Source organism: Hyphococcus luteus (assembly GCF_002943565.1).
Taxonomy (GTDB): domain Bacteria; phylum Pseudomonadota; class Alphaproteobacteria; order Caulobacterales; family Parvularculaceae; genus Hyphococcus; species Hyphococcus luteus.
In genome coordinates, this window is the sequence record NZ_PJCH01000011.1 from 1 (window position 1) to 114,616 (window position 114,616).

The window sequence follows — 114,616 nt, forward strand, 5'->3', positions numbered from 1 at the left end:
CAAAGCATGAGTAATCGGGCTTGGCGCCCAGCGGTCAGGCTCCTGTGGCAAGGTCAGTTTTTGACCTGCAAGATGGGAGATGAAGATGAAATACTACGTTGGATTGGATGTTGCGCTGCGTTCACTGGCGCTTTGCGTCATTGACGCCGACGGCAAGATTGCTCTCGAACGAGCGTTGCCATGCGAAATTAAAGACGTCGCTGATTGCATTCGTGATTTTGGCAAGCCCGTCGAAATGATTGGTTTTGAAGCCGGCACAATGAGCCAGCATCTATTCCACGGGCTGGTCGCTGAGGGTTTTGAAGTTGTTTGCATGGAGGCGCGCCAGGTGAGCGCCGCTCTGTCCGCCATGCGTAACAAGACTGACAAAAATGATGCGCGCGGCATTGCGCAAGTCGTCCGGTCCGGCTGGTACAATCCGGTTCACATGAAAAGCCGTTCCAGCCATTGTGAACGAGCGCTTCTCACCAGCAGAAAAACAATCCTTCGCAAATGCCTGGATCTGGAAAACGAAATCCGTGGTCTGTTCAAGGCCTTCGGCATTCGATTGCCGAAGGCGATAAAGCGGTACAACTTCGCCAAGCAGGTGCGGCCCATCATCGAAGCTGACGAAGGCTTGTCACATGCGTTGTTGCCGGTGCTTGATGCTCATGAAACATTGCTGGTCATCTTTGTGGAACTGGATCGACGAGTAAAGACGTACGCACGAAAAGACCCCGTTTGCACCCGTCTCATGACGGCGCCGGGCGTTGGCGAAATTACGGCGCTGAGCTTTAAGGCGGCTATCGATGACCCGACGCGGTTTAAATCCTCCCGCAATGTTGGCGCACACTTCGGGCTTACGCCAAGACGCTTTCAATCCGGCGAGATGGACAATCATGGCCGAATATCCCGCGCGGGAGATGAAGGCGTTCGAGCTAATCTTTATTCGGCGGCAAACTCACTGCTGACACGGTCACGCAATCCATCGAGGCTCAAGTCATGGGCTATGAAATTGATGCGTAGCAAAGGTCGACGTAGAGCAACCGTCGCGCTTGCCCGCAAACTCGCGGTCATCCTGCATCGCATGTGGGTTGCCGGGACAGACTTCCGATGGAACGCTACGGAGGTAACTGCATGATCTAAAACCTCACCCCGTTCCATCGGGATCGTCCTCACTTGGACGAGGTTGGTGGATGAAGCCGATTATGTCTGCTGCGCCTTATAATAAGCGCGACTCAAAGCGAGGCTCTCCACAAACCAATCCGGCACATGCATGCAGCCGCTTTTCATCTTACGAAGCGAACAGACTGCGGAGAGAAGCGTGACCCAAGTGAATACGAAACCGCGGAAAACTAAATTTGGAGCTTGACTGGACCCGCCGATTAGAGAAGCGGACAATGAAAAAGACAAGGCCCGTCGCGAGCCCCATATGAAGCCCTGAAATCGCCAACAGATGCGCAAGGCCCGCATCACGCAGCGCTGCTTCGCTGGTCTCGGAAATGAAGCCCCGCTTGCCGGTGACGATGGCGGCGAGAATGGCCCCGCCTTGCCCCTGCGCCGAGCCGACAATACGTTCGGCGAGCGAGAGCCGCATCGTCTCCACACGCGCCGCCAGCTTTTGGGAAAAGGATTTCCCCGCCGCCCTGTCGATCTCCGGCGCGGTGACGGCGAACCCTACGGCGCCGATGCGCTTGAAATAAAGCTGGCGCGCGAAGTCGAAGGCGCCGGGCGCGACCGGCGGCGGCGGCGGTGAGAGACCCGCCAGCACCGTGACGCGGTCGCCGGGCCGGGCGTCGAACCCTTCGCCGCGCCAGGTGACGCGCGCCCGGGCCGGAAGCGCTTCCGGCGCAACGTCCTCTATCGCCTCCACCGCAAGCACATAACGGCGCTGGCGCGCGCTTTCCTCTACGGAGATGATGCGCCCTGTAGTTTCGACAATGCCGAGATCCCGGGTCAGTTGAGGCGCATCCACGCGCGCCGTCCGCAAATCCGCCGCAACGAAACCGAGCGAAACGAACATCAGCGCCGCTGTCGCCTTTCGAAACGGTCCTGACTGCAGAAGGAAGAGACAGGCAAGCAGCGCGAATGCGCCCGCGCCCCAACCCCAATGCGGCTCCGCCTTGAGGCCGAAATAAAGCCCGGCGCCGAGCCCGATCGCCACAGGCGTCCATAAGGAAAGGCGCGCGAAATCCGCCGCCGCCCAGCGCCGAACGCTTTTTTCGGCAAGAAACAAAAGCCGCGCCAGGGACGGGGCTTTGGCGAAGCCCTCCTCCTTCAGGCCGGTTTTGACAAACTCGGCGACCATTCGTCCGCCCTTTGAACCTCTCCCGCCGGGCATAGGCGCCAGCGGTCCTGCATGCTATCTCGCGGCTCGCCGGAATACGCACGCAACAAAGGAGCCGGTCTTTAGAATTATGGCCGATAATCAGCAGCCTGTCGTCACCCGTTTCGCCCCCTCGCCTACGGGCTATTTGCATATTGGCGGGGCGCGCACGGCGCTATTTAACTGGCTTTACGCGCGCGGGCGCGGCGGCAAGTTTCTCCTGCGCATCGAAGACACGGACCGCGCCCGCCACAATGAAGCGGCGGTCGAGGCGATCCTGGACGGATTGAAATGGCTCGGCCTCGACTGGGACGGCGATCCGGTTTCTCAATATGCGCAGCAGACACGCCACAGAGAAATCGCCGAGCAATTGCTGGCTCAAGGCAAGGCCTATCGCTGTTATCTCGGCTCAGACGAGCTTGCCGCCGCGCGCGACAAGGCGAAGGCCGAAGGCGTGCGCTTTGAAAGCCCGTGGCGCGAGGCCGATTCGACGTCCGCGCCGGATGCGCCTTACGCCCTACGGTTCAAGGCGCCGCGCGATGGCGAAACCGTTGTTGACGATGCAGTTCAGGGCCGCGTCGCTTTTCCCAACGCCGCGCTGGACGATCTTATTATTCTGCGGTCTGATGGCGGACCGACTTATAATCTCGCCGTCGTCGTGGACGATCACGATATGGGCGTGACTCATGTCATTCGCGGCGATGACCATCTCAATAACGCGGCGCGCCAGAGCCAGATCTATCAGGCTCTTGGCTGGCCGGTTCCGGTCTTCGCTCATGTGCCGCTTATTCACGGCCAGGACGGCGCGAAGCTTTCGAAACGGCACGGCGCGCTCGGCGTCGAGGCCTATCGCGATCAGGGATATTTGCCGGAAGGGCTGTTCAACTATCTTCTCCGCCTCGGCTGGGCTCATGGCGACGAAGAAATCATTCCTTATGAGCGCGCCAAGGAGATTTTCGATCTCAATGGCCTCAACAAGGCGCCGGCGCGGCTCGATCTCGACAAGCTCAACCATGTGAACGCCCATTATTTGGCGGCGTTAAGCGATGATGAGTTTATCCGCCGCGCAGCGCCTTTCATCGAGGCCGTCGGCGTTAATTTGAATACAGAGAATATGGCCCGCCTCGAACGGTCCGCCGCCTTCCTGAAAACACGCTGCGCAACGCTCGCCGATGCGACGGATGTGTCGGCCTATCTGTTCCTAGCGCGTCCGTTAACCATTGAGGGCAAGCCCGCAAAGCCGCTCAAGAAAGACGGCGCGCGCGAGATCCTGCGTGACCTTATCGAGGCGCTCGAAGATGAGGCGGTCTGGGCCTCCGCCGCTCAACTCGACGACAAGCTGCAGGCCTTTGCGGCGGCGAAAAATGTGGGTTTCGGCGTTGTCGGCCCTCCGGCGCGGGCGGCGCTTACGGCAGGACGGCCTTCGCCGGGGTTGGGCGAGGTGCTCTATGGGCTTGGCCGCGAAGAGGCCTGCGCGCGGCTGGCCGATCAGGCCGCCTGACTCAGGACTGGAAACCCCGACTTAAACTGGCTAGTGTGCGCCGCAACATGCGGGTGATGCGTCGCATAACATAAGGGTGCAATCCATGAAAAGCGAATTAAAACAAGCGGATATCGCAAACTTCACGATTGGCGGAAAGACCGCTGAACTCCCCGTTTTCAAGGCGACTCATGGACCAGACGTAGTCGACATCCGGGCTCTCTATAAGCAGACCGGCTCTTTTACTTTCGATCCCGGCTACACCTCGACCGCAAGCTGCGAATCGAAAATCACCTTTATCGACGGCGATGAAGGGGTCTTGCTTTATCGCGGTTATCCGATCGACCAGCTTGCAGAGAGTTCCGACTTTCTTGAGGTCGCCTATCTCCTGCTGAACGGAGAACTCCCCAGCAAGGCCGAACGCGACCGGTTCGACACATCCATCACGCGCCATACGATGGTGCATGAACAGCTCAAGAATTTCTTCAGCGGTTTCCCCGCGATGCGCACCCAATGGCGATCATGGTCGGCGTCGTCGGCGCGCTGTCGGCGTTTTATCACGACTCCACCGACATTAACGATCCTTACCAACGCCGCGTCGCGATCCATCGCATGATCGCAAAAATGCCGACCATTGCGGCGATGGCCTACAAATACTCAATCGGGCAGCCTTTTGTGTTCCCGCGCAACGATCTCGATTTTACATCGAACTTCATGCGCATGTGCTTTGCCGTGCCTGCAGAGGAATTTGAACTCAATCCGGTCCTGTGCGACGCGCTCGACAAGATCTTCATCCTGCACATGGACCATGAGCAGAACGCGTCGACTTCGACGGTGCGCTTGGCGGGTTCTTCAGGCGCCAATCCTTTCGCCTGCATCGCCGCCGGCATCGCCTCGCTCTGGGGCCCGGCGCATGGCGGCGCCAACGAAGCGGCGCTCAACATGCTCGAAGAGATCGAGTCGGTTGAAAATATCCCCGAATATATCAAACGAGCCAAAGATAAGGATGATCCGTTCCGCCTGATGGGCTTTGGTCACCGCGTCTACAAGAACTATGATCCGCGCGCCAAAGTAATGCGCAAAGCCTGTCACGAAGTGCTCGACGCGCTTGGCGTCAAAGACGAGCCGCTCCTCAAAGTGGCGATGGAGCTGGAGCGCATTGCGCTTGAGGACGAATACTTTGTCGAGAAAAAGCTCTATCCGAATATCGACTTCTATTCTGGCATCACCCTGCGCGCGCTGGGCTTCCCGACGGATATGTTCACTGTGCTTTTCGCGCTTGCGAGAACCGTCGGATGGATCGCCCAATGGCGGGAAATGATCGAGGATCCAAATCAGAAAATCGGCCGTCCGCGCCAGATTTATACCGGCGCGCCGAAACGCGACTACGTTTCGATTGACCAGCGCTAGGCGAACAGCGCAATAAAGGCCTCAGATGCTTTGGCTTGCAGTGCATATGTGGGCGCTGCTCCTCGCTGCGTTCGGCGTGGGGCTGGGCGCGGGCTGGTGGATTTGGGGCCAGAGAAACCGCCCGCCGGCCCCGTCGGAAACCGGCGACGCGCCCCTTGGCACGCTTGACCTTGACGATGACGCAGGCGCCGGCGCGCCTGACAGGAGTTGACGAATGATCCCGCGCTATACCCGTCCGGAAATGGCGGCCATCTGGTCGGACGCTGCAAAATACCGGATCTGGTTCGAGATCGAAGCGCACGCCGCAGACCGCTTGGCGGAGCTCGGCGTCATTCCTGCTTCAGCGGCGAAAACCATCTGGGAAAAAGGCGGCGCGGCGGAGTTTGACGTCGGGCGCATCGATGAAATCGAACGCGAGGTCAAACACGACGTCATCGCTTTTCTCACCCATCTCGCCGAATTCGTCGGAGAGGATGCTCGTTTCGTTCACCAGGGCATGACCTCATCGGACGTTCTTGACACCTGCCTTTCCGTGCAATTGACCCGCGCCGCTGATCTGTTGTTCGCCGACATGGACCGCGTGCTGTCTGCGCTTAAGAAACGCGCGCTGGAGCACAAGAACGACGTTTGCGTCGGGCGCAGTCACGGCATTCACGCCGAGCCGACGACCTTCGGCGTCAAACTCGCCGGCTTTTATGCGGAATTTGAGCGCGGCCGACAGCGGCTTGAGGCGGCGCGTGAAGAAATCGCCGTCTGCGCGATTTCCGGCGCCGTCGGCACTTTCGCCAATATCGATCCGTCGGTTGAAGAACATGTGGCGGTGAAAATGGGCCTTAAGGTCGAGCCGGTCTCCACACAGGTGATCGCCCGAGACCGTCACGCCGCCTATTTCACCGCCCTTGCCGTCATCGCCTCTTCCATCGAACGGCTGGCGACGGAAATCCGCCATCTTCAGCGCACCGAAGTCCTCGAGGCCGAAGAGTTCTTCTCCAAGGGCCAGAAGGGCTCGTCCGCCATGCCGCACAAGCGCAATCCGGTCCTGACGGAAAACCTTACCGGCCTTGCCCGGCTCGTGCGCATGTGTGCGACGCCGGCGCTGGAAAATGTCGCGCTCTGGCACGAGCGCGACATCTCTCATTCTTCGGTCGAGCGCGGCATCGGACCGGACGCCACCGTGCATCTCGATTTCGCCCTCAACCGTCTCGCTGGGGTCGTCGAAAATCTCGTCGTCTATCCCGAGCGCATGCTGGACAACATGAACAGCTTGAACGGCCTGATTTTCTCCCAGCGCGTTCTGCTGGCGCTGACCCAGGCCGGGGCTTCGCGCGAAGAGGCCTATAGCCTCGTTCAGCGCAACGCCATGCCGGCCTGGCGCGGCGAAGGCCTGTTTCTGGACAATCTCAAGGCCGACAAGGACGTGGCGGCGCATCTTTCCGGCGCCGAGCTCGAAAGCCTTTTCGATCTTTCCTATCACACCAAAAATGTGGACGTAATTTTCAAGCGGGTCTTCGGAAATTGATCGTCCGCGCTGTTTGGGCGCGTTGCTTTTGAGCATTTCCGCCCCCAGATAGATGCTTATGAGTGATTCAGTTCAAACCTTTGGCGCAGATATGGGCCGGCGTTCCTGGCTCCAGGCCATGACGCGCGGGATCGGCCATCGTTGCCCCCAATGCGGGCGCGGCCGGCTTTTCAAAAGTTACGTTAAAACCAACGAAACATGCCCGTCCTGCGGTCTCGAGCTCTCCGGCCATCGCGCCGACGACGCCCCGCCCTATCTCACTATTATCATTGTCGGGCACGTCATGATCCCGCTGGCGCTCGCCGTTAAGCAAGTTTTCGACCCGCCATTGACGCTGCAATTCGCCATCTGGCTGCCCACCATGGTCCTGGCCGCCTGGATTCTCCTTCCGGCGTCAAAAGGCGCCATGGTCGGACTGCAATGGGCGAACCGCATGCACGGCTTTGCCGGGCTGGACGCCGATCCGGATGCAGATGTCTGACGTCACGGGCATTTAATCCCCGCCGCATGGCTTGACACCTGACGGCGCGTGAGTATGTTCCGCGCTCATTTTGCGCGAATAAAGGTCCCGAGGAGCGACCCATGGCCAAGCCAACCACCGTCAAAATCCGGCTCAATTCCACCGCCGGCACGGGCTATTTTTACGTGACGAAGAAGAACACCCGTACGATGACGGAAAAACTCGTCATGAAGAAATACGATCCCGTTGCGCGCAAGCATGTGGAATTCAAGGAAGGCAAGATTAAATAAGATCTAGCCGCTTCCGGCATGAGAAAGCCGCCCTTGAGGGCGGCTTTTTTGTTGCGCTGATCGCGCCTGAAAATGTCAGGCGGCGCTTTGGATGACGCGATTTCGGCCGCCGGTCTTGGCCGTGTAAAGCGCCTCATCGGCGCGCTTGATGAGCTTCTGGGCGCTGTCGTCCTCGGGGCCGTTCTCCGTCGAGGCAAGCCCGATGCTGACGGTCACGGTCAGTTCGTCCCGTCCCGCATTCAGATGAAACTTCTGGGAGGCGATTTCCTGGCGAAGGCGTTCGGCGACCACGGAAGCAAAACTCAAATCCGTATCCGGCATGGCGATCAGAAATTCTTCGCCGCCATATCGGCAGGCGAGATCGATGCCCCGGATCGAATTGGAAATGCGTTCGGCGAACTCTTTCAGAACGCGATCGCCTACGTCGTGACCATGACTGTCATTCACTTCCTTGAAGTGATCGATATCGAGGATCATCACTGAAAGCGGCCGGCCTGTCCAATAGGCGCGGTCAAACATGGCGGAGAGATGACTCGCCAGATAGCGGCGGTTGTAAAGCCCGGTGAGCTGGTCGGTGACCGCCATTTCCAGACTGACCTGGAAGGATGAGCGCAATTGGTCCACATAGCGCTTGCGGCGCAACTGGGTCGTCACCCGGGCGGTGAGTTCGTTCTTGTCCACCGGCCGTGTCACATAATCGTTGACGCCGATATCGAGGGCGCGCACGAGCTTGCGGGTATCGCCATGGCGCACAATGGCCAGAATCGGCGTCAAACGTGTTTCTTCGAAAGACCGGATCGAGGAACAAAGGCGCAGAGGATCCATCGCCTCAATAGACATATTGACGAGGATGAGGTCGAAATCCCCCTCGCGGGCGCGGTTGAGCGCCACTTCCGGATCGCTCTCGTGGGTCACATGATGAGCTTCGACGCCAAGGGTGCTGATCATGCGCGCAGCCTGCTCATCATTGTCGTCAATCAGAAAAATTCGCGCCTCGTCGGCGCCTGCGTCTGGATCGATATTGCCGACAATCCCGAGATCCTTGCCGGTGGCGTAACGCGCACGCAGCTCGTCGGTCATCATTTTAAGACGAGTCAGCGAGCGCACGCGGGCGAACAGCGCAAGATCTTCAACAGGCTTGGTCAGGAAATCGTCGGCGCCGGCTTCAAGACCGACAATCCGATCGGCCTGCTGGTCGAGCGCCGTGACCATCACCACCGGAATATGCATGGTCTCCGGATTGGCTTTGAGTTTCCGGCAGGTTTCAAAGCCGTCCATGCCCGGCATCATAACGTCGAGCAGGATGATGTCCGGCTTTTCTTGAGACGCGATATCCAAAGCCTCCTGGCCGGAATAAGCGCCGAGCACGTCAAAATACTCCGCTCTCAGCTTTGCTTCGAGCAGTTTGACGTTCGGTTCGAGATCGTCGACGACCAGTACGCGCGCCGTCATGGAGCCCCCATGGCTATTAGGGTTTTGTTAAGTCCCTGAAAGCCTAGTCCAAATATCTTTTCACTTTCTCAAGAAACGTCGCGACGGAGATAGGTTTTGCGATATAATCTTCGCACCCTCCCTGGCGAATGCGCTCCTCGTCCCCCTTCATGGCGAAGGCGGTCACGGCGATCACGGGGATATCGGCCAGTTCGGAATTGGCCTTGATCTCGCGGGTCACCTCAAGTCCGGAGACTTCCGGCAGCTGGATGTCCATGAGAATGAGGTCCGGTTTATGCTCTTTAAGCTGATCCAGCGCTTCGGGCCCGGTGCGGGCCTCCAGCGTCTCATAACCGTGAATCTGCAGGAGATCGCGGAACAGCTTCATGTTCAGCTCGTTGTCCTCAACGATCAGCACCGTCTTGGGCATGGTTGAATAATCGAGCTTTTCCATGGCCGACATAATACGCCTTTTTATCTTGTCACGCGCGGGGAACCGTCGAATCGGTCCCGCCGATGGAAAGTTTTGCGCAAAAGGTCTTAATCGAATGTTTATCTTGATGGCCGCGTCAGTGGTTTTGTCCGGTCACGCCATGTTAACTACTTGTTAAATGGAAAATTTTTCCGGATATTCCGGTTTCTGCCGGGACTGCTTCGCCCCCTTTCGGGAGAGCGGCGACGAGGCCGTCCGGCGCTGCAAAGCCTGCGAATCGGTGCGAATCATCACCCATCCGGAGCTGTTTTCCCTCTCTATCGCTCATCTCGACTGCGACGCCTTTTACGCGGCCATCGAAAAACGCGACGATCCGAGCCTCGAGGACAAGCCCGTGATTATCGGCGGGGGCGTGCGCGGGGTCGTTTCGACCGCCTGCTATGTGGCCAGGACTTACGGCGTGCGCTCGGCCATGCCCATGTTCAAGGCGCGCGAGGCCTGCCCCGACGCGGTGATCATCAAGCCGAATATGGAGAAATATGCGAAAGTCGGCCGCGAGGTCAGGAAAATGATGCTCGACCTCACCCCCATGGTGGAGCCCCTTTCGATCGACGAGGCCTTTATGGACCTTACCGGCACCGCCCGGATCCATGGCGGTCCGCCGGCCGTGACCCTCGCCCGGCTTCAGGCGCGGGTCCAGGCGGCGCTCGGGGTCACCACCTCCATCGGCCTGTCGCATAACAAGTTTCTCGCCAAGATGGCCTCGGACCTCGACAAGCCGCGGGGGTTTTCCGTGATCGGGAAAGCCGAGACAAAAGAGTTTCTGGCGCGCCAGCCGGTGACCATGATCTGGGGCGTCGGCAGGGCGATGGCGGCGAAGCTCGAACAGGACGGCGTCAAAACCATCGCGCAGCTTCAAAAGGCGGACGCCGCGAGCCTCGCCAAGCGTTACGGCGAGATGGGCCTGCGCCTCGCCCGCCTTTCGCAAGGAGAAGACAGCCGCGCCGTCAAACCGGAACGCGAGACCAAGAGCGTGTCTTCGGAGACTACCTTCAACACCGACATCCGCGACGCGAAATGGCTCGAAGATGTTCTCTGGGAGCTGTGCGAGAAAGTCTCGGCGCGGATGAAAGCGTCGGGCTTCGAGGGCCGCACCGTCACGCTGAAACTCAAAAGCGCGGACTTTAAAACCATCACCCGGCGCACGACGCTCGACCAGCCGGCCAATCTTGCGCGCGTCGCCTTTGCGGCGGCGAAACCGATGTTGCATGACGCGGCGGGCGGCAAAGCCTATCGCCTGATCGGCGTCGGCTTTTCCGGCCTTTCTTTCGCCGGTGAAAATCAGGCGGCGCCGGACCTTTTCGGCGAAAGCAACGAAAAGATCGCCCGCACCGAAAAGGCGATCGACGCGATCCGCGAAAAGTTCGGCCGCGACGCCGTGAAGGCCGGCCGGACCTTGCGCGGGCCGCGGCGCTAACAGGCTGATATTTTAACAGGAAATCAGCCCCCGGAGGACCGCCGCCGGCAAGGTGACGCGCCGCGTTTCGCGTGATAACGTAACGCCCGGGGGTATCCTGGGGTTATCAATAAGCGCGCCAATAGGCGTGCGGTTCAGGGGCGTTTCATGAAATTTCTGCTGAGGCTTTTGCGTCGGCTGTTGGTCATGTTGATCGTGCCGGCGATCTTTCTCGCCGCCGGCTGGTATGGCGGATCGAAATACGGCGCGCCGCCCGCCGTCGTCGGCGCCGTCGACAATGTGTTTGCCAAAGGCCGCGCGATCCTGACGCCGATCCTCGGCGAAGCCGCGCGCAAGGGCGGCGAGGCCGCGAAGACCGCCGCGCAGCAGGGAAGCGATTATGTGGTCGGCACCGTCGAACAGATGATCAAAGACTATAAAGAGCGGTCCGAAGAAGAACCGGGCGAAGCCCCCGAAACGCAAGAAGGCGAAACGCCGGACACGGACGAACCCGCGCCCGCCGAACCACCCGCAACCGAGCCCGAACCGCAACCCTCTGCCGCCCCGGTTCAAACCGGCGACGGCATCGTCCTTTGCAAAATGCGCATCTCGAACCAGCCGCGCCAGGGCGCGCCGGGATCGAGCATCGGCGCCGCTGACGAAACGACGACCTATAAAGGCGTCACCCTCCTCCTCATGCCGGCGACCAAAGCCTGCCTTTCCTCCGGCTACGGATACAGGAACGGCAAGCTGCACAAGGGCGTCGACTATTTCTCCGACCGGGGCGGCGACGTCCTCGCCGCGGGCGACGGAACCATCGTCGAAGCGGTCTCGCGGTCCGACTATGGCAACATGGTCGTCATCGACCATGGAAACGGCGTTTACACGCGCTACGCCCATCTCGCGCGCTTTGCGTCCGGCGTGAAAAAGGGCGCGGCCGTGACAATGGGCCAGACCCTCGGCCCCATCGGCAAGTCCGGCGCCGCGCCGGTCGTGCACCTCCATTACGAGGTGCTGACCGGCGGTTACGGGACCCGGGCGAAATCCTTCGGCCTCGAGGCCGTGGACCCGTTCGGTCTTTAAAACCCCCGGAAAAACCGCCTTTCTGTGATCTGGATCACATCCGGCCCGGTCCGGCCGGGCTAAGGTCCGTTCATCACGCCGGAGCGGCCCATCACCCAGGGCCGCAACGGCGCACCGGCCGGGCGCCGGCCCCTCCCCGCCCGGCCGCAAACTTGTCAAAGCCGCGTGAGGCGTAATTGCTCGCGCGGCTTTTTTTTCGTCTTGCCCGCCGGGCCCGCCGGCCGTGAAACAATTTTGCGCAATCGCATCGCTATTTCTTTTTCTTTGGCTCATTTGCTGGCTTTCAGACGAATTTGGCGCCTTTTACATAAAAATGTTTCACGCGGCCCGTCCGACCTCTCCTTCTTCGACTCCCCACGCTTTGCTTGTCCCGGACCCGATCCGGGAAGCGTGGGGTCCATCCATGGCGCTGCAATCCGCTTTCTCTTAAGGCTGGACGCCACGGTTGAACCGTGGCGAGTCGCCAGGAGAAGGCTTCGCATCGTTCTCGCGAGCCTTGTGACGCGCGGATGCGCCACGCAAGGTCGGCCCGACAGCACTATAAAGCCGCCGGAAAACCCGTGCGGACTTATCCACGGCTTTTGTTTCCGTGCTATCATGAACGGCGCCCGCCTATCCTTTGCTCGCATAAGCGCCGCGCGAAGGCGCACAAGCGCAAAAACTGCCTCCCCCTTGCGGGGAGGCCGAAATCTTCGATTTCGGGAGGGGGTAAGCCCCAATGCGCCTTTCTCTATTTTCGGCGAGATCCTCCCCCCGCCCAAAAACGCGGTTCACCCGCGTTTTTGACCTCCCCTCAAGGGGGAGGTGAAGGGATTAGGCGCCCCGGCGCGAACGCCCTATATTAGCCCTATGTACCCCCGCGCCGCGATTCCCGCCGCCTTCGCCCTCTTTCTCCTGGGGGCCGGCTGCGGCCGCGAGCAGATGGCCGTGCCGACGACGCCGAGCCTCAAGCCCCAATGCGGCGTCGCCTCCTATTACCACCCGACGCTCGAGGGGAACCTCACCGCCAATGGCGAGACCTACGACCCCGACCGTTACACCGCCGCCCATAAGAGGCTGCCCTTCGACACCGAGCTCGAAGTGCGCCGGCGCGATACGGGCGAAACCGTGGAGGTGCGCGTCAATGACCGCGGGCCGTTCATCAAGGGACGGATCATCGACCTCTCCCCGACCGCCGCCTCAGAGATCGGGCTGACGGAAGGAGACGGGGTTGCGGAGGTTTGCTTGGTGAGGATTGGGTGATGGCAGCTAAGGTCATTTTTCACCTTCTGCTGCTTTTTTCAGAAACAATTCGTTGAAAATTTCGTCAGCTCCCCAAGCTTGGGCTGCCGTAAAAGCCAGTTTTCTCATTTCTCCCCCATCTAATTCGCCCAATTCTGGTTTATAGGCCAAATCATGCTCTGCTTCTGCCCAAGCGTGTTGAAATAACGTTTTTATTTGGAGCTCAAAAAATTCCGGCAAATTATCTCTATCAGAAGCCGAATAGATAATCTCGTTTGGCAAAGCCATGATAAAATGTTTGCCGAAATATCCAAATTCCCAATTTGATTCAGGCACTACCGCTTTTTCTTCAATTGGTTGAAAGTATGGCAGGATTTTTTCTTCTATTCGTTTTACATCACTCAGGTAATAAGTAATAATGCGTGCTCCGATTTGATCCTGAATTTGGTTAAGTGGGTCAGTATATTTTTTCTTCTTACCTTCGAGTTTGTTAGATTTTTTAATAAATCTGTCTACTGATTTGGCGCGAGCACTAACACGATCTACACGTACAAAAGGTTTAAGATAATTATTTATAACAGCCTCAAGCGCATTTGCAGCTGGCACCAAATTATTAGCATAGCGGTCTTCATATTGCTCGCGTAAACTCATCATCTGATTCTAGACTTCCCGACTTTTTCATCTTTTATCGACCCAGTAGCGGTTACTTTTACCTTGCGCTTTTTCTTATCTAAAATTTCAGTTTTAAATACTTCATCAAAATCATCCGCATCGGCTGTTAGCAATGCTCCTGTATCTAATTCTAAACTTCTAAACGGGATTTGTGCGCGGAATTCGTTCAACTCAAATTTGAATCGATCATGCGCCAATTCGGGATAATCGATTTCACGTAAAATAGCTTTTATAGTTTTGTCTGATAAGCCAGATTGGCTTCCAAAATCTTCAATACTTATATTCTGACCGGCTAATTTGCCGGCTAATGTCACAGCGGCAGTTATTTCGGATTTAACATCGAGGTCATCGGAGCTGCGCGCAGCCTTTCTAAGAGCTGCAGCAAGTCGTTTAGTTCCAGCTGCGGCAGTTGTTAGAAATGAAGAATCCAAAAATTCTTCTATCCAATATTCTGATATTCTAATGCCGTGACCATAAATCTGCTTATCAACGGCGCGCCCTTTCCAAAAACCACCTGACAATGAAGCGTGCTCATACAGCGCGGCCTTATATTTATGAGAATTCTTCATAAACACGCGCTCCAAAAATTCTATACTGAGCGCGTTTTTCTTATATTCTGCTAGAATACCTGTGTCTGCCGGAAAGCGTGAGACAACAACCCTGTGCCGCTGCCCGTTTTTGCCACAAATCAAAAAAAGCAAACCAAGACCTGATCTGCGCGTTGTGTAGCTTTCCAATCTAGTGGCAATTTTCCGTGCACGTGGTAAATTTGGTAGCTCAACGTAGTTTGTTATCAATTCACGGCACGGATTGTTTTGCGTTCCATCTGCGTCTTTATTGAAAATAATCTCTATGTCACATTCTCGATCAGAATCTATAAAGATGCCTTTCAGGAGGTCATATAATCTTTCGTCTTTTGGAGTGACTTCAGCTCCTTCGCGGTGCGCAATTGATTCTTCTTCACCTGCCCGCGGCGTCACCAAGAAGGCGTGAATCTTGTCGATTTCAACCACTATATACGCCTCCCAAAAAGAATCATCACTAGTAAAACAATTATTTTATAATAATTCCTTAGTAGAGATTCAAATTTTAACCTCCTTAGGAGTTCGCTAACGGAACTCCTTCAAACATGAATCACCCTTCCATACGCATCGAGCGTCGCTTCGTGCATTATCTCGGAAAGCGTCGGGTGCGGGAAGATGGCGTGCATCAGGTCTTCTTCGGTGCCCTCCATGGAGCGCGCGAGGCCTAGCCCCGAGATCAGTTCGGTGACTTCCGCCCCGATCATATGGGCGCCGAGGAGCTCGCCGGTCGCCTCATCGAAGATGGTCTTGACCATGCCCTCGGGCTCTCCCAGCGCGATGGCCTTGCCGTTGCCGACAAAGGGAAAGCGCCCGATCTTGACCTTGCGCCCCGCCTCTTTCGCTTGCGCCTCGGTCATCCCGACGCTCGCGACCTGCGGGTTTGAATAGGTGCAGCCCGGAATGGTTGAGACATCCATGGGGTGGAGGCCTTTGACGCCGGCGATCTTCTCGACGCACAGGACCCCTTCGTGGCTCGCCTTGTGCGCCAGCCAGGGCGGGCCCACGAGATCGCCGATGGCGTAGAGGCCTTTGACGCCCGTCTCCAGCCATTCATTGACGGTGACATGGCCGCGCTCGACCTTGGCGCCGACCGCCTCGAGCCCGATATTCTCCGTGTTCCCCGTAATCCCGATGGCGAGGATGACGCGGTCGGCCTCTATCTGTTCGGTCTTGCTGTCTTTCAGTTTCACGGTCGCCTTCACGCTGTCGGCGCCCTTTTCGAGCTTGTCGACGCTGGCGGAAGTGAGGATATTCATGCCCGCCTTCTTGAAGCGCTTCTCGGCGAATTTCGAGATCTCCGCGTCCTCGGCGGGCAGGATCCGGTCGACCATCTCCACCACCGTCGTCTCCGCCCCGAGCGCGTTATAGAAACTCGCGAACTCAATGCCGATGGCGCCCGAGCCGATGACGAGGAGCTTTTTCGGCATGACGTCGGGGACCATCGCCTCTTTCGCGGTCCAGATGAACTTGCCGTCGGGCTCGAGCCCGGCCTGGGGGATGGTGCGCGCCCGCGCGCCGGTGGCGAGGATGACGTGCTTGGCTTTGATCGTGTCCTCGCCGCTCTCGGTTTTCACCTTCACGAGCGGCGCAGCAGCGCCCTTCTCGAGGCGCGCGGTTCCCTTGATGACCTCGATCTTGTTTTTCTTCATCAGGCCGGTGACGCCCTTTTCCATGCGCGCCGAGACATTGCGCGAGCGCTTGACGACCGCCTCCAGGTTGAAGCCGATATTCTCGGCCTTGAGGCCGTATTCCTCGGCATGCTGCATGGTGGTGTAGACTTCCGCGGTCCTGAGGAGCGCCTTCGTGGGAATGCACCCCCAGTTGAGGCAGACCCCGCCCAGGGCGTCGCGCTCCACAATGACGGTCTTCAGCCCCAGCTGGCTGGCGCGGATCGCCGCCACATAGCCCCCGGGTCCCGATCCGATCACGGCGAGATCGCAAGTGTGTTCCGTCATTGTTACTGCCCTTCGCGGTTTACGTGTCTTCTTTCGCGCGCGACTATAGCCGCGCCGGCGCGGAAGAAAACAACCGGAGGGAATAATTTCATGACAATCAACGCCTTGCGAACCCCCGACGAACGCTTCGAGGCCCTGCCGGACTGGCCCTATACGCCCCGCTATATCGACGATCTCCCCGGTTATGAGGGGCTCCGAATGCATTACGTCGATCACGGCCAGCGCGAGGGGCCGACATTTCTCTGCATCCACGGCGAGCCGAGCTGGGCCTATCTCTTCCGCAAGATGATCCCCGTCTTCGCCGCGGCGGGCCATCGCGCCGTCGCCGTCGACATGTTCGGTTTCGGACGCTCCGACAAGCCGGCGGACGATGAGACGTATACATATCATTTTCACCGCGACGCCCTCCTCGCCTTTGTGGAGCGGATGGACCTCAAAGACGTCTGTCTCGTGGTGCAGGACTGGGGCGGGGTTCTCGGCCTGACGCTCCCCATGGCGGCGCCGCAGCGTTATACGCGCGCCATCGTCATGAACACGGGGCTCCCCGCCGGAGAGGAAGCGCCCGAAGGCTTCGCCATGTGGCGCGCCTTCAACCGCTCCCAGCCCGATCTCGACGTCGCCGCGCTGATGAAACGCGCAACGCCGATCCTCACCGACGAGGAGGCCGCCGCCTACGCCGCGCCCTTCCCTGATGCGAGCTACAAGGGCGGCGTGCGGCGTTTTCCCGAACTCGTCATGCTGAAGGAACAGGGCAAGGAGCTGACTCCGGAGTCAGCCGAGGGCGTCGAAACCTCCCTCGCCGCGCGCAAATTCTGGTCGCAAGACTGGACGGGCGAGACGTTCATGGCCGTCGGCATGCAAGACCCGGTGCTCGGTCCGCCCGCCATGAAGGCGCTTCAGAAGATGATCAAGGGCTGCCCCGATCCGCTGGAAATCGCCAACGCCGGCCACTTCGTCCAGGAATGGGGCGAGCCGATTGCGAAAGCGGCGCTGGAGAAATTCGGGTTGGCGTGAGCTTACGGCGCCGAACCGGCGCCGACATGCTTTCGCAAGGACCGCAGAAACATATTTGTCCGCGCTGTCATCTCTTCGATCGGCGCGCGGGCCAGCGCCTCCTCGCTCCAGCCCTCCGGCGGATTTAAGTCGGCCTGCAAATCCGCCATCCTCTGACGCTCCTCCTCGTCAAGCGGCAGCGCTTCCGCCGCCGCCAGCATCGCCAGAAGCTCGTGGATCTTGCGCATGGCCAAAAAAGCGCGCGTCATCCGATCTTTCAGAGCGGGCTCTTCGAGCCAGCTGCGCCCTTCAAACACCTCCTGCGTCACCCGCTGCCCGGCGCCGAGACACTCATAGACAATGCAGCCGCTAAAGCCGAGCTCCTCTCGCTTTTCGTGAATCGTGCAGGCGCCGGAGGATGAAAGCTTCGGACAGGGCGTGCTCGCCGGTTTGTCGATGGCGAAGGACTCGGATTTGTCGAAAGCGGGCGCCATGCAGCAAAGGGCGGCGCATCGCGTGCAGTCGGCGCGCAACTCGGCGGTGTTGCTCATGGTTATTCGCCGCCCACCCTATAATCTCGCGTCGCTTCTTCGAACAGCGCCTCCAGCTCCATAGGCGGCTCCTTCCATTCTTCCGCAGCGAAGATCGGCGCCTGGTCGGCGTAATGGGGCGATGTCTCGTCGAGCGTCGCCGAGCCGAACTGGTGGATCGTCTTGATTTCAACATCCCGCGCGCCGGACCAATCCGCATAGAGAATATATGTGTCGCCGCCGACAGCTTTTAACGGTCCCTCGCCGTCGCGCTCGGGATAGACCGCGCGCAGCGTGTCCGGCCCGCCATTCAAAGGCAGCGAAAGATCGCCCCGCTTCAGGCGCACGGCCTCGCCCCATGTGGGGTCGATGCGTCCGAATTTCTCTTTCAGCTCCGCCGAAATGTCCCGCAGCGCCGTCTCGTAATCCGGCGTCTCGACGTCCTCGTCATTAAGGAGCGTCCCCCGCGCCCGCTGCGCCGTCAAAACCGCCAGCGCTGCAGACCGGCTGTCTTTCGTCACCGCGCCGTCCCAGGCGGCGAGCACGGCCCGCTCTTCTTCGAGATCCGCCGCATCGCCGGCGGCGAGGTCGCGCACCAGCTCCATGACGCGGGAGTTTTCGGCGTAAACATGATCTATCTTGTAGGCGACGAAGTCTTCCGATGTGATGGATGGATCGCCGCCGTAAAGCGCCTGTTCGCGAAGGCCGCGATTGGTGGTGCGCCGATCGACGCCATAATGAGGCGGAAAATCCGCCGGATCGGGATTGTCTTCCGGTCCCGACGATTGAAACGGCGTGTGATTGGCGTTCACCACATAGCCCGATAGCGGCATCACCACCTGCGGCACGTCATTAAGGGTGCGCTTGCCCGCCCAGACAAGCGCCGGATCGGACCCGTCCTGCGCTTTCGACCAGTCGGGCCCCGCCGCGCGTTTCGGGATCGCCGCATTGTAATAATAGGCGATGACGCCGTCGCCGTCGGCGTAAACTGCGTTGAGGCTGGGGAGCGCCAGCATCTCCATCGCTGCGCGCCATTCGGCATAATCGCTTGCGCGGTTCATGCGGTAATATTGTTCGAGGGCGCGGATCTCTCCCCTGCCCGCATAAGAAACCGCAAACCACCCCTTGTCGGTTTCAAAAACCGGTCCGTGAACGGAAGTTAAAGCCCGGCGCGTCACGGGCAGGCTGAACGGCCCCCATAACTTCACCCGGAACTTGATCTCCTTCACATCGAACTCGCGCCAGCCGCCGTCGAAACGGTACATGGACGGCTTTTTCGGATCGTCGACCTCCAGCTTATAGGCGTCGACGAGATCGGGCTTGTTGACGGTGAAGGCCCAGCCAAGATCGGGGCCGGCGCCGTGCAGGATGACCGGCGAGCCCGGAAAAATTCCGCCGATCATGTCCCAGCCTTCTTCGGACTTCACCCGCGCCTCGTACCAGGCGACAGGGCCCGTATAGGGCTGGTGCGAATTCACCATCAGCCGCGTATGGCCGTCGGCGCTGCGCACCGGCGCGACGGCGATGGCGTTGGAGCCGGTCTCAAACCCCGCCGGGACTTTCAGAAAGGCTTCGCGCGCCGTCGCTGCGCGCTCTTCAATATCGACCTCGCCGTCGAAAAGCTTTTTGAGGTGGTTGTCGAGGCCGTAGAAAAAGGGCTGACGCGCCGCGAACCCGGCGACCACATCCTCGCCTTTGACGGGTAACGCATCGCGGGTGCAGCGCGCACGGTCTTCGGCGCAATAGAAATTAATCCCCGCCGCATAGGCTTCAGCGAGCGCGCGCGTTCGCGCCACAAGATCGGTTTCATAGCGTTCGGCGATGTCGTCGCCCGCCCCCATGGCGCGGATCAGGTAGTCGGTGACCGCCGCGTCTTCGCCGTCGCGCCGGGCGAGATCGCCGCGGGAAAAGAGGATTACGGTCTCGATGGTCTTCCAGTCGTCTTCGGCATGGGCGTAAGCGAGACCGAAGGCGACATCGGCGTCGCGCGCGCCATAGATGTGGGGCACGCCAAAGGCGTCGCGGATGATGCGGGCGTCGAAAGCCTTCGCCGCCTCGCGCGCGGCGGCGGCGTCGAAGGGCGCGGGGGCCGGGGTTTTGAGGTAAAGCGCCGCGCCCGCCAGAATGACAAGCAGGGCCAGACCGCCAAACTTCAATATTTTCAACATGCTCCGCCCCGACCCTCAATTCCGGTCTAATGCCGATTGGCGCGATACTGCCATGGTTTTTGGCGGCGGAACCAGCCTATAAAACAGGGGAAAGCCCGCCACGCCCGGAAAGGACTGCATGCTTCACCGACTTTGCGCCCTGATCGCCGCCCTCGCCGTCAGTCTTTCCGCCAGCTTTGCGTTCGCTTTTGCTCAAGAGGTTCCGCCCCTCCCCAATGCGGTCCACAGCCCAAATGCGGGGCGCGAAGGCATGGTCGTCGCCGAAGAGCAGCGCGCGACGGAAATCGGCGCCGACATCCTGGCGCAGGGCGGCAACGCTGTCGACGCGGCTGTTGCAACCGCTTTCGCCCTTGCCGTCACCTATCCGGCCGCGGGCAATCTCGGCGGCGGCGGCTTCATGATGGTTTATCTCGCCGATGAAGACCGCGTTGTCGCCGTCGATTATCGCGAAATGGCGCCGGGCGCGGCGGATCGCGACATGTATCTCGACAAAGAGGGCGAGGTCGTTCGCGCGGACATCATGAAAACGCTCAAGGGCGCAGGCGTGCCAGGGACAGTGGCCGGCCTGCTTTATGCGCAGGAGAAATACGGCAGGCTTTCGCGAAAAGACGTGATGGCGCCGGCGATCCGGCTGGCGGAGAAAGGCTATCCCCTGCGCTATTACGATACGGCGCGGGTCGAAGCCTACCGTTCGCGGCTGACGCGCAACGAGGCGGCGCTCGCCGAGTTCTTCAAACCGGACGGCGCGGCTTACCTTCCCGGCGAAACTTTCAAGCGCAAGGACCTTGCGAAGACGCTGAAGGCAATTTCAAAGAAAGGCCGCGACGGCTTTTACAAGGGCTGGGTCGCGGATGCGATTGTCGCGGACATGCCCAATCATGGCGGGCTGATCAGCCATGACGATCTTGAAAACTACGAAGTGACGGAGCGCGACCCCGTGCGCGGGACGTATCGCGGCTATGACATCGTCTCCATGCCGCCGCCGAGCTCCGGCGGCGTTCATTTGATCGAGATGCTCAACATGCTGGAAACGCGCGCGCCCAGAAGCGGCCAGAGCGACGATGCGGAGACCCTGCACTTCCTCGCCGAGGTCATGCGCCGGGCCTATGCGGATCGCGCCGAGCATCTCGGCGATCCGGATTATGTCGACGTCCCGGTCGAGGGGCTGACCTCGAAGACTTACGCCCACGATCTCGCCGCGGCCATCGATCCGGACAGCGCGACGCCGTCCTCCAAGATCGGCGCCGGCGATCCTTATCCTTACGAGAGCGCCGATACGACGCATCTTTCCGTCATCGACGCTGAGGGGAACATGGTCGCCAATACTTATACGCTGAACGCCAGCTTCGGCTCGGGCATCGTCATCCCGGGAACGGGCGTTCTGATGAACAACGAGATGGACGATTTTTCCGCCGCGCCGGGCGTTCCCAATTATTACGGTCTCGTCGGCGACGAGAAAAACGCCATCGCCGCGGGCAAGCGCCCCCTCTCCTCCATGACGCCGACGCTCGTCTTCAAGGACGGCGAGCCCTATCTCGCAACCGGCGCGCAAGGCGGTTCGCGCATCATCACCGCCGTCCTGCAGGTGATCGTCAATGTCATCGATCGCGGCATGAATGTCGCCGACGCCACGGACCATCCGCGCATCCACCACCAATGGCTGCCCGACGAAATCCTCTATGAGCCGGGGCTCAGCGCCGATACGATCCGTCTTTTGGAGGCGAAGGGGCACACGCTGGAGCCGTTCGACTGGCACGCCACGCCGCAGACGCTTCTCTGGCGAGACGGCTGGGCCTATGGCTATGCCGACGAGCGAACGCCGGGCAGCGCCGCCTGTTCGCCGGACGGCGGCTGTTAGACGCCTACATAATTCTGTCGCATGAGCGCGGCAGATAGAATGCGAGTGAAATCATGACGGGAATGAAATCCATGAAAATTTATGCAGCGCTGCTGATGGGCGCGGGGCTCGCCGCCTGTACAAGCGCGCCGATGACAGAAACGGCGCCGAAGGCCGCCGCCACCGGCGACGCCTGGTTCGACGGCGCACAGGCGACTCTCGCCCAAAGGAAGACCGTCAAACCGGTCAAGACCAGAGCGAAAAACGTCATCCTCTTCATCGCCGACGGCATGGACCCGACCACCGTCGCCGCCGCGCGCATCTATGACGGCCAGTCCCGGGGCGAGGAAGGCGAGGAAAATCTCCTCTCCTTCGAGCGTTTTCCGAACCTCGCCATGTCGAAAACCTACAACACCGACATGCAAGTGCCGGATTCCGCCGGAACCATGAGCGCCATGGCGACAGGCTACAAAACCCGTATCGGACATATCTCGGTCAAAAAAGAAGTCCCGCGCAGCGATTGCGCAGCGAGCCTTTCCGCACACGCGCCGACCTTTGTGGAGATCGCGGAACAGGCGGGGCTTTCGACGGGCGTGATTTCGACCGCCCGCCTCACCCATGCGACGCCGGCGGCGACTTACGCCCATGTTCCCGACCGCGATTGGGAGCGCGACACGGATTTGCCCGAAGGCGCGTTCGAGGCAGGCTGCCGCGACATTGCGAGCCAGCTTATCGACTTTCCTTATGGCGACGGCGTCGATTTCGCCATGGGCGGCGGGCGCGCCAACTTCCTGCCCGAGGACGCCAAAGACCCGGAAGACGCGGATCGCACGGGCGGACGCAAGGACGGGCGCAACCTCGCCGCCGAATGGGTCTCGAAATCCGACCATCACGCCTTTGTCTGGAACAAGGAGCAATTCGACGCTGTCGATCCGGAAAGCGATCCGCGCGTGCTCGGCCTCTTTGAAATATCGCATATGAACTATGAAGCCGACCGCGAAAGCGACAAGGCGGGCGAGCCCTCGCTCGAAGACATGACCCGCAAAGCGATCCAAATTCTCTCGCGCGACGATGACGGCTTCGTCCTGATGGTCGAAGCAGGACGCGTCGATCATGCGCACCACATGGGCAACGCCGCGCGCGCGCTCATCGATGCGCAGGAATATAGCCAGGCCGTCGCAGCAGCCCGCGAGATGACAAGCCCCGAAGACACGCTGATCATCGCCACGGCCGATCATGGCCATACGCTCACCTTTGCGGGCTATCCGGCGAAGGGCAACGATATTCTCGGCCTGGTGCGTTATGTCAGCGACGGGGGCGAAAGCAAACTCATGCTCGCCGCAGATGGAAAACCCTATACAACGCTCGGCTACGCCAACGGACCGGGCTCGGTCTATCACAAGGGCGTCGATCATCGCGAACGGCCTATCGGCGATGAGGAAGAGGTCGAGGATCTCGAATATCTTCAGCCATCATTGGTGCCGACAGGCTCCGAAACCCATGGCGGCCAGGACGTCACCATCTACGCCTCAGGCCCGGACGCCTGGCTCTTCTCGGGCGTCGTCGAGCAGAATTACATCTTCCACGTGATGATGGATGCGCTGCGGCTTGATCCGCAGGTTGAAGAATAAAAAAGGCGGACGCGATTAACCGCATCCGCCGTTTTTCTTATCTGAAATAGAGCGTGAAGTTTCTCCGCCGGCCTTACGCCACCGGGTCGAGCCAGCCCCATTCGTCTTCGGTTTCGCCGGAGAAGATGCCGAAGAACATATCCTGGATCTGCGACGTGGCCGGACGATTGCCTTTGCCAACCGGCAGCCGGTCGATGGAGCGCACCGGGGTGATTTCCGCCGCCGTGCCCGTCAGGAACACCTCGTCCGCCGCGTACAGCATCTCGCGGGGGATCGACTGCTCCACGACTTCGTAACCGGCTTTCTTCGCCAGCGTGATCACCGTGTCGCGGGTGATGCCGGCGAGGATCGAGGACGCCGCCGTCGGCGTGTAGATTTTGCCGTTCATCACGATGAAGATGTTTTCGCCGGCGCCTTCCGACACCGTGCCGTCATGGGCGAGCCCCAGCCCTTCCGCAAAACCGGAAAGCTTGGCTTCCTGCGAGACGAGCCGGCTCGAGAGATAATTGCCGCCGGCCTTGACGCCCGCCGGGGTCGTGCCCGGCGCATTGCGCCGCCAGCTGGAGAACGCCACGTCGATGCCGTTCTTCAGGCCTTCCTCGCCAAGATAGGCGCCCCAGGGGAACGCTGCGATCGCGAAATCGGTCGGCGCGTCGAAAGCAGCCGGGCCCATCTCGCCATAGCCGAGAAAGGCGACGGGACGGATATAGGCGCTTTCAAGATCGTTCTTGGCGACCACGTCCTTGCAGACCTGCATGATCTCCTCGACGGAGTATTTCGACAGATCGATGCGGTAAACGCTGGCGGAGAAGAACAGGCGCTCGATATGTTCGCGGTTCCGGAATACGCATACGCCCTTATGCTTTGTGTTGTAGGCGCGCATCCCTTCGAACACCGAGGTCCCGTAATGGAGACCATGGGTCATTACGTGGGTTGTCGCCTCGGCCCAGGGGATCATTTCACCGTTGCGCCAGATATATTTGGCTTCCTGGATAGGCATGAGGGTCGTTCCTTCTACTGTTTTGAAGGCCGTCTGAATGGCTGAGCCACGCCGCAATTGCAAGCGTTGTCCGACATTCGGACCGGTCCATGGTGGCGTTTGGCGGGAATGTTCTCTAATCCGGGCGGAAGGAGCAGATTTCGCCCTGTCCGTAGTCAGACCGGAAAGCCGCGCCCATGACCGATGAAGTTTCCTCTCAAAACCCTTCCGAGGACGCCCGCAAGATCGACGCCCTTTTGGAGGTGATGGCCCGATTGAGGTCGCCAGAAGGCGGCTGTCCCTGGGATCTGGAGCAGAATTTCCGGACCATCGCGCCCTATACGGTCGAGGAGGCCTATGAGGTCGCGGACGCCATCGAGCGGGGCGATATGGCGGGGCTGAAGGAAGAGCTCGGCGATCTCCTCTTCCAGTCGGTCTTCCACGCCCAGATGGCGAAGGAGGAAGGTCTCTTTACGTTCGGCGATGTCGCCGAGGCTATCGCCGAGAAAATGATCCGCCGTCACCCCCATGTCTTCGGCGAGGACGATATGCGGTCATCCGAGGAGCAGACCGCGGCCTGGGAAGTGCAGAAAGCGGAAGAGCGGAAAGCCAAGGGCAAGGACGGCCTGCTTGACGATGTGCCCGCGGGCCTGCCCGGCCTCACCCGCGCCGTGAAGCTGCAAAAGCGCGCAGGACGCGTCGGTTTCGACTGGTCGGATGCGCGTTCCGTGCTCGACAAGATCGCCGAGGAAACAGAAGAGCTCACCGAGGCGATGGCGAACGCCGACAAGGATCATATCGAGGAAGAGTTCGGCGATCTTCTCTTCGTGCTCGCCAATCTCTCACGCCATCTCGACATCGATCCCGAAAGCGCGCTGCGCCGCGCCAACGAGAAATTCATCCGCCGCTTTAAACATATTGAGAAGACGTTTTCCGCGCGCGGCGAAAGCCTCGCCGATGCGTCGCTCGATGATATGGAAGCGGTCTGGAATGAGGCGAAGGCGCTGGATAAGACGGCGAAGGATCGCGCGTAATTCTCCCTCTTCCCCCGCTTGCGGGGAAGTCCCGGCGAAGCCGGGGATGGGGCTCACCCCCTCCGTCTCGCTGCGCTCGACACCTCCCCCGCATGCGGGGGAGGAAAAGCGGTGCGGTTAATGAGCATCTCCTCCCCACAATATCTCATCACGCTTGTTAGAAATTATGCCTTCAATCTCCCGCGAGGACGGGGCAAGTTGCGCCCAAATTGATCTATAAAAGACCGCCTTTCGGAGTACCGATTTCCATGACCGCCTATCAAGAGATGCTCGACCTCATCGGCAACACGCCGCTCATCAAGCTGAAACGCGCCTCGGAGGAGACAGGCTGCACCATTCTCGGCAAGGCGGAGTTTTTGAACCCCGGCCAGTCGGTGAAGGACCGGGCGGCGCTCGGCATCATCCGCGATGCGGAAAAGCGGGGCGTTCTGAAGCCCGGCGGCGTCATCGTCGAAGGCACGGCCGGCAATACCGGCATCGGCCTCGCCATGGTCGGCGCGGCGCTCGGCTACAAGACCAAGATCGTCATCCCGCGCACCCAGAGCGAAGAGAAGAAGATCGCCCTCAGGCTTCACGGCGCCGAGCTCATCGAAGTCGATGCGGTGCCTTACGCCAATCCCAATAACTATGTTCACTATTCGCGCCGCCTCGCCGAGGAACTCGCGGAAACCGAAGAGAACGGGGCGATCTGGGCGAACCAGTTCGACAATGTCGCGAACCGCGATTTTCATATCGCCACCACCGGCCCCGAAATCTGGAAGCAGACCGACGGCAAGGTCGACGGCTTCACCTGCGCCGTCGGCACCGGCGGCACGCTCGCCGGCGTTTCCATGGCGCTGAAAGAGCGCAACAAGGAGATCAAGACCGCCGTCAGCGATCCTGGCGGTTCGAAAATCTACTCCCTGATCAAATTCGGCAAGGACGAGACCGAAGGCGGATCGATCACAGAAGGCATCGGCCAGGGCCGCATCACCGCCAATCTCGAAGGCGCGCCCATCGATGACGGCTTCCGCATCGACGACGCGGACATGCTCGATGTTCTGTTCAAGCTCGTCATGGAGGAAGGCCTGTGCCTCGGCGGTTCCTCAGGCATCAATATCTGCGGCGCGATCCGTCTCGCCAAGGAGCTCGGCCCCGGCCACACCGTCGTCACCGTCCTCTGCGATTACGGCCACCGTTACGCTTCGAAGCTCTACAATCCCGAATTTCTCCGGGAAAAGAGCCTCCCGACGCCGGCTTGGCTGAGCTGATATCCTGATAAGGGCCAAAGGCGCGCTTTTTGACCTCTCCTCAAGGAGAAGATAAATCGTGATGTGAAATCACGCGAAAGCGGCGCACATGACCTTCGGCCCCCTCGTCTCCACCGACTGGCTCGCTGAGAATCTCGGCGAGAAAGACCTTAAAATCATCGACGGGTCCTGGCGCATGCCGGGCGAGCCGCCTGCGATTGAAAATTACAAGGCGCAACATATTCCGGGCGCCGTCTTTTTCGACATCGACGCCGTCGCCGACGCATCCACCGATCTTCCCCACATGCTGCCCGAACCGGAGCAATTCGAAGCGGCGGTCAGCGACATGGGGATCAGCGAGAACGACCGCATCGTCGTCTATGACGAAAAAGGGCTCTTTTCCGCGGCCCGCGTGTGGTGGACTTTCCGCGTCATGGGCCATGAGAATGTCGCCGTGCTCGACGGCGGCCTGCCGAAATGGCTGCAGGAAGGAAAGCCGGTCACGGCCGACGAAACCGTCCTGACACGGACGACATACAAGACCGAGCCGAAACCGCATTATTTCGCCGACGCTGAAGATGTGCGCGCCGCCCTCGCCGAGGGCGCGGTCGTGCTCGATGCGCGGTCTGAGGAACGCTTTTCCGGCAGGGCCGGCGAGCCCCGGGCGGGCCTTCGCGCCGGCCATATGCCGGGCGCGTCCTGCCTGCCCTTCGCCCTCGTTCTTGACGATTCAGGGCGGTTGCGCCCCCGGGAGGAGCTCGAACTCCTGTTCGCCAACGCCGGGGCGGAGCCCGGGGCCCGCGTCATTACGAGCTGTGGATCGGGCGTCACGGCTGCTATATTGTTCTTCGCGCTGGAGACCATCGGCGCGCGCCACGCCGCGGTTTATGACGGCTCCTGGAGCGAATGGGGAGACGAAAGACATGACGACGAGTTATTCCCCGTTGTCGCTGACGCCTGAGAGGCAAGACCGGATTGCGGTGACCATCACCTATCTGGAGCTGACTGCGCGCACGCCTCTTCCGCCGCTGTCCCCGCCCGGCCAAAAGATGAAGCTCGCGCTCATGCGCGCGGAAAATCCGCCGGTGCATTTCTACCGCTATCTCTACGATCTCGTAGGCGCGCCTTATAACTGGGTGAGCCGGCGCAAGATCGGCGACGAAGAGCTCGCCGCCATCATTCAGGACGAAGACGTCTATCTATACGTGCTTTACGCCGGCGGGGTTCCGGCCGGCATGGCGGAGATCGACGCGCGCGACCGGCGCGTACACGAGCTCAAATTCTTCGGCCTGACGCCGGACTTTACCGGCCGCGGTCTCGGGCGCTATTTCCTTGCCAATGTGATCGACCTCGCCTGGTCGCACGGGCCGGAAACGCTGCGGCTCGAGACCTGCACGCTCGATCACCCGGCGGCCCTGCCGCTTTATCAAAGGCTGGGCTTTTCGGTGATAGACCGGCGCTCCGGCTATGTGGAGCGCTACAATCCCGAGAATTCGCCGGGATAAGCGATTAAGACGCCTTCATGCGGCGTCCGACTTCAGCTAGAAAAATTCCATGAAAGACAAGACAAAACTGACGGTTGCGGGACGCCCGCATCACCGCCCCGCCCATCCCGTGAACACGCCCGTGGAGCGCGCCTCCACCTATCTCTTCCCGACCTATGACGACTATGTGGAGGGCGCGAAGTCGATCACCTATGGCCGGCTCGGCACGCCGACCCATCGCGCTTTCGAGGAAGCGGTGACGGCGCTCGAAGGCGGCTTCGAAACCCGCCTCGCGCCCTCGGGGCTCGCGGCCTGCACCGCGTCGCTTCTCGCTTTTGTGGAGGCGGGCGATCATGTCCTGATGACCGACGCCGCCTACGATCCGACGCGCAAATTCTGCGAGCGGTTTTTGAAGCGCTTCGGCGTCGAGACGACGTTTTACGATCCGGTTGCGGGCGAAGCGGAAATCGCCGCGCTGATGCGGCCCAATACGAAAGTGATTTTCGCAGAGTCGCCGGGCTCACTCACTTTCGAGGTTCAGGATCTGCCTGCGCTCGCCCGCGCCGCGCACGCCAAAGGCGCCAAACTCATCGTCGACAACACCTGGTCCGGCGGATATTTCTGCAAACCCATCGCGCTCGGCGCCGATGTCTCGTTACAGGCGGCGACGAAATATCTGGTGGGTCATGCGGACTGCCTTGTCGGAACCCTCACCTCCGCCGACGAGCAGACGGCGCAAAAGATCTATTACGCCCTCCTCCAGCTCGGCTCGAACGTTTCGGCCGATGACGCCTATCTTGCCCTACGCGGCATGCGCACGCTTTCCGCGCGCCTTGAGCGCCATCAGGAAAACGCCGGCGAGATCGTCAAATGGCTGAAAAAGCGCGACGAGGTCGAGCGCATCCTGCATCCGGCGCAGCGGACCTGCCCCGGCCACAATGTCTGGAAGCGCGATTTCACCGGCGCCTCGGGGCTGTTCGGCGTGGTCCTGAAGCCTGCGCCTCTCCATGCGGTGAAGGCGTTCTTCAACGCCTTCAAGCTGTTCGGCATCGGTTTTTCCTGGGGCGGCTATGAAAGCCTCGCAATTCCCGTAAAGCCCGAAAACTACCGCACGGCAACCGACTGGAAGGAAGAGGGCCCGGTCCTGCGCTTTCACGCCGGGCTTGAGGACATCGAGGATTTGAAAATCGACCTCGAACGTGCCTTTATAGCCATGGCGGGGGCCCGGAAATAATCCCTTGAGGGGAGGCTGTATGCGGATTTTGGCGGTTCTGGCGCTTGTTCCGGCCTTGTTGGCGACGAGCGGCTGCATGACGCTTGGCGGCATTGGCGACGGCGCAAGGCAGGTGACCGTCAACACCGAGCCCGCCGGCGCGCTTCTCGCGATCGACGGGGCCGGCGAATGCGAAACCCCTTGCAAGGTCAAGCTTGACGGACCGCGCCGGGCGCGCCTCGCCAAGGCGGGCTTTGTGACGCGGATCATCACCCTCACCCCGGACCGGCGCTCGCTTACCGTCCCGATGGAGCTCGCCGCGGCCACCGACGATGTGGACGCTGTCGCCCTTCCGTCGCTGGACTGACCTCTAAGCCCTTTACATCCGCCGCGAGATGACCGATCAGAGCGGCTTTGAAGGCCATCGGCGGGGCGTAGCGCAGCCTGGTAGCGCATCTGGTTTGGGACCAGAGGGTCGCAAGTTCGAATCTTGCCGCCCCGACCATCGGTCAGAGAAAAGGGAACACGGGAGTCATGTTCGCACGCATCTACAAGCCGCCGAAAAACGCCATGCAGTCCGGCAAGGCCAACACCGCCCGCTGGGTCCTGGAATTCGAGCCCGACATGGCGCGCCGGGTTGATCCGCTGATGGGCTGGACCAGCGGCGACGAGACGACCTCCGGCCAGGTGCGGATGAAATTCGACAGCAAAGACGAGGCGGTCGCTTATGCGGAGCGCCATGGCCTTCCCTTCACCCTCGAGGCCGAGCATGAAGCCGCGCCCCAGCCAAAGGCCTATTCGGACAATTTCTCTTTCAAACGCCGCAAGCCCTGGACGCATTAGGCGGTGTTAGGCGTCTGAAACGATTCCGGCCTAGACTGTTTCAGCCCAGACTGGCCGGCGCACGATGGTCCGGCCCCGTAGCTCAGCTGGATAGAGCACCGGCCTTCTAAGCCGATGGTCGCAGGTTCGAATCCTGCCGGGGTCGCCATTTTTATATCTCACGGCAGCTCGCTATGCTCGCGCCTCCGATAGGCGACCTGACCGGTCGGCGGCCGGTCGGCCGCTTGGATATCCGCGCAGAACCGTCTCCGTTTTACTTGTCCCGGCCTATTCGCCGTTGTCGTTCGTCTCGTCCCGGCGCAGCGGCCAGGCGGCGCTTTCTCCTTGCGGCGCAGTCGTATCCGGCCCCGCCTCGAAAGACGTCGCAATCTCCTGCTCACGATAATCGACCGCCAGACGCAACACATCGGGGCGCGCATAATGGCCCGCAGAGTCGGACACATATTTGAAGTTGACGATGTCGGCGAGATCGAGATCGGCGATGAGCATTTTTTCGTCGTCGCGATGCGGGCCTTCCATAATGTTTCCAAACGGGCCGATGATCGCGCTCCAGCCGCCGCCTTCGCGCATCATCTCCGGCCGGTCGGCAAAGCCGAGGCGCTCCAGCGTCGCCTTGTCGATGCGCGATTGCACATTGATGACGAAACACTGCCCTGCCGCAGCATGATGGCGCGCCGCCGCTTCGGAAAGGTCATCGAATACGCCGGAGCTCGGGTCGTGGCTCAGGGCGGAGCCCGCCGGCCAGGTCGCGATGTGAATTTGTTCGCCCTGGCTGGTCAGCGCATAGCGCGCGAGATCCATCGAATGCTCCCAGCAGATCAGCCCGCCCAGCTTTCCGAAAGGCGTGTCGATGACCCGCAGGCCGGAGCCGTCGCCGCGCCCCCAGACGGTGCGCTCGACACAGGTCGGCTGCAATTTGCGATGACGCGCGACAATGTCGCCATTGTCGTCGAAAGTCAGCAGCGTGTTGTACAGCGTGCCGCCGTCGCGCTCGGAAACCCCGACCACCACATAAGCGCCGGCTTTGCGCGCCGCTTCACCGATGGCGCGCGTCGCATCGCTGTCGACTTCAACGCTGTTGGCGAAAAGTTCGAAAAAGAAAGGTCCGCCCGTCGCAGGCGTGTGCGTCCATATCCAGAATGGATAGCCGGGAATGAACGTTTCCGGAAAGACGATCAGTTTTGCGCCTTCCGCTGCGGCGTCGGCGATCAGCTTGCAGCACTTCTCGACGCAGGCGTCGCGATCGAGAAAAGGCGATGCGACATGAAACGCGGCGACACGGACTTTCGGAAAAACATCTCCCACGGAACTCGGCCTTTCTAATTACTGACGAAAGCCGAATGTATACGGAAAACAAGAAAATGGCAGTGCTGTCGGCGAATTGGCTTTGGCGCGGCATGGGCGCCTGCAACGGGCCCGCGCTTAATTTTCAGGATCGGCTTTCACGTCAATAGCGAGAAGACCCTTGGCGCCTTTGCCGTAAGACACCTGCACGCGCGCGCCCTGCTGCAGCTCGCCAAGCCCTGAACGCCGCAGGGTCTCCATATGAACGAAGATGTCCTCGGTGCCGTCGCCGCGCGTCAGAAAGCCGTAGCCCTTGGCGCGGTTGAACCATTTCACCGTGGCGCGCTCGAATTCGCCCGCCGGCGTCTGATTGAGCACCGGCGCCGCCGGCGTCAACGGGGCGGCCGTCGTTTCGTCGATATGAAGAAGCCGCGCCGCCTGCAGGCCTTTTTCCCGGCGCACCACTTCGCACTCGACCGTGGCGCCTTCGCGCGCCGTCGTCATGCCCGCGGCCTTCAAACAGGTTGAATGAATGAGAATGTCGCCGTCGGCTTCGTCGGTGATGATGAACCCGTAGCCTTTCGCCGGATCAAACCACTTCACAACGCCCTTAATGGTGAACCGTTCTTCTTCGGCGCCGGTTGTATCATCCTCCCCGCGCGATGGATCAAACCGCTCGTCCATGATGCTCTTGGTACCCCTGTCGCGCCCTAAACTGATATTCTTTTTCGTTAACTATAATCCGCCCGCCCGCGAACACTAATCCTTTCGTGCAAAAAATGCACTATTTTAGTTTGCGATTTGGATTTTTTCGCGGTGCAGTTGTGCGCGTTGGTTATTAGATAACATTACGGCGCCGTGACGCGCGCGGATCAAAATCGTCCGCTTACGCCACAACCTGCGATTCAAGATGATCCATGAATGAACTGATCAGCATCAGGAAAACGTCGAAATCGGATTCGATGTTCTCGATCGACGCGCCGCCCGCGCCGTTGCGGTCCATCTGCAAGGTCAGATCGCCGTCATCGTCAACATAAACGCGACCGAATTTCACATCGTTGTTGAACTGGTTCAGGACATCGTAGCTGACGCTGCTTGCATCCACCTCAAAGAGCCAGGTGCGGTAGGAAATGTCGCCGTCGGGCCCGATGATGTCGATGCGGATGTCGTAGTCGGCGACGCGCACGAAAAGCGTGTGCGGGCCGACATCCTGAACCGAATAGCCCTGCGAGGTAAGCGTCTCCGCAATTTCGGATTTCGAAAGATTTCCCGCCATGGCCGAGACCGGCGCACAGATAACGAGAAATGCGGCTGCGATTGCGAGAATTCCCCTCATGGACCTGACCCCTCCGTCCGAACGCGGTTAACAACCCTTAATAGACGGCAAAACAGGTTTGGAATCAATGACGATATGGGGTTTTCACCCCTCTTGCCGCGCGCGCACAGCGAGCGCGATGCAAGCAACACGGGAATGTTTCGGATGGAAAATGGCAGGCCCTAGGGGAATCGAACCCCTCTTTCCAGGTTGAAAACCTGGCGTCCTAACCGATAGACGAAGGGCCCGCACGAGGAAGCGCTGTATAGGCGCCTGCCCGCACCCATGCAAGCCCCTTTTCGCGCGCTGCGCCAAGTTTTCCGCCGGTCGCAGAGCCGGGCCGCACGGGGCCGGATTTGCGGGAATTCGAGGGCCGCCTATCCGCCGCCCCGGAAACGGCGCCAGGCGCGCACCGCCTCACTTTAAAGCGCCGGCGCGGCGTCGGTGATCTGCAGTTGACCGGCGTCGCCGCCGCGCCAGTCATCGGCCCGGATTTTCCCGGCGACATGAAACCGCCCGCCGGACCGCAGGATTTCGCCCAAGGGCCCGCCCTCGGCCCGGAAGGCGATGGCGCGCGCCGCCTCGCCCGTCTGGCTGGTCAGCGTCAGAGAGAGATGGCCCTTGCCCACGGTCTTCAGATAGGCGGCGCGGCAGTCGGTGAGCGCAAATTGCGGCTCCGGATTGCCGGGGCCGTAGGGCCCAGCAGCGGCGACCAGATCGGCGAAGCTTTTCGTGACGGCGCTTGGGGAAACCACGGCGTCAATCTCGAGGCTGCGATTGGCGCGGGCCATCACCACGGCGCGGGCGAGCCGTTCATTCAAAAGCCGGCGGAAATCGCCGATGCGGGCGGGGTCAATGGTGAGGCCCGCCGCCATGGCGTGCCCGCCCCCGGCGACGAGGACGCCCTCTTCGCGCGCCGCCGACACCGCCGCGCCGAGATCGACGCCGGTGATCGAACGGCCGGAGCCTTTGCCGGTTCCTTCGTCGACGCCGATGACCACGACCGGCCGGTCGTAAAGTTCCTTCAGGCGCCCGGCGACGATGCCGATGACGCCCGGATGCCAGCCCTCGCCCGCCGTGACGATGACGTCGTCCGCATGGCGCTGGTTGCTCTCGATGTCGCGCAGGGCCGCCGCCTGCACCTCCGCCTCGATTTCCTGGCGCTCGGCGTTGAGGACATGCAGGCGCTCAACGAGGTCCTTGCGCTTTTCCGGGTCCTGCGTCGTCATCAGTTTGAAAGCGAGCCGGGCGTGGCCGATGCGCCCCGCCGCATTGATGCGCGGCCCGATAAGAAAGCCGAGATGATAGGCCGAGGGCGCGCCCTTCATGCCGGCGCGCGCGCCCAAGGCCTTGAGGCCCTGATTGCCCTCGCCCCCGAGCACTTTGAGCCCTTGCGCCACCATCACGCGGGTGAGGCCGGTGATCGGCATGACGTCGCAGACAAGCCCGAGCGCCGCGAGATCGAGCAGTCCCAGAAGGCTGGGCTCCGGGCGATCCTTGAAAAATCCGTCCTCACGCAAGGCGCGGTTCAACGCCACCAGCCCCATGAAGACGACGCCGGCCGCGGAAAGCCCGCCGAGCCCCGATGCGTCGTCCGGGCGGTTCGGGTTGACGACAGCGGCCGCGCCTTCCGGCGGCGGGCCGCTCATCTGGTGATGGTCGAAGACGACAATGTCGACGCCGTCCTTCGCGGCTTCTTCAACCGGCTCATGCGCCGCCGCGCCGCAATCGACGGTGACGATCAGATGCGCGCCGTCCCGATGGAGCTGTTTGAACGCCGCGGCGCTCGGTCCGTATCCTTCCATGATGCGGTCCGGCAGATAGATGAGCGATTTGACGCCGATGGCGTCGAAATAAAGCTTCAGCATCGCCGCGGCGGTTGTTCCGTCCACGTCGTAATCGCCGAAAACGCCGATGGTCTCGCCGTCGCGGATGGCCCTGGCGAGCCGCGCCGCCGCGCGCTCCATATCTTTGAGAACGAAGGGATCGGGCATCGCGTCGCGCAGCGAAGGATTGAGATAGCTTTGCGTCTCCTCCGCGTCGACGCCCCTTGCAGCAAGAATGCGCGCCAATACCGGGTCGAGGCCGGCGGCCCCGGCGATCGCCGCCGCGGCGTCCGCATCGGCTTCGCGCAGCCGCCAGCGCCGCCCCGAGGCGCTCTCGCCCATGGCGGGCAGGTCGATGAGCGGCATGGCGGCGTCGAAACTTGAAAGGGCGGGATCAGCATTCATGAGCGCAATGGGGGGTGATTCGGGCGCCGCCGGGGCGGTTAACTTTCCCAAACCCGCCGTCGGCATGGCCTTGTAAGCAATTGGTAACCTCACTCCCGAAAAACTTAAGATAATTATCAGCTTGTGCGCTTTTACTCATCTTGCGCCTGTTCTGCGGGCCGGTGTGAAGGAACACTATCATGCTGTTTTTCATAGCGTTTGACCTGTGCTGCTGCAGCGCTCGCGTGGCCGCCCATGTCTGAGGAGATTTCCTACGCCGCCGGTTTTGCCGGCTATGACGCCTTTCTGAAAGGCCTGATGGCCGCCGCGCCGGACATGATGGTCGCCTGCGACGGGGATTTCCGCATTTTGAGCGGCAATGAGGCGGCCCGGGCCTGTCTCGGACGCCGGGAAAGCGCTTTTCTGGGCCGCGCCATCGACGACTTCCTGCCCAGTCTCAGCGCGGATTTGAGAAGGCTGGGCCGCGGGCCGTTTCTGATCACAGGCCGTCGGGCCTGCCGCCATAATGGCGACAGCTTTCCCGTCGAAATCCGCGGCTATGCGGGCGCGGCGGACGGCGAAACCCGCTACCTCCTGTTCATCTGCGATCTTTCCAAACAGGCAAGCGCGGACGAGCAGCGCGGCCGGGTGCAACAGCTCGTGGAAGAAGGCCGCACGCACAACGACATCGTGTTCGAAAGAGTTCAGCCCTAAACAGCCGGTCTCTACGCCGCATCGTGAAAGATGACGCCTAGGCAGTAGCGCGCCCCGCTCCTGACTTCCGAAACGCCGTGGCGCATTTTCACGCGATAGGTTCCGCGCGCGCCTTCCAGGGGCCGCTCATTGACGGCGAAAGCGATGGCGCTTCCCTTTTCAAGCGGCGCGACCATAGCGCGGGACTGACGCCGCGGCGTCTGCTCGGTCATTACGAATTCGCCGCCCTCGAAATCGCGCCCGGGCTGTGACAACAAAATCGCAATCTGGATCGGAAACACTTCGCCGCCATAAAGATCCTGGTGCAGACGATTATAATCGCCGGGCCCGTATTTGAGGATCAGCGGCGTCGGGCGCTTCTGACCGGCTTTTGCGCAGCGCCTGCGATAGGCCGCATGATCGTGCGGATAGGTCCGATCCTGTTTCAGCGCTTTCGCCCATTCGTTCGCCAGCGGCGCCAGCTTCTCATAAAGGCCGGTCCTTAAGTCGGAAACCAATTGCGGCGCGGGATCGGCGAAATAGCGGTATTCCCCTTCGCCGAAGCCGTGACGGCGCATCACCACGCGCGAGCGGTAAAGCGCATCCTCTTCATACGCGTTGATCAGCCCCGCGCAGTCTTCATCGCTCAAAAGACGGCCCAGCGCCGCCCAACCATTTGTGTTGAGCGCGTCATGGGCGCGGCCCCAGTCGAGCTCATCAATGCGGTCCTTTACGCCGCCGATGAGAAAGCGGTCCGGGCGGCAGCGTTTGCAGGGGCGAAAACCCGCCGCCTCCGCTTCGGCCCGGGTCTCGGTGAAAAAGACATTCTCGCGTTTGGGGCGGCCGGAGCAGGACGGCAGGCAGTAAACGCCTGTGGTTTTGACACAGGTCCAGAACGTCCCGTCAGCCGACGCATCACGCCGCAAAACGGCGTCCCAGCGTTCGCTGTCGAGGTCTTCGGGCGGGTGAACGAGACGCAAAGATGCGGACATGGGCGGCCTCCTTTATTCAAGGCCGCCAGCCTAACAGGCGGAGGCGGTGGCCGCCGCCCGGTTCTTGCGGGGCTATTTGCGCTCTTTGATGTAGGGCTCGACCTTGCCTTTGAGCGTAATGGTCAGGGGATTGCCCTTGCGGTCGAGGCTCTTGCCCGCGGCGACCTTAATCCAGCCTTCGGAAATGCAATATTCCTCGACATTGGTCTTTTCCGCGCCGTTGAAGAGGATGCCCACCTCATGTTCGAGGATCGCCGCATTGTAATGCGGGCTCTTCGGATTGACGGACAAACGGTCGGGAAGCTCAGGAAGCTCTTCTGACATGGGCTCCTCCTAGCGTTCCGAGCGCGCCCGGATATAGCGGATCGTGCGGGTTTTCGAGCGCATCACCACCGTATGGGTGTGGACATAGCCCGGCTCCCAGCGGACGCCGTTGAGCATGGTGCCGTCGGTGACGCCCGTCGCCGCGAAGAAAACGTCGCCGGAGGCGAGATCCATGAGGCTGTATTTCTTATTGAGATCGGTGATGCCGAGGCGCTCGGCGCGCCCGCGCTCATCGTCATTACGGAAATGCAGGCGGCCCTGCATCTGCCCGCCGACACAGCGAAGCGCCGCCGCGGCCAAGACGCCTTCGGGCGCGCCGCCCCGACCCACATAAAGGTCGATGCCGGTCGTTTTTTCCGTCGTGTGAAAAACGCCGGCGACGTCTCCATCGGGAATGAGGAAGACCCGCGAGCCCATCTTGCGGGCGCCGTCGATCAGCGGCTTGTGGCGCTCGCGGTCGAGAATGCACAGCGTGATGTCGTCGGTTCCGACATTCTTTTCCTTGGCGAGCGCCTCGATATTGTCTTCCACCGGCGCGTCGAGATCGATGATCCCGTCCGGAAAACCGGGCCCGCAGGCGACCTTGTCCATGTAAACGTCCGGCGCATGAAGCATGGTGCCGCCCTGCGCCATGGCGACGACGGCGAGCGCATTCGACATGGCCTTGGCGGTCAGCGTCGTGCCTTCCAGCGGATCGAGGGCGATGTCGACCTTGGGACCGTCGCCGAGCCCAACCTTCTCGCCGATATAAAGCATCGGCGCTTCGTCGCGCTCGCCTTCGCCGATCACGACCTTGCCGTCGATATGGAGCTTGTTCAGCGCATCGCGCAAGGCTGTGACGGCTGCATCGTCGGCGCCTTCCTTGTCGCCCCGCCCGATCATCTTCGAGGCGGCGATGGCGGCGGCCTCGGTGCAGCGGCCGACCTCCATGGTCAATACGCGGTCTAGAAACTTCTCATCTGCGGACATCTTGCTCTTTCCATATTCCAGTCAGGCCGGGCGCCCGTCGCCCGGCGAAAAATCTCATTGCGCCTCGGACGGCGGCTCCAGCTTGTCGCGGCGCTCCTGCGCGGCCGCTGCGCTGTCGCGCGCCACCCGTTCTTTCAGGGCGTCGCCTTCCGCGTGCAAATCGTCGGCCAGTTCAGCTTCAGAGGCGGCCCGGTCGGCGGCGACCTCCTCATCCAGGCGCTCGCGCAGGCCGGTCAGCTCTTCCATTTGCTCCTCGACCGTCTTGGGCGAGGGCTTTTCCGGCCGGTCCTCTTTGCCCGGGGTTTTGGAGAGATCGGGAAACTCGCCGCCGCCCTGCTCGGCCCGGCGCTCGGCGATTCGCGCCGCCACATCCGGGTTTTGCGGTTTGTCGCCGGCGATCTCTTCATACTTAACGATGCCCGGCGGAGCGAACCGGGAAAGGTCGGCATTCGCGCATCCCCCGGCCGCCAGCAATCCGGCCGCCGCAAAGACGTAGGAAATAAGCGAAAGAGACAGTTTTACAGCGGACACGCGGCCATCCTATAAGGGCCCAAGGACGATACAAACAGGACCTTTAACCCTTAACCGGGCGTGTGGCGCAAGTGAAAGACGAAACCGGCAAAAAATCCCCTTCCAAGAAGCGGAAAAAGGCGAAAAAAAAGGCCGCTGGAACGGGCTCCGCCGCTCAAAAGCCAGACAAAACGAAGGCCGAGGACAATCCAAAATCCGCCTCGTCTTCGTCCGGCAAGGCGTCGCAAGAAGGCCCGCGCTCCCTTTACGGGGATTTCGACGCCCTTTCCGAATATCTCACCGAGGTCAGCGGCAGGAGCCAGGAAGTCCTGCGCGAGTTCGCCCTGCGCAATCAGGACATGCGCCGGCTCACCGGCCAGATCCCCGCCGACCCCATGAATATCGGCGAAGCCTTTCAGGAAATGATGAAGGGCCTTTCCATTGATCCGGGCCTCGTCATGCAGCGCCAGTTCATGCTGTGGGGCGAGTACGCCCGGCTGATGGCCAATATGTCCCTAAAGATCGCCGGCGAGGAAACGAAACCCGCCATCGAGCCCGAAAAGACGGACAAGCGCTTCGCCCATCCGGCGTGGAACGACAATCCCATGCTGGATTTCGTCAAGCAGTTCTATCTCATCTTTGCGCGCTGGCTCGAAAAGACCATCGCCGAAATCGACTTCGAGGACGAGCACGATAAGAAAAAAGCGGAGTTTTTCACCCGCCAGTTTATCGACGCTTTCGCGCCGTCGAACTTCGCCATGTTCAATCCGGAAGTGATCGAGGCGACGCTCGACTCGAAAGGCGAAAACCTTCTGAAGGGTTTGAAGAACTTTCTCGAAGATATCGACCGCGGCCATGGCGAACTGGCGATCCGGCAGGCCGACCTCAACTATTTCAAGCTCGGCGAGAACATTGCGACGACGCCGGGCAAGGTGGTTTTCCAGAACGAGATCTTCCAGCTCATTCAATATACGCCGACTACGGAAAAAGTCGCGAAGACGCCGATGCTGATCGTCCCGCCCTGGATCAACAAGTTCTACATCCTCGATCTGCAGCCGCAGAACTCCTTCATTCACTGGTTGGTGGATCAGGGCCGCACGGTGTTCGTCATGTCATGGGTCAATCCGGGCCCGGAGCTCAAAGACAAGACGTTCGAAGATTATATCAAGCAGGGTTTTTTCGAGGCGCTGGACGCCGTGAAGAAAGCGACCGGCGAGGAGAAAGCCGATGTGATCGGCTACTGCATCGGCGGGACGATGCTCTCGACGGCGCTCGCCCTGATGGCGAAAAAGGGCGACAAACGCGTCAATTCAGCCACCTTTTTCACGGCGCAGGCGGATTTTAAGGAATCCGGCGATCTTCTTCTCTTTGTCGACGACGAACAGCTCGACGCCATCGAGAAACAGATGGATGCGGCGGGCGGCGTTCTCGAAGGACGCGCCATGGCGACGACCTTCAACATGCTGCGCTCCAACGACCTCATCTGGTCCTTCGTCATCAATAACTACCTGAAAGGCCAGGATCCGGCGCGATTCGATCTCCTCTACTGGAACTCGGATGCGACGCGCATGCCGAAAAAAGTCCATCTGTTTTACCTGCGCGAATTCTACCAGCATAACCGCCTCGCCAAGGGCGACATGGTGATGGACAACCACAAGCTCGATCTCGGCGACGTGACGCTTCCTATCTTCATGCAGGCGGGCGAGACCGACCATATCGCGCCTCATAATTCCGTCTACAGAACGGCGCGTTTGTTCGCCTCCGGCGAAAACAGCAAAGTGGAATACATGCTCGCCGGCTCCGGGCATATTGCGGGCGTCGTCAACCATCCCGACAAGCACAAATACCATCACTCGATCAACAAGAAGCTGCCGAAGACGCTCGAAGAATGGAAGGCCGGCGCCGAACGCCATCCGGGCTCCTGGTGGCCTTACTGGATCGAGTGGCTGAACGGCGTCAGCCCGGGCGAAACGCAAGCGCGCCAGCCCGGCGATGGCGGTCTCGAGGTCATCGAGGATGCGCCGGGGAGCTATGTCAAAGTGAAGGCCTGAGCCCCTTGCGCGGCCATGCTGGAAGCGCGGCCAAAACCGCAAGAGAAACATTCATGGACATTTCCGCCTATTTCGACCGCATCGGCTATCGCGGCGCGCCCCGGGTAGACCTCGCAACGCTGAAAGCCGTTCACCGCGCCCATGTGCTGGCGATCCCGTTTGAAAACCTAGACGTGCAGTTCGGCGTTCCGGTGAGCCGGTCGGCCGGCGCCGTGTTCGACAAGCTCGTGACGCGCAGGCGCGGCGGCTGGTGTTATGAAATGAACGGCCTTCTCGGTTGGGCGCTGGAGGAAATCGGCTTCAAGGTCGCGCGCCTCGCCGCCGCCGTCGACCGTGAAAACCGCGGCGACAGCGCCGTGGGCAATCACCTGGCGCTTATGGTCACGCTCGACGAGCCGTGGCTCGCCGACGCCGGTTTCGGCAAGGGCCTCATCGAACCGGTTCCGCTCAAGCAAGGCCCTTTCGACAACGGCTTCCTGCCCTGCCGGCTTGACCGGATCGAGGGCGGTTGGTGGCGTTATCGCAGCGACCCGCAAAGTGAGGCGTCGAGTTTCGATTTGCATCCCGACATGCGCGAGGACGCATTGCTTGAAAATCGCTGCGCCTGGCTGCAGAGCAATGAGGCGTCGCCTTTCGTGCAGAACGCCGTCGTCCAGCGCTGGCGTGAGGGCGAGCATCTGTGCCTGCGCGGACGCGTATTGCTGCGTCATGCGCCGGCGCAAACGACGACCGAAATGCTCGAAAGCGAAGACGCTTTCATGCGGCTGTTAAAAGACAAGTTCGATCTCGACCTGCCGGAGGCTGCGGCGCTCTGGCCGAAAATCTGCGCGCGCCACGACGCGCTTTTCAGCGCATGTGCAAATTAACTTTTCGTTAATCATATCGAATCACTTTCGACATCTCTGACTTAACAGCCGGGGGGCGATGCATGAGCCGGATGGACGTCACAACGCAGGAGCTGTTCCTGCGACTGGGAACGACTTCGCTATCGCGCAGCGCGCGGGCCGATGCACTGTTCCGGAGATTGCGTTCGGCTGAACAGGACCAACTCGCCGGCGATCTGATGCGTGCGCCCAAGCGCGTCAAAACGCCGGATGCGCAAAACATCCAGCGCGAGCCTAAATTTTCGAAATAACCGGAATGGCGTTCAGACCGCGGGTTAAGCCGCGACGGGCACGCCTTTTTCTTCCAGAAAGCCGCGCAGCTCGCCCTGCTCGAACATCTCGCGGATGATGTCGCAGCCGCCGACGAACTCGCCCTTCACATAAAGCTGGGGAATGGTCGGCCAGTCGGAGAACGTCTTCACGCCCTGACGCAGATCGTCGGACTCCAGCACATTGGCGGCATGATAATCAACGCCGAGATGATCGAGGATCTGCACCACGACCGACGAAAAACCGCATTGTGGGAATTGCGGCGTGCCCTTCATGAAAACCATGACGGGATTGGCGTCGATCTGGGCTTTAATGGCGTCGTGAATATCGGTCATTGAAACACTCCTGCACCGGTCCCGCCTAGCTAGGCGCCCGGGTCCGGGCCGTCAAGGGCGCGCCATTTCGGCGGCGAGCGTTTTTAGCCCCTCCTGCAAAGGCGTATCGCCAAGAATGGCCGGGTCTTGCGGGATTTTATCCATGCCGGCGCGGGCGAGCTGAGCGGCGCTCACGGGAAGGTTAAGACCGGTCTTTTCCAGGGCGCCCACAATGGCTGCAAAAAGTTCCGTGGGAAAAGGCAGCATCAGGGGACTGGCCGCCGCCGCAATTCCGGTCTCGCGGTAAAGCGCGCGCAAGGCGACGGGCTCGGGCCCCGCGACGGCGCGCGTCCGGCCTTGCATCCCGGCATCGAACAGCGCGCCGGCGGCGATCTTCGCAAGGTCTTTGACATAAATCGGCTGCTGCAACGCGCCGGACGCCGCCGGGATCGGGATAAGCGGACGCGCGCGCATCGCCGCCATGAGCCGGGAAAGATTGCCGTCGCCCGGATAGCCGTAAATCATCGTCGGACGCAGGATGACGGCCTGCGGCGCGGCGGCCCGCGTCTGGTCTTCCTTTTCGCGCAGCGCCGCGTAAACCGCCGCCTGCGGATCGACGGCGACATTGTTCGAGGAGAAAAACACGGCCGGTTGGTCGGCGCGCAACAGTGTCGCCGCAGGGGCCGAAACCGTGAGGATCGGCGTAAAGATCGCCGCATCCGCCGCCGCAAGCGCATCGCGCAACGCGGCTCCGTCCTCAAGGTCGAGCCGCAGAGGCGTTGCGCCGGCCGCCTCGATCGCCTCGCGCGCGCCCCCGCGCTCCGTGCGGTAGGCGCCAGTCACAATACGCCCTCGCCCGCGCAAGACCCGCACGATCTCCAGCCCAAGAACGCCGCCCGCGCCAGCCACAAGCACTGTTTTGTCATTCATGGAAGATGAGTAGCGCCCTTCGCCGTTCCTGACCAAGCCGCGCGTCCCATGATTCGCGCCGCGCCTTGCGCAAGGCTACACCCTTCCCGAAGGAACGCCCGGAAAGCCAAGGGAAATTCCACTCCGCTGGCGCGGCCGCGCAGGCTGCGGTAGATTTTCGGCCGGAACGGCGCTGTCATGAAAAACTGGAGCAAGGCTGAATGCGATATCTCTGGACAGGTCTGGCGGCCCTGATTGTGTTTGTCGCCGGCTGGTTTTTATACCACATCATTCCCGCCTCGGGCGCGTTCGCCGATCTAGACCCTAAGCTCGTCAATGACTGCCGTCATGTGGAAGTGGCGCCGGGCACGGAAGACGTCGCCATCGATCCCGAGCTGAACCTCGCCTTCGTTTCCGCCGCCGACCGGCGCGCCTGGTACAACGATACGGGCGCTGAAGGCGTCAATCCGCGCAACGGGATCTACGCGCTGTCCCTCGACGGCTCGGATGCGGTGCGGCGCGTCTCCCCCGCCATGGAAAACTTCCTGCCCCACGGGATCAGCCTGTGGCGCGGCGAAGACGGTGAAAAACGGTTGTTCGCAGTCAATCACCCGCCGGACGGCGAAGAGCTGGTGGAGATCTTCGCGGTCGGCGAGGCTGGCCTATTGACGCATCTCGAAACCGTCTCCTTCGCCGCCATGCGCGCGCCCAACGACATTGTCGCCGTCGGCCCGCGCCAGTTCTACGCCACTAATGACCGGCGTTTCAAAACCGGCCTCATGTCAACGCTCGAAGCCTATTTCGCTTTGCCCATCACGGATGTGGTCTATTTCGACGGCGAGACCGGATGGCCGGTCGTCAAGGGCATGACCTACGCCAACGGGATCAATAAATCCGCAGACGGATCGACCATTTACATCGCCGAGCTTTTAAAGCGGCGCATCGACGTCTTTTCGCGCGATGCGGAAACCGGCGCGCTGAAGCGCGTCAAAAAACTCCCCGTCAACACCGCGCCGGACAATATCGACGTCGCCGACGACGGCGCGCTCTGGGTTGCGGGGCATTCGAAGATTTTCGAATTCGTCGAACACGCAAAGAACCCGGATGCGATCGCGCCGTCTCACGTCATCCGTGTCGACCCGCGCACGGGCCGCAAATCCGACGTTTTCATCGATGTCGACGGCAAGATCAACGCCTCATCGGTCGGCGCGGCCTGGGACAACACGCTGATCGTCGGCGCGGTCTTCGACAGCCATGTCATGGTCTGCCCGATGCTGGAAATCCTCCTGCGCGGGCCGGCAACGGACGCGCACTGAGCTATTCCGAGAAAATTTCGTCGATGCGCCGCTGCGCAATCGGATGATAGCCGGGGCGCGCGCTCGCATAGACGGCTTCGGCCCACTCGCGATGTCCGTTGTCCACAAGGCTCTGATAAAGCGGATAGATGAACTTGCCGCGCCCAACGCTCGTCAGGAAAACATCGAGCGGCTCGAAGACCGGCTCGTAGCCCGCTTGAATGGCCTTCAGATACCAGGCGCAGGCGATCTCCGCATTGTGAGAGCCTGAAAGTTCAAACCGGTCGTCGAGCGCCGCCAGTTGCTCGGTGGTGACGGAATTCGGCAACGCGCGCAGGAAATACAGCCATTCATGGGTCGTCCAGGCGCTGGTTTCGAGCCCGCCGGCGTCGCCGCCGCCGAGCCATGCGTCGAGTTGCGCCTGCACCTTTTCGAACGCGTCGGACTTCGGATCTTCGATCGAATCCGGAAAGCCCGGCTCATAAACCCAGGCGTCGATCTCTTCTTTCGTCACTGCGTCAGGGTGATCCTCCCACAGATTATCTTCGAAATAGGAAAGGAAATCCTCCGTCGTCACCGACTGGAAAGCGTAATGGTCGAAATAGGATTTCAGGAATTCATCGAAAGTCTCGCGGCCGAAACGCGTTTCGAGAAACTTCAGGAAGAACATTCCGCCCACATAAGAAACGTCGCCGAAAGCGTCGTCGGGATGGTTCATATCAGCCGGCATTTTCAGCGCTGTCAGCGCCGGGTCCGGCGCGATGTCGACTTCGTTCATCAGGGACTTCTTATCGAGCGCGCGCTCCATCACCGCCCGCTCCGGCCCGTAGAGCGCCTCCATGGTGCGGTTTTCGACATAGCTCGTGAAGCCTTCATTCAGCCAGGCGTCGCGCCATGTCGCATTGGTGACGAGATTGCCCGACCATGAATGGGCGAGCTCGTGGGCGACCACATTTGTAAGGCTCTTGTCCCCGGCGATGAGCGTCGGCGTCATGAAGGACAGCCGCGGGTTCTCCATGCCCCCGAAAGGAAAGCTCGGCGGCAGGACGAGAAGATCGTAGCGTCCCCAGCGGTAAGGCCCGTACATCGCCTCGATGGCGTCCATCATTTTCGGCGTGTCTTCGAACTCGGCCGCGGCGTCATCGACGATATAATCTTCCGAATAAACGCCGACGTCCTCGCTGATGGCGCGGAATTCGATATCGCCGACCGCGAGCGCCAGCAGATAGGACGGGATCGGCTGCGACATTTTAAAGGAATAATCGCCGTCGCGCGGACCTTCATCCTGGCGCGCGCTCATCACCGCGATCAGCTCCGGCGGCGTCGTTACATGCGCGTCATAGGTGAATCGGACCGCGGGCGTGTCCTGCAAGGGGGCCATGGTGCGCGCGTAAAGCGGTTGGAACTGGGTGAAGAGATAGGGAAACTCCCCGCCCTTGGTCTGTTCCGGGGAAAGCCATTGAATGCCTTCCGCTTGCGGGCTCGTCACATAATCGATGCGCACCCTGTCGGCGCCCGCGGGCAGCGCGATTTCAAATTTCGAGCCCATGATATCATCGTCCGGGCCCATCTCGTAATCGGTTTCGACCCAGTCGCCGTCCACATCCGCCTCGACGGTGTTGATGGTCAGGTCATTGGCGTCCAGCACCAGCTCGTCTGCGTCGCTCTTGCGGGTGAAATCGAGGATCGCCTTGCCGGCGATGGTCTTCGCCTCGAAATCCACATCGAGATCGAGATCCACATGGGTGACGGCGACATCCTCGTAATTGGCGTAGGTGAACCTATCGCGCGCCTCGTTCTGGCTGAGCGTTTCCCAGCTTGCTTCCTTTTCCGTTCCGGGCGTCTGGTCGCTGGCGTCGTCTTCGATATAGGAGATTTCCTCCTCCGGCGCGGCGCCGTCTCGCGAACAGGCGCCCAGCGCCAGGATCAAAGCCAGAACACTTGTCCCGGCGGCCATACGAACTGACATGCAACCTCCTGAAATCAGCTGGCCGGAACCTATCCCCCGGCCCCGCAGACGGCAAGCGCGGCTTTCGGGGCGAAGCGACGCGCGCTAATATGGCCGGCCTGACCATTCGCCCGCCTGTTTTCTAACCAAAGTGAGTGGCCAAAACTCGAGGCCCAGCGCCAAACCGCGCGGCCCAAGGAAGAATACAACAAGCCAACACGGGATTAAGGGAGAATACACCACATGGTCAGCGCACCTTCAGGCGGCGCCGCAACGCCGCAATGGTCCTCGCGCTTTGCGTTTTTGATGGCGTCCATCGGCTCGGCGGTCGGGCTCGGCAATCTCTGGCGGTTTCCGTTTCAGACCGGCCAGAACGGCGGCTCCGCCTTCGTTTTCATTTATCTGATCTGCGTCGTCTTCGTCGCCTATCCGATCCTCATGAGTGAGCTTGCAGTGGGCCGGCACAAAGGCCTTTCCGCCGTGGGTTCCGCCGTCCAGCTCGCCCGCGACGCCGGCCAGTCGTCTTCCTGGGGGCTCGTCGGCTGGGTCGGCGTCATCGCAGGCTTTCTGGTCGTCACCACCTATAGCGTCGTCGCCGGACAGGTCGCGGCCTACTCGCTGATGTCGTTCTTCGGCGTATTCGCCGGCGCCGATCCGCTGACGGCGGGGCAATCGACGCCGCTTTATGACGGCCCGTGGATGGCGTTTGGCTGGCACGCCATGTTCATGACAATGACGGTTTTCATTGTTGCACAGAATATTCAGTCCGGCATCGAACGCGTTTGCACGGTTTTGATGCCAATGTTCTTTGTGATGCTGGCCGGGCTTTGCGTCTATGCGCTCGCCACTGGCGCCGCCGACAAGGCCATCGAATATCTCTTTACGCCGCGTTTTTCCGAAGTCGGGCCGGCCGTCTTTCTTGCTGCGCTGGGCCAGGCCTTTTTCTCCATCGGCGTCGGCGCGGGAATCCTGCTCACTTACGGATCTTTTTTGCCGAAAGACGTCAATATCGGCAACAATGCAGGCGTCATCGCCGGCGCCGACACGCTGGTGGCGGTTGTTGCCGGCCTTATGATCTTCCCCATCGTTTTCGCCAACGGGCTCGACCCGGCGGCAGGCGCGGGGCTCATTTTCGGCGCCCTGCCCGCGGTCTTTTCAGGCATGCCCGGGGGCTCTTTTATTGGCGGGGTCTTCTTCCTGCTTGCTTTTGTCGCCGCCATCACCTCTTCGATTTCGCTGCTGATGGGCGTTACGATGGTCGGCGTCGAACAGTTGAAGCTGTCGCGGGCGCAGTCGGCCATGGTTTTCGGCGCCGGGGGGTTCTTGATCGGCGCCGTTTCCATTTTCGCGCCGGCCAGCGCGCCATGGATCGATTTTATTTCCGGCAGCGTGATGCTTCCCCTCGGCGGTCTCCTGATTTCGATCTTCGCCGGCTGGATCGCGCCGCGCAAAAACATGCGCGAAGAGCTTCACAACACCAGCGAGGGCCTCTTCAAGTTCTGGCGCTTTTTCACGCGCTACGCCGCGCCGATCGCTGTTTTCGTTATCCTGGTGCTCGGCGTTGACGCCAAATTTAATTTCGGCCTTAACGCCCTGATTTCAGGGATGACCGGCGGCTAATCAACGCGCCCATAGTCGAGCCAGTCGGCTATGGGCGTCACGTCGCCCACGACCGGCTCGGCGATGGGCTCGATCAGTTTAAGGCCGTTATAGGCGTTGGCGAAATAAACGACGCCGTCGCGGGTTGCGGGATTGAACGCCGCAAAGGCCTTGAACTGCTTGTTGTCGCCCCAGTGAAAATAGACGACGCCATCGTCTCTTGACTGCACGCCCCAGCCGAGCGCCCAGACGATCTCCGGATCGTCGGTGGGCGATTGCGGGCGCAACATGTCGCCGCGCGCTCCGATGTCCATGCCGGCGCCGTTGCAGACATAAGCGAGAAACTGCGCGTAATCCTGCGCATTGGTGAGCGCGGAATAAGCCGCTCCGGCGCGCGGCGCCGGCTTCATCGCCCGGCCCGCTTCCTTGCCGCCGTTTTCGTCATGCCCAAAGGCGGGCGTCATGCCGGGCTTTATCGGCGCCGACAGCATGCTGTGCGCCATGACATCGCCGAGGCGGTCTTCGAAAAGCCGGTCGAGACTTTCGCCGGTCCTGGATTCCACATAGGCTTGCAGCAGCATATAGGCCTCGCCGGAATACCCGAATTTCGTATCCGGCGGATTTTTGAACTCGATCGAGCCCCACGTTTCCTTATCCAGCGGGTCGCTCGCCCAGTTGGGAAAGCCGGACCGATGTTCGAGGATAATGCGCGGGGTGAGTTTTGCGTAAGCGTCCTTGTCCGTAACGCGCGGATAGTCGAAGTCATCCGCCAGTGGTTTATCGAGATCGATGACGCCTTCGTCGGCAAGTTGATTGACGATCACCGTAAAAAGCGTCTTGGTCAGCGAAGCGGCTTCGAAAATCGTGTCGGGACCGACCGGCTCGCCCGTTTCGACATCAGCAACGCCGTAATAGGAAACGTCTTTAAGGGCGCAATCGGTGATGGTCGCGACGGCGAGGCCGGGAATGTTTGCCGCGTCCATAAGCCCTGCAATATCCGGCGCAGGATTTTCCTTTGCATTTTCGGTCTGACTGCAGCCGGCGGCCGCCATCAGTGAAAGCGCCAATAGGGCGCGAAAAACCGGTGCGATCATAGGCCCCTCCCTTGAGCGCCTTGATTTCTAAAACAGATCGCCCTCCGGAAAAACCCGGGCCGCCGCAAGCAAAGAACGGCCCGGCGCGCGCATGTCGCCAAACCGTCAGCCCACGTTGCGCCTTGTGGAAAACGCCTTCGGGGCGTATAAAAAGAGCGCTTTATAGCAAAGGGGGAGATTATGAAGCATCTAGTCAGCATTGTTGCGTTTTGTTTCGCCGCCAGCGTTCCGGCGGCGCACGCCGCCTATGTCGGCGGAACCAGTTATCAGGACTTCGCCACCGACAGCCCGTTCGCCGGGGCCGATTTTTCCGGCGGATATTTTTACCTCGAAAATTTCGAAGACGCCGCGCTCGACACGCCGGGCGTGTCAGCATCGGCCGGAAACGTCGCCTCGCTCTCCGGCTTTTCTGGCGCCATCATCGACTCCGTCGATGAAGACGACGGATCGGTCGACGGCCAGTGCGTCGGATGTGATTCATGGTTTTACAGTTCCGGCCCCACCGGGATCACTTTCACCTTTAACGAAGCTGTCCTCGGCGCGCTGCCGACCCATGCCGGCATCGTCTGGACCGACGGCGCCAATGACATACAGTTCGAGGCCTTTGATGCGGACGGCGACTCGCTCGGCGTCTTCGGACCTTTCATGAACGCCGGCCCCGGCGTCGCCGACCAGGATGTCGTTGAAGACACCTTCCTCGGCGTCATTGCGGCGACGGGCGTCAGCGCCTTTCATGTGTTCAGCGGATCGGCCGGCATCGAGGTCGATCACCTGCAATACGGCCTCGCGAATCTCGACGGCGTGTCGGACGTGCCGGTCCCGGCGGCGCTGCCGCTATTCCTCGCCGGCCTTGCGGGGCTCGGCGCCGCGCGCCGGCGCAAGAAACGCGTTTAGCGGATAGCAAAACAGGCGCTCTCTTGAGCGCCTGTTTTTTGAAGCCGCAACAATAGAAGCGCTATTCCTTCGCTTCGGTCTCCAGCGCCAGGGCGTGAAGCTCGCCGCCCATGCGGCCCTTCAAGGCGCGATAGACGAGCTGGTGCTGCTGCACCCGGGATTTGCCGTTGAAGGCCGAGGAAACGATGCGCGCACGCCAGTGGTCGTTGTCGCCGGCGAGGTCTTCGAGTTCGATTTCCGCGTCGGGCAGCGCTTCGAGAATGAGTTTCTTGATGTCTTCGCCAGCCATGGCCATGGAATTGGTCTCCTTTGCGCCGCTCTTCATGTAATCCGGCAGCGCAGATTCAAAAATGTCAGATAAATCAAGCAGGGACAACGCATCCCTGTCGTCCAGCAAGAGGTCCGGCCCGCCGAAACGGCCAATTTTCGAGGCCTGAACGCCCGCCATCGCCGCCTTGAGGAGAAGCGTGTCGGCGGCGGCCGGCGCGGCGGCCAGAAGATAGCGGCCCTGATCCTCGCCGAACCAGAAGGCCGCCTTGCGCGCCTTCACCGGCGTCGTGAGATTAAGGCCGCGCCCGGCCGAGAGCGCCATTTCCGCCGCCGCGACGAGAAGCCCGCCATCGGCGACGTCGTGACAGGCCGTCACGATCCCTTCATCGATCAGCTTACGGATTAAGTCGCCGGTCTTGCGCTCAAGCTCAAGATCGACGGGCGGCGGCGCGCCCTCCTCCAGGCCGAAAAGCTCGCGCAGATAAAGCGACTGACCGAGCCAGCCCCGGGTGACGCCGACGGCGATCAGTTCCTCGCCCGCTTCCGCGCCGCCGACGCGGACGGCCTTGGTCACGTCTTCGATAACGCCGACGCCGCCAATCGCCGGGGTCGGCGGGATCGCCGCGCCGTTGGTTTCGTTATAGAGCGAGACATTGCCCGAAACGACCGGATAATTGAGCGCTTCGCAGGCCTCGGCGACGCCTTCGACAGCGCCGACGAACTGCGCCATGACCTCGGGGCGCTCAGGATTGCCGAAATTGAGACAATTGGTGATCGCAAGCGGCGCGGCGCCGGTCGCGCAGATATTGCGATAGGTTTCGGCGACCGCCTGCTTGCCGCCCTCATGGGGATCGGCCTTCACATAGCGCGGCGTGACGTCCGTCGTCACGGCCAGGCCCCGATTGGCGCCATGCACGCGGATGAGCGCCGCGTCCCCGCCCGGCGCGATGACCGTGTCGCCCATGACCGTGTGATCGTATTGCTCCCAGATCCAGCGGCGCGAGCACAGATCCGGCGCCGCCATCAGTTTCGCGAGCGCCGTCAGCATGGTGTCGCCGCCCGGCGCTTCGGCGAGCGAGAGTTGTTCTTCGCGCTGTTCCACTTCTGCGGTTTCGACGACGCCGCTCGAGGCGAGATTGCGCGCGGCTTCCTCGAAGCCGTCGAATTTAACCCCGTCCGGTTTCGACCGGGCGTAGATTTTCGCCTCGCCCGGCGTCAAGGTCATGCCAACCGCCTCCACAAGTTCCGCGTCCGACAGCCGGTCGGCGATCAGCGTTTCGGCGATGGTGCGCATTTCCTCTTCGGATTTGCCGGGACTTTTGAGCACCGCCTGCGCCTCGCGATAAGTCAGCGCCGGATCGGGCAGCGGCGCCGGTTTCGGCTGCGGCTCATAAGGCCGGTCGTAATTGGGCGCGTCGTCGGCGAGCGGCGGCACCGGCATGTCGGCGACGGTCTCGCCCTGATGCTTGATGACCAGCCGGCCCGTGTCGGTGGTGACGCCAATCACCGCGAAATCGACGCCCCATTTCTCGAAAATCGCGCGCGCCGCGTCTTCCCGCCCCGGCTTCAGGACCATGAGCATGCGCTCCTGGCTTTCCGAGAGCATCATTTCATAAGCGGTCATGTTTTCTTCGCGCTGTGGCACGTGATCGAGATCGAGCTCGAAGCCGCCGCCGCCCTTGGCCGCCATTTCAACAGACGACGAGGTTAGGCCCGCCGCACCCATATCCTGAATGGCGACAATGGCGTCGGAGGCCATCAGTTCAAGACAGGCTTCGAGCAGCAATTTTTCCGTGAACGGATCGCCGACCTGCACCGTGGGGCGCTTTTCCTCCGACGCGTCGTCGAACTCCGCCGAGGCCATGGTGGCGCCGTGAATGCCGTCGCGGCCCGTCTTCGAGCCCACATAAACGACTGGATTGCCGGCGCCGCGGGCGGCGGAATAAAAGATCCTGGCCTTCTCGGCGATCCCCACGGTCATGGCGTTGACGAGAATATTGCCGTTATAGCCGGGGTGGAAATTCGTCTCGCCGCCGACCGTCGGCACGCCCATGCAATTGCCATAGCCGCCGATGCCGGCGACGACGCCGCCGACAAGATGGCGGGTTTTCGGGTGGGACCAGTCGCCAAAACGGAGCGCGTTCAGGTTGGCCACCGGCCGCGCGCCCATGGTGAAGACGTCGCGCATGATGCCGCCGACGCCGGTCGCCGCGCCCTGATAAGGCTCGATGAAGCTCGGGTGGTTGTGGCTTTCCATTTTGAAGACGGCGACCAGGGGAACGCCGTCATTGTCATTGCCGATGTCGATGACCCCGGCGTTCTCGCCCGGCCCCTGCACCACCCAGGGCGCCGATGTGGGGAGTTTCTTCAGATGCCGCCGCGAGGATTTATACGAGCAGTGCTCGGACCACATGACCGAAAACACCCCGAGCTCCACGAGATTGGGCTCGCGGCCCATATGCGCCTTGATGCGCTCATATTCGTCCGCGTTAAGGCCGTGTTCGGCGACGATTTCAGGGGTGATGGCGGTCATGATCGGTCCAGCTGGCTAAACGCCGCTTCCATAGGCCGGTTGGGCGTTTCGCGCAAATGCCCTCATGACCGGTCGAGGCTGGCCATACACTCGTTTTCCGGCGCGCCGGGCGGACACAGGATCATCTCCCGCTCAATCGTCCTTGGCGGGGTCAAAAGCCCGAAGGCGACGATAATTGCGATCATCAGCCCGACGCCGCAAGCGAGCCCTTTATAGAATTCTTTCCGGGCGCCGAAATGCGCCGTCACAGCGTCCATAAGAGACGGCCGCGCGATCTTGGACGCAGCCATTTGCGCTGGCGCCGCCTCAAGTTGATACCCGAATTTCGGAATTGTCCGAATGACGCGATAGGGCCGCTGCTCGTCACCCAATATCCGCCTCAGTTTCGAAACCGCCTGGGTCAGCGCCTCGTCGGACCCTTCGTCTCCCCAGACATCATCGAGCAGCACCCCGCGGGCGACGGGACCGTCCGCCTCGGCCAGCCGCATGAGCAAATCGCCAAGACGCGGCTCCAAAACCTGCGTCGCCCCGCCGGCCTCTAAGCGGCGAGCCCCCGGATAATAGATTGCGCCCTCAATACGCATTGCGTTTTCATTGAAGGACGGCGTCGCTTCTTTGGCGGCTTCCGGGGCGGTCGACAGATCGGCGACAGACATCAATATCTCGAAATGTTTCCTCAGGACTTCCGGGCGCGGTTCCGGCGAGGATGCGACGGAATCACCCCGGAAAGGATAAGCCAATGAAAACAACAAACCAACCCGCCGGTTGGCGGCGTATCGTGCGAGCAGGCCGCCTCGCCGCGCTGTGCCTCGCCCTGGCCCCGGCCGCCGCCTGGGCTTTTGAGAATGCAGCCCCGGCTGCGGCGGCGGACGACAAAGCAGAGCGCATCGAGGCTGCAATAAGGAGAGTGGAGAAGATGGGCTTCAAAGGCGTCATCGCCATCGCCTATGACGGCGCAGCGCCAATATATGCTGGTTTCGGCAATGGCGCGGCTGCCGGAAAACCCGACGAGAACACCCTCCTCGATTGCGGCTCCATCACAAAGACATTCACGGCCGCGGCCGCCCTGAAACTGGTCGATGCGGGCAAGCTGCAGACATCAGACCGGCTGGAGAAATTCTTTCCGGACGTCCCGGCGGACAAGGCCCAGATTACCGTCCATCAACTGCTCACCCATTCCGCAGGCTTCCCAGGCGCGGTCAGCGGCGATCTTGAATATCTGCCAAAAGACGAATTTCTGAAACGGGCTATGGCGGCGCCCCTGCTTTTCGAACCGGGCTCGGCCTATGAATATTCAAATGTGGGCTATTCGCTGGTTGCGGCCATTATCGAAAAGCTGAGCGGCAAAAACTACGAGACTCATCTTCGCGAAGATCTGCTTGGCGGGATCGATGCGCCCGGCATCGGTTACGAGGCCGCTTTCGACCCGGCGCGCTCCATGCTGACGGCCGACGGTGAAACCATCGACAAAGCCAGTTGGGGCGGCCGCTCTCATTGGGCGTTGATTGGCAATGGCGGGTTGCTCGTCACAGCGAAGGACATGATTGCATTCCGCCGCGCCTTCGCCGCGGGAAAGCTCGTTTCCAACGCCGCCGTCAATCTGGCCCAGACGCCCATGGTGCGCGAAGGCGAAGGCGCGCCGAGTCACTACGGTTACGGCATGGTGATCGAAAACCGTCCGCAGCTCGGCCGTGTCTATTGGCACAATGGCGGCAATCCGCATTTCATATCGAACTGGTCGGATTTCGTAGACCACGGCGTGACCATTTTCGCCTCTTCCAATGGGACGGAGGTGGATGGAGACATGGCGGTTGACGCCATCGCCGCGGAGTTGATCCTGCCTGTCCAAGAGTAGGCGGCTATCGCCGCCTACTGCAGCAAGCCGGCGCCTCAGGCGGCGCCGCGCGCCGCGTCGTCTTTTATATGCTGGGAGATTTTCTTGCTGAGAATTTTCGGCGTCACCGGCTTCGACATGTAATCGTCCATGCCGGATTCCATGCACTGGTCCATATCGCCTTTCACAGCGTGAGCGGTGACGCCGATGATTGGCGTGCGCTGGCTGCTTTCGGTTTCGAGCGCGCGGATCGCCGCCGTCGCCTCATAACCGTTCATTTCCGGCATGGAGACATCCATGAGGATGACTTTGGGCTTGAAGCGCTGGAAACCCTCAACCGCCTCCCGGCCATTCGCCGCCATTTCAAAACTGAAGCCTTCGGACTTGAGGATGTGTGAGATGACAAGCCGGTTGACCTCATTGTCTTCAGCGACAAGGACGTCGATCTCGTCTGCCGGCGCCGGCGGCGCGGCGCAGTCCGTTTCTTCCGGCGGCGCCGGCGAAACAGGCTCGTCTCCAGCAGCTGTCGGTTTTGCGGGCGTGTACGGCGCTTTATGCACGACTTCGGCGATGGTTCTGAGGAGCGCGCCGGAACGGGCGGGTTTCGTCAGATGCGCATCGATTCCAAGCGCGGCGAAGCGTTCGCCGGCGTCCGCCTGATCGACGGAGGTCAAAAGGATGACCGGGGTGGCGGCGATTGCGGTTTCCGCACGGATGCGCTGCACAGTCTGGGCGCCGTTCATGCCGGGCATGTGATAATCCATGATGACGACGTCATAAGGATCGCCGGCGGCCCCGGCCTGGGCGAGCAATCTCAGCGCGGCGGCGCCGCTGTCGCAGGCGACGCAGGGAAATCCCCAGGCCGCAGCCTGTTCTTCGAGAATGCGCCGGTTCACTTCATTATCGTCGACGATCAGGATCTTGGCGTCCACGGCCTCCGGCGCGCTGTCGCCGTCTTCAAGAGGCTGTTCGTTTACCGGCAAGGCCACTGTAAACCAGAAAACGGAGCCGAGGCCGGGCGTCGAGTCGACGCCGATATCGCCGCCCATCAGCTCTACAAGCGCCTTGGCGATGGCGAGCCCCAGCCCCGTGCCCTCATAGGTGCGTGTCGACGAAACGTCCGCCTGGTTGAACTTCTCGAAAATCTCCGTGCGTTTGTTTTCCGGAATGCCGATGCCGGTGTCCTTGACGCTGAATTTCAACGCGACTCTTTCTTCGCAGGGCTCGGAAACCGGCGAAACATCCACCAGCACATAGCCCTTATCCGTGAATTTCACCGCATTGCCGGCGAGATTGATCAGGATCTGGCGCAAACGCCCAGCGTCGCCGCGAAAAGCCGGCGGCAGGCTCGGATCGATGCGCACGGCGATTTCAACATCCTTTTCCTGCGCGCGGGCCGCGATCAGGGTTGAAACGTCCTCAACGATGTCGGCGAGACGGAAAGGCGCCGAATGGAGCGAGGCCATCCCGGCGTCAAGCTTGGAGAAGTCGAGAATGTCGTTGATGATGGTGAGGAGCGCGTCGCTTGACTTCACGATGACGTCGACAAACGTCTTCTGTGTTTCGGTAAGCTTGGTGTTGTTCAATAGATCGGCCATGCCCATGACGCCGTTCATCGGCGTGCGGATTTCATGGCTCATATTAGCGAGAAATTGTGTTTTGGCGCGTTCGGCGGCTTCCGCGGCGTTCAACGCAGAAGCAAGCTCGCTTGTGTGTTTTTCAACGCGGCCAATGAGATTCGTAAAGCTGTTGTAGAGAATGCCGATCTCGTCCTGGCGGGCCGCGAGATCGTCATCGCGTTCGGATGTCTCGGCGCTCGCCGAGGAGATGATCTGCGTCAGGCGCTGCACGGGCCTCACCGCAATGCGCGTCAGAACCGCGCTTACAATGCCGATGAACAAGAGAACCATCGCCGCCAGCCATGCGAAGGCGGAAAGCAGGGTGCGCTCACCGATGGCCGTGATTTCCCGGGGCGTCTTGGCTGTCAGCATGGCGACGGGCGCGCCGTCGGCGCCGATGATCGGTTCGGCGATGGTGATGAAGCCGTCAGTTCGCGTTACGGATTTTTCAGCGTGCGCCGCCGCCGGGTTTGCGTCGTCCAAGGACGCGATGTCGATCGTCACCCGGGTCTGACGGCTCAATGCATCGAGAAAAGCCGCATCGAGGATGCGGCCAGTCAGAAGGTGCCCAACATAAGCGCCGCCGCCGTCGGTTCGGGTGACGGGCGCATAGGCGACGAGCATCGGACCTGCCGATGTTTGGAGGATCGTCTGATTGACGGCATCCGGAGAAAGTTCAGCGCGCAAGCCTTTCCAGCCGCCGAAGCGGGAGGGCGCATAAGCGTCAATGCCGACTTCCGTCTCCATGCCTTCGTCGATGGCGACGCCGTCGATCAGCGATCCATCGGCGCTCATATATAGATAAATGTTAAGGCTCAGTTCTTCGAGCAGCGACAGCGGCAGCTCATCCTCAATAAAGTCCGGATTGGCGCCGCGAACATAGTCATAGGCGTCGTCCCAGACGCCGTAATCCCTGCGATAGGCTTCAAGCTGCTGCAATTCGCGAGTGATGACGTTCTGCGCGCGCTCGAAATTGTCGGAGGCTTTTTCGAATTCGAACGCAGCAAATTTCGGCGCGACCGACGCATGCAACGCCGCCCATAGAAGCGCGCAGAGGGCGATAAACGCCGCTCCCAGCGCAAGCGAAACCTTTTGCGTTATCCGCATCCTCTCCCCCGAGTTCGGGATGCATAAATCTAGGCGGTAAAAATTAACCGGGCCTGAAGACTTAAATTCCAGGTCCGGCCGCCAGGCTTCATGCATCTCTGTCGCTAAAAAGCATGAAGAATCTTTTCAAATTGCAGACAATAATGCTGCAATTTTAACGATTGCGGGCGGAATCAGAGCGTTTCGCGGCGGCGATAGAGATAGCCCTCGGAAAGGCCGAGACGCCGGCAACTGACCGCCGCCGGCCCGGACCGGAGGATAAGCCTGTCAGCGCGCCGGCCCATACGCCTGACGATCCGCCCTTCAAAGGGCCTGAGGCCGTAAGCGGGCCCGAGTCCTAAAACCTCGCGCGCCGGCGCCGGCGTGATATCGACCGCGGCGCGCACCAGAGAGTGCTGGGCGAGTTGCGCCGGCTGCGGGAAAGCCTCCGCCCGCTTCATGATTTTCAGGAATTCGAAAACGATGTCGGACGCCTCAAGCTGCGGCGTCATGCGCGCAAACAGCGCCTTCTGTTCGGCGAGCGAGCGCGGCGCGCCCGCCGCCCCGTAAAGCGCCGCCGCAGCCTGGCCCTCGGCGTAATACCGGTCGCGCTCCGCGTCGCTCAAAGGCGCAGCGTAAGCGCTGTAAGCCTCGAGAAATCCGTAAGCCGCCGTCGCTTGCACCCAAGTGAGAAGCTCGGGATCGTCCGCCCGGAAAGGTACGCCCGCCGGCGTCGTCCCGGCGATCCGCGCATGCATGGCGTTAACGCGCGCGATCATCTGCGCCGCCGCGCTGCGCGCGCCATAGACCGTCACCATGGCGGCGAGGCCGGTGCGCTTCAGCCGCCCCACAGGATCGGCGCAAAAGCTCGTATTCTCCCACACGCCGGTGCGCACCCGCGGCTCGGCGAGCTCCAGAATGACCGCCGCCACGCCGCCGATGAACAGCGTCACGGGATTTTTGAAGATCCGCCAGGAGACCGAATCCGGGCCCGACAGCGCGGGCTCGCCCGGCGGGCCGGCGAAGTCTATGCGCGCCAGCGCCTTGTCCCCGAGATAGCTTTGCGCCGCCCGGTCCAGATGGTCCTCAACGCTTCGGCGCAGGGTCGACTTCAACGCTGTGACTGACATAGGCGTCCTAGCTTAGCTCCGTCCCCTATCTTACCCGGAAACATAGCAGGAATAAGACGCTTCACGGGCGTGACTGCGGCGGTTCACATTTGCGCGGGGACCGCGCTTTCCCGCTTGGCGCCGCGCCCGATTTGCGCAAGCTCTGGGTCCTGGCGGCGCAGGAAGGCGGGCAGATGACTATTCAGGATAATGTGAAAGACTATTACGGCAAGGTCCTGGCGGGCTCCGAAGACCTTCAAACCGACGCCTGCTGCACGATCGCCGACACGCCCGGCTATCTCAAAGACGCTCTCGCCAACATCCATCCGGAAGTAAAGGCCCGGTATTACGGCTGCGGCCTGATCGCCCCCCTCGCCTTGCGCGGCGCGCGCATTCTCGACCTCGGCTCGGGGTCGGGCCAAGACGCCTACGCCCTCGCCCAGCTTGCAGGGCCAAAGGGCGAGGTCATCGGCGTCGATATGACGCCGGAACAGCTCGCCGTCGCCCGGGCGCATGAAGACTGGCACGCGGAGACATTCGGTTACCGCAATGTGCGGTTTCTCGAAGGCGACATTGAGCGCCTCAATGCGCTCGAGCTCGACCCCGGATCTTTCGACGTCATTGTGTCGAACTGCGTCATCAATCTCGTTGAAGACAAGTCAGCCGTCTTCCGCGCCGCTTACGATCTCTTGAAACCCGGCGGCGAGTTCTATTTCTCCGACGTTTATGCGGACCGGCGCCTTGACGAAGACTTGCGCCATGACCCGGCGGCTCAGGGCGAGTGTCTCGGCGGGGCTTTATACTGGAATGATTTCCTCACGCTCGCGAAGCGCGCCGGTTTTGCCGATCCGCGCCTTGTGACGGACCGGCCGCTCGCCATCAACAATGCCGCCTTGAAAGCCAAGCTCGAGCCGGCGCAGTTCCATTCCGCCACATACCGCCTGTTCAAGATCGACGGGCTTGAGCCCGCGTGCGAGGATTACGGCCAGGCGGTAGTTTATCGCGGCGGCGCGCCGCACAGCGAGACGCAATTCGTTCTCGACAATCACCATGTCATCGACAAAGGCCGCGCTTTTCCCGTCTGCGGCAACACATTCCGTATGCTGAGTGAATCGCGTTTTGCGCCTTATTTCGAGTTCATCGGCGACTGGTCGACCCATTACGGAATTTTCCCGGGATGCGGGACGTCCTCGCCTTTCGGGCAAACGGAGCCGGAAATCGCGACCAGCGGCGGATGCTGCTAGCGCACCGGCTCCACATAGACGGCGCGCGACATGACGAGGCCTCCGCAGCGGCCGGCGTCGGCGTCCTCCGCCCAGAGCGTCACATATTTGCCAAGCAGGTCCACCGGCGCGAGATCGACGGCCACCCGCCGCGTCGCGCCGTCATTGGCCATCACCGTGATGCAGTCGGCGTCCGCCGCGCTGACATAGCCTTCGAGCACGGTCATATCTTCAAGCGCCGGCAGCGCCTCTATCCCTGCGCGCGTGAAAAGGACCGCGCCATCCGCCTTCAAAGACGCGCTCTCGACCACGGCGCAATGGGCCGGGGCTTCGCGCCCCTCAGGCAGCGGCTTGAATTCGCGCACCTGTCTGATCTTGCCGTCGGGCTGGCGGCGCAACACCGAACATTCCATCACCGGCGACAGGGGGTCGCCATAAAGTTGATGCGGCGGCTCGCCCATTGAGGAGATCGTGACAGCGCCGGGCGACGCCGGCCGCGCCGGCGCCATCATCGCGGGCGTCGTCATGGCGACCGCATGCCGGATGCGCGCTGCGGAACGCTGCTGATAACTCAAATTTCTATCTTCGAAAAACGGTTGCGGCGCGCCCGTGCTGGCGCGCACGAAATAAGGCGATGCGTTGGCGGCGTAGCCGGCCGCGGCGACATTCGCCGCTTTCGGATTCGGACTCGGCGCCGCCGCCGGCTCGTTATACTCCACATACCGATAAATTGGCGTTTCGTTGTAATCGCCGCCGGCCGCTTCGACATTAGCGTAACCGGGCGGAATGTCCGTGGCGGCGTCGATTTCGTCCGGAACGGCGAGATGACGGCCCGGACGCACGGAGGCCGGATTGACGCCGGGATTGGCTTCTTTGAGCGCCGCCAGCGACACATTGCAGGCCCGCGCCACTTCAACAAGGCTCACCGGCACGTCCACGGGATAGGAATGGCCGCAACGCCCGGCCATGGCCGGTCCCGCCGACAGCGTCAATATTACCGCGCCCGCCACAAGGCCGGTTCTCAAGGTCAGCGTCGAAGCCATAATCCCCCTCCGTTCACAGCAGTATGCATGGTTAATAACACGGATTCAGGGGGCTTGTTCAGTCCCGGGCCGTAAAACACGCTCTGGAAAAAACGGCGGCAAATGCTGCCTCCGGCCCTTCATATGAGGCGGCAACCCCTTGATTTTTCATCATATCCGGCTTTCAGGCGCTCGCCTGAAAAGACAAATTCCAAGAGTTTGCCGCTATTCGTTCTTGTAGACCACGCCGTCCTTCATCACGAAACCGACCGTTTCGAGGACCGAAATGTCGGTCAGCGGATCGCCGGAAACCGCGATCAGATCGGCGCTGCATCCGGCCGCAACGCAGCCGAGCGTCCCGTCTTTGCCCAGCGCTTCGGCGGCAAGCGAGGTGGCCGCCCTGATCGCCTGCATCTCGTCCATGCCGAACCGGACCATGCGCGAGAACTGCCTGGCGTTGTCGCCATGGGGGTAAATCGCCGCGTCGGTGCCGAACACCACTTTCGCCCCGGCCTTCACGGCCTTGCGGAAGCTTTCACGCTGCACCCCGCCGACCTGACGCTCCTTGTCGAGAGATTCCTGCATCACGCCGTTTTTCTCGCCTTCTGAGAGCGTGTATTCGGTGTTGTAAATGTCCATGGCCAGATAAACGCCGGCGCGTTTCGCCATTTTGATCGCTTCATCGTCGAGATAGCTTGCATGTTCGACCGTATCGACGCCGGCCTTTATGGCGTTCTTAATGCCGATGGTCCCATGGGCGTGGGACGCCACTTTCATGCCGCGCATATGGGCTTCATCGACAATCGCTTCGAGTTCCTCAAGCGTGCCTTGCGGGGCGCCGAGCAGCGTGCCTTTTGAAAAGACGCCGCCGGTCGAACAGGTTTTGATGAAATCGACGCCATATTTGATGTTCTGACGAACCTTTTCGCGCATGCCCCAAGGCCCTGTGGCGACGCCCGCCCCTGTGGCTTCATATTCCGGCGGCAGATAATTGTTGTCCGAACAGTGCCCGCCGACGATTCCCACGGGCGGACCAGCGACAAAGATGCGCGGGCCGGGGATCTCGCCGTCATTGACCGCGTCGCGGATCGCCAGCATTTCATAGCCGTCAGAGCCCGTATTGCGCACGGTTGTAAACCCGGCCATCAGCGTGCGCTCGGCGTTGTTCACCGCCCAGATCACCGACCTTTCCTTCTGATAGGCCAGGGCCGAATAGCCGCCCCCCTTGGTCGGGTCCCCGGTCAGATGCACATGCATGTCGATCAGGCCCGGCAACAGCGTTCTGTCAGCAAGGTCGATCGTCAGAGCGCCCTCGGGCGCGGCGAGCGACGCCGCCGTTCCGGCGGCCTTGATGAGGCCGTCCTCGATAACGAGCGCCGGACTTTCAATCACCCGCCCGGCCGCCGGATCGACCATGCGCGCCGCCGTGACATAGACCGTTTCCGCAGCCGCCGCCCCCGATATCAACGACAGCGCGCCGCAAAGACCCAGTATCTTTTTCATAAGCCCCTCTTCAAAAATCCCGCGCATAGTCGCGTTAACCATGATCCCCGTCAATCAAAAGGTCCGATTAGTGAATCGCGCTGGTTTCAAAAACCTTCCAATTCAGGCTGATTTTTTTCGCCGATATGAAAATTTTTACGGAGCTGTTAACATAGCTTTTCATCTTTAAACGGATGGCGGGCCAATAGAATGGCGAAACTCCGCCTCGCCGCCGCAAGCTACATTTTTATCTTTTCGTTCGTCCTTAACCACGTTTCCTTACGGGCCTTTAACGGCGTTGGCCGCACTGTGCCATCCGCAAGAGTAGTATTGCGGGGAGTTTCCTATGCTGGTCAACAATGCCGGTATAGTCGGTAAAGGCAAAGCGAATGCGCGCCAACGCGCGTCGCGCGGCCTGAAACCGACCATCAAGAGCTTCGCAAGGAACAGGGACGGCAACATCGTCTTCCTGTTCGCGTTCATGACCACCGTGCTGTTTCTTTTCGCCGGCGGCGCTGTGGACTATTCCCGATGGAACGCCGTGCGCGCCGACATGATCGAGTCGATGGACGCTGCATCGCTGGCGCTGGCGCAGCTCGCCGCCTCCGATCCGACCCTCACCGAATCCGAACTCAAAGACTACGGCCGCAAGTTTTTCGAAGCGAACTTCAATTACGAAAACAATCTGGAGCCGGGCTGGAACATTGTTTTTGCGCTTGGCGACGCGGCGGTCGTTTCAACCTGCATCACCGGCAAACTCGACACCTATCTTCTGGGCGTTGCTGGCATCAAAAGCCTCTCCATCGACAAATGCGTCGAAATCACCAAAAAAGGGTCCGGCCGCGTCGAACTGGCGCTTGTCCTCGACGTCACGGGCTCCATGGACTGGTCGATTGACGGCGAAAAGAAAATCAAGAGCCTGAAAGACGCCGTCGACACCATGCTGGACGTCATGTACGGCACGGACGAGACCAGCCAGAACATCAAAATCGGCGTTGTGCCCTTCAACGCCAACGTCAATCCCGGCGGATCATCGGGCTGGTCCAGCAACTGGGCCGATACGACGGCGAGCGCTTATTATCACGGCAAACGCTTTTTCCATGTCGACAAAGACGGCAATGTCGACATGAACACCAAGGTCAATCATTTCACGCTTTATGACTCGACCCCCGGCGCGACCTGGCAGGGCTGCGTCGAAGCGCGGCCGTATCCGCTCGACGAACTCGATATCCCGCCGGGCGGCTCCGTCTCGTCGGCCGATATCAATGCCTATATGGATATCCCGACGGATTATGACGGAAGCACGAATCCTCAAGACGAGGAAATGTACGATGCCTTCAACGAGGCGCCGGCCTATTCCGTTGATACAAGCGTCTTGACCAATTCCGCCAACTTCAACTGGGTGCCGGTGTTTCTGCCGGATGAAGTCGATTGCAACAATGCGGAAGACTGCGAAACGGACAGCAGCTATTACAGCCAGAGCGGCACGACAAGCTACGGCACGCCCTGGAACGGTTATTATTTCGACGATCCGGACAGTGACAACGCGCACTCTTCCGGACGCAACATCAACGAAACGTCGTATAACAACTACTACTTCGTGAACGACAACAACTACACGCATGCCGGCAATGCGCAGTTCGACAAATACGCCAAGATCGTCCACTATTTCCGCGATGTCCTGCAAGGCATTGTGACGGATGCTGATTTTGTCGACTTTCTCGACGATATTTCGGTGACGACCTCGCCTTTGTCGAGCTCCAACTACGGCTATGGCAAGCAGGAATATCTGTTGCGGATGGCCTATGTCGGCTGGTGGGATCCCGTCACTTCGACCTATAAAGGCAAGTACGACACGCCGAATTCGAGCTATATCGGGGCGGAGATAGACTGCCCGCCGCCGATCCTGCCCCTCACTAATGTGCGCGCGGATATCGAAGACCATGTTCATGCTCTTTATCCGAACGGCAATACCGACATCGCCCACGGCGCGGCCTGGGGTTGGCGTATCCTTTCAAAGGAAGCGCCGTTCACTGAAGGCATCGGCCCCGGCGATCCGGATTATGAAAAGTGGCAAAAAGCCATCGTCATCATGACTGACGGCGAGCAAGTCGTCGGTGAAGACGAGAATACGCACTGGGGCTCTACGCAAGGTCAATACGGCTTCGCGATTGAAGAGCGCATGGGCGCGGGCAAAGACACCTGGTGGGAAATGCGCGACGAGCTTGACGCCAAGCTCCTGCGGGTCTGCCACCGGATGAAGGCCGAAGGCTACCTTATCTACACGATCATGTTCGGTCTCGACAGCACCACTGTTCGCAACCACTTCAAAGCCTGCGCGACGAAACCGACGGCGCCGTACTTCCATGACGCCGTCACCGGCAACGATCTTGAAGACGCGTTTGGCGACATCGCCGCAGACCTCGTCGATCTGCATATCAGCAAATAGGCGCCGACCATGGGTTTGTTCAAAAAAAACAACAAAAGACTGCGCCGGCGCCTCGGCATCGCATCGGACAGGCGCGGGTCAACGGCGGTCGAGTTCGCCATTATCGCGCCTATATTCCTGATGATGATGTTCTCGACTTTTGAAGTCGGCTGGTTTTACTTCGCCAACTCCGCCGTCGACGCATCCGTCAGCGATGCGGCGCGCCAGATCAAAACCGGTCAGGTCCAGCGCTGGGGCGGCGACGATGATGACAAACTTCAAGTCCTTTATGACAGCATCTGCGATGTCGTGAAGTCATTCGGCGGTTGTGAGAACCGGCTTACTCTCGAAGTCAACACGTATGCGTCTTTCACCGCCCTCGCCGCCGATAACACGCCCCCGACCTGCGCTGACGCGCCGCCTGACGATCTCGCCGCAATCCCCTTTAACCCGGGCGGCGAACTCGAGATCGTGCGCGTGCGCGTTTGCTATATCTACAACACCATAAACCCGGCGATCGGCATTAATATGTCGGAGCCCGGCACCAATCATCGCCGTCTGATCTCGACGGTGATCTTCCGCAACGAGCCTTATGAGCTCAACAACAAAGATGAGACATGAGGGGACGGACGATGAAACGCCTCACACCTCTTCTCACGCGCTGGCGCGACTGCTCTAACGGAATCGCCGCCGTTGAATTCGCCATGTTGCTGCCGGTGATGGTCGTCATCTTTTTCGGCCTTCTCGAAACGTCCAACGCCATGACCGTCAACCGGAAAGTGGCGATATCCGCGAACACGCTCGCCGATCTCACGGCGCAATCCGAGTTCCTTTATGAAGACGATATCGACGATCTTTTCGAAGGCGTGATGACGATTGTCGAACCGAACGACCCGACGGGCATGCAGCTGCGTCTCATCAGCGTCATTCTCGACAGCAATGGCGACCCGGTGGTTCACTGGAGCCGTGACTCTGACGACAACACGCCCTACGCGGCAGGCGATGACTACACCTCCCTCGATGACGACACGGTGCTCAGCGAACATGGCTCGCTCATCGTCGTGGAGATGGTCTACGTCTACACGCCTGGCCTTACGAGCCACTTCATCAAATCGCCCATCACCTTCTCCCGGCAAACAATACGCTGGCCGCGCCTCACCAACCGGGTGCAGCTCTGCGACGCCGCCGACAATTGCACGACCTGACGCGGACGTCGGGCGTTGGCGCGCTAGTCAACGCGTCAGCGGCTTGTACTTGATGCGGTGCGGGATTTCCGCATCGGCGCCCAGCCGGCGCTTCTTGTCTTCCATGTAGTCTTCGAAATTGCCTTCGAACCATTCCACATGGCTGTCGCCTTCAAAGGCGAGGATGTGCGTGGCGATGCGATCAAGGAACCAGCGGTCGTGAGAGATGATCACGGCGCAGCCCGCGAAATCGTCAAGCGCGCTTTCCAATTCGCGCAGCGTGTCGACATCGAGATCGTTGGTTGGTTCGTCGAGCAAAAGCAGGTTCGCGCCTTCGGTCAGCATCTTGGCGAGCTGCACGCGGTTGCGCTCCCCGCCTGACAAGTCGCCGACTTTCTTCTGCTGGTCGCCGCCCTTGAAGTTGAACCAGCCCACATAGGCGCGCGAGGGAATTTCGCGCTTGCCCAGCTGGATGACGTCGAGGCCGCCGGATATCTCCTCCCAGACATTATGCTTGGGATCGAGGTCCTCGCGTGTCTGGTCCACATAGCCCATCTTGACGGTGTCGCCGACGCGCAAAGTCCCCTCATCGGGCTCTTCCTGACCGGTCAGCATGCGGAACAGCGTCGTCTTGCCGGCGCCGTTCGGACCGATGACGCCGACAATGCCGCCCGGCGGCAGCTTGAAGGACAAATCTTCGAAAAGCAGCTTATCGCCGAAGCCTTTCTTGAGGTGATCGGCTTCGATGACGACGCCGCCAAGGCGCGGGCCCGGCGGGATCTGGATCTGCGCGGTGTTGATCTCCTCCTTCGACGCCTTGTTGAGAAGCTCGTCATAGGCGTTGATGCGCGCTTTCGACTTCGCCTGGCGGGCTTTGGGGCTGGCCTTGATCCATTCCGATTCCCGGTCGAGGGATTTCTGGCGGTTCGCCTCTTCGCGCTTTTCCTGCTCGAGGCGTTTGCGTTTGTGCTCAAGCCAGGCGGAGTAATTGCCCTGGAAAGGGATGCCTCTGCCCCGGTCGAGCTCGAGAATCCAGCCGGTTACATTGTCGAGAAAATAACGGTCGTGAGTGACTAGCACCACGGCGCCCGGAAATTCGCGCAGATGGTTTTCCAGCCAGGCGACGGATTCCGCGTCGAGATGGTTGGTCGGTTCGTCGAGCAGCAGAAGGTCCGGCTTCGACAGGAGCAGCTTGGCGAGGGCGACCCGGCGCTTTTCCCCGCCCGACAGCTTGTCCACCGGCCAGTCGCCCGGCGGGCAGCGCAGCGCGTTCATGGCCATCTCGACTTTCGATTCGATGTCCCAGCCGTCGGCCGCGTCGATCTCCTCCTGGAGCGTCGACATCTTCTCCATCAGCTCGTCGCTGTAATTCTCGCCGAGCTCCATGGAGACGGCATTAAACTCGTCAATCTTGGCTTTGATGTCGCCGACCCCGTCCATGACGTTTTCGAAGACGGTCTTCGAGGCGTCGAGCTCCGGCTCCTGCGCCAGATAGCCGACTTTCGCGCCGTCGGCGGCGTAGGCCTCGCCGTTAAATTCCTTGTCGACGCCCGCCATGATCTTCAACAGCGTCGACTTGCCCGCGCCGTTGACCCCGACAACCCCGATCTTGGCGTCGGGGAAGAACTGTAAGTGTATGTCTTCCAATATCTTTTTGCCGCCTGTGAATTGTTTCGACAGACCGGACATGAAATAGATATATTGGTATTTCGACATATGGCCGTTTGGGCTCCTTGGGGGCCGTTTTGCGTTGCGTGAGGGGAACAGCGCTGCGTCTTATCCCTGAAATCAGGGCATTTCAACGCAAAGCGTCGTTTCCGAACCGGGGCGCATCGCCTATATGGTGTTGGCAAAGCGGGCAAGCGCCTGAGAAGGGTCGGGGCGGCCCGGAAAAGCGGGGAAGCGTTATGGGTTATGTCGACAAGACGCTGGCGGGGGGTGAGGAAATCATCCACCGGGCCAATTTCAACTGGACCTACAGCTTCTTTCCCGTGATGTGGTTTGCGCTGAGCGCGGCTGCTGTCGTCTTTCTCGCCTTGCTCCAGTTCGCGGCGGAAATACCCTATTCAGCGCTGAGAGTCGGTTGGTGGTCCGCGGGGATCGGTTTTGTTTGCGGCACGATTATCCTGATCAATCATCTGATCATCCTGATCACCACGGAAATCGTCGTCACCACCTACCGCTTCGTTTTCAAAAAGGGCCTGATCTCACGCAACACGCAGGAAGTCAGCCTCAACAAGATCGAGGAAATCACCCTGCACCAGTCGATCTGGGGCCGGATCCTGAGCTATGGCAAGCTTGTCCTGCGGGGCACCGGCGTTGGCGTCATCGAGCTTCCCGATCTCGACAACCCGATCAACTTGCGCAAGATCATCGAGAACGCGAAGTCGGCCCTGCGGGAAGATTCGCGCGACCGCAAGCGCATCAACTCGGATGACGACGATTAACCGCGCTACTTGCGCAACGCGCTATAGGCGACGGCTTTGACGATGTCTTCGGCGCGTGAGGGCGGCATGTGCGGCCCCGGCTGGGTCTGCGCCATCAGAACGGCGCCGACATTGTCTTCCACATTGACGAAGAAATGCGTGTCCCAATAACCGCCCCAGCCCCATTCGCCCTTGGCCGCATAAGAGCCCATATAGCCGGGCTTTAACATCACATAGCCGCCAAGACCGAAGGTCATGCCCTCACCCCAGGGCGCAGGCCGCGCCTCAAGCTTCGTGTGGTCCTGCATCATCAGCCGCACGGTCGCCGGCGCCAGGATGCGCGCGCCGTCAAGCGCGCCGCCGTTCAAGAGCATGCGCATGAAGCGGGAATAATCGTCAATATTCGAGACGAGCCCCGCCCCGCCGGAGGCGACGCCAAAAGCCTGATCATTGACCGGAGAACTGAGGCCGGCCGCATCGCTGCGGTACATTTCGCCGGCTTCATTAAATTCCGCGACGACGGCGACGCCCTCGAAGTCGCTTTCGTCGATGAAGAACTCGGTGGCGTTCATGCCGAGCGGATCGAAAATGTTTTCTTTCAAATACGCTTCGAGCCCCATGCCGCTCGCGGCTTCGATGACGCGGCCGAGAATGTCGACGGAAAAGCTGTAGCTCCAGACCGTTCCCGGATCGTTATAGAGCGGCAGCGCGGCGATCCTGTCGATGCGCTCTTCAAGAGTTCCCTCGGTGACGAGAAGATTGGCGTCGAGATAAGCCTTGTCGAGATCGGATGTGTTGGCGAAGACATAGCCGACGCCCGCCTGATGGGTCAGGAGGTCGTGAATGGTGATTTCTCGCGAGGCAGGCCTTGTGTCGAATTCCCCGTCCTCATTGCGGTTCTGGTCCGTGACAACCTGCGGATCGGCATAGGCGGGAATGAACCGCGACACCGGATCGTTCAAGCGGATGACGCCCCGGTCCACGAGCTGCATGACCGCAACGGAGACGATCGGCTTGGTCATGGAGGCGATGCGAAACCGCGTGTCCGTGGTCATAGGAACATCATCGACAGGGCCGGCCTTGCCGAACGCCTTTTTGTAGACGACGCCGTCGCGCGTCATCACCGCCGCAACGAAACCGGCGCGCAGGCCCTCATCGACTTCCGACTGGAGAACCGCGTCGATATGGTCGAGATGGCTGACGGAAATCGTTTCGCCGGGTTCGGCGGGATACGGCGCGGCGCCGGCGGTTTCCTGCGAACAGCCGCCAAGCGCCAGAACGCCGGTCAGCGCCAGCGCGCCGAGCAGGCCGGTCATTTGTCTTTTCATAGTCCTCTCCCAATGCTTCTTTTATGCGAAGCTTGCTTTGAGTATGCCCTCGATTCCCGCGCGGTCAATTTCGTCGAACATGGCCTTTTCATCGCTGTCCACATCAAAGACGGCGATCAACGCCCCGCCCCCATCGAAAACCGGGACGACGATTTCGGATTCGGAGCGCGCGTCGCAGGCGATATGATCTGGAAAAGCGTGAACGTCTTCAACGAGCTGCGTCTCACGAGTCGCCGCCGCCGCGCCGCACACGCCCTTGCCGAACGGAATCCTGAGGCAGCCCATGGTTCCCTGATAGGGGCCTATGACAAGCTCGTCCGGCTTTTCCGGATCGACGAGGTAAAAGCCGGTCCAGAAATAATGGTCGAAGGCGTGGTGGAGGATGTTGGAAACCGTGGCCATGCGCGCGATGAGATTAGACTCGCCCTCAAGGACGGCAGCGATTTCCTTCGCGGCTTCGGCGTAGCGGTCTTGCTTAGTTTGCTGGCTCATGCCTCAAACCTCCGGTGAAGCGATGAGAATGGCAAGCCCGATGAGGGTCACAAGCGCGCCAGCCATGACCTGCAGGCTGACCCAACCGGAGCCCGCGAACCCCTCCATAATGATCACATAGCTCGGCGTCAGAAGCATATAGGCGTTGGCCTTCGCCGCCGGGATGCGCAGGAGCGCAAACTGCAATAGGAAATAGCAGCCCGCCGTCGCGATCGTGCCAAGATAAGCGATGCACAGCCAGACGATCCAGGGCAGATGCATCCAGTCGGTCGACAACAGCGCCGGTCCGCCAAAAACGAGAAGACAGGCGCCGGCGCCCATCGACGACCAGAAGGCGAAAACCAGCGTCGGCTCGCCGCGATTGAGCTTCCTGACCAGCGGATTGTGAAGCGCATGGGCGATGACGCCGAGAAAGAAGATGAGCTCGCCCTTGCCGATAGCGAAAGTGAGGATCGCATTGATGTCGCCGCGGAAGATCACCCAGACCGCGCCAAGCGCCGCCAGGGAAAGACTTCCCATCACGGTGACGCCCGCCTTCTGGCGCAAAAGAAGAAAACCGAAAATCGCCGTCATGAGCGGCATCAGAGTGATGACGGCACCCGTAGAGACCGAACTGGCGGTCTGCAACGCGACGAACATCATGATGAAATAAATCGCCATTAGCCCGCCCAGTATGGGAAACCGCCATATGGCTTTCGGTCTGAAAAGCGGTTCGCGCGCGGCGGGGGGCGTGAAGAAGAACGCAAACCCGCCCATCACCGGAATAGCGATCATATAGCGCACGGCGGTGAGCGCCGATGGATCGATATGCGGCGCCGCGCGTTTGCCCAGAAAGAAAGAAATCGAGATCAGGAAAGCGAACAGGGTCATGGCGACATGTCCCTGAACCCGCGGGCCGATGACGAAACGGCCGAGTGAGAGATGCCCTTCCGAGTGTGCGCTCATGCAGCGATCCCAAACTCAAGGGACAAGGGGCCGACTGTGATTTTCACAGCGTCGCCGTGCTTTAAGGCGCCGACGCCTTCAGGCGTGCCTGTAAAGATGAGATCGCCTGCTTTCAGTTCGAATTGCCGCGACAGGGTCATGATGATGTCTTCAACGGACCAGATCATGTCTTGGAGCGCCGCGTCCTGGCGCGTCTCGCCATTGACGCGGGTTTGCAGCCGGGCGCCGGCAAGATCGCCTGCCTTTTCGGCCGGCAGGATCTCGCCAAGCGGCGCGGAGGCGTCGAAAGCTTTCGCCGTGTCCCAGGGCGCGCCAACGTCTTTCGCCCGCGCCTGATGATCGCGGCGCGTCAGATCGCAGCCGGCGGCGTAGCCATAGATCGCTGCACGCGCAGCTTCCGGGTCGAGGTCCTTGCCGCCCGACTTCAGGGCGACCACAAGCTCGCCTTCATAATGCAGGTTGTCCGTCGCCTGCGCGTAAGGGATTTCTGCGCCATCCGGAACAACCGCATCGGCGGGCTTGGTGAAGAACACCGGCGGGCTCGCCTTCGGATCGTCGCCCATTTCGCGCACATGCTCGGCGTAATTGCGGCCGATGCAGAAAATGCGGCGCACGGGAAACAGCCCTCCTCCACTGACAGACGCGGCGGTTTGTTTCGGCGGATCAATCACATAGCTCATAAATTCAAGATAACGGCTTCAATAGCGCATGGCCATGCCGACAGCGATCAGGGTTACGCCTGCGACGGAACCGGCCAGGGGGATGATGAACCAGAAGGCCCGCGCCATCAGGACGTAGGATGCGCCAAAGACGACGATCGCGAGGCGAACGTAAATGTCCGCCAGGACGTCCGGCCGAACGAGCGCGCAATAGGCGACCGCGAGGCCATAAAACATGACCCCCACGCTATGGCTGAAATGAAAGCCGAGATAGGACAGCCAGAAATTTTTCACGTCCTTTCGCAAAGCGATGCGCGTCGCCTTCAGCTCCTCCAGCAATTCGCGTTTTGCAGGGACGAAACGCTTCGGCTCCTTCAAGTCGGCGACGGTCATACGGAAATGCAAGGCGCCGAGAATGAAAAACAGGAGCGCGCCCGTCGCGGTGATCCATTGCGCCATCATAAAAAACCTATTCATTTTGGAGAAAAGTAAAGAGCCTTGCTTTGCACGAAAATGTTCTTATGCAGATCGTTTACTTTTCGGGATTCGACACCGTTTCCGGCTGCTCCGGCGCCGGTGTTCCAACCGAGAGCTTTGCGCCCTCCCCGCCCGGCATGGATTTGATGTAGAGATCCTGCTGCGGGAACGGGATTTCGACGCCCTCTTCATGAAACGCTTTGAAAATTGCGAAGCGCAGCTCCGTGCGCGTTTGCAAGCCCTTTGAGATGTCGTTCAAGAATGCCCGGACTTCAAAGTCGAGCGATGACGAGCCGAAATCGTTCCAGACCACGAAGGGTTCGGGATAGGCGACGACCAGCGGATGCTCGCGCGCACATTTCAGGAGGATTTCCTGCACTTTTTCCGGATTCGACCCATAAGAAACGCCCACCGGAACGCGGATGCGTCCGATTTTGTCTTTATGGGTCCAGTTGGTGACGGTGGAGGATATGAGCTCCGAATTCGGCACGATGATCGACGCGCGGTCGAAAGTCTCGATTTCCGTCGAGCGCACGCTGATCTTTTTCACCATGCCCTCGCCCGAGGGCGTGACGATCCAGTCGCCGACCTTGATCGGCCGTTCGAAGAGCAGGATGAGCCCTGAAACGAAATTGTTGACGATGGACTGCAGGCCGAAACCGATTCCGACGGAAAGCGCGCCGGCGATCAGCGCCAGATTGCCGAGATCGAAACCGAGCGCTGAAACCGAGGTGACCAGCGCAATAACAAGCCCGGCATAACCGAGCAGCGTGATCAGCGAATTCTGGAGGCCGATATCGGCGCGCGAATGGGCGAGCGGGCCGCGCTGCACCGCACTCTGGGTCAACTTCGTGGCGCCCATGACGACAATAAAGACGATGACCGCGGAAAACAGTTTTGCGAGCGGCGGGATGCGCACCCCGCCAATTGAAAAGCCGAACATGCCCTGAACCGCGATGTCGCTCACGGTCGCCGCCGGCACGCCGAACAGGACCAGCACCGCCGGCAGAATCATGAGCGCCAAAATCGTATTGATGATCAGCCGCGACCAGAAACGATAGTTGTCGGATTCCGTTCCGCCCGCATCGAGAACGCCGCTGGAAAAGCGCGCCCGCGCGCGCAGGGCAAACTCGACAAGCATAGCGCGCAGGAGCCAGGCGAGGCCGATGATGAGGGCGAGAAAAACAACGCGTGTCGCAGCAAAATCCGCCAGAGGCGCGTAACCGACAAGTGCGGCGGCAATAATCGCAGCGCCGAGCGCCTGGCTCAGCCGGCGCAAAATACGCCAGTCGCCGTCGCCTTTGCCGGCGTTTTCGACACGCCAGAGACGGCCGCGACAAAGCAGAATCATACAGGCGCCGATGGCGATCGCGGCGAAGCTTTTAACCAGTCGGATCAAAGCCGGATCGGCGTGCGCCGCAGTTCCGATGGCCTTCAGCAGGATCTTAAGCGAAAAGATGATGATGATCGCCATGGCGATCTGGCTCACGGCGCGGCCGCGCTCAGCGTCAATGGGCGCAATCCGCCATTTCGGCGAGGAGAGAGCGAAAAAGCCCGCTGTAAAACCCGATACGATGAGGCAAGAAAGAACGCCAATCCAGAAGGCGCGGGCGACCGCTTCGCCTTCCGGCGTCAGGACGCCTTGCGCCCGCAAAGTCTCAATGATGATCACTCCGCCGATCACGCCCGGCGCTGTTCGCGCCGCCATTTTCAGCGCCGCCGCGACAATCCTGCGCGAAGCGCTCGGTTCGCGTTTTTCAAGCGCGGCGGAAAAAGTGTTGAGGATCCAGCGGTCCGCCGGGCCGAACAGGATGAGAGAGAACGCGAGCGCTGCAAAAATAAGAGCGATGCTGCGTTCAAAAGACCTGCCCTCGCCGCGCCGCGCGCCCCAGTCGCTGAAATATGCGCCGATACGCCCCGCGACCTCTTTCGCCGAGCTCCAGGCGAGCGCCCATTGCTGCGGCGCCAGCGGCGTCGGCCCGCGCTTTGTCAATCTCTTGTAGAGCGCTTCAACTTGCGCGCCGGACAGCTGAGCCAGCAGTTCGCCGGATTCATAAATGTTTGCGAGAACGCGCGTACGCTCGCCATTAAGCCGCGCCTGCTCCGCTTCCAGTTTGCTCCGCTGCTCCGAGACAAGATCGCTTTCAGGCGGCTCGGCTTCCCCGGGCGCGGGCCCCAGAATATCGATCTGCGCGCGCACGCCCTCAAGTTCGTTTTCGATGGCGGAGAGACGGTCCCGGCTTTTCAGGCGCAACTCGCGCAGTCGGTCTTCATAGGCGGATGGCGTTTCGATGGCGCCTTCGTTTATAGCGGCGCGGGTCTCCACGATTGTCCGGCTTGCTTTTTCGATGTCCGCCGTGCGGCCGGTCTGCGCCAGCGCCGAAGGCACGGCGCACAGTAAAACAGCCAGAGTAAAAAGAATGCGCCGCAGCGACGTCAAAGCCATTTGATCAACCTGAAAATGACAAGGAGGCCGGCGGCGATGAACACGGAAATTAACGAGACGATCCAGAAGCCGGCGGCGGACTCGACCCAGGGCATGCCGCCCACATTGATTCCGAAAAGACCGGTCAGAAAACCGAGCGGCAGGAACACCGCCGCCACGACGGAGAGCACCATCATATTGCGGTTCATCTCCTCGGCGCGCTGGTCGGTGAGCTGGTCCTGCAGGACCATGGCCCGCTCGCGCGCCGCGTCGATGTCTTCGGTCATGCGCGTCACCCGGTCGGCGACCTCGCGCAATTCGATTTTCGAGTGATGTTCGAAAAGACTGCTCTCGTCTGCCGCAAGGCGGTTCAGCGCATCGCGCTGGGGGGCGATGAAGCGGCGGAAATGCACCGCCGCCTGGCGCGCATCGGCGAGTTTTGCGCGAAGCCCCGATCCGCCGCCTTCCAGAATTTCAGCCTCCAACTCGTCGACCTGATCTTCCACCTCCATTACATAAGGCTCGGCCCGGTCCGTCAGCTTGGCGGCGATCCGCGCCAGCAACATGCCTGTATTGTCAATGCGCAAGCCGCCATTGATGTCCACGCGCAGATCCTGCGCCGCCTTGAGACGCCGGCGGCGGGTGGTCACGAGCACTTTCTCACTGAGCCAGATGCGGATCGAGACCATGTCTTCCGGCTCGGCGCCTTCGTTCAGATTGACCCCGCGCAGATTGACGACAAGCCCCTTTTCGAACGCCGTCATTCGCGGGCGCGTTTCATCGGCGAGGAGCGCCGAAGCGGCGGCGAAAGGAATGTCGGGTCGCGAGCGTATCCACTTCCGCGCTTCGGCGTTCAACATGTTGAGATGAAGCCAGATGAAGTCGTAATCGCTGCCGTGGCTCGCCGCATCCTCCCAGCGAGTTTCCGTTGCAACTCCGCCTTTAAAGCCGAACCCGAATACGAAAGGCGGGCCTGTATCGGTTTCGCCGCGATTGATCTGCGCCGGTTCGTCTGACATGGTGGCCCTTAAAGGATTTTCTGGCCTGTCTTCGCCCAATCATCGAGAAACGCTTTCAGTCCCTTGTCCGTGAGCGGGTGATTGACGAGGGATTTCAACACAGCCGGCGGAACGGTCGCCACATCAGCGCCCGCAAGCGCCGCGTCCTTCACATGGTTCGGCGAACGGATCGAGGCCGCAAGAATCTCCGTGCGGAAATCGTAATTGTCATAGATCACCCGAATGTCGCGGATCAGCTCCATGCCGTCGATATTGATGTCGTCGAGCCGGCCGATAAACGGCGAAATAAACGTCGCGCCCGCCTTTGCGGCGAGGAGCGCCTGGTTCGCCGAAAAACACAGCGTGACATTGGTCTTGATCCCATCGGCGGTCAGCGCCTTGCAGGCGATAAGCCCGTCCAGGGTGAGCGGCAGCTTCACCGTCACATTGTCGGCGATCTGGGCCAGCGACTTGCCCTCGACAATCATCTTGTCGGCCTCAAGCGCCGTCACCTCGGCGCTGACGGGGCCCGGCGTTAACGCGCAAATTTCGCCCACGACCTCGCGGAAATCGCGGCCCGACTTCATCACGAGGCTCGGATTGGTGGTGACCCCGTCCACGAGGCCGGTGGGCAGGAGGTCCTTGATTTCGCCGATTTCGGCGGTGTCGACAAAGAATTTCATCGGAAGTCGCTCATTTCATTCGCTGTTTAGGGGCTCTATCCGAGCGGTCGGGAGCCCTTTTAGACTGCTTGCGCCGGGGAAGCGATAGGCCTCGCGCCAGCTTCAAGAAAATGCAGTTTTTCTAATAGGTTAAGCAGGAAATCCGCAACATTTTCACCAAGGCGAGAGGCGGCAAAGGAAAGGCGCGGAAAGGACTTGTTTTCCGCTCCGGAGGTTGAGATATGGGGCGTTGAGAGCGCGCGTCGCCTGCCCCAGGAAAGGCAAGGCACGCGCTTGTTTTTACTGGCGGTTTTGCCATGCTGGCGAGCCAGCCGCCATACGGGTTTTACGTTCTATGGCCAAAATATCACCGGAAAACCACTCGGTCGTGGTGCGCTTCGCCGGCGATTCCGGCGACGGGGTGCAGCTTCTGGGCGCCCAATTCGCCGAATCGACAGCGCTCGCCGGCGCCGATTTTTCGACCTTTCCGGACTTCCCCGCAGAGATCCGCGCGCCGGTGGGCACGACCTTCGGCGTCTCGGCCTTTCAGATCAATCTCGGCGCCCGGCGCATTTCGACCGCCGGCGACCAGCCGGACGTCCTGGTCGCCTTCAACCCGGCCGCGCTTAAAGTGAACCTGCCGCTCCTCCCAAAAGGCGCAGTGATCATTATCAACACGGACGCCTTCACCGAGCGCAATCTCGCCAAGGCCCATATGACGGCGGATCCGAGAGAAACCGGCGAACTCGACGATTTCCAGGTGATCGAGATCGGCGTCTCGACGCAGACCCAGGAAGCAGTGAAGCCGCACGGGCTGTCGAAAAGCGACGCCGAGCAGTGCAAGAACTTCTGGGCGCTGGGCGCGATCCTGTGGATGTTCGGCCGCGACCGCGACCCGATCGTTAAATGGGCGCAGAACAAGTTCGCGAAAAAGCCGCCGGAGATTCTCGCGGGCAACCTCGCCGCCCTCGACGCCGGCCACGCTTACGCGGAAACCGCGGAGCTTTCCGCTGAGATTCCGCAATTCGTCATTGGCGAAGCGCCCATGGAGAAAGGCGTGTACCGCTCCATCACCGGCGCGGAGGCGATTTCGCTGGGCCTCGCGGCGGCGGGCGAACTCGCAGATAAAGAGATCGTCTTTTGCGGCTATCCGATCACCCCGGCTTCCTCGATCCTGCATCACCTCTCACGCATGGGCGAATACGGCGTCGCCACCTTCCAGGCGGAAGACGAAATCGCCGCGGCCTGCGCCGCAATCGGCGCTTCTTACGGCGGCAAGATCGGCGTCACCTCCTCGTCCGGGCCCGGCATTGCGTTGAAGACCGAAGCCATCGGTCTCGCCATGGCGACGGAGTTGCCGCTCGTCATCGTCAACTCCCAGCGCGGCGGCCCTTCGACAGGTCTGCCCACCAAGACCGAACAATCGGACCTTTATCAGGCCGTATACGGACGAAACGCCGACGCGCCCATGCCGGTGATCGCGGCGTCCTCGCCGGGAGACTGCTTCGATGCGGCGATCGAAGCGACGCGCGCCGCCATCCGTCACATGACGCCGGTCTTTCTTTTGACCGACGGCTATATCGCCAATGCGGCGGGCCCCTGGGCCCTCCCCGACATGGACGATTACGAGCCGATCAAGACCAACCCGGCGCCGGCGCCGGTGGAAGGCGGCGACGATCCGTCGCTTGAGCTTAAAAAAGCAATCTGGAAGCGCGACGAGAAATCTCTCGGCCGGCCCTGGGTCTATCCCGGCATGGAAGGCCTCGCGCACCGCATCGGCGGGCTCGAAAAAGACATCGAGACCGGCGATATCTCCTACGATCCGGCGAACCACCAGGCCATGGGCGAAATGCGCGCAAAGAAAGTCGCGTCCGTCGCCGACTTCATTCCCGATCAGGAAGTGGAGCAAGGCCCGGAAAAAGGTCCCCTCGCCGTCGTCGGCTGGGGCTCGACCCATGGCGCGATCTGGCGGGCGGTCAATGTCGCCAATGCGGAGGGCCTCAACGTCGCGCAGATCCATTTACGCTGGCTAAATCCGCTGCCGAAAAATCTCGCCGACCTGCTCGCCGGTTATGACCGCATCCTCTTGCCGGAAATGAATATGGGCCAGTGCGCGACGCTCCTGCGCGACAAGCTCGGCCTCGAGGTCGTTCAACTCAACAAGGTTTCCGGCCAGCCCTTCAAAATCGTGGAAATCCTCGACGCCATCCGCGAGAACATTCCAGGCGCAAAGCAGGCGGCGGAGTAAGTTATGCTTCTTGCTTCAACGCCTCGCCAAATGACACGCTTACTTTTGTGGGCGCTGTTTTTCGGCTTAAGCCTTTTTGCGCTGACAAAAAAAACAGTCGCAGCGGATCGCGCCAACAATACAGGCTGCGAAATATACGAATACGATCTAATTGCGGAATTAGATGAAAATTCAGATGTGCGTGAGCTCTTGGCGGTTCTGCGGCCCGGATGGAAAACGTATAGTTGTAAACGAGATAAAATCGGTTTTGTACATCTCGCCACGCCTATACTTACAAATGATGGGGTTTCTAGCTACACCCTGTATTCTTTACACCCTAAGAATTCCGCAAACGACGAAGCGGCCGTAGAGGATTATTTTATTGAAGCTGTGTTCGACATGATGATGGTTAATCCATCAAACGAAGAGGTATCGCATCTGAATTCTCGATTTGCAGAAACTTCCTTTGTCACCACCGGAGCCTTCAAAAACATCCATCGTCTTTGGACGGATATTATCCGCGATACCAGAAACAAAAATCGAATGGCGGAGCTTTCCGGGCTCGGACAAAGAGAACGGGGTCTTTTCCAGAGTTTTATAGAGGAAATAGAAAAACAAGATGCTTGGCGGCTGTCTGCACTCTATTTCAGTCAAAGCGATGAATATGTATCATCTCCATCGCGCTACACGGTTGAAATTTCATCCGGTAAGAAGCTTTGGAGAATTGATTTCGATTTCACGGATTTTGACGAAATCGCGTTACAAAACATCGATCACTATGAAGGCGACGTTGTGCTCGTCGAAGAATTCGACGATTGAGTTGGAAATACAAGGCAATTCTCTATGAACAAGCCCCTCACCGCTAAAGATTTCGCCACGGATCAGGAAGTGCGCTGGTGCCCCGGCTGCGGCGACTATGCGATCCTGAAATGCGTGCAAAAGACGCTCGCCGATGTCGAGGCGAACCCGGACAAGACGGTGTTCGTGTCGGGCATCGGCTGCTCCTCGCGCTTTCCTTATTACATGAACGCCTATGGCTTCCACACGATCCACGGGCGCGCGCCGGCTTTCGCGACGGGCCTCAAGATAGCCAATCCGGAACTCGACGTGTGGCTCGTCACCGGAGACGGCGACGGGCTCTCCATTGGCGGCAATCATTTGCTGCACATCCTGCGCCGCAATGTCGATGTGCAGGTGATGCTCTTCAACAACGAGATTTACGGCCTCACCAAGGGCCAGTTCTCGCCGACATCGCGCGTCGGCACGCGCTCGCCCTCGACGCCGGGCGGCTCCATCGACAATCCGGTGAACCCATGCGCCTTTGCGCTCGGCGCCAATGCGCGCTTCATCGCCCGCGGCATCGACACCGACGCCAAGAATCTCGCGCCGGTGCTTAAGGCCGCGCGGGAGTTTAAAGGCGCCGCCTTCATCGAGATCTTCCAAAACTGCATTGTCTACAACAAAGACCGGTTCGACGACTTCGCAGCGAAGAAAACCGCCGCCGAGACCCAGCTTCATGTAGAGCATGGGAAACCGATGCTTTTTGCAAAAGGCGCCAAGGGGTTGAAGCTGAATGTGCAGACCCTGGCGCTGGAGGTCGTCGATGTGGGCGAGAACGGCGTCCCCGTCGAAGACGTGCTCGTCCATGACGAAACGAGCCCGGCCATCGCGCAGCTTCTTTTCAACCTGCCCCATGAGGGCTATCCCATGCCGCTCGGCGTCATCTACCGGAACCCTGAAGAAAGCTTCGACGAGGCGTTCTGGAAGCATCACCCGACGCAGGGGCGACGCACCGCAAAAATCGCCGATGCCCTGCGCAAAGGAAGCGTCTGGACGAAAAGCTAGGAAAAGGAATGGATTTCACCCAGAAACAAATGGCGATGAAAACCTGGTTCACGTTCGAAGACCGTGAGCTTCAGTACAGAGCCCGGGACAATTCCGGCGAAGTCGCTTTTTCTGTGGATTACGAAGCCGTCCCGGCCAATTCGCGCCGCGTTTTCAACCGCAATAACTGGCTGAGAAATGTCGGCGTCCTGTGGTGCGTCATCGGCGTCATCCAGATCGGGCTTGCGCTCGCCAGCGGCGCTATCGGCCCCGGCGCCGCTTTCTGGTTCGTCATCGGCGCCGGCTGTCTCGCTTTCTATCGTCTCACCTGGAGCGAATACACGGTCTTCGACACGCCGCACGGCCCCCTTTTCGTCATCAACGACAAGAACCATGACGCGATCGTCGCGGCGATCGACGAAAAGCGCAAAGCCGGCCTCCTCGCCTGGTATCACAGCCTCGACTTTTCCGACGAGCCCGCCGCGGAAGCGCAAACCGTCGAATGGCTGATGAAACAGGACGTCCTCACCAAGGCGGAAGGCGAAGCGCGCCTCGCCGAGTTGAGAGAAGAAAGCACCATCCTGCTCGGCTCTTCGGACAGCAAACCGGGACCGCAGATTCATTAATCACTTACGGATCGCGCAAACGCTTCGGGCTTGCTAAAGTCGCTCACCTTGCAAGCTAATGGAGTCCGCCCCCTCATGTGGAATGAGCGTTATGCAGCGCCCGGCTATCTGTTTGGCACAGAACCGGCCGCTTTTTTGAAGAACAATGCCAACTATTTAACGCCCGGCGCCAGAGCGCTCGCCGTCGCCGACGGCGAAGGGCGCAATTCGGTCTTTCTCGCCGAAAACGGGCTTGAGGTCACGGCCATGGACTCTTCTGAGGTCGCTCTTGAAAAAGCGCGAGACCTTGCTTCCGGGCGCGGCGTTGACGTCGATTTCAGACTGGCGGACATCATGGCGTGGGATTGGACGCCGGAGGCATATGATGTCGTGGTCGCCATCTTCATTCAGTTCGCGCCTCCAGCCGAGCGCGCAAAGGTTTTCGAGGGCGTGAAACAGACTTTGAAACCGGGCGGCCTGATTCTGCTTCACGGCTACCGCCCGGAACAGGTCGACTACGGCACCGGCGGACCGCCACAGCGCGAGAACATGTATACGGAAGACTTGCTGCACGACGCTTTCGGTGACATGGAGATTTTGCGCCTTGAAGCGTATGACCGCGAAATCGAAGAAGGCGAGGGCCATGCTGGCATGTCCGCGCTCATCGATCTTATTGCGCGCAAGCAATAACCCAGGATCGTCCGCTAACCGGAAAATCGCGCAACGATTATCGTCACGATAAAGAGGATCAGCACGGCCAAAAAGAATCCGCCGGAAAGCCAGAGCGGCGTGCGCGCGGCGTGTTTGGTGAGATCGCCGAAGCTCGCCCTGCGCCCCGTCACATAGCCGATAACCGCAGGGGCCAGCGCCAAAAGCTCCCAGCGGAAGAACGCCATCACCCGGTTCAGCCCGCGGGTGAAACCGCTGTCCGCCGGCTCAAGCATTAAATAAGAGATCACGCCCTGCAGCGCGAAGATCACCCATAAGGCGGCGCAGACCCATATGACGAAAAAGGCGGCCCGGCGCATCATTTTACTGCGCCTTCAGCGCCGCCTCAGCCGCGTCTGCGAAGATGTCGAGCCCCTCGTTCAGCATTTCGTCGGAAATGACAAGCGGCACAAGCGAGCGCAAGCACTGCGCATAGGCGCCGGCGGTCGTCATGATAAGCCCGCGCTGACGCGCTTCGGCGAGAATGGCGCCCGCAAGCTCGCCATTGGGTTTCGACGCGTCGCCGTCTTTGACGAATTCGAGCGCGCACATGCCGCCGACCCGGCGCACATCGCCGATGAGGCCCTTGCCGACCGACTCTGCAAGCTCGCGCCAGCGTTTTTCGGTTTGCGCGCCGATTTCTTCCGCGCGCGTCAACAGGCTTTCTTCCTCGATAATGTCGAAGACCGCGAGCGCGGCGGCGCAGGCGACCGGGTTGCCGCCATAGGTCGAGCCCATGGAGCCCGGCACCACCTTGTCCATGAGCTCCGCCTTGCCGACAAGCGCCGACAAGGGGAGCCCGGCGGCGATCGACTTGGCGACGCACAGGAAGTCCGGCTCGACGCCCGCATGTTCGAAAGCGAAATATTTGCCCGTGCGGCCCATGCCCGACTGAATTTCATCGGCGATTAAAAGAATGCCGTTGTCGTCGCATTTCTTTCTGAGGCCTTCGAGGAATTCCTTCGGCGCCGGGTTGAAGCCGCCCTCGCCCTGCACCGGCTCGACGATCATCGCCGCGACTTCATTGGCGTTGATCATGGTCTTGAAGATGTGATCGACGCTGGCCAGCGCTTCGTCGACGGAAACGCCGTGATAGGCGTCCGGATATTCCGCATGGAAGATCGCCGGCACGTAAGGCCCGAACCCGACCTTGTAAGGTTTGGCTTTGCCGGTGAGCGTCGTCGCCAAAAGCGTGCGGCCGTGAAAAGCGCCGGAAAAGGCGATGACGCCCGGGCGGCCGCTGATCTGGCGCGCGAATTTGACGGAGTTCTCGACCGCTTCCGCGCCGGAGTTGAAGAGCGCGGTTTTCTTTTTCGTCGGACCGGGCGCCACGAGGTTCAGCTTTTCGCAGACCTCCACATAACTCTCATATTGCGCAATGCCGAAGGCCGTATGGATGAAGGTCTCCGTCTGCGTCTTCACCGCCTCGACGACTTTCGGGTGCGCGTGGCCGACATTCAAAACGCCGATGCCGCCGATGAAGTCGATATAACGTTTGCCCTCGACATCCCAGAGCTCGGCCCCCTTGGCGCGCGCCGCATAGATCCCCGACTTCGACGGCAGGCCGACGGGGCAGGCCTCGTCGCGCCGGGATTTCAGGCTTTCATTGGTGGCAAACTCATTTCTTCCGTGGTCCATTTGGAGGCTCCGGTTGTGGGACGTTTTCATGGGCTCTAGCACGTTAAAATATAAAGTGAAGAGGCTGCGCCCGGCTCTTTTCCTTCCTTCGAAAAAGTTTAGGAGGCGCCCATGTTCGCGACATGCTTCCATGAGTTGAAATCTGCCGGTCCGCCCGTCTCCTTGCGGGAATAGCTGACATTGATGGAGGCTATGGACGCTGGCTCCGGGCGAGGGTTTCTATTATCTCTCCCGGGCGCGTGGCCCTGCCGCTCGGTCCTTCACTGTTTGACCAAAACCGCCTGATCGCTCCGGTCCGGGTCCCGAACCCTCGTTGAAGTCAAGGTCATGCCTGAAGCCTCGCACGCCATCGTCCAGTCGCCGCCGCCGCCGACATAGGAGGCCGCGCCAAAACCTTCATTTTCGGCTTTGATGCGTTTGGGCTCATAGTCCGGCCCGGAAGTCACAAAGCCGTCAATAAGCAGGCCTTCGATATCTATCTTCAAAACGCCGTCTTCAATCCTCCATCGGCCATAAGGGCGGTACTTATAGTAGCGGATGGTTGTATCGCCGCCCCGGATCGTATGCGGATCATCGATCGTAAATGTTCCCCCTGCCTGTATCGTTACAATTGGACCATCCTGATCGTAGACGGTTTCGACATCGCCTTCCAGTTCATCGAATATCGCGGGGATCGCGCCCCGGAAGCGAAATCTGTCCTTTGCGTTGGCGGCGCGAAGCTTTCGTTCCGTCGCAAGGAAGTCATCCATCTGGTCGGGCGGGACCATGCCCCTGGCGGCGTCCAGCGCTTCGAGCGCTCCGGACAGCGGGTCTTCCGCCTCCTCGTCCGGCGTCGGCTGCTCCATCCAGGCGCCGATCTGGCAAGCGCAATTCGTTGCGCCGCTGGCCCCCATCGATAATCTTGCGTTAAGGTTTTCACCAGAAGGCATGATCGCCGCAACTTTGATTGGCGGCGCCGGCATATCGATCTCCGCCGCTCCGCTGACGCGGCGCCAGTCCTCATCGTCGCGTCCGCGGATTGCAAATTGGGCGTCGCCGGCGTCGATCTGCAGTTTCGGAACGCCGCCTCTGGGAAGGGAAATTTCACGCAACTGAACGGACAGGGGCGGGCCTTCAATGACGGCGTCGCACGCCTTTGTCAGCGCCAATGGCTCCGCTTCCGCCTGTGCCGGCAAGGGCCGACCGTCCGGCATGGTGATGGTTTGATCCGCCTGGGCGATCGCCCAGTCCAGCCAGCGCTCGGGCGGCAATATTTCTGCGGCTCTTTCGGGACGGGTCAGATACTCATCGCCGCCGAGACCGACGGAGAAGACCCAGTCCGCATTGAACGCCTGTTCTCCCCAGAAAAAGAAAGGCTGCGCATCGTAGGAATGCTGGGTCAGCGAGCATGATTTCTGCCGCATGAAAAACTCTTCGATCCATCGATCGCGTTCGGTCGTCCCTTCGACAACCTTGTGAGCGAGCCATTCCGCCGATCCCTCGACCCACCAGTGGAGCTCGTTCTCGCGGCGTGTGTAGAAGCCGCTTTGCATGGCGTGCATCCATTCATGGGCAAGAACGAAGCGGCGCTCGCGGTCGTTCTCAATTCGATCGGGGAAGACAACGATAAGGCAGAGCCCCTCGGGCAAATCCCTTAACTCATCCGCCCAGTCCGAGTCGGCCTCGCCCTCCAGCTCTGAAACAAAATGCTTGGCGAGTTCGACTTTTTCATCCTCTTCATCTCCGCTTTCCTCGGCGGCGTCACCTTCCGCGCCCGGGCTTGCACAATCGGTAAAGGCCATGGTGGAGCCGAAGATGTCCAGCCGGGTTTCGATCAAAAGGACGGGGCGGCTGGGCGGTCTTGTAAAATAGGATTGCATTTCTTCCAGCCGCGGCTTCAGCGACCCCAGCAGCGAGAGCAACCTGTCCGGACGATGCTCGGCGCTGCGCCGCCGCAATCTCCAAACATGCTGCCCGCCCACAGACAACTCTGTTTCGTAAACGTGTCCTATTGCGTAGATTTCGTCCAGCAACGCTTCATAGTCTTCGCCATCGTCAGGCTCCGGCCTTGTCGGACATGCGCCTTCAACGGGCGCCGCAATCGCCAGGCTCACAAGTCCCGCGAGCGCCGTCAGGCGAGGCCGTCTCCGGCGTCTGGCGGGTCGGCCCCTTCTGCTAAGCGCGCCGTTTCGCATTGCCGTTCTCCCATCCTCAATGCGCCGCAATCATAGGACACCCCATGTCTGAAACCAAATTCCTTGCGATTGGCGCGACGGCAGGCTGTATCTTGGACTTTCGCCGGGCGCGATGCGCGTTAGAATGGCTCTCATGTTCACAAAGTTCTTTCACGAGCTGAAATCAGCCGGCCTGCCCGTCTCTTTGCGGGAATATCTCACCTTGATGGAGGCGATGGACGCCGATCTGGCGGGCCGCCGGGTCGAGGATTTCTATTACCTCTCCCGGGCGGCGCTGGTTAAGGACGAACGCAATCTCGACAAGTTCGACAAGGTGTTCGGCCATGTCTTTTCAGGGCTCGAAACCGTCGGCGAGGAGATCGCGGCGGACATCCCGGAAGACTGGCTGAAGCTGATGACCGAGCGTTATTTCACCGAAGAGGAAAAGCGCGAGATCGAGGCGCTGGGCGGCTGGGACAAGCTGATGGAGACGCTGAAAGAGCGGATCGAGGAACAACAAAAGCGCCACCAAGGCGGCAATAAGTGGATCGGCACGGGCGGGACCTCGCCTTTCGGCTCCGGCGGCTACAACCCCGAAGGCGTGCGCATCGGCAATGAGGGCAAGCGCCAGGGCCGCGCCGTCAAGGTCTGGGAAAAGCGCGACTATAAAAATCTCGACGACAGCGTCGAACTCGGCACCCGCAACATCAAGATGGCGCTCAGGAAGCTTCGCCGCTTCGCCCGGGAAGGCGTGCCGGAGGAATTCGATCTCGACAACACCATCGATGCGACGGCGCGCGCGGGCTATCTCGACATCAAGATGCGCCCCGAGCGGCGCAATACGATCAAGGTGCTGCTCTTTTTCGACGTGGGCGGATCAATGGACCCGTTCATAAAAGTCTGCGAGGAGTTGTTCTCCGCCGCCCGCGCCGAATTCAAGCACATGGAGTATTTCTACTTCCACAACTGTCTTTACGATTATGTGTGGAAGGACAATCGCCGCCGCTGGACAGAGAAAATTCCGACATGGGACGTGCTGCACAAATATCCGCATGATTATAAGGTGATCTTTGTCGGCGACGCCTCCATGTCGCCTTACGAGATCACCGTGCCCGGCGGGGCCGTCGAATATTTCAATGAAGAACCGGGCGCGGTCTGGTTGAAACGCGTCACCGACATTTACGAGCGCATCGTCTGGCTCAATCCGGTGCGCGAGGAAAGCTGGAATTACGTTCCTTCAACGCAATTGCTGCGTGAGCTTCTGGGCGAACGGATGTATCCTCTGACGCTCGGCGGCCTTGAAAAGGCCATGACCGAGCTGAAGCGCTGAAACAGCGACGGTGCGTTTAACCCGCCTCCGCCATGCGCAGACTGTTGGCTTCTTCAGCCGCCGCGCGCGCCAGATGACGCAGGGAAACGAGGGCGGTCGCCCGCGCCTCCTGCTTGGCCGGGGCCGGGCCGACCATTTTTTCGGCTTCCTCGCACAGCTTTCCGAGATTCCAGGCGCCGACGCCGCGCGCCGCCCCTTTCAGCGTATGGGCCGTGTTTTTCCAGCCTTCGTCGGGCTGGAAGACGTCGAATTGCTGGATCAGATTGTCCACCTGCTCGGTGAAAATCTCCAGAATCTCGTCGCGCAGCGCATCGTCCCCCGCCACGTATTTTTCGAGATGGTCAAAATCAATTACTTTATCGGGCATAGCTAAACTCGCTGTTCCATCCCCCTATTTGAGGTCAAAATAAGGAACAAAAGCTACAAAGCTTTTAAAATTTTATCCGTCAATATGAACAGGGCGTTAAAGAAAAACGCCGCCCGGAGCGCATAACCCCGGGCCGCGTTTCATTTCGGCACAAAATTTAAGAGTCTTCAGAGCCTTACTGGTTCGGATCTTCCTCGCTCGCCTCATCCGCCGTCTCTTCGGCTTCATCAGCGGCGTCCTCGGCAGACTCTTTCATATCATCGGCGGCCTCATCCATTTTATCGGCCGCTTCGTTCATGGTCTCTTCGGCCTCATCCGCCATATCGCCGGCGGCGTCCATGGCGTCTTCCGCGGCTTCTTCGGTCGCGTTCATGGCCTCGGCGCCCATTTCCTCGGCGTCGTCCATCATGTCGCCGGCGGTTTCGCCAGCCTCGTCCATGGCGTCATCCGTCGCTTCGGCGGCGTCGTCCATCGCCTCGCCCGTCTCATCAGCAGCGCCGTCAAGCATATCGCCGGCGGCATCGGCTGCATCGGTGACCGTATCCTCGACGGCCTCGACTGCTTCCGTCACAGCGCTGTCTTCGTCCCCTCCACCCATGAGCCTGGTGAGGCCGATGATGACCGCCAGCGCGACGGCGATAACCAGAATAATTCTTAGCATGACAAACCCCTTCCTTTGCGTACCCTCTTCGCCCGATGTGATGTCGCAGTTATTATCGCTGCGCACCCCGTTTACAGCCTGTTGCAAGGCTTTCTTCTACGCAACCTCGGCATTTTATCCCCAATCGGATAGCCCGTAAATGGCCGAAGGCACGCCCGCGCCTCTTTACAATTACAGATTTGACAATGTTTTCGGGCGCTTGGAGATTGAGCCGGAAGATTGATATCAGCGCGCGTCCGGCCTAAAGAGCGCGCTTTGCGAAGGAAGCGCGCAAAAGGGGGCCACGAGAGAGCATGACGCAAACATCCGTTTTTCTCGGAAAAAGCGACAAACCGGAGGCGCTCACCCTGAAATACGCCAACCGGCACGGGCTTATCTCCGGCGCGACGGGAACCGGGAAAACCGTCACTTTGCAGATCATCGCGGAAGGGCTGGCCGAAGCCGGCGTGCCGGTATTCGTGGCGGATGTGAAAGGCGATCTCGCCGGCCTCGCACGGCCCGTGGAAATGAAGGATTTTCTCACCAAACGCGCCGAAACGGTCGGTCTCGCCCCATACGAGCCGCGCGGTTTTCCGGTTTGCTTCTGGGATCTCTTCGGCAAACAGGGCCACCCGATCCGCACCACCGTGTCGGAAATGGGGCCCCTCCTCCTGTCGCGCCTTCTCGATCTCAACGAAACCCAGGAAGGGGTTTTGACCCTCGCCTTCCGGCTCGCCGACGATGAAGGGCTGTTGCTTCTCGACCTGAAAGACCTTCGCGCGCTGCTTGTCGAGGTCGCCGACCGCGCCAAGGAGCTGTCGGCGGAATACGGCCATGTTTCGCGCGCCTCCGTCGGCGCCATCCAGCGGCGGCTTCTCGCGCTTGAAGAACAAGGCGCGGAGGAGTTTTTCGGCGAGCCGGCGCTCGACCTCATGGACTTTCTGCGCACCGGCGAAAACGGCGAAGGCGTCGTCAACATCCTCGCCGCCGACAAGCTGATGCAGACGCCGAAACTCTATGCGACATTTCTCCTCTGGCTGTTGTCGGAACTCTTCGAAGAACTGCCGGAAATCGGAGATCCTGAAAAGCCAAGGCTCGTCTTCTTTTTCGACGAAGCGCATCTTCTTTTCGACGACGCCCCGGACGCGTTGATCGACAAGGTCGAACAGGTGGTGCGCCTCATTCGCTCCAAAGGCGTCGGCGTCTTTTTCGTCACCCAAAATCCGCTCGACGTGCCGGACAGCGTGTCGAGCCAGCTCGGCAACCGCGTGCAGCATGCCTTGCGCGCTTTCACGCCGCGCGAACAGCGGGTCGTCAAGGCGGCGGCGGAAACCTTCCGGCCCAATCCGGCTTTCAAAACGCTGGATGTGATTACCGAGCTCGGCATCGGCGAAGCGCTGGTCTCGACGCTCGAAAGCAAGGGCGCGCCCGGCGCCGTTCAGCGCACGCTGATCCGCCCGCCGGCCTCGCGCATGGGCCCCCTGACGAAAACCGAACGCAAAGACGTCCTGCGTTATTCGGACATGACGGACAAATATGACGAGCCCGTCGACAATGAATCCGCTTATGAAATTCTGAAAGAGAAGGCGGAAAGACGCGCCGAAGCCGAAGAGAAAGCCCGTCTTAAAGAAGCAAAGGAAAAGGCCGCCAGGAAAACGCCCCGCCGGCGCCGGCGTTCGAGCCGTCAAACGGTAAGCGAAGCGGCCTTCAAGACCGCCGCCCGCACGCTCGCGCGCGAACTGGTGCGCGGCCTCCTCGGCAGCCTGAAGCGTCGCTAGATCATGGAAGACAACGAAACGCCCCAAACGCCTGAGCCGCGCGCGTTCCTGATGGTCATCCTCGGCACCATCGGGCTCGGCGTCGCCGCTTACGCCTTCAGCCTGGTTTTGGGCGTGCCTATGGCGCAGCGCATCCGCCCGGACATCAACGATTTCGCCATCGGCGTCATCGCCACGCTGCCGCTCGCCGGTTTCCTCTGGTGGTTCTCCAATACGACGCTTGAACATTTCGCGTCCTTCCGCAAATCCCAGATCAAGTTCTTCTCGGAAATCGGTTTCGAGTTCACGCCGTCGCGCATCGCGCTGATGGCGGTCTGCGCCGGGATCAGCGAGGAGCTTTTGTTCCGCGGTCTTTTACAGACATGGATCGCCGGCTTCGCCCCGCTCGCCGTCGCCATCATCCTGTCGAATGTGGTTTTCGGCATGCTGCATATGCGCACGATTTTATACGCTGTGATCGCCGGACTTGTCGGCGTTTATCTCGGCGTTCTGTTTGCGGTGACGGACAATCTTCTCGCGCCCATGGCGGCGCATGCGCTTTATGACGCCGTTGCGCTTGAATATACGCGCCGGGCGGTCGTTAACTATCAATCCGGCGAAAACTGAAACATTCCCCATACCGCTTGTTAATCCGGCGACGCGATAATTTCACAATAAACCTGATACTCTGGCCGCGCCATGACCGCCGCGACAAGGAGCGCGCCGATGAAATGCTTTCCGACCGGCTTCACCGCCTGCCTGTTGCTTGCCGCCTGCGGCGGCGGCGACAACGATCCCGCGCCGCCCATGGGCGGCTCGAATACGGCGCCCGATTTCACATCCGCCGCAACGGCCAGCGTTTCCGAAAACACCTCGGATTCTTTCTATATGGCGGCCGCCAGCGACGCCGAAGGCGACGCCTTGAGTTTCACAATTGCAGGCGGCGCCGATGCAGCGTTGTTTTCCATCACCATGGGCGGCGCCCTCTCCTTCGAGACGGCGCCGGATTTCGAAGCGCCTGCCGATGGGGATAATGATAATATTTATGAACTGACGCTCGAAGTCAGTGACGGCGAAGCGACGGCGAGCCGCGCCATAACGGTCACGGTGACGGACGTTTTAGAGAATATCAGCGTGCGCCAGATCACCGAATCGGCTTCAGCGCCTCTGACGCTTGCAGGCCGCGCCTCCGGCGACCTGCTTGTCGGCGAACGGGCCGGACGCATCCGTATTCTCGATCCCGACACCGGCGTCTTTAACAGCGCGCCCTTTCTCGACATTTCAACGATTGTCGGCACGGCCGGCGAAGGCGGGCTTTTAGGACTGGCGCTGGCGCCCGACTACGCGTCGAGCGGCGCCTTCTATGTGCACATCACCAATCTTTCCGGCGACACGGAAATCCGCCGCTACCAGCGTTCGCCCGGCGATCCGGATGTCGCCGACCCCGCCAGCGGCGACATCATTCTCACCGTCAATCAGCCCGCCAGCAATCATAATGGCGGCTGGATTGGCTTCGGTCCGGACGGCTTTCTTTATATCGGTCTCGGCGATGGCGGCGGCGGGGGCGATCCCGACGGCAACGCACAAAACGTCAATACCCTGCTTGGCGCCATGCTGCGCATCGATCCGTCTTCGGACGACTTTCCGGGCGACGCTGATCGCGACTACGCCATACCCGCCGGCAATCCCTTCGCCGGCGGCGGCGGCGCGCCGGAAATCTACGCTTATGGCCTGCGCAATCCCTATCGTTCGAGCTTTGACCGGGACACTGGCGATCTTTACATCGGCGATGTCGGTCAGGGCGACATCGAGGAAGTCGACCTGATCCCGCCGAACATAGCGGGTCTTAATTTCGGCTGGCCGGCGCGCGAAGGCACGACGATGGAACAGGGCCCCGACAGCCCGGACTTCACGCCGCCAATTGCAGAATACGGCCACGGATCCGGCCCCTTGCAGGGCAATTCCATCACCGGCGGCGTCGTCTATCGCGGGCCTGTGACGGAGCTGCAGGGCGAGTATGTCTTCGCCGATTTCATTTCGAACAATATCTGGTCTTTCCCTGTCGCTTCCGTCGCACAGGGAACGACCCTTAGCTCAAGCGCGTTCACGGTGTTGACCGATGCGCTGACGCCGGACGCCGGCTCCCTCGAATCCATTGTCGGCTTTGGCGAAGACATTGACGAAAATCTTTACATCCTGACCATCGGCGGATCGATTTTCGTGCTTGAGACGCCCTAAATCACGAACGCATCGCCTTTTCCAAAGGTTCTTCCGTCACCGGATAGCCCCTGTCTTCAGGGATGGTCAGGAAATACGCGCCGTCACGCTCGATCCTGCGGGGTTCGATGGGCGACCGGTCGCGGGTTTCGGCGAAGGAGAAGACCGCGTCGGCGCTCTCGCTTGTCGCCAGAAGCTCCACATTGCGCAGGGTCGGAAAGATCATCTTGCGCCGCCCCGCCGTGCTTTCGGCAAGCGCGTCCGCCGGCGCCGTCCAGACGATTTCCATCGCTTCGACGCCATCGGCTTTGGCGCGCTGGCTTTCCGGCGCTTTCGCTGCAAAAAACCAGGTGTCGTATCGCCGGTGGCCGACCCCTTTGGGCGGACGCCAGCGGGCGAAAAGCTGGAGCGCATCCGCGGCGAGGGACAGGCTTTCGCCGGCGATCATCTCAAGAAAAAGCCGGTCGTCGTCTTCGACTCGCTTGCGCCAGGACGAAAGCTTTTCCGCTTCGTCTGCGCCGATCGTTTCGCCGTTCCGCCGCGCGAGCAAAAGCCCGGTCTCCTCGAAAGCCTCGCGCATGGCGGCAATGCGCGGCGCGCGCTCCTCTTCAGGGACGGCGTCGAAACCCTCGCAATGCGCAGCCCATGCCGGATTATGATCGCCCGCGTCGATACGCCCGCCCGGAAAAACGAGCGCGCCGCCGGCGAAAGCGATTTCCGCATGGCGCTCCACCATCAGAACTTCGAATTGCGGCGCGTCACGCAGTAAAATAATGGTCGCCGCCGGGATCAGATCGTCAACCATCGAACAACCCATCCTTGCGGCGCATCGCCGGATGCTGCGCTTTGGCGCCCGTGAGCTTCACGGCACCATAACCGCCCAGCGCCGTGGCGACAGCCGTCCCCGGCCACAAAAGCCAGCTTAAGGGATAGGAAAAAAGCGTGATAACCGCGCCGAGAAAAATTGCGGCCGCGCTGAGCGCGCCCAGCGGCGCCCATTTCCTGCCGAAAAGCACCGCCACGAGCGCCGCCAGAAAAGCGCCGAGAAACCAGCCAAGAAGCAATATCGCGCCATAGCCGGCCGAGCCCGGCGCCAAGCCGGTCGCGGAGGCGCCGGCGCTTTCCACCATTTTCGCGAGCGCGAAACCGGCGATCACAGCGGCAATGACGGCGAAGAGCGATCTGATCATGGGGTTGGCTCCTTGATCTTCTGTTTTAACCCGCCCGCAGAAATGGAAAAGGCTTCAAAACAGCGCTAAACCGGCCGCCATGCGGCCCGCTATCCTCAATCCCCTTTTCGCCGACATTACGGTCCTTTCCGGCGTCGGCCCGAAACTCTCGACGCTGATCGCGCGGGCGGCCGGCCCCCATGTCGTCGACCTGATTCTGACCCCGCCGTCAGGGCTCGTCGACCGGTCTTTCCGGCCAAGCATCGCCGACGCGCCGGAGAACCGGATTCTCACCCTTGAGGTGACGGTCGATCGTCATCATCCGCCGCCCAAGGGCAAGCGCCTTCCCTATAAAGTCATCTGCTCCGACGAAACCGGATATTTGACGCTCGTCTTTTTTCACGCCCGCGCGGACTATCTTCAAAAGACTCTGCCCGAGGGGGAAAAACGCCTCGTATCCGGCAAGATCGAGGACTATGGCGGCGCGCGCCAGATGGTGCATCCCGATTATATCGCCGATCCGCAAAAGCCCGGCGAGATGCCGCTATATGAACCGGTTTACCCCTTAACCGCCGGCCTTTCGGCCGCCGTCATGCGCAAGGCCGTCACACAGGCGGTCCAGCGCACGCCAGACCTCCCCGAATGGCAGGAGCCGACCTGGCTGAAGGCGCGTGACTGGAAAGGCTGGAAAGAAGCGATTGACGCGGTTCACGCGCCTCACGCCCTCGAAGACCTCTCTTCCATGACGCCGCCGCGCCAGCGCATCGCCTATGACGAGCTTCTCGCCAACCAGCTTGCGCTGGCGCTCATCCGAAAGGCGCGCATCAAAAAGAAAGGCCGCGCCATTAAAGGCGACGGGCGCCTTCTTGCAAAAGCGCGCGCAGCCCTGCCCTTCAGCCTCACCAATGCGCAGAAAGAAGCCTTAAAAGACATTTTCGATGACATGCGCGCGCCGGAGCGCATGGTGCGGCTGCTGCAGGGCGATGTGGGATCGGGCAAAACCATCGTCGCTTTTCTGTCTATGCTGACGGCGGTCGAAGCCGGCGCGCAAGCCGCGCTGATGGCGCCGACGGAAATCCTTGCGCGCCAGCATCTGGAATCGCTCGCCAGCCTTGCAGAAGCGGCAGGCGTCACGCTGGAAATCCTTACCGGACGCGACAAGGGCGCAACGCGCGTTGAAAAGCTGGAGCGCCTCAAAACCGGCGCTATCGACATTCTCATCGGCACGCACGCCCTCTTTCAGGAAGGCGTCGACTTTCGCGACCTGGCGCTCGTCGTCATCGACGAACAGCACCGTTTCGGCGTGCGCCAGCGCGTGGCGCTCGCTCATAAGGGCCCCAAGCCCGACCTCCTGGTGATGACGGCGACGCCGATCCCCCGCACTCTTTCGCTCACCGCCTATGGCGACATGGAGCACAGCCGCATCACCGAAAAGCCGCCGGGGCGCAAACCGGTGGACACGCGCGCCATTCCCATGAGCCGGCTCGACGAGGTGATCGCGGCGGTGAAGCGCGTGACGGGCGAAGGCAACCAGGCCTATTGGGTGTGTCCGCTGGTCGAGGAATCCGACGTCATCGACCTCACCGCCGCGGAGGAACGCTTCGAGAGCCTGAAGGAGGTTCTCGGCGAGCGAGTCGGCCTCGTCCACGGGCGCATGTCGGGGCCGGAAAAAGACGCGGTGATGGAACGGTTTTATCGCGGCGACCTCTCCGTCTTGATCGCCACGACGGTGATTGAAGTCGGGGTCAATGCGCCGAACGCGACGATCATGATCATTGAACATGCAGAACGTTTTGGTCTGGCGCAGCTTCACCAGCTGCGCGGGCGCGTCGGGCGGGGCGACAAGAAATCGAGCTGCATCCTTCTTTACAGGCCGCCGCTCGGCGAAACCGCCAAGGCGCGGCTCAAGGTTCTGCGCGACACCGAAGACGGCTTCGTCATCGCCGAAGAAGATTTGCGCCTGCGCGGGGCTGGCGATGTGTTGGGCGCGGCGCAGTCTGGCTTCCCGCATTTCCGTCTCGCCGACATCGCCGTGCATGGAGAGTTGCTCGCCGCGGCGCGCGACGACGCCAAGCTGATCATGGAGCGCGATCCGGAGCTGAAGACGGTGCGGGGCGAGGCCCTGCGCACGCTTCTTTATCTTTTCAGCCGCGACGACGCCGTAAAACTATTAAGCGCCGGCTAGCTTTTGCGCCCGCCGAAAAGGCGTTTCTTGAGGGTTTTTTCTCCGTTCGCCTCTTTCGCCAGCTTTTCGAGGCGCTTTGCAGCCTCCGCCCCGTCGGCATAGTCCGGGGTCACAAGACCGAGCGAGAAAACCACCTTCGCCGCCTCTTCGACGGTCATGCTCAAGACGCGCAGATCTTTTCGCGGCACGAAGAGCAAAAAGCCGGAGGTGGGGTTCGGCACCGTCGGAATGAAGATGGATGTAAGGTGATCGCCCATATCGTCGAGACGCGTAAGCACCTCGCCCTTGGTCTCGCCGACAACGAACGCCATCACCCAGGCGCCTTTGCGCGGATATTCGACCAGCGCCACTTCCTTGAACGACCGGTCGGACTGGCGTAGCGCAGTCTCGAAAACATTTTTGAAAAAGCCGAAAACATTGCGGACAATCGGCAGCGATTCAAACAGCCGCTCTCCGGCGCGAATGAAAGAACGACCGATAAAGTTCTTCGTAAAAATGCCGATCAGGATGATGGCGATGAAAGCGAGAAAAACCCCGAACCCGGGGAAGAACTGGACAAAGGTCTCATATTTGCTGTCGCCCACCGGAAGGGTGCGTTTGACGAAGGTGTCGAGCTTCGCCATCGGGCCGGTGAACAAAAGATAAAACAGCCAGATCGTGATCCCGGTCGGCGCGACGACTGCGACGCCAGCCAGAAAATCCGACCAGAGGCCTCCCAGAAAGCTCTGTTTCTTCGGCTGGATCAGCGGCCCCTCGCCGCCAAGCCCGCCGCGGCGGTGATGGGGCTCGTCCGTATGTGTTTCCTGTTCGTCGCTCATGCTGCTCTGCCGCTCCGGGCCCCTTTGGGCCTCATAGACTCTACCATATGCGCGGCCCCGCGCGCATCTGCAAGACGGGCGCGCCCGCGCGGCCTTTTGATGGCCCCCGCCCGGCTTTTTTCGGGAGCCTAACGGCGATTTCCAGCGTTCCGGCCGGACGGGGCCGGTTGATCTTCGCCGCACAGGCCATGATAAGAACGAGGCGCTATCAAACCCTTGCGGCGTTCCCGTAATTGTTAACAAGCCCTGACAGGAAACCTCTCATGAAACCGGTTCGAAAAGTCGTCATTCCCGTCGCCGGCCACGGCACGCGCGTTCTTCCGGCGACAAAATCCACCCCCAAGGAATTGCTGCCGCTGGTCGACCGGCCGCTGATCGACTATGTAGTGAATGAAGCCTTTGAGGCGGGAATCGAGCATGTGGTGCTTGTGACGGGCCGGGGCAAAGGCGCGATCGAGGATTATTTCGACCACGCCTTCGAACTCGAGGCCGGGCTCGAAGCGAAGAAAAAGACCGCCATCCTCGAAAGCGTGCAGAACGTCATCCCGAAAGCGGGCGCCCTCTCCTACACCCGCCAGCAGGCGCCGCTGGGCCTCGGCCATGCGGTCTGGTGCGCGCGCGACATTGTCGGCGACGAACCTTTCGCCGTGTCGCTCCCCGATGTGGTGATCGCCGGCGCGGGAGACGGCAAGCCGGCCTGTCTCGCGCAGATGATCGGCGAATATGAAAAGACCGGCGGCAACATCATCGCCGTTGAAGAAGTCGACAGGCAGGAAACCGACAAATACGGCGTCGTCGCTCCCAAAGGCGAACGTCAGGGCCGCCTTTTTGAAATGTCGGGCATGGTCGAAAAGCCGGCGCCCGCCGACGCGCCGTCGAACCTCGCCATCACAGGGCGGTACATCCTGCAACCGGAGATTTTCAAGCTGCTCGAAACGACGCCCCGCGGCGCCGGCGGCGAGATCCAGCTCACCGACGCCATGGATGCGTTGATGAAGGACCAGCATTTTTACGCCTATGAATATGAAGGCGAGAGCCATGATTGCGGCGACAAGCTCGGCTGGATGAAGGCGAATGTGGCGTTGGGCCTCAAACGCCCGGAATTCGCCGAGCCCTTGCGCGATTTCCTGAAAAACGCCGTCTGAACCGGTCAGCGCCGCTTCAGATCAGCTCCACATCGGCGACGCCGTCAATGCTTTTGAGAGCGCCGCGCATGGCCGGCGTGCAGGCCGCCGGATCCGGCAGCGCGATTTCGACCTCGCGTCCCGATTCCGGCAGGCGCATGAGAACGACGACCGAACCGCTTTCGCGCGGCCCCGCCGGGCGCACCGAAGCCAGACGGCGCTTCAACCCTTCAAGCGCGCCGGCGCTCGTCACCGAAACGCGCAACTGCGAGACGGCCGCCGCCGCCGCCTCGTCGAGACCGCGCATGGTCTCGCAAGTCAGGCGCATATCCCCGTCACGGTCCTCGGCGGTCACCCCGACGAGCACCATGGTTCCCGCCTCCATCAGATCGCGCGAGGCGTTCAGGACTTCCGAGAACACGGTGATTTCGTAATCGCCGCTCTGGTCGGAAAGCTCCACCCAGGCGAAAGGCTTGCCGCTTTTCGAGCGGCGCATCCTGACGGCGCGGATGGCGCCCGCCATCTGCAGGGCGACGCGGCCGAGTTTCGCGCGGGGGATGGCCTCTGCATGAGAAACGACATTAAGCCGCTTTAATTCTTTTTCGTAATCATCGAGAGGATGGCCGCTGAAATAAAAGCCGACCGCGGCGCGTTCTTCGTCGAGGCGAATCTGAGGCGTCCAGTCCTCGACAACCGGCAATTTCGGTTTGTCGAGGGACGGCGCGGAATCGAGCGCGAAAAGCCCGCCCTGATCGCTGTTCTGTTCTTCCTGCCAGGCCGCAGAGGTACGGATCAAAAGTTCGGCGGCGGCGAAACTTTGCGCGCGCGAAGCGCCAAGACCGTCAAACGCTCCTGCCCGCGCGAGATTTTCAAGCGAGCGCTTGCCAATAAGCTTCAGATCCACCCGTTCGGCGAAATCGATGAGATCCTTGAACGGTCCGTTTTTCTCACGCTCCGCAGCGATCACCGCCATGGCGTTTTCACCGACATTCTTCACGGCGGAAAGCGCATAGACGATGGCGCCGTCTTTCACGGAAAAATCCGCCTTCGAATGATTGATATGCGGGGCCAGAACGTCGACGCCGGTGCGCCGCGCCTCTTTCAGGAAGATCGCCAACTTGTCGGTGTTGGCGCGGTCGAGCGACATGGAGGCGGCGAGGAACTCCGCCGGATAATTCGCTTTCAGCCACGCCGTCTGATAGGCGATGTACGCGTAGGCGGCGGCGTGGGACTTGTTGAAGCCGTAGCCGGCGAATTTCTGCACCAGATCGAAGATGGAGGACGCCTTCGCCGCATCGACGCCCTTTTCTTTGGCGCCGTCGACGAAACGTTTGCGCTGGAGGTCCATCTCCTCCTTTTTCTTCTTGCCCATGGCGCGGCGCAGAAGATCGGCCTCGCCGAGGGAATAGCCGGACAGGATCTGCGCGATCTGCATCACCTGTTCCTGATAGATGATGACGCCGTAGGTTTCCTTCAGAACCTCTTCGAGCATGGGATGCAGGTAATCCGGCTCCTGATCGCCCTGTTTGCGCTCGATATAGGTCGGGATATTCTCCATCGGGCCCGGGCGGTAGAGCGAGACAAGCGCGATAATGTCTTCGAGCGTGTCCGGCTTCATGGCGCGCAAGGTGGAGCGCATGCCGGTGCTTTCCAGCTGAAACACGCCGGTCGCCGCGCCCTCGCCCAGCATTTCAAACGTCGGCTTGTCGTCGAGCGGAACCTCCTCCATGTCGATCGTAATCCCGCGTTCGCTTGCATAATGAACGGCGCGGGCGATGACCGTGAGCGTCTTGAGGCCCAGAAAGTCGAATTTGACGAGCCCCGCCGGCTCCACCCATTTCATGTTGAACTGGGTCGCCGGCATGTCGGAGCGCGGATCGAGATAAAGCGGGACAAGTTCGTCGAGCGGGCGGTCGCCGATGACAACGCCCGCCGCGTGGGTCGAGGCGTGACGGTAAAGCCCTTCGAGCTTCAGCGCTTTTTCGATCAGCGCGGCGACGCCTTCGTCCTCGTCGCGCTGTTCTTTCAGCCGCGGCTCGGTTTCAAGCGCTTCGGCGAGCGTCACCGGGTTCGCCGGATTGTTCGGCACCAGCTTGCAGATGCGGTCGACCTGGCCGAAAGGCATGTTGAGGACCCGGCCCACATCGCGCAGGACGGCGCGCGCCTGCAGCTTTCCGAAGGTTATGATCTGCGCCACCCGCTCGCGGCCGTATTTCTCCTGCACATAGCGGATGACCTCATCGCGCCGGTCCTGACAGAAATCGATGTCGAAGTCGGGCATGGAGACCCGTTCGGGGTTGAGAAAACGCTCGAACAGGAGACCGAAGCGCAAGGGGTCGAGATCGGTGATGGTGAGCGCCCAGGCGACGAGCGACCCGGCGCCGGAGCCGCGGCCCGGCCCCACGGGCACGCCCTCGCGCTTGGCCCACTTGATGAAGTCAGCAACGATGAGGAAGTAGCCCGGAAACCCCATGCGATTGATGATATCGAGCTCGCGCTTCAAGCGGTCCCAATAATCGCTTTCGGGGCCGGTGGGCTCCCATGACTTGAGACGCATTTTGAGGCCCTCGCGGGCCTGGCGCTCAAGCTCGCGCGCCTCGGCGGCCTCCGCCTCTTCGCCCTCGCCGGCGAAGCGCGGCAGGATCGGGTCGTGAAAGCGCGGGCGGAAGGCGCAGCGCTGCGCCACCTCCATGGTGTTCTCGATCGCTTCGGGCAGATCCTCGAACAGCGCCGCCATCTCCTCGGCGGTCTTGAAATAATGGTCCGCCGTCACCTTGCGCCGATCGTCCTGATGCACGTAAGCGCCCTCGGCGATGCACAGCAGCGCATCATGGGCCTCGTAATCATCGGGAGCCGGAAAGAAAGGCTCGTTGGTCGCGACCAGCGGCAGGTCGAGCTCATAGGCGAGATCGATAAGCGCCGGCTCGACGCTTTCCGCGTCGCGGTCGGCGTGACGCTGCACCTCGACATAAAGCCTTGACGGAAATAACGCCGCCAGCCGCTTCAAGGCGGCGCGGGCCTCTTCTTTGCGGTCTTCGCGCAGGAGCCGGTCGACGGGCCCGTCATAGCCGCCGGTGAGACAAATGATGTCGCCGCTATGGCCGTCGAGCCAGTCGAGCCCGGCGCAGGCCTCCTCCTCCGAGCGGGATTCGAGAAAGGCGCGGCTGGTGATTTTGAGAAGATTTTTATAGCCCGCCTCAGACTGGGCGAGAAGCACGAGACCGGGAGAGCGCCCGCCGCGCGCCTGCTGGAGGCCGAAATCGCCCGGATCGAACGCCTGCTGAAGGCCGGTGATCGGCTGGATCCCGGCCCCGGCGAGGGTGGTCGAGGCCTCAAGCGCGCCGAAGAGATTATTGGTGTCGGTGACGGCGATGGCGGGCATCTCCGACTTGAGGCAGAGATCCTTCGCCCGATTGATGGTGATCGCGCCTTCCGCGAGAGAATAGGCCGAATGCAGATGGAGATGAACGAACTGTCCGGTCACGGCGAACGCCCCCTGATCCCGAAATTGCGATTGACGGGAACGCGGCTCACGTTCCGAGCAGCGCGCCCCAGAACTGCGCCGCGCCGATGACCATGATGAGTACGCCGAGTCCGACGATGTCGCGCAAGCTTTCGTTTTCCATAAGACGCTCCTGCTCTCTCAAGTTCGTCTTTTGTTCTATATTCCCTTTTTGTTCTCGTGTCACGTAAAAGGCGATATAGTACTTGACGTACCCAAAATAAGTGTTACATTAGGCTTATCAAAAGGATAAGCACCATGTCGGCACTTTCAGCAAAACATTTCCACGACGAAAAAGCAGCTTACAGCTACGTCGAGAGCAGATTATGGCCCAACGGGCCGGTTTGCCCTCACTGTGGCGGCGTCGAACGTATTGGCGCGCTGAAAGGCAAGTCCACCCGGATTGGCGTCTACAAGTGCTACCAGTGCCGCAAGCCCTTCACTGTTAAAGTCGGGACCGTCTTTGAATCGAGCCATATACCGCTTCGCGTCTGGCTTCAGGCGATCTTCCTGATGGCCGGGTCCAAGAAGGGCATCAGCTCAAACCAGCTTTCCCGCGCCCTCTCCGTGACCGTCAAAACCGCTTGGTTCATGTCTCACCGCATCAGAGAAGCTATGCGCGAGGGCGATCTCGCCCCGTTCGGCTCCACCGGCGGCGCCGTCGAGGTGGACGAGACCTTCATCGGCAAGGACAAGCAAAACCCCTACGTCAAGCAGGGACGCGGCTATCAGCATAAGAACAAGGTTCTTTCGCTCGTGGACCGCGAGACCGGCAAGGCCCGCTCCTATGTCGTGGATGACCTCAAGGCCTCCACCGTCGCCCCGATCCTCTCGGAGAACATCTCCCGCGAGGCGCGGCTGATGACCGATGAAGCCGCCTTCTACAAGGGTCTTGGCTGGAACTTCGCCGAGCATGGCGTCGTGAACCATTCCAAGGACGAATATGTCAGCAAGGCCGACCATACCGTCCACACCAACACCATTGAGGGCTTCTTCTCGATCTTTAAGCGGGGCATGCGCGGCGTTTACCAGCATTGCGACAAGCGCCACCTGCACCGCTATGTGGCTGAATTTGACTTCCGCTACTCCAACCGGATCGCCACCGGTTGCGACGACAAGGAACGCGCTGATAGAATACTCGACGGTGTGACCGGCAAGCGCCTGACCTATCAAACAACTCGTTGCGCAGGCCCGGCCTTCCACTGGAAAGAAGGACGCGCGTGGTAGAGAAGAAAAAGAAGACCAAAACCAAACTTACTCAGGTCACGGACAAGAACCAGTCGGAGCAATTCCGAAAGGTCGCGCGCGAATTAGAAGCCGATGGCGAACTAGACCTCACAGAGGCTGAGGAGAAGTTTGAGAAGGCAATTGATAAGCTGACAAAGAAACGCGCTCAACCAAGCGATTCAGAGTCCTAGCTGCTTCTTTGCATACTCATAAGCCCAAGGCGGAGTGAAACTAGATGAAAATAACCCGCCCACAATACGCTCATAGACTTCCATACTTACGTCATTCTCAATCGCGTAATCGCCGCTCGTTATCAGCTTCTCTATGGCAGAAACGTAGAACTTCCGCGTATATCCATACAGAATGATTGTCTTATGAACCACACGCGGATGATCGCCCGGCATCAAAACGCATGACTCGTCGCCCCTTCCTTTGAACGAGCCCATGGGCACGGCAAGAACATCATTCTTTTCGCATGGCGGCGTGACACAAACAAATACATGAGGCGTTTCCGGCTTGTATATGCTGCCGGTGCCTGGAACGGTGAAAGCTACCCGCTCCTCAATGAGCATGCTGTGGGAGTCTGGCAATTGCTTTCCTGAAGCTCTCTATTTCATCAGAAAGCGATTGCGCATCGGCAGCGCCGACAGCAGTCAACATATCTTTGACCGTAATCGGAAGCCTTCCTTGCTCAAGTTCAGTATATTCAGGGCAGTTTTTGTGGGTATAGTTACGTATTTCGGACGCGGTTAAGTGTTTGAACTTGTTCCAAACCTCCTCCAAAACGGCAACATCAGCCTTGCTGAGATGATCGGGGTCGATCTCGCCGGCGAGTTTTACAGTCCGGTCATCATCCTCGCTGACAGCAATCTGTTTCCACGCCGGGTGATCAATTTCTCCGTTGATCCCGTTCAAGGCTGAAGACGCTATGGGGCCGTGCGGAAGCGAATAGAACTCATCTAAGTTCATCAGCATTCCGTAGCGCTCTAGATAGAGCCTTTCAGCAAGATAGATCAGCTTGATCAGCTTTAGCTTCTCAAGCCCTTCGGCTCCGGCCTTCTGACAGAAATATGCGGCGATCTGCGCCGCTTTCTCATTGTCGAAGCCTGCCGCGGGTTCTCGTTGCGCGTCCGCCACTTGGCCTCCAGTCCCCCAACTAGATATTTGTATCTCCCGAGCAGAGGCTACCATATCTAGGTATTGGGGAAAATTTCTCCCACTAGATCATATAGTTGGAATCACAGAGTTCGCAATATCCGAACTTTCCCGATTCGATGGGTACGCAAAGTAAAATATTGCCACGTAAAAACCGGCGGGAAAATTCTCCCGCCGGCTTACATTTTCCATTTATGCTGAATTTTCAGTTGCTTGCCTGTTCCAGGGCGGCGAGATCCGCGCCGCGAATGGCGGCGAGATTGGCCGTGACCTTCTCCGCCGGCCAGGCCCACCAGGCGATGTCGAGCAGCCGATCAACCGTCGCCTCGTCGAAGCGGCGCTTCACGGTCCGGGCGGGATTGCCGACGGCGATCCCATAAGCCGGGACGTCCGAGGCGACCACGGCGCGCGAGCCGATGATCGCCCCATCGCCGATTGTGACGCCGGGCAGGATCATCGCCTCGGTCCCGATCCAGACATCGTTGCCGATGACAGTATGCCCACGCGAGCCGCTCGCCCAGTCATGGCCCGGGTCCTCCCAGCCCTTGCCGAAAATAGCGAAGGGATAGGTCGAAAACCCGTCGAGACGGTGATTGGCGCCGTTCATGATGAACTGGACGCCCGCCGCAATGGCGCAATAGCGCCCGATCACGAGACGGTCGCCGAGATGTTCGAAATGATACCGGACGCAACGCTCGAGGAAGCGCTCCGGCCCGGCGACGGGGTCGTCGTAATAGGTGTACTCGCCGATCTCGACATTGGGGCGGTCGATCAGCGGCTTTAAAAATCCCACTTGCGGGAAGCCGTCCATGGGATGGGGATGATTGGGATCAGGCCCGCATTGCGGGCTTTCAGGAATAGCAGACATAAGAACTCCGGTCGGAAAGAGGGATCGCGGCGCCTCCAAGGGCGCTGGGCTCAGCGGTTCCGGCCTAGTTGTTCATTGTCCGAAGTTCCTTCTTTCTCGTTCGGGGGCATGGCTATAGCCCCGTGCAGACAAAGAGGCAAGCGCGCCGGCAACGTTCAGTTCAGGGCGTCATAGCTGATCGGCAGCAGCGGCCCGCCGAATTCCGCCTTGCTCGCCTCATATTCCTCCGCCGTCAGACGGCGGATTTCGCACAAGCACCAGATTTCACCGGATGAGCTGATATGCGGCGTATCCATGCCGCGAAAATAGACAACGCCTTCGGGCGTGCTGATCCGGTTGAGGGAGATCGTCATGGCGAGATCGCCGGAGAAAATGCCGGCGCGCTCCCATTGCGACATGAGCGCGTCCGCCTCGTCGCCAAAACGGCCATAGAGGCTGGCGCCGCAGCTCAGCTCGCTCACCCCGACTTCGCGCGCGAGACTGGCGCTCGTCTCCACGAAGAGAGCGCCTTCCTTCATCAGGGACGCCGGCCAGGCGGCGTATTGCACCCGCAGCTTCAACATGCGGTCCTGTTTGCTGTCGAGCGCGCGCTGAAGAATATCACGGATTGTCCGGCGATGACGCAAGGACGGCGCATCCAGATTACGCTCCCAGCGTGAGATTGACGCCTGATTGACATTGAGCAATTCGGCAAGGTCGCGTTGCGACATGCCCTGTCGCGCACGTAGCGCGCGCAAGGTGCGCGACCAGTAGGAAACATCAATGCGAGTCATCGGCGCCCCTCGTCATCAGGCCCCTTCTCTCCCCTAGCAAGCGCGCAAGACAAATTTGTGACGGCGATGCGTTTTGATGCGCAACTATCATCAGCCCTTCATAAAACTGTAAAAGATGCGTCGCGCTGCGCCCCTATAGGACCGGCTGACTTAGTTCAGTAAGGATCGGTTAATCATGGGGAACCCTCAATCCATTCGCAACGTTTTCGCCGGCGCAGTTTCGCTCGCCGCCCTGACGCAAGGGATCGCCGCCGCACAAGAGCCCGGCGCAACGGAAAAAGACGAAATCATCGTCAGCGCTTCGCGCTCCGCCCAGTCGATCGAGCAGCTCGGCGACGCGGTCAGCATCATTGATGCGGCCGCGATCGAACTGCAGCAACTGACGACTCTCGACGAAGCGCTGGAGCGCGCGCCGGGCGTCGCCATCACCCGCTCTGGCGGCGTCGGCCAGAACACCCAAGTGCGCATGCGCGGCTTCACCTCCAAGCATGTGCTGGTGATGATCGACGGCGTGAAGATCAACAACCCGTCGGAAGCCGACAACCAGTTCGGCATCGACCATTTGTTTCTCGACAATGTCGAACGCGTCGAAGTGCTGCGCGGCCCGCAATCGGGCGTTTACGGCGCCGACGCCGTCGCCGGCGTCATCAACGTCGTGACCAAGCGTCCGGAAGGCCCCTTGGAGCTGCGCGGTTCAGGCATGTACGGCTCCAACGACACCTATGAAGTGAGCGCCGGCGCACAAGGCGGCAACGATCTCTTTGGCTTGTCGGGCCTCGTCTCCTATTACGACACCGAGGGCATTTCGCTGTCGAGCCGCGCGCCCGGCAATGTCGAGCGCGACGGTTATGACAATCTGACGGCGCAAATGCGCGGCGAATTGCGGCCAACGGAAAATCTCGAGCTCAGCGCCTGGGTGCGCTACACGGACGCCAGAAATGAAATCGACGCCGGCTATCTGGCGGTCGACAATCCGGAAGGCCTGCCAGGTTATCTCTTCCAGGACAGCGACGGCTACAATGACAGCGAACAGATTTTCGCGGCGCTGAAAGGCGTCTGGAGCACTTTCGACGGCAAGCTTGAGCACACCGCGCAGGTCTCCCTCGTCGATCTCAACGGCCTTTACGTCGCGCCCGGCTCGGAACAGGAAAGCGAAGGCCGCACCATCGAAGGGCTTTACTACGCCACGGCGCGCCCGGCCGAGTGGGCGACCTTTATCGCCGGCGCGGAATATCGCGATGAACGCGCGACCTTCGAACAACCCGTCGGTTATGCTTATGCGCTGATTGACGACAGCATCTACAACGCCGCCGGTTTCGCTGAAGCCAATATCGAAGTCCTCGACGGCGTCTATCTCTCCGGCGCCGTGCGTTACGATTACAATGAGAAATTCGAGGGCGAGTTCACCTATCGCGTCACCGCAGCCTATAATTTGCCGGACGGCTTCGATCTGCCCGGCGTCGATACGAAACTGCGCTCGTCCTATGGCGTCGGCGCCGAAGCGCCGGGCCTGCGCCAGCTTCTCGGCTCCTCTGCGACCTATCAGGGCAATCCGGACCTGCAGCCTGAATCGAGCTGGATGGTCGATTTCGGGATCGATCAGCAGCTCGAAAACGGCCTCGCCGGATGGAGCGTCACCTATTATGTAGGCGAAGCCGATGACGGCATTTTCAACATCACCGATCCGGTAACCTTCATCTCTTCGCCGCAAAACGTGAAAAGCCCCGTCGACATGGAAGGACTTGAGCTCGACTTTCGCTTCTCGCCCGCTCCCTGGATCGAAGCGCGCGGCGCCTACACGCATATGACCGTCGGGCTTGAAGGCAGCGGCGTACAGCTTTTCGGGCGCCCGAAGAACGAAGGCAGCGCCGCGATCACCTTCCGCCCCCTGCCCGACATTTCGCTGACCGTGGACGGATATTGGCGCGACGCGTTCTTCAGCGATTATCCGAGCAGTTATGTCATGCCCGGATATTCCGTCTACAGTCTTTCCGCCGTCTGGGAGATCAACGACTATCTGAAGCTGTCGGCGAACCTCCACAACATCGCCGACAAATTCTACGAAGAAAAACTCGGCGATTCGACCTATGGCCGCACCGCGCAGGTTCGGCTGACGGCGCGCTACTAGGAGGGAAACGGCGATGAATATGCGGTCAAGTCTTGTCCTGACGCTTCTTGGCGCTTTCGCATCGGCCTGCGCCACGCAGGCTGATGCTCCCATGGAGACAACGCCGCTCAATGAGATTGGCGCGCTTCTGGCGAAAGAAGACGGCGGCATGCCCGCTTTCTTTGACTGTTTGCGCGAGAACCACGCCGTGGTCATCAGCGCCCATCGCGGCGGCCCGGCGGCGGGCTATCCCGAAAACGCCCTTGAGACTTTGGCTCGCACCGCCTCGCTGATGCCGGCGCTTCTCGAAATCGACTCCCAGCGCAGTTCGGACGGCGTTTTGGTGCTGATGCATGACGACACGCTCGACCGCACCACCACGGGCGAAGGCCCGGTGGCGGAGAAAACCTTCGACGAGCTGCGCGCCTTGCGGCTCGTCGACAATGACGGCGAAGAAACGGCGTTTCAGATTCCGACCCTGGAAGAAGCGCTCGACTGGAGCGAAGGCCGCGCCATGCTCGCCCTCGACCGCAAGGATCCGATTTCCTATGAGGATCTCATCCGCATCGTCGAAAAGCATAACGCTTTCGGCCGGGTGATGTTCGCCACGTATTCTCTCGATGACGCCATCAAGGTGGCCCGCCTCTCGCCGCGCGCGATGATCGTCACGCCGGTCGAAGGCGCTGATGATCTCGATACGCTAAAAGCCGGCGGCGTCGCCCTCGACCATGTGATTTCCTGGACCGGCACGGAAACGCCGCGCCCTGATCTTTATGCAGACCTCGCCGCGCAAGGCGTTGAATCCGCTTTCGCGACGCTCGGCTGGTGGACCGGGTCCTGGGACAGCCGCATCCGCATGCTGGAAGACGATACTCTCTATCTGAAAGTGACCCGTGGCGCGCATCTCGTCGCCACTGACCGCCCGCTTGTCGTCGCAGATGTTCTCCCCGGTTTCCGGCGCATCGGCCTTTGCATATCAAGGGAATGAAGAAACGCCGCCAGGCTTCACTTGAATTGCGAATAATCGATGGGCTTCGTCCGGTCGACAAAACCGGTCTTCGCTTCCATGGGATATTTCAGCCCCGTGGCGCAGTTGAAAAGGACGACGCGGTCCGACTTTGAAATACGGCCGTCCTCAAGCGATTGTCTGCAGGCGGCGTATGTGGCCGCGCCTTCAGGACACAGGAGCAGTCCCTCCTCGCGCGCGACGGCGTCGCGGGCGTTGAAAATGTCGTTTTCTTCAACCGCAACCGCGAACCCATCGGACGCGCGCACTGCGCGCAAGATCAAAAAGTCGCCCACAGCAATGGGAACGCGAATGCCCGCCGCCGCGGTCCAGGCGTTTTCCCATAGGGGCGCATGCTCCTCGCCCGCTTCCCAGGCTTTGACAATCGGCGCGCAGCCCGCCGCCTGAACGGCGATCATCTTCGGGCGTTTCGGCCCAATCCAGCCGATGGCTTCAAGTTCATCGAACGCCTTCCACATGCCGATAAGCCCGGTGCCGCCGCCGGTGGGGTAAAAGATCGCGTCGGGCAATTCCCATCCCAGCTGTTCGGCAAGCTCAAGGCCCATCGTTTTCTTGCCTTCGATCCGGTACGGCTCTTTCAGGGTCGAGACATCGAACCAGCCGGCCTTTTCCTTGCCCTCCCCGACGATCCTGCCGCAGTCATTGATGAGGCCGTTGACGCGATAGACATCGCCGCCCTGCAGCGCGATCTCGTCGACATTCACCTGCGGCGTGTCGTCAGGACAGAAGACCGTCGTCTTCATGCCCGCGGCGCTGGCATAGGCGGCCATGGCGGCGCCGGCATTGCCGTTGGTCGGCATGGCGAGATGATTGAGCCCCAGCTCTTTGGCCATGGAAACGGCAAGGGCAAGACCGCGCGCCTTGAACGAGCCGGTGGGCAGGCGCCCTTCATCCTTTACGATGATCTCGCCCGTAACGCCCGCCCGTTTTTCAAAATGCGAAAGCCGGATCAACGGCGTCATCACCTCGCCGAGGGTAATGCGATTTTCGGGCTTCGCTACAGGCAGAAATTCGCGGTAGCGCCAGAAACCGTCCGCCCGCTCGCCAAACGCCTCTTTGCTCAGCATCTTCGACAAAGATCCAAGATCATAGCGGACCAGCAAGGGCTTGCCCGCGCTGGACAGGCCATGCACATGCCCCGCCTCATAGCGTTCGCCGGTGTAAGAGCACTCAAGATGGGTGATGAAACTCAACTTCAGCCTTCCAGTTTCTGTTGCGCCTGGGTGAAATCCGGATTGGCGCTCAACGCTTCTTCATAGGCTTCGCGCGCCTTGTCAGGCTGTTTTTTCGCCTCATAGACAAGGCCGATATTATACCAGGCGGCCCAGGGCTTGCCGACGCCGATATCGAGAGCGCGCTCATAATCGGCCATGGCGTCGTCAAAACGCTGCGCGAGATAATAGGAATTGCCGCGATTGAGATAAGCTTCGCCAAGCGCGGCGTCCATTTCAATCGCCTCATTGAAATCCTCAAGCGCGGCGCCTAGATCGCCGTTACGGTTATGAATGACGCCGCGATTGACCAGCGTTTTCTTGCGGTCGCTGATCGACAGGCCTGCATCTTTGAGCGCCTTGTCGCATGGCTCCGTGGAACGGGAGAAATCGCTCCGCGCATTTTCGTAACAATTCGCCGCATCGGTGGCGCCGATCGTGGTGACGGACATTTGCGCTGCGGCGGGCGCAGCGCAGGCCAAGACTACGCAAGTGAGACAGGTTAGGATTCGCATGATTGTCGCTCCTGTTCGCTGACAGGATGCAGTCTAGCGAGATTGCCGCCAATACCGAAGCCGCGAGGGGTTCCGCCTGATCTCAAGAAAGACGAGTTGCATTGTGCATTGCAGCAAATATGCTATTCCCGCCCGCGGAAGCAAGTAAAAAGGACATTTCCCATGGCTTCTCCTCTCAACGCCGTCGTCACCGGCTCTACCTCAGGCATCGGGCTTGGCATTGCGACCGCCTTCGCCGCCGAAGGCTGGAATGTCATGCTGAACGGCTTCGGCGACCCTGACGAAATCGAAGGCGTGCGCGCCGGACTTGAAGAAAAGCACGGCGTCAAGGTTCTCTATAACGGCGCCGACATGACCAAGCCGGAGGAAATCCGGGAGATGATCGCCGAGGCCGAAACCGCCTTCGGCCAGCTCGATATCCTCGTCAACAACGCCGGCATCCAACATGTCTCGCCGGTGGAGGACTTCCCCGAAGAAAAATGGGACGCCATCCTCGCGATCAACCTCTCCTCCGCTTTTCATACGATCAAGGCCGCTTTCGCAGGCATGAAGGCGCGAAAATTCGGGCGCATCATCAACACCGCCTCCGCCCACGCTCTTGTCGCGTCGCCGTTCAAGACCGCTTATGTCGCCGCCAAGCACGGCATTCTCGGACTTACCAAAACCGTCGCTCTTGAAGGCGCCGAACACGGCGTCACCTGCAACGCCATCTGTCCCGGCTATGTGAGAACGCCGCTGGTTGAAAAACAGATACCCGACACGGCGAAAGCGCGCGGCATGACCGAAGACGAAGTGATCCAGAAAGTCATTCTCGAGGCGCAGCCGACCAAGCAGTTCGTTACGGTTGAGCAGATCGGCGCCCTCGCCGTCTTCCTGTGCTCGGACAACGCCGCTCAGATCACCGGCGCCGCGCATGAGATGGACGGCGGCTGGACCGCCCAGTGATGGCGGCGGACAACGTCAAGAAAGTCAATCTGGCTTTTCAGGGCGGCGGCTCCCACGGGGCCGTCACCTGGGGCGTCGCCGACCGTCTGCTCGAAGACGAGCGCATCGACATCGACTCGATTTCCGGCTCCAGCGCCGGCGCTGTCAACGCCGCCGCCGTCGCATACGGGCTGCACAAGGGCGGCTGCGAGGGTGCACGGCAATCGCTCGATCGTTTATGGCGCCGCATCAGCGAGGTAGGCGAAATCTACAGCCCGGTGCGCGCTAATCCGTTTCCAATGAATTTCGGGCCGGACGATCTTGTGAACGCCTTTACCTATCAGATGTTCGAAACCGTTACGCGCGCCCTTTCGCCCTATCAATTCAATCCTTTCGATATCAATCCGCTGCGCCAGATCCTCGAAGACTGCATCGATTTCGAAGACTTAAGCCATTGCAAAGTGACAAAGCTCTTCATTGCGGCGACTAATGTCCGCACAGGCAAGGTGCATATCTTCAATACGAAAGACGCCTCGACAAAAGTCGTATGCGCCTCCGCCTGCCTGCCTTTCCTGTTCAAGGCGGTGGAGATCGACGGCGAACATTACTGGGACGGCGGCTATATGGGCAATCCGGTGCTGTTTCCGTTCTTCTATGAAGCCCAGACGTCCGACATCATCATCGTTCACGTCAATCCCATAGAGCGCGATGAAATTCCCGTCACCGCGTCCGACATCATGAACCGCGTCAACGAGATCAGCTTTAATTCTTCGCTATTGCGGGAGTTGCGCGCCATCAGCTTCGTCCAGCGCCTGCTCGACAATGGCTGGATCAAGGACGAGCATCGCGACCGGCTGCGCAATATCCGCATTCATTCGGTGCGCTCCGACCAGGCGCTCGAAGATTTTGACGTCTCCACCAAGTTCCGCACGGACTGGGCCTTCTTAAGCGGGCTCAAACAAAAGGGCCGCGACATCGCCGATGCCTGGCTCGATGAAAACTTCGACAAGATCGGAAAAGAATCCTCTGTCGACCTGCGGGAGATGTTCGCCGTCGACGAAAGCGAAGACGCCCCCGAAAAAACCGCCATCTGACGCCAGGTCCGGCGGAGAAAGTTCGCTGCGACAGGGGTTAAATTCTCTTCATGACGTTTCTTTCATGACCTTGACGTCATGACCAAGCCTTAACTGGCGGAGACGGCGAACATAGTTAATTTGCTCTTTGTACGGCGCATATGAGCGCCTTCTTTTGACCCCGCAAGGAGCACCACATGTTACGTTCGACTCTCATCTGCGCTTCCCTGGCCGCGCTCGCCTCAGGCGCCTATGCGCGGGAAAGCACTGACGCTGCATCGAAAGCGGACGCGAAAACCATCACCGACGCGAAACAGGTCGGAACCCGCGACGAGGCGAAATTATACGCCAAAGCGGAGTTCGATCAGGCGGACTTGGACAAAGACGGCAAGGTCAGCGAGACTGAGTTCATCGCTTACGCCACCATTCGCGCGCCCATGAACAACAAGGCTGACGGCGCCGCCGGCAAAAAAGCTGCGAATGAAAAAACCGATGCCGCCGCTGTCAGCGAAACGGCGAGCGCGGAAGAAGAATTCGCGGAAATCAGCAATGGCGATGAAGCCATTTCCGAAGACGAACTCGTCGAAAAACGGATGGCCCAATTCGAAGAAGCCGACGCTGACAACGACGAGGCGCTGGACGCCAAGGAGCGCGTTCAGTTCGCCCAGATGACGACGCCGAAAGCGCCGAAAAACACGCTTTAATCCCGAACCTGCCGGAAATCCGGCCCGCCTTCTTTCGAGGGCGGGCCGTTTTCATGTTTAGAATTCGCCGCGAAGCGTGACCTTGAAACTGCGTCCCGGCAGAGGGGCGACGTCTTTCAGGAAGGACGTGGCCAGCCGCGCCTCTTCATTAGTCACATTGTCGGCGCGAAGCTGCACCGATAGCCCGGAATCCTCGCCGCCGGGACGGAATGTCGCCGCCAGATTGACCAGCGTATAACCGTCCGTCGGCAATTCGTAGTCGGCGATATGCTTCTGATCGGCGGCGATCTCTACTTCGCCCCTCAAATCGACATAAGGCGATGTCGCCTCCAAGCCGAAAATAGAGCGCAAGGGCGGAATGCGCGGCACGGCGCCCCCGTCATTTTTGAATTTCGCCTTGACGTAATCAAGCTGCGCGCGCGCCGACACGTCGAAGTCCGCCAATGAAAACAGATCCGCATCGGCCTGCGCTTCGAAGCCTTTGAACACCGCGTTATGGGCGCCGAATGTGAAAACGGGAATCTCCTCTTCCTCAGCGCCAGTCGGCGTCAGGGCCACAAAGTCCTTATAGTCCGTGTAGAACCCGTTCACCGTCGCAGACAAACGGCCGAACTCGCCATGCAGCGTGGTTTCGACGCCCCGCGCGGTCTCAATGCCCAGCGTCGGATCGCCGACTTCATAAGCGTTGGTGGCGAGATGGGGGCCGTTTGAGAAGAGCTCTTCCGGCGCAGGGGCGCGTTCCGTTCTGAGCGCATTGACGCCGAAAAAGAGATTATCGGCGGGCTCGACGCCAAGGCCGGCGGAAACGCTGAACGCATCGAAAGACCGGCTCAGCGAGACCGTATCGGCTTCCGTTTTCGTATGCTCGTAACGCCCGCCGACCTGAACATGCCAATTGTCTGTTTCGTATTCGCGCATGGTGAACACGCCGAACTGGTCGGTGATGTTGGGCGGCGTAAACGCCTCATCGCCAATCGCCTCGAAATTGCGGTGCTTGACCTGGAAACCGCTGGCGCCGCGGAAGTTTCCGTATTGCTTTTCCAGGAACTCAACCCGACCTTCGAAGCCTTTGTTGTTGAAGGTCGTGCCGACAGCATCGCCTTCAAGTTCCTGATGCGTATAGTCGGCGTAGCCGAAGCGGATTTTCGTCGTGTCGACAAACAGGAACGGCTTGTTGAACTCTCCCATCAGATCATAGCGGTTCTGTTCGAGGTCGATATTGACCGCCTCTTCGCCGTGACCGCCTGCTTCCATGACGCCTTCTGCTTCATGATGCTGGTGACCGGGAACGCCGTAAAGCGAACGGGCGAATTTCGCCGAGACGCCGATATAGCCGTCCGGGAAAATCACCGACCCGCCGACGGCGCCGCCCTTGGCCTGCATGGCGGTGTTGGGCGCCGTACCGAAGGCTTCTTCCTCTTCTGCGTGCTCCTCGCCTTCGTGATCGCCTTCTTCGGCCTCCGCCGCCGCATGGAAAGCCTCGGATTCGGCGAAACCGGGAATGTCATAATCGTCGGTGTTGCGGTAATAGCCCTCGCCATGAAAGACGATGCTCGTATCGCCGGCCTTGGCGACCAGCGCGTCAAAACCGCCCGCCGCCTCAACGGAATCGTCAACCGTCGCAAGGCTGGTGCGCAAGGCGCCGTCGAGCCCGCCTTCAGGCTCCGCATCCGGAATGCGGCCGTCAAAGACGTTGACGACGCCGCCCGCTGCGGAGCTGCCGTAATAAAGCGTCGCTGCGCCGCGCACGATTTCGATGCGCTTCGCCATGGCCGGGTCGACAGCGACCGCGTGGTCATCGCTCACCGAGGAGGCGTCGATGGAGCCGATCCCGGCGTCGAGGACGCTGACGCGGTCGCCGCTGAGACCGCGAATGACTGGCCGGCTCGCCGCCGGCCCGAAAAAGGTGGCGGAAACCCCCGGCTCCTGACGCAGGAGCTGACCGATGGAGGCTTCGCCACGGGAAGCGAGCTCTTCTTCGGTGAGAACCGAAGCGGGGATAATGGATTCATGTTCGGGATGACCGATGGGCGAGGCGGTGACGATGATCTCGTCGTCTTCATGACCATGGTCTTCATCTTGCGCGTAGGCGGGCGCGCTCATGGCGAGCGCGGCGGCGCCGGACAGCAAAAGTTTCTTGTGCACGGAAGTAGCTCCTTCAAACTTCTAAACGCCCCGCGGGCCTGGCCGCGAGGCTGACAATCAAAACGCAAACAGCAGTGAGGGATTGTCAGAAGCGTGGAGGGCCGCGCGCATGGGCGGCGCGCACCGCAATGGCGGCGCGTTCGGTCTGAGCGACAGGCGCGCCCGCCCGCCAGACCGCGACAAAGACCGCAAGCACGAAAGCAGACGTTCCAATCGCTTTGCCGTCATGGTGGGCGACGAGCGAGAGAACGCAGACCTGACCGTCATGCTTGTGGGGGCCATCGCCGTATTTGGCGGCGTGGGCGTCGATAAGGGTTTGAGAAGCGAGAAAGGCGATGACCGCGGCGATAAGCGCCGCGCCTGCGCGGGAGCGACAGATTTTCATTAACCCTGTTCGCATCAAAAAGGCCGTATCCAGTTCAAACCAGCCGGAAAACCTCACCCGGCTGGTGTGATAATCTCACATTGCAGTGCAAAAGTCTATGAGTCCTGAGGCGGCTCGCCGCCTTCATCGGTCACGCCGTCGCTGTCGTCTTCCTGGGCGGGAATGGCGTAACCGCCGGTGAGCCAGCGGTGAAGGTCCACGTCGGCGCAGCGCTTGGAGCAGAACGGCTCATAGCCCGCCA

103 protein-coding genes, 3 tRNA genes and 2 pseudogenes (1 of these 108 cut by a window edge) are annotated in these 114,616 nt (G+C 60.5%); 53 read left to right on the top strand and 55 right to left on the bottom strand.

The features are described from left to right. Positions 1-85 precede the first annotated feature (85 nt). The gene (locus tag CW354_RS14290; protein ID WP_104828498.1) at positions 86-1,120 is read left to right on the top strand and encodes an IS110 family RNA-guided transposase; all 1,035 of its coding nucleotides are present in this window, start codon (positions 86-88) and stop codon (positions 1,118-1,120) included. A 153-nt stretch (positions 1,121-1,273) separates the two neighbouring features. Here CW354_RS14290 and CW354_RS14295 read toward each other — a convergent pair whose 3' ends face one another. Beyond that, positions 1,274-2,287 carry a ComEC/Rec2 family competence protein gene (locus CW354_RS14295; RefSeq protein WP_165793731.1) on the bottom strand — a complete coding sequence of 338 codons (1,014 nt, stop codon included), beginning with the start codon at positions 2,285-2,287 and terminating at the stop codon, positions 1,274-1,276. 109 nt (positions 2,288-2,396) lie between these two features. Here CW354_RS14295 and gltX point away from each other — a divergent pair, with 109 nt between their 5' ends. The 6 genes and pseudogenes from gltX to rpmG all read left to right on the top strand — a co-directional run bounded on the left by gltX (position 2,397) and on the right by rpmG (position 7,464). Continuing rightward, the gene (gene gltX, locus CW354_RS14300; RefSeq protein ID WP_104830786.1) at positions 2,397-3,806 is read left to right on the top strand and encodes a glutamate--tRNA ligase; all 1,410 of its coding nucleotides are present in this window, start codon (positions 2,397-2,399) and stop codon (positions 3,804-3,806) included. An 85-nt stretch (positions 3,807-3,891) separates the two neighbouring features. Then, positions 3,892-5,195 (top strand): annotated as a pseudogene (gene gltA / locus CW354_RS14305) (citrate synthase). Between the two features lie 25 nt (positions 5,196-5,220). Beyond that, the gene (locus CW354_RS23120) at positions 5,221-5,406 is read left to right on the top strand and encodes a hypothetical protein (protein ID WP_133162322.1); all 186 of its coding nucleotides are present in this window, start codon (positions 5,221-5,223) and stop codon (positions 5,404-5,406) included. Between the two features lie 3 nt (positions 5,407-5,409). Next, a complete protein-coding gene (gene purB / locus CW354_RS14310) occupies positions 5,410-6,714 on the top strand; it encodes an adenylosuccinate lyase (protein WP_104830787.1) in 1,305 nt (434 codons plus the stop codon). A 58-nt stretch (positions 6,715-6,772) separates the two neighbouring features. Further along, a complete protein-coding gene (locus tag CW354_RS14315) occupies positions 6,773-7,195 on the top strand; it encodes a DUF983 domain-containing protein (protein WP_207764821.1) in 423 nt (140 codons plus the stop codon). A 101-nt stretch (positions 7,196-7,296) separates the two neighbouring features. Further along, positions 7,297-7,464, top strand: coding sequence for a 50S ribosomal protein L33 (gene rpmG, locus CW354_RS14320; RefSeq protein WP_104830789.1), 168 nt, complete (start codon positions 7,297-7,299; stop codon positions 7,462-7,464). Between the two features lie 75 nt (positions 7,465-7,539). On the opposite strand, the gene CW354_RS14325 is transcribed toward rpmG, so the two are convergent. Further along, positions 7,540-8,916 carry a PleD family two-component system response regulator gene (locus CW354_RS14325; protein WP_104830790.1) on the bottom strand — a complete coding sequence of 459 codons (1,377 nt, stop codon included), beginning with the start codon at positions 8,914-8,916 and terminating at the stop codon, positions 7,540-7,542. Positions 8,917-8,959: 43 nt separating this feature from the next. Continuing rightward, positions 8,960-9,325: a response regulator gene (locus CW354_RS14330; RefSeq protein WP_104831073.1), complete on the bottom strand. Its 366-nt coding sequence runs from the start codon at positions 9,323-9,325 to the stop codon at positions 8,960-8,962. Positions 9,326-9,506: 181 nt separating this feature from the next. On the opposite strand from CW354_RS14330, the gene CW354_RS14335 reads away from it, so the two are divergent. From CW354_RS14335 to CW354_RS14345, 3 genes are all read left to right on the top strand, one after another. Further along, positions 9,507-10,805: a DNA polymerase IV gene (locus CW354_RS14335; RefSeq protein ID WP_104830791.1), complete on the top strand. Its 1,299-nt coding sequence runs from the start codon at positions 9,507-9,509 to the stop codon at positions 10,803-10,805. 147 nt (positions 10,806-10,952) lie between these two features. Further along, complete coding sequence (locus CW354_RS14340) at positions 10,953-11,867, top strand: peptidoglycan DD-metalloendopeptidase family protein (RefSeq protein WP_104830792.1); 915 nt, start codon at positions 10,953-10,955, stop codon at positions 11,865-11,867. Between the two features lie 849 nt (positions 11,868-12,716). Then, the gene (locus CW354_RS14345; protein WP_104830793.1) at positions 12,717-13,109 is read left to right on the top strand and encodes a septal ring lytic transglycosylase RlpA family protein; all 393 of its coding nucleotides are present in this window, start codon (positions 12,717-12,719) and stop codon (positions 13,107-13,109) included. A 12-nt stretch (positions 13,110-13,121) separates the two neighbouring features. Here CW354_RS14345 and CW354_RS14350 read toward each other — a convergent pair whose 3' ends face one another. The 3 genes from CW354_RS14350 to lpdA all read right to left on the bottom strand — a co-directional run bounded on the left by CW354_RS14350 (position 13,122) and on the right by lpdA (position 16,299). Then, complete coding sequence (locus tag CW354_RS14350) at positions 13,122-13,742, bottom strand: GTP pyrophosphokinase (RefSeq protein WP_104830794.1); 621 nt, start codon at positions 13,740-13,742, stop codon at positions 13,122-13,124. Further along, entirely contained in the window at positions 13,739-14,773 is a 1,035-nt protein-coding gene (locus CW354_RS23125; protein ID WP_133162323.1) for a hypothetical protein, read from the bottom strand. The genes CW354_RS14350 and CW354_RS23125 overlap by 4 nt, the downstream gene beginning before the upstream one ends. A 110-nt stretch (positions 14,774-14,883) precedes the next feature. Next, positions 14,884-16,299, bottom strand: coding sequence for a dihydrolipoyl dehydrogenase (gene lpdA / locus CW354_RS14355; RefSeq protein WP_104830795.1), 1,416 nt, complete (start codon positions 16,297-16,299; stop codon positions 14,884-14,886). Between the two features lie 90 nt (positions 16,300-16,389). Here lpdA and CW354_RS14360 point away from each other — a divergent pair, with 90 nt between their 5' ends. Next, positions 16,390-17,313 carry a haloalkane dehalogenase gene (locus CW354_RS14360; RefSeq protein WP_104830796.1) on the top strand — a complete coding sequence of 308 codons (924 nt, stop codon included), beginning with the start codon at positions 16,390-16,392 and terminating at the stop codon, positions 17,311-17,313. 2 nt (positions 17,314-17,315) lie between these two features. Here CW354_RS14360 and CW354_RS14365 read toward each other — a convergent pair whose 3' ends face one another. After that, positions 17,316-17,843 carry a hypothetical protein gene (locus CW354_RS14365; protein WP_104830797.1) on the bottom strand — a complete coding sequence of 176 codons (528 nt, stop codon included), beginning with the start codon at positions 17,841-17,843 and terminating at the stop codon, positions 17,316-17,318. A 2-nt stretch (positions 17,844-17,845) separates the two neighbouring features. After that, on the bottom strand, positions 17,846-19,990 hold the full coding sequence (locus CW354_RS14370) for a penicillin acylase family protein (protein WP_104830798.1): 2,145 nt from the start codon (positions 19,988-19,990) through the stop codon (positions 17,846-17,848). 118 nt (positions 19,991-20,108) lie between these two features. Here CW354_RS14370 and ggt point away from each other — a divergent pair, with 118 nt between their 5' ends. Together ggt and CW354_RS14380 are read left to right on the top strand one after the other, a co-directional pair. Next, positions 20,109-21,848, top strand: coding sequence for a gamma-glutamyltransferase (gene ggt, locus CW354_RS14375; RefSeq protein ID WP_104830799.1), 1,740 nt, complete (start codon positions 20,109-20,111; stop codon positions 21,846-21,848). Between the two features lie 62 nt (positions 21,849-21,910). Then, on the top strand, positions 21,911-23,458 hold the full coding sequence (locus CW354_RS14380; protein ID WP_104830800.1) for an alkaline phosphatase family protein: 1,548 nt from the start codon (positions 21,911-21,913) through the stop codon (positions 23,456-23,458). A 73-nt stretch (positions 23,459-23,531) separates the two neighbouring features. Here CW354_RS14380 and CW354_RS14385 read toward each other — a convergent pair whose 3' ends face one another. Further along, positions 23,532-24,458 (bottom strand): branched-chain amino acid transaminase, encoded by a 927-nt coding sequence (locus CW354_RS14385; protein WP_104830801.1) that lies wholly within the window; start codon positions 24,456-24,458, stop codon positions 23,532-23,534. A 176-nt stretch (positions 24,459-24,634) separates the two neighbouring features. Here CW354_RS14385 and mazG point away from each other — a divergent pair, with 176 nt between their 5' ends. The 9 genes from mazG (at position 24,635) to CW354_RS14430 (ending at position 30,388) form a co-directional block, all read left to right on the top strand. After that, entirely contained in the window at positions 24,635-25,471 is an 837-nt protein-coding gene (gene mazG, locus CW354_RS14390; protein ID WP_104830802.1) for a nucleoside triphosphate pyrophosphohydrolase, read from the top strand. Positions 25,472-25,719: 248 nt separating this feature from the next. Continuing rightward, a complete protein-coding gene (locus CW354_RS14395) occupies positions 25,720-26,721 on the top strand; it encodes a cysteine synthase A (protein WP_104830803.1) in 1,002 nt (333 codons plus the stop codon). Positions 26,722-26,809: 88 nt separating this feature from the next. Continuing rightward, the gene (sseA, locus tag CW354_RS14400) at positions 26,810-27,661 is read left to right on the top strand and encodes a 3-mercaptopyruvate sulfurtransferase (RefSeq protein WP_104830804.1); all 852 of its coding nucleotides are present in this window, start codon (positions 26,810-26,812) and stop codon (positions 27,659-27,661) included. Then, positions 27,624-28,205: a GNAT family N-acetyltransferase gene (locus CW354_RS14405; RefSeq protein ID WP_165793732.1), complete on the top strand. Its 582-nt coding sequence runs from the start codon at positions 27,624-27,626 to the stop codon at positions 28,203-28,205. Before sseA ends, CW354_RS14405 begins: the two co-directional genes overlap by 38 nt. A gap of 49 nt (positions 28,206-28,254) precedes the next feature. Further along, positions 28,255-29,418 (top strand): cystathionine beta-lyase, encoded by a 1,164-nt coding sequence (gene metC, locus CW354_RS14410; protein WP_104830806.1) that lies wholly within the window; start codon positions 28,255-28,257, stop codon positions 29,416-29,418. A gap of 19 nt (positions 29,419-29,437) precedes the next feature. Continuing rightward, the gene (locus CW354_RS14415) at positions 29,438-29,764 is read left to right on the top strand and encodes a PEGA domain-containing protein (protein WP_104830807.1); all 327 of its coding nucleotides are present in this window, start codon (positions 29,438-29,440) and stop codon (positions 29,762-29,764) included. A gap of 61 nt (positions 29,765-29,825) precedes the next feature. Then, positions 29,826-29,902, top strand: a tRNA-Pro gene (locus CW354_RS14420). Positions 29,903-29,931: 29 nt separating this feature from the next. Next, entirely contained in the window at positions 29,932-30,240 is a 309-nt protein-coding gene (locus tag CW354_RS14425; RefSeq protein WP_104830808.1) for an ETC complex I subunit, read from the top strand. A gap of 71 nt (positions 30,241-30,311) precedes the next feature. After that, positions 30,312-30,388 (top strand) — tRNA-Arg (locus CW354_RS14430). Positions 30,389-30,507: 119 nt separating this feature from the next. Here CW354_RS14430 and CW354_RS14435 read toward each other — a convergent pair. From CW354_RS14435 to recJ, 5 genes are all read right to left on the bottom strand, one after another. Then, on the bottom strand, positions 30,508-31,545 hold the full coding sequence (locus CW354_RS14435; RefSeq protein WP_104830809.1) for a carbon-nitrogen hydrolase family protein: 1,038 nt from the start codon (positions 31,543-31,545) through the stop codon (positions 30,508-30,510). Positions 31,546-31,662: 117 nt separating this feature from the next. Further along, complete coding sequence (locus CW354_RS14440) at positions 31,663-32,208, bottom strand: cold-shock protein (RefSeq protein ID WP_104830810.1); 546 nt, start codon at positions 32,206-32,208, stop codon at positions 31,663-31,665. Between the two features lie 202 nt (positions 32,209-32,410). Next, a complete protein-coding gene (locus CW354_RS14445) occupies positions 32,411-32,860 on the bottom strand; it encodes a YbjN domain-containing protein (RefSeq protein ID WP_104830811.1) in 450 nt (149 codons plus the stop codon). A gap of 152 nt (positions 32,861-33,012) precedes the next feature. Beyond that, positions 33,013-33,087, bottom strand: a tRNA-Glu gene (locus tag CW354_RS14450). 174 nt (positions 33,088-33,261) lie between these two features. Next, entirely contained in the window at positions 33,262-35,070 is a 1,809-nt protein-coding gene (recJ, locus tag CW354_RS14455; protein WP_104831074.1) for a single-stranded-DNA-specific exonuclease RecJ, read from the bottom strand. 234 nt (positions 35,071-35,304) lie between these two features. Here recJ and CW354_RS14460 point away from each other — a divergent pair, with 234 nt between their 5' ends. After that, positions 35,305-35,763, top strand: coding sequence for a PAS domain-containing protein (locus CW354_RS14460; protein WP_104830812.1), 459 nt, complete (start codon positions 35,305-35,307; stop codon positions 35,761-35,763). A gap of 11 nt (positions 35,764-35,774) precedes the next feature. On the opposite strand, the gene CW354_RS14465 is transcribed toward CW354_RS14460, so the two are convergent. The 4 genes from CW354_RS14465 to CW354_RS14480 form a co-directional block, all read right to left on the bottom strand. Continuing rightward, positions 35,775-36,734, bottom strand: a complete 960-nt coding sequence (locus CW354_RS14465) for a 2OG-Fe(II) oxygenase (RefSeq protein WP_104830813.1) — start codon at positions 36,732-36,734, stop codon at positions 35,775-35,777. A 72-nt stretch (positions 36,735-36,806) separates the two neighbouring features. Then, entirely contained in the window at positions 36,807-37,058 is a 252-nt protein-coding gene (locus CW354_RS14470) for a DUF3297 family protein (RefSeq protein WP_104830814.1), read from the bottom strand. A 9-nt stretch (positions 37,059-37,067) separates the two neighbouring features. Beyond that, positions 37,068-38,027 (bottom strand): class II fructose-bisphosphatase, encoded by a 960-nt coding sequence (gene glpX, locus CW354_RS14475; protein WP_104830815.1) that lies wholly within the window; start codon positions 38,025-38,027, stop codon positions 37,068-37,070. Positions 38,028-38,081: 54 nt separating this feature from the next. Next, the gene (locus CW354_RS14480; protein ID WP_104830816.1) at positions 38,082-38,558 is read right to left on the bottom strand and encodes a ubiquitin family protein; all 477 of its coding nucleotides are present in this window, start codon (positions 38,556-38,558) and stop codon (positions 38,082-38,084) included. A gap of 71 nt (positions 38,559-38,629) precedes the next feature. Between CW354_RS14480 and CW354_RS14485 the strand changes: the two genes are divergently transcribed. The 3 genes from CW354_RS14485 (at position 38,630) to CW354_RS14495 (ending at position 41,723) form a co-directional block, all read left to right on the top strand. Then, positions 38,630-40,588, top strand: coding sequence for a PHA/PHB synthase family protein (locus tag CW354_RS14485; protein ID WP_104831075.1), 1,959 nt, complete (start codon positions 38,630-38,632; stop codon positions 40,586-40,588). A gap of 53 nt (positions 40,589-40,641) precedes the next feature. Continuing rightward, entirely contained in the window at positions 40,642-41,454 is an 813-nt protein-coding gene (locus CW354_RS14490; protein WP_133162324.1) for an arylamine N-acetyltransferase family protein, read from the top strand. 62 nt (positions 41,455-41,516) lie between these two features. After that, on the top strand, positions 41,517-41,723 hold the full coding sequence (locus tag CW354_RS14495; protein WP_133162325.1) for a hypothetical protein: 207 nt from the start codon (positions 41,517-41,519) through the stop codon (positions 41,721-41,723). A 24-nt stretch (positions 41,724-41,747) separates the two neighbouring features. On the opposite strand, the gene grxD is transcribed toward CW354_RS14495, so the two are convergent. Both grxD and CW354_RS14505 read right to left on the bottom strand, forming a co-directional pair. After that, positions 41,748-42,077 carry a Grx4 family monothiol glutaredoxin gene (gene grxD / locus CW354_RS14500; protein WP_104830819.1) on the bottom strand — a complete coding sequence of 110 codons (330 nt, stop codon included), beginning with the start codon at positions 42,075-42,077 and terminating at the stop codon, positions 41,748-41,750. 51 nt (positions 42,078-42,128) lie between these two features. After that, positions 42,129-42,986, bottom strand: a complete 858-nt coding sequence (locus CW354_RS14505) for an SDR family oxidoreductase (RefSeq protein WP_104830820.1) — start codon at positions 42,984-42,986, stop codon at positions 42,129-42,131. Between the two features lie 200 nt (positions 42,987-43,186). Between CW354_RS14505 and CW354_RS14510 the strand changes: the two genes are divergently transcribed. Continuing rightward, positions 43,187-44,281, top strand: a complete 1,095-nt coding sequence (locus tag CW354_RS14510) for an SMP-30/gluconolactonase/LRE family protein (RefSeq protein WP_104830821.1) — start codon at positions 43,187-43,189, stop codon at positions 44,279-44,281. A gap of 1 nt (position 44,282) precedes the next feature. Here the strand turns inward: CW354_RS14510 and CW354_RS14515 are convergent, their stop codons facing one another. Next, on the bottom strand, positions 44,283-46,229 hold the full coding sequence (locus CW354_RS14515) for a M1 family metallopeptidase (protein ID WP_207764823.1): 1,947 nt from the start codon (positions 46,227-46,229) through the stop codon (positions 44,283-44,285). A 222-nt stretch (positions 46,230-46,451) separates the two neighbouring features. Here CW354_RS14515 and CW354_RS14520 point away from each other — a divergent pair, with 222 nt between their 5' ends. After that, positions 46,452-47,828, top strand: a complete 1,377-nt coding sequence (locus tag CW354_RS14520) for a sodium-dependent transporter (RefSeq protein WP_104830823.1) — start codon at positions 46,452-46,454, stop codon at positions 47,826-47,828. Here the strand turns inward: CW354_RS14520 and CW354_RS14525 are convergent. Next, entirely contained in the window at positions 47,825-48,901 is a 1,077-nt protein-coding gene (locus CW354_RS14525) for a serine hydrolase domain-containing protein (protein ID WP_104830824.1), read from the bottom strand. The two genes, CW354_RS14520 and CW354_RS14525, sit on opposite strands and share 4 nt — an antisense overlap. A gap of 180 nt (positions 48,902-49,081) precedes the next feature. Between CW354_RS14525 and CW354_RS14530 the strand changes: the two genes are divergently transcribed. Next, positions 49,082-49,795 carry a VPLPA-CTERM sorting domain-containing protein gene (locus CW354_RS14530; protein ID WP_104830825.1) on the top strand — a complete coding sequence of 238 codons (714 nt, stop codon included), beginning with the start codon at positions 49,082-49,084 and terminating at the stop codon, positions 49,793-49,795. 61 nt (positions 49,796-49,856) lie between these two features. Here CW354_RS14530 and purL read toward each other — a convergent pair whose 3' ends face one another. Beyond that, positions 49,857-52,598: a phosphoribosylformylglycinamidine synthase subunit PurL gene (gene purL / locus CW354_RS24180; protein ID WP_104830826.1), complete on the bottom strand. Its 2,742-nt coding sequence runs from the start codon at positions 52,596-52,598 to the stop codon at positions 49,857-49,859. 62 nt (positions 52,599-52,660) lie between these two features. Next, positions 52,661-53,254 carry a winged helix-turn-helix domain-containing protein gene (locus CW354_RS14540; protein ID WP_104830827.1) on the bottom strand — a complete coding sequence of 198 codons (594 nt, stop codon included), beginning with the start codon at positions 53,252-53,254 and terminating at the stop codon, positions 52,661-52,663. Between the two features lie 83 nt (positions 53,255-53,337). On the opposite strand from CW354_RS14540, the gene CW354_RS14545 reads away from it, so the two are divergent. Further along, positions 53,338-54,453, top strand: a complete 1,116-nt coding sequence (locus CW354_RS14545) for a serine hydrolase domain-containing protein (RefSeq protein ID WP_165793733.1) — start codon at positions 53,338-53,340, stop codon at positions 54,451-54,453. A 35-nt stretch (positions 54,454-54,488) separates the two neighbouring features. On the opposite strand, the gene CW354_RS14550 is transcribed toward CW354_RS14545, so the two are convergent. Beyond that, the gene (locus CW354_RS14550; RefSeq protein WP_165793734.1) at positions 54,489-57,158 is read right to left on the bottom strand and encodes a response regulator; all 2,670 of its coding nucleotides are present in this window, start codon (positions 57,156-57,158) and stop codon (positions 54,489-54,491) included. A gap of 173 nt (positions 57,159-57,331) precedes the next feature. Next, the gene (locus CW354_RS14555) at positions 57,332-58,267 is read right to left on the bottom strand and encodes an oxygenase MpaB family protein (protein ID WP_104830830.1); all 936 of its coding nucleotides are present in this window, start codon (positions 58,265-58,267) and stop codon (positions 57,332-57,334) included. A 173-nt stretch (positions 58,268-58,440) separates the two neighbouring features. Here CW354_RS14555 and CW354_RS14560 point away from each other — a divergent pair, with 173 nt between their 5' ends. Then, positions 58,441-59,490: a methyltransferase domain-containing protein gene (locus tag CW354_RS14560; RefSeq protein WP_104831076.1), complete on the top strand. Its 1,050-nt coding sequence runs from the start codon at positions 58,441-58,443 to the stop codon at positions 59,488-59,490. On the opposite strand, the gene CW354_RS14565 is transcribed toward CW354_RS14560, so the two are convergent. Then, entirely contained in the window at positions 59,487-60,512 is a 1,026-nt protein-coding gene (locus tag CW354_RS14565) for a LysM peptidoglycan-binding domain-containing protein (protein ID WP_104830831.1), read from the bottom strand. The two genes, CW354_RS14560 and CW354_RS14565, sit on opposite strands and share 4 nt — an antisense overlap. A 204-nt stretch (positions 60,513-60,716) precedes the next feature. Next, a complete protein-coding gene (locus CW354_RS14570; RefSeq protein WP_104831077.1) occupies positions 60,717-61,994 on the bottom strand; it encodes a Xaa-Pro dipeptidase in 1,278 nt (425 codons plus the stop codon). Between the two features lie 325 nt (positions 61,995-62,319). Here CW354_RS14570 and CW354_RS14575 point away from each other — a divergent pair, with 325 nt between their 5' ends. Genes CW354_RS14575 through CW354_RS14585 form a run of 3 tightly spaced genes read left to right on the top strand, consistent with a single transcriptional unit; the run spans position 62,320 to position 65,606 of the window. After that, entirely contained in the window at positions 62,320-64,422 is a 2,103-nt protein-coding gene (locus tag CW354_RS14575) for a pilus assembly protein TadG-related protein (protein WP_104830832.1), read from the top strand. 9 nt (positions 64,423-64,431) lie between these two features. Continuing rightward, positions 64,432-65,022, top strand: a complete 591-nt coding sequence (locus CW354_RS14580) for a TadE/TadG family type IV pilus assembly protein (RefSeq protein ID WP_104830833.1) — start codon at positions 64,432-64,434, stop codon at positions 65,020-65,022. An 11-nt stretch (positions 65,023-65,033) separates the two neighbouring features. Further along, positions 65,034-65,606, top strand: coding sequence for a TadE/TadG family type IV pilus assembly protein (locus CW354_RS14585; RefSeq protein ID WP_165793735.1), 573 nt, complete (start codon positions 65,034-65,036; stop codon positions 65,604-65,606). Positions 65,607-65,633: 27 nt separating this feature from the next. On the opposite strand, the gene ettA is transcribed toward CW354_RS14585, so the two are convergent. Further along, positions 65,634-67,301, bottom strand: coding sequence for an energy-dependent translational throttle protein EttA (gene ettA / locus CW354_RS14590; protein WP_104830835.1), 1,668 nt, complete (start codon positions 67,299-67,301; stop codon positions 65,634-65,636). Between the two features lie 191 nt (positions 67,302-67,492). On the opposite strand from ettA, the gene CW354_RS14595 reads away from it, so the two are divergent. Further along, entirely contained in the window at positions 67,493-68,032 is a 540-nt protein-coding gene (locus CW354_RS14595) for a PH domain-containing protein (protein ID WP_104830836.1), read from the top strand. Positions 68,033-68,037: 5 nt separating this feature from the next. Here CW354_RS14595 and CW354_RS14600 read toward each other — a convergent pair whose 3' ends face one another. The 8 genes from CW354_RS14600 to fsa all read right to left on the bottom strand — a co-directional run bounded on the left by CW354_RS14600 (position 68,038) and on the right by fsa (position 76,018). Beyond that, entirely contained in the window at positions 68,038-69,339 is a 1,302-nt protein-coding gene (locus CW354_RS14600) for a serine hydrolase domain-containing protein (RefSeq protein WP_104830837.1), read from the bottom strand. A 21-nt stretch (positions 69,340-69,360) separates the two neighbouring features. Continuing rightward, positions 69,361-69,831: a GAF domain-containing protein gene (locus CW354_RS14605; protein ID WP_104830838.1), complete on the bottom strand. Its 471-nt coding sequence runs from the start codon at positions 69,829-69,831 to the stop codon at positions 69,361-69,363. Positions 69,832-69,834: 3 nt separating this feature from the next. Further along, positions 69,835-70,776, bottom strand: a complete 942-nt coding sequence (locus tag CW354_RS14610) for a DMT family transporter (RefSeq protein WP_207764824.1) — start codon at positions 70,774-70,776, stop codon at positions 69,835-69,837. Continuing rightward, positions 70,773-71,456, bottom strand: coding sequence for a fumarylacetoacetate hydrolase family protein (locus CW354_RS14615; RefSeq protein WP_104830839.1), 684 nt, complete (start codon positions 71,454-71,456; stop codon positions 70,773-70,775). The genes CW354_RS14610 and CW354_RS14615 overlap by 4 nt, the downstream gene beginning before the upstream one ends. Before the next feature lie 18 nt (positions 71,457-71,474). After that, positions 71,475-71,897, bottom strand: coding sequence for an LIC_13387 family protein (locus CW354_RS14620; RefSeq protein ID WP_133162326.1), 423 nt, complete (start codon positions 71,895-71,897; stop codon positions 71,475-71,477). A gap of 70 nt (positions 71,898-71,967) precedes the next feature. After that, positions 71,968-74,358 (bottom strand): mechanosensitive ion channel domain-containing protein, encoded by a 2,391-nt coding sequence (locus tag CW354_RS14625; protein WP_104830841.1) that lies wholly within the window; start codon positions 74,356-74,358, stop codon positions 71,968-71,970. Further along, positions 74,349-75,356 (bottom strand): zinc transporter ZntB, encoded by a 1,008-nt coding sequence (locus CW354_RS14630; RefSeq protein ID WP_104830842.1) that lies wholly within the window; start codon positions 75,354-75,356, stop codon positions 74,349-74,351. Before CW354_RS14630 ends, CW354_RS14625 begins: the two co-directional genes overlap by 10 nt. Positions 75,357-75,364: 8 nt before the next feature. Beyond that, entirely contained in the window at positions 75,365-76,018 is a 654-nt protein-coding gene (gene fsa / locus CW354_RS14635; RefSeq protein WP_104830843.1) for a fructose-6-phosphate aldolase, read from the bottom strand. A gap of 334 nt (positions 76,019-76,352) precedes the next feature. Here fsa and CW354_RS14640 point away from each other — a divergent pair, with 334 nt between their 5' ends. The 5 genes from CW354_RS14640 to CW354_RS14660 all read left to right on the top strand — a co-directional run bounded on the left by CW354_RS14640 (position 76,353) and on the right by CW354_RS14660 (position 81,343). Continuing rightward, positions 76,353-78,245, top strand: coding sequence for a 2-oxoacid:acceptor oxidoreductase subunit alpha (locus tag CW354_RS14640; RefSeq protein ID WP_104830844.1), 1,893 nt, complete (start codon positions 76,353-76,355; stop codon positions 78,243-78,245). 3 nt (positions 78,246-78,248) lie between these two features. Next, complete coding sequence (locus CW354_RS14645) at positions 78,249-79,043, top strand: hypothetical protein (protein ID WP_104830845.1); 795 nt, start codon at positions 78,249-78,251, stop codon at positions 79,041-79,043. Between the two features lie 24 nt (positions 79,044-79,067). Next, positions 79,068-80,069, top strand: coding sequence for a 2-oxoacid:ferredoxin oxidoreductase subunit beta (locus CW354_RS14650; RefSeq protein ID WP_104830846.1), 1,002 nt, complete (start codon positions 79,068-79,070; stop codon positions 80,067-80,069). Positions 80,070-80,077: 8 nt separating this feature from the next. Beyond that, complete coding sequence (locus tag CW354_RS14655; protein ID WP_104830847.1) at positions 80,078-80,674, top strand: hypothetical protein; 597 nt, start codon at positions 80,078-80,080, stop codon at positions 80,672-80,674. A gap of 75 nt (positions 80,675-80,749) precedes the next feature. Then, positions 80,750-81,343, top strand: coding sequence for an SAM-dependent methyltransferase (locus CW354_RS14660; protein WP_104830848.1), 594 nt, complete (start codon positions 80,750-80,752; stop codon positions 81,341-81,343). 14 nt (positions 81,344-81,357) lie between these two features. Here the strand turns inward: CW354_RS14660 and CW354_RS14665 are convergent, their stop codons facing one another. The 3 genes from CW354_RS14665 to CW354_RS14675 all read right to left on the bottom strand — a co-directional run bounded on the left by CW354_RS14665 (position 81,358) and on the right by CW354_RS14675 (position 85,092). Further along, a complete protein-coding gene (locus CW354_RS14665; protein WP_104830849.1) occupies positions 81,358-81,684 on the bottom strand; it encodes a hypothetical protein in 327 nt (108 codons plus the stop codon). 1 nt (position 81,685) lies between these two features. Further along, positions 81,686-82,999, bottom strand: a complete 1,314-nt coding sequence (gene gabT / locus CW354_RS14670) for a 4-aminobutyrate--2-oxoglutarate transaminase (protein WP_104830850.1) — start codon at positions 82,997-82,999, stop codon at positions 81,686-81,688. 260 nt (positions 83,000-83,259) lie between these two features. Beyond that, entirely contained in the window at positions 83,260-85,092 is a 1,833-nt protein-coding gene (locus CW354_RS14675; RefSeq protein WP_104830851.1) for a hypothetical protein, read from the bottom strand. Between the two features lie 214 nt (positions 85,093-85,306). On the opposite strand from CW354_RS14675, the gene CW354_RS14680 reads away from it, so the two are divergent. Next, positions 85,307-86,482, top strand: coding sequence for a vWA domain-containing protein (locus tag CW354_RS14680; protein ID WP_104830852.1), 1,176 nt, complete (start codon positions 85,307-85,309; stop codon positions 86,480-86,482). 16 nt (positions 86,483-86,498) lie between these two features. On the opposite strand, the gene CW354_RS14685 is transcribed toward CW354_RS14680, so the two are convergent. Together CW354_RS14685 and CW354_RS14690 are read right to left on the bottom strand one after the other, a co-directional pair. Beyond that, positions 86,499-86,849, bottom strand: coding sequence for an Hpt domain-containing protein (locus tag CW354_RS14685; protein ID WP_104830853.1), 351 nt, complete (start codon positions 86,847-86,849; stop codon positions 86,499-86,501). 175 nt (positions 86,850-87,024) lie between these two features. Next, positions 87,025-87,510: a hypothetical protein gene (locus tag CW354_RS14690; protein WP_104830854.1), complete on the bottom strand. Its 486-nt coding sequence runs from the start codon at positions 87,508-87,510 to the stop codon at positions 87,025-87,027. 293 nt (positions 87,511-87,803) lie between these two features. On the opposite strand from CW354_RS14690, the gene CW354_RS14695 reads away from it, so the two are divergent. From CW354_RS14695 to CW354_RS14705, 3 genes are all read left to right on the top strand, one after another. Further along, positions 87,804-89,267 (top strand): helicase HerA-like domain-containing protein, encoded by a 1,464-nt coding sequence (locus tag CW354_RS14695; RefSeq protein WP_104830855.1) that lies wholly within the window; start codon positions 87,804-87,806, stop codon positions 89,265-89,267. Between the two features lie 3 nt (positions 89,268-89,270). Continuing rightward, on the top strand, positions 89,271-89,873 hold the full coding sequence (locus tag CW354_RS14700) for a CPBP family intramembrane glutamic endopeptidase (RefSeq protein ID WP_104830856.1): 603 nt from the start codon (positions 89,271-89,273) through the stop codon (positions 89,871-89,873). A 99-nt stretch (positions 89,874-89,972) separates the two neighbouring features. Next, positions 89,973-91,484 carry a PQQ-dependent sugar dehydrogenase gene (locus tag CW354_RS14705; RefSeq protein WP_133162327.1) on the top strand — a complete coding sequence of 504 codons (1,512 nt, stop codon included), beginning with the start codon at positions 89,973-89,975 and terminating at the stop codon, positions 91,482-91,484. Between the two features lies 1 nt (position 91,485). Here the strand turns inward: CW354_RS14705 and CW354_RS14710 are convergent, their stop codons facing one another. Beyond that, positions 91,486-92,268, bottom strand: a complete 783-nt coding sequence (locus CW354_RS14710) for an NUDIX hydrolase (protein WP_207764826.1) — start codon at positions 92,266-92,268, stop codon at positions 91,486-91,488. Beyond that, positions 92,261-92,653, bottom strand: coding sequence for a hypothetical protein (locus tag CW354_RS14715; RefSeq protein WP_104830859.1), 393 nt, complete (start codon positions 92,651-92,653; stop codon positions 92,261-92,263). Before CW354_RS14715 ends, CW354_RS14710 begins: the two co-directional genes overlap by 8 nt. A gap of 61 nt (positions 92,654-92,714) precedes the next feature. On the opposite strand from CW354_RS14715, the pseudogene recG reads away from it, so the two are divergent. Then, a pseudogene (gene recG, locus CW354_RS14720) lies at positions 92,715-94,817 on the top strand (ATP-dependent DNA helicase RecG); the annotation flags it as partial. Here the strand turns inward: recG and CW354_RS14725 are convergent. Next, positions 94,814-95,635: a DUF502 domain-containing protein gene (locus tag CW354_RS14725; protein ID WP_104830861.1), complete on the bottom strand. Its 822-nt coding sequence runs from the start codon at positions 95,633-95,635 to the stop codon at positions 94,814-94,816. The pseudogene recG and the gene CW354_RS14725 overlap by 4 nt on opposite strands. Positions 95,636-95,898: 263 nt before the next feature. Between CW354_RS14725 and galU the strand changes: the two genes are divergently transcribed. Beyond that, positions 95,899-96,780 (top strand): UTP--glucose-1-phosphate uridylyltransferase GalU, encoded by an 882-nt coding sequence (gene galU / locus CW354_RS14735; RefSeq protein WP_104830863.1) that lies wholly within the window; start codon positions 95,899-95,901, stop codon positions 96,778-96,780. 16 nt (positions 96,781-96,796) lie between these two features. Here galU and dnaE read toward each other — a convergent pair whose 3' ends face one another. Then, a complete protein-coding gene (gene dnaE / locus CW354_RS14740) occupies positions 96,797-100,243 on the bottom strand; it encodes a DNA polymerase III subunit alpha (RefSeq protein ID WP_104830864.1) in 3,447 nt (1,148 codons plus the stop codon). A 276-nt stretch (positions 100,244-100,519) separates the two neighbouring features. On the opposite strand from dnaE, the gene CW354_RS14745 reads away from it, so the two are divergent. Both CW354_RS14745 and CW354_RS14750 read left to right on the top strand, forming a co-directional pair. Further along, positions 100,520-101,488, top strand: a complete 969-nt coding sequence (locus tag CW354_RS14745) for an IS1595 family transposase (protein ID WP_104830865.1) — start codon at positions 100,520-100,522, stop codon at positions 101,486-101,488. Next, on the top strand, positions 101,482-101,679 hold the full coding sequence (locus tag CW354_RS14750) for a hypothetical protein (protein WP_104830866.1): 198 nt from the start codon (positions 101,482-101,484) through the stop codon (positions 101,677-101,679). Before CW354_RS14745 ends, CW354_RS14750 begins: the two co-directional genes overlap by 7 nt. Here CW354_RS14750 and CW354_RS14755 read toward each other — a convergent pair. The 4 genes from CW354_RS14755 to CW354_RS14770 form a co-directional block, all read right to left on the bottom strand. Beyond that, the gene (locus tag CW354_RS14755) at positions 101,668-102,060 is read right to left on the bottom strand and encodes a hypothetical protein (protein ID WP_104830867.1); all 393 of its coding nucleotides are present in this window, start codon (positions 102,058-102,060) and stop codon (positions 101,668-101,670) included. The two genes, CW354_RS14750 and CW354_RS14755, sit on opposite strands and share 12 nt — an antisense overlap. Next, the gene (locus CW354_RS14760; protein WP_165793736.1) at positions 102,050-102,625 is read right to left on the bottom strand and encodes a Panacea domain-containing protein; all 576 of its coding nucleotides are present in this window, start codon (positions 102,623-102,625) and stop codon (positions 102,050-102,052) included. The genes CW354_RS14755 and CW354_RS14760 overlap by 11 nt, the downstream gene beginning before the upstream one ends. A 223-nt stretch (positions 102,626-102,848) precedes the next feature. Then, positions 102,849-103,502, bottom strand: a complete 654-nt coding sequence (locus CW354_RS14765; protein ID WP_423793538.1) for a CatB-related O-acetyltransferase — start codon at positions 103,500-103,502, stop codon at positions 102,849-102,851. A gap of 164 nt (positions 103,503-103,666) precedes the next feature. Continuing rightward, complete coding sequence (locus CW354_RS14770; protein WP_104830869.1) at positions 103,667-104,284, bottom strand: helix-turn-helix transcriptional regulator; 618 nt, start codon at positions 104,282-104,284, stop codon at positions 103,667-103,669. Between the two features lie 175 nt (positions 104,285-104,459). On the opposite strand from CW354_RS14770, the gene CW354_RS14775 reads away from it, so the two are divergent. Both CW354_RS14775 and CW354_RS14780 read left to right on the top strand, forming a co-directional pair. After that, positions 104,460-106,412 carry a TonB-dependent receptor plug domain-containing protein gene (locus CW354_RS14775; protein ID WP_104830870.1) on the top strand — a complete coding sequence of 651 codons (1,953 nt, stop codon included), beginning with the start codon at positions 104,460-104,462 and terminating at the stop codon, positions 106,410-106,412. A gap of 19 nt (positions 106,413-106,431) precedes the next feature. Beyond that, on the top strand, positions 106,432-107,379 hold the full coding sequence (locus CW354_RS14780; protein WP_165793737.1) for a glycerophosphodiester phosphodiesterase family protein: 948 nt from the start codon (positions 106,432-106,434) through the stop codon (positions 107,377-107,379). Positions 107,380-107,396: 17 nt separating this feature from the next. Here CW354_RS14780 and CW354_RS14785 read toward each other — a convergent pair whose 3' ends face one another. Then, positions 107,397-108,611 (bottom strand): threonine synthase, encoded by a 1,215-nt coding sequence (locus CW354_RS14785; protein ID WP_207764827.1) that lies wholly within the window; start codon positions 108,609-108,611, stop codon positions 107,397-107,399. Between the two features lie 2 nt (positions 108,612-108,613). Further along, positions 108,614-109,144 (bottom strand): tetratricopeptide repeat protein, encoded by a 531-nt coding sequence (locus CW354_RS14790; protein ID WP_104830873.1) that lies wholly within the window; start codon positions 109,142-109,144, stop codon positions 108,614-108,616. Between the two features lie 162 nt (positions 109,145-109,306). On the opposite strand from CW354_RS14790, the gene CW354_RS14795 reads away from it, so the two are divergent. The 3 genes from CW354_RS14795 (at position 109,307) to CW354_RS14805 (ending at position 111,845) form a co-directional block, all read left to right on the top strand. Beyond that, positions 109,307-110,089, top strand: coding sequence for a 3-hydroxybutyrate dehydrogenase (locus CW354_RS14795; RefSeq protein WP_104830874.1), 783 nt, complete (start codon positions 109,307-109,309; stop codon positions 110,087-110,089). Next, the gene (locus tag CW354_RS14800; RefSeq protein WP_104830875.1) at positions 110,089-111,162 is read left to right on the top strand and encodes a patatin-like phospholipase family protein; all 1,074 of its coding nucleotides are present in this window, start codon (positions 110,089-110,091) and stop codon (positions 111,160-111,162) included. The genes CW354_RS14795 and CW354_RS14800 overlap by 1 nt, the downstream gene beginning before the upstream one ends. Positions 111,163-111,338: 176 nt before the next feature. Continuing rightward, positions 111,339-111,845, top strand: a complete 507-nt coding sequence (locus CW354_RS14805; protein ID WP_104830876.1) for a hypothetical protein — start codon at positions 111,339-111,341, stop codon at positions 111,843-111,845. 57 nt (positions 111,846-111,902) lie between these two features. On the opposite strand, the gene CW354_RS14810 is transcribed toward CW354_RS14805, so the two are convergent. From CW354_RS14810 to CW354_RS14820, 3 genes are all read right to left on the bottom strand, one after another. Continuing rightward, positions 111,903-113,990 carry a TonB-dependent receptor gene (locus CW354_RS14810; protein ID WP_104830877.1) on the bottom strand — a complete coding sequence of 696 codons (2,088 nt, stop codon included), beginning with the start codon at positions 113,988-113,990 and terminating at the stop codon, positions 111,903-111,905. Between the two features lie 85 nt (positions 113,991-114,075). Beyond that, positions 114,076-114,375 (bottom strand): hypothetical protein, encoded by a 300-nt coding sequence (locus CW354_RS14815; protein ID WP_104830878.1) that lies wholly within the window; start codon positions 114,373-114,375, stop codon positions 114,076-114,078. A 95-nt stretch (positions 114,376-114,470) separates the two neighbouring features. Beyond that, a protein-coding gene (locus CW354_RS14820) for a DNA gyrase inhibitor YacG (protein ID WP_207764828.1) crosses the window boundary here: on the bottom strand, positions 114,471-114,616 show its 3' portion. The gene runs 70 nt beyond the window's last position; the window shows 146 of its 216 coding nt (coding positions 71-216); the start codon falls outside the window, past its right edge — the gene reads right to left on this strand; it ends in the stop codon at positions 114,471-114,473.

Bases quoted from the DNA above. Each gene is read 5' to 3' on its own strand.
- CW354_RS14290 (WP_104828498.1), top strand. From the start codon at position 86: ATGAAATACTACGTTGGATTGGATGTTGCGCTGCGTTCACTGGCGCTT.
- CW354_RS14295 (WP_165793731.1), bottom strand. From the start codon at position 2,287: ATGGTCGCCGAGTTTGTCAAAACCGGCCTGAAGGAGGAGGGCTTCGCC.
- gltX (WP_104830786.1), top strand. From the start codon at position 2,397: ATGGCCGATAATCAGCAGCCTGTCGTCACCCGTTTCGCCCCCTCGCCT.
- CW354_RS23120 (WP_133162322.1), top strand. From the start codon at position 5,221: ATGCTTTGGCTTGCAGTGCATATGTGGGCGCTGCTCCTCGCTGCGTTC.
- purB (WP_104830787.1), top strand. From the start codon at position 5,410: ATGATCCCGCGCTATACCCGTCCGGAAATGGCGGCCATCTGGTCGGAC.
- CW354_RS14315 (WP_207764821.1), top strand. From the start codon at position 6,773: ATGAGTGATTCAGTTCAAACCTTTGGCGCAGATATGGGCCGGCGTTCC.
- rpmG (WP_104830789.1), top strand. From the start codon at position 7,297: ATGGCCAAGCCAACCACCGTCAAAATCCGGCTCAATTCCACCGCCGGC.
- CW354_RS14325 (WP_104830790.1), bottom strand. From the start codon at position 8,916: ATGACGGCGCGCGTACTGGTCGTCGACGATCTCGAACCGAACGTCAAA.
- CW354_RS14330 (WP_104831073.1), bottom strand. From the start codon at position 9,325: ATGCCCAAGACGGTGCTGATCGTTGAGGACAACGAGCTGAACATGAAG.
- CW354_RS14335 (WP_104830791.1), top strand. From the start codon at position 9,507: ATGGAAAATTTTTCCGGATATTCCGGTTTCTGCCGGGACTGCTTCGCC.
- CW354_RS14340 (WP_104830792.1), top strand. From the start codon at position 10,953: ATGAAATTTCTGCTGAGGCTTTTGCGTCGGCTGTTGGTCATGTTGATC.
- CW354_RS14345 (WP_104830793.1), top strand. From the start codon at position 12,717: ATGTACCCCCGCGCCGCGATTCCCGCCGCCTTCGCCCTCTTTCTCCTG.
- CW354_RS14350 (WP_104830794.1), bottom strand. From the start codon at position 13,742: ATGATGAGTTTACGCGAGCAATATGAAGACCGCTATGCTAATAATTTG.
- lpdA (WP_104830795.1), bottom strand. From the start codon at position 16,299: ATGACGGAACACACTTGCGATCTCGCCGTGATCGGATCGGGACCCGGG.
- CW354_RS14360 (WP_104830796.1), top strand. From the start codon at position 16,390: ATGACAATCAACGCCTTGCGAACCCCCGACGAACGCTTCGAGGCCCTG.
- CW354_RS14365 (WP_104830797.1), bottom strand. From the start codon at position 17,843: ATGAGCAACACCGCCGAGTTGCGCGCCGACTGCACGCGATGCGCCGCC.
- CW354_RS14370 (WP_104830798.1), bottom strand. From the start codon at position 19,990: ATGTTGAAAATATTGAAGTTTGGCGGTCTGGCCCTGCTTGTCATTCTG.
- ggt (WP_104830799.1), top strand. From the start codon at position 20,109: ATGCTTCACCGACTTTGCGCCCTGATCGCCGCCCTCGCCGTCAGTCTT.
- CW354_RS14380 (WP_104830800.1), top strand. From the start codon at position 21,911: ATGAAATCCATGAAAATTTATGCAGCGCTGCTGATGGGCGCGGGGCTC.
- CW354_RS14385 (WP_104830801.1), bottom strand. From the start codon at position 24,458: ATGCCTATCCAGGAAGCCAAATATATCTGGCGCAACGGTGAAATGATC.
- mazG (WP_104830802.1), top strand. From the start codon at position 24,635: ATGACCGATGAAGTTTCCTCTCAAAACCCTTCCGAGGACGCCCGCAAG.
- CW354_RS14395 (WP_104830803.1), top strand. From the start codon at position 25,720: ATGACCGCCTATCAAGAGATGCTCGACCTCATCGGCAACACGCCGCTC.
- sseA (WP_104830804.1), top strand. From the start codon at position 26,810: ATGACCTTCGGCCCCCTCGTCTCCACCGACTGGCTCGCTGAGAATCTC.
- CW354_RS14405 (WP_165793732.1), top strand. From the start codon at position 27,624: ATGACGACGAGTTATTCCCCGTTGTCGCTGACGCCTGAGAGGCAAGAC.
- metC (WP_104830806.1), top strand. From the start codon at position 28,255: ATGAAAGACAAGACAAAACTGACGGTTGCGGGACGCCCGCATCACCGC.
- CW354_RS14415 (WP_104830807.1), top strand. From the start codon at position 29,438: ATGCGGATTTTGGCGGTTCTGGCGCTTGTTCCGGCCTTGTTGGCGACG.
- CW354_RS14425 (WP_104830808.1), top strand. From the start codon at position 29,932: ATGTTCGCACGCATCTACAAGCCGCCGAAAAACGCCATGCAGTCCGGC.
- CW354_RS14440 (WP_104830810.1), bottom strand. From the start codon at position 32,208: ATGGACGAGCGGTTTGATCCATCGCGCGGGGAGGATGATACAACCGGC.
- CW354_RS14445 (WP_104830811.1), bottom strand. From the start codon at position 32,860: ATGAGGGGAATTCTCGCAATCGCAGCCGCATTTCTCGTTATCTGTGCG.
- recJ (WP_104831074.1), bottom strand. From the start codon at position 35,070: ATGAATGCTGATCCCGCCCTTTCAAGTTTCGACGCCGCCATGCCGCTC.
- CW354_RS14460 (WP_104830812.1), top strand. From the start codon at position 35,305: ATGTCTGAGGAGATTTCCTACGCCGCCGGTTTTGCCGGCTATGACGCC.
- CW354_RS14465 (WP_104830813.1), bottom strand. From the start codon at position 36,734: ATGTCCGCATCTTTGCGTCTCGTTCACCCGCCCGAAGACCTCGACAGC.
- CW354_RS14470 (WP_104830814.1), bottom strand. From the start codon at position 37,058: ATGTCAGAAGAGCTTCCTGAGCTTCCCGACCGTTTGTCCGTCAATCCG.
- glpX (WP_104830815.1), bottom strand. From the start codon at position 38,027: ATGTCCGCAGATGAGAAGTTTCTAGACCGCGTATTGACCATGGAGGTC.
- CW354_RS14490 (WP_133162324.1), top strand. From the start codon at position 40,642: ATGGACATTTCCGCCTATTTCGACCGCATCGGCTATCGCGGCGCGCCC.
- CW354_RS14495 (WP_133162325.1), top strand. From the start codon at position 41,517: ATGAGCCGGATGGACGTCACAACGCAGGAGCTGTTCCTGCGACTGGGA.
- grxD (WP_104830819.1), bottom strand. From the start codon at position 42,077: ATGACCGATATTCACGACGCCATTAAAGCCCAGATCGACGCCAATCCC.
- CW354_RS14505 (WP_104830820.1), bottom strand. From the start codon at position 42,986: ATGAATGACAAAACAGTGCTTGTGGCTGGCGCGGGCGGCGTTCTTGGG.
- CW354_RS14510 (WP_104830821.1), top strand. From the start codon at position 43,187: ATGCGATATCTCTGGACAGGTCTGGCGGCCCTGATTGTGTTTGTCGCC.
- CW354_RS14515 (WP_207764823.1), bottom strand. From the start codon at position 46,229: ATGTCAGTTCGTATGGCCGCCGGGACAAGTGTTCTGGCTTTGATCCTG.
- CW354_RS14520 (WP_104830823.1), top strand. From the start codon at position 46,452: ATGGTCAGCGCACCTTCAGGCGGCGCCGCAACGCCGCAATGGTCCTCG.
- CW354_RS14525 (WP_104830824.1), bottom strand. From the start codon at position 48,901: ATGATCGCACCGGTTTTTCGCGCCCTATTGGCGCTTTCACTGATGGCG.
- CW354_RS14530 (WP_104830825.1), top strand. From the start codon at position 49,082: ATGAAGCATCTAGTCAGCATTGTTGCGTTTTGTTTCGCCGCCAGCGTT.
- purL (WP_104830826.1), bottom strand. From the start codon at position 52,598: ATGACCGCCATCACCCCTGAAATCGTCGCCGAACACGGCCTTAACGCG.
- CW354_RS14540 (WP_104830827.1), bottom strand. From the start codon at position 53,254: ATGTCTGTCGCCGATCTGTCGACCGCCCCGGAAGCCGCCAAAGAAGCG.
- CW354_RS14545 (WP_165793733.1), top strand. From the start codon at position 53,338: ATGAAAACAACAAACCAACCCGCCGGTTGGCGGCGTATCGTGCGAGCA.
- CW354_RS14550 (WP_165793734.1), bottom strand. From the start codon at position 57,158: ATGCGGATAACGCAAAAGGTTTCGCTTGCGCTGGGAGCGGCGTTTATC.
- CW354_RS14555 (WP_104830830.1), bottom strand. From the start codon at position 58,267: ATGTCAGTCACAGCGTTGAAGTCGACCCTGCGCCGAAGCGTTGAGGAC.
- CW354_RS14560 (WP_104831076.1), top strand. From the start codon at position 58,441: ATGACTATTCAGGATAATGTGAAAGACTATTACGGCAAGGTCCTGGCG.
- CW354_RS14565 (WP_104830831.1), bottom strand. From the start codon at position 60,512: ATGGCTTCGACGCTGACCTTGAGAACCGGCCTTGTGGCGGGCGCGGTA.
- CW354_RS14570 (WP_104831077.1), bottom strand. From the start codon at position 61,994: ATGAAAAAGATACTGGGTCTTTGCGGCGCGCTGTCGTTGATATCGGGG.
- CW354_RS14575 (WP_104830832.1), top strand. From the start codon at position 62,320: ATGCTGGTCAACAATGCCGGTATAGTCGGTAAAGGCAAAGCGAATGCG.
- CW354_RS14580 (WP_104830833.1), top strand. From the start codon at position 64,432: ATGGGTTTGTTCAAAAAAAACAACAAAAGACTGCGCCGGCGCCTCGGC.
- CW354_RS14585 (WP_165793735.1), top strand. From the start codon at position 65,034: ATGAAACGCCTCACACCTCTTCTCACGCGCTGGCGCGACTGCTCTAAC.
- ettA (WP_104830835.1), bottom strand. From the start codon at position 67,301: ATGTCGAAATACCAATATATCTATTTCATGTCCGGTCTGTCGAAACAA.
- CW354_RS14595 (WP_104830836.1), top strand. From the start codon at position 67,493: ATGGGTTATGTCGACAAGACGCTGGCGGGGGGTGAGGAAATCATCCAC.
- CW354_RS14600 (WP_104830837.1), bottom strand. From the start codon at position 69,339: ATGAAAAGACAAATGACCGGCCTGCTCGGCGCGCTGGCGCTGACCGGC.
- CW354_RS14605 (WP_104830838.1), bottom strand. From the start codon at position 69,831: ATGAGCCAGCAAACTAAGCAAGACCGCTACGCCGAAGCCGCGAAGGAA.
- CW354_RS14610 (WP_207764824.1), bottom strand. From the start codon at position 70,776: ATGAGCGCACACTCGGAAGGGCATCTCTCACTCGGCCGTTTCGTCATC.
- CW354_RS14615 (WP_104830839.1), bottom strand. From the start codon at position 71,456: ATGAGCTATGTGATTGATCCGCCGAAACAAACCGCCGCGTCTGTCAGT.
- CW354_RS14620 (WP_133162326.1), bottom strand. From the start codon at position 71,897: ATGATGGCGCAATGGATCACCGCGACGGGCGCGCTCCTGTTTTTCATT.
- CW354_RS14625 (WP_104830841.1), bottom strand. From the start codon at position 74,358: ATGGCTTTGACGTCGCTGCGGCGCATTCTTTTTACTCTGGCTGTTTTA.
- CW354_RS14630 (WP_104830842.1), bottom strand. From the start codon at position 75,356: ATGTCAGACGAACCGGCGCAGATCAATCGCGGCGAAACCGATACAGGC.
- fsa (WP_104830843.1), bottom strand. From the start codon at position 76,018: ATGAAATTCTTTGTCGACACCGCCGAAATCGGCGAAATCAAGGACCTC.
- CW354_RS14640 (WP_104830844.1), top strand. From the start codon at position 76,353: ATGGCCAAAATATCACCGGAAAACCACTCGGTCGTGGTGCGCTTCGCC.
- CW354_RS14645 (WP_104830845.1), top strand. From the start codon at position 78,249: ATGCTTCTTGCTTCAACGCCTCGCCAAATGACACGCTTACTTTTGTGG.
- CW354_RS14650 (WP_104830846.1), top strand. From the start codon at position 79,068: ATGAACAAGCCCCTCACCGCTAAAGATTTCGCCACGGATCAGGAAGTG.
- CW354_RS14655 (WP_104830847.1), top strand. From the start codon at position 80,078: ATGGATTTCACCCAGAAACAAATGGCGATGAAAACCTGGTTCACGTTC.
- CW354_RS14660 (WP_104830848.1), top strand. From the start codon at position 80,750: ATGTGGAATGAGCGTTATGCAGCGCCCGGCTATCTGTTTGGCACAGAA.
- CW354_RS14665 (WP_104830849.1), bottom strand. From the start codon at position 81,684: ATGATGCGCCGGGCCGCCTTTTTCGTCATATGGGTCTGCGCCGCCTTA.
- gabT (WP_104830850.1), bottom strand. From the start codon at position 82,999: ATGGACCACGGAAGAAATGAGTTTGCCACCAATGAAAGCCTGAAATCC.
- CW354_RS14680 (WP_104830852.1), top strand. From the start codon at position 85,307: ATGTTCACAAAGTTCTTTCACGAGCTGAAATCAGCCGGCCTGCCCGTC.
- CW354_RS14685 (WP_104830853.1), bottom strand. From the start codon at position 86,849: ATGCCCGATAAAGTAATTGATTTTGACCATCTCGAAAAATACGTGGCG.
- CW354_RS14690 (WP_104830854.1), bottom strand. From the start codon at position 87,510: ATGCTAAGAATTATTCTGGTTATCGCCGTCGCGCTGGCGGTCATCATC.
- CW354_RS14695 (WP_104830855.1), top strand. From the start codon at position 87,804: ATGACGCAAACATCCGTTTTTCTCGGAAAAAGCGACAAACCGGAGGCG.
- CW354_RS14700 (WP_104830856.1), top strand. From the start codon at position 89,271: ATGGAAGACAACGAAACGCCCCAAACGCCTGAGCCGCGCGCGTTCCTG.
- CW354_RS14705 (WP_133162327.1), top strand. From the start codon at position 89,973: ATGAAATGCTTTCCGACCGGCTTCACCGCCTGCCTGTTGCTTGCCGCC.
- CW354_RS14710 (WP_207764826.1), bottom strand. From the start codon at position 92,268: ATGGTTGACGATCTGATCCCGGCGGCGACCATTATTTTACTGCGTGAC.
- CW354_RS14715 (WP_104830859.1), bottom strand. From the start codon at position 92,653: ATGATCAGATCGCTCTTCGCCGTCATTGCCGCTGTGATCGCCGGTTTC.
- CW354_RS14725 (WP_104830861.1), bottom strand. From the start codon at position 95,635: ATGAGCGACGAACAGGAAACACATACGGACGAGCCCCATCACCGCCGC.
- galU (WP_104830863.1), top strand. From the start codon at position 95,899: ATGAAACCGGTTCGAAAAGTCGTCATTCCCGTCGCCGGCCACGGCACG.
- CW354_RS14745 (WP_104830865.1), top strand. From the start codon at position 100,520: ATGTCGGCACTTTCAGCAAAACATTTCCACGACGAAAAAGCAGCTTAC.
- CW354_RS14755 (WP_104830867.1), bottom strand. From the start codon at position 102,060: ATGCTCATTGAGGAGCGGGTAGCTTTCACCGTTCCAGGCACCGGCAGC.
- CW354_RS14770 (WP_104830869.1), bottom strand. From the start codon at position 104,284: ATGACTCGCATTGATGTTTCCTACTGGTCGCGCACCTTGCGCGCGCTA.
- CW354_RS14775 (WP_104830870.1), top strand. From the start codon at position 104,460: ATGGGGAACCCTCAATCCATTCGCAACGTTTTCGCCGGCGCAGTTTCG.
- CW354_RS14780 (WP_165793737.1), top strand. From the start codon at position 106,432: ATGCGGTCAAGTCTTGTCCTGACGCTTCTTGGCGCTTTCGCATCGGCC.
- CW354_RS14790 (WP_104830873.1), bottom strand. From the start codon at position 109,144: ATGCGAATCCTAACCTGTCTCACTTGCGTAGTCTTGGCCTGCGCTGCG.
- CW354_RS14795 (WP_104830874.1), top strand. From the start codon at position 109,307: ATGGCTTCTCCTCTCAACGCCGTCGTCACCGGCTCTACCTCAGGCATC.
- CW354_RS14800 (WP_104830875.1), top strand. From the start codon at position 110,089: ATGGCGGCGGACAACGTCAAGAAAGTCAATCTGGCTTTTCAGGGCGGC.
- CW354_RS14805 (WP_104830876.1), top strand. From the start codon at position 111,339: ATGTTACGTTCGACTCTCATCTGCGCTTCCCTGGCCGCGCTCGCCTCA.
- CW354_RS14815 (WP_104830878.1), bottom strand. From the start codon at position 114,375: ATGAAAATCTGTCGCTCCCGCGCAGGCGCGGCGCTTATCGCCGCGGTC.